The 115,343-nt window shown below is 56.1% G+C and carries 104 protein-coding genes, 6 tRNA genes and 1 other RNA gene (2 of these 111 running past the window's edge); 78 read left to right on the forward strand and 33 right to left on the reverse strand.

Annotated features, from left to right (window positions below; translation table 11 throughout):
* The 3 genes from rpmF to mutM form a co-directional block, all read left to right on the forward strand.
* Positions 1-67 carry the 3' end of a 50S ribosomal protein L32 gene (gene rpmF / locus VVR27_RS04980; RefSeq protein WP_237203960.1) on the forward strand. It extends 137 nt beyond the left edge of the window, so the window shows 67 of its 204 coding nt (coding positions 138-204); the start codon falls outside the window, past its left edge; it ends in the stop codon at positions 65-67.
* 38 nt (positions 68-105) lie between these two features.
* Complete coding sequence (gene rnc, locus VVR27_RS04985) at positions 106-765, forward strand: ribonuclease III (protein WP_368547321.1); 660 nt, start codon at positions 106-108, stop codon at positions 763-765.
* 155 nt (positions 766-920) lie between these two features.
* Entirely contained in the window at positions 921-1,907 is a 987-nt protein-coding gene (gene mutM, locus VVR27_RS04990; RefSeq protein ID WP_346873237.1) for a bifunctional DNA-formamidopyrimidine glycosylase/DNA-(apurinic or apyrimidinic site) lyase, read from the forward strand.
* Positions 1,908-1,945: 38 nt separating this feature from the next.
* Here the strand turns inward: mutM and VVR27_RS04995 are convergent, their stop codons facing one another.
* From VVR27_RS04995 to VVR27_RS05005, 3 genes are all read right to left on the reverse strand, one after another.
* Entirely contained in the window at positions 1,946-3,007 is a 1,062-nt protein-coding gene (locus VVR27_RS04995) for an NAD-dependent epimerase/dehydratase family protein (protein ID WP_368547322.1), read from the reverse strand.
* Positions 3,001-5,721 (reverse strand): alpha/beta fold hydrolase, encoded by a 2,721-nt coding sequence (locus VVR27_RS05000; RefSeq protein WP_368547323.1) that lies wholly within the window; start codon positions 5,719-5,721, stop codon positions 3,001-3,003. Before VVR27_RS05000 ends, VVR27_RS04995 begins: the two co-directional genes overlap by 7 nt.
* A 95-nt stretch (positions 5,722-5,816) precedes the next feature.
* The gene (locus VVR27_RS05005) at positions 5,817-6,848 is read right to left on the reverse strand and encodes a 3-oxoacyl-ACP synthase III (protein WP_368547324.1); all 1,032 of its coding nucleotides are present in this window, start codon (positions 6,846-6,848) and stop codon (positions 5,817-5,819) included.
* Positions 6,849-7,053: 205 nt separating this feature from the next.
* On the opposite strand from VVR27_RS05005, the gene smc reads away from it, so the two are divergent.
* Positions 7,054-10,590, forward strand: a complete 3,537-nt coding sequence (gene smc / locus VVR27_RS05010) for a chromosome segregation protein SMC (RefSeq protein ID WP_368547325.1) — start codon at positions 7,054-7,056, stop codon at positions 10,588-10,590.
* Positions 10,580-11,641 carry an alpha/beta hydrolase gene (locus VVR27_RS05015; protein ID WP_368547326.1) on the forward strand — a complete coding sequence of 354 codons (1,062 nt, stop codon included), beginning with the start codon at positions 10,580-10,582 and terminating at the stop codon, positions 11,639-11,641. Before smc ends, VVR27_RS05015 begins: the two co-directional genes overlap by 11 nt.
* 75 nt (positions 11,642-11,716) lie before the next feature.
* Here the strand turns inward: VVR27_RS05015 and VVR27_RS05020 are convergent, their stop codons facing one another.
* Positions 11,717-13,078 carry an MFS transporter gene (locus VVR27_RS05020; RefSeq protein ID WP_346873230.1) on the reverse strand — a complete coding sequence of 454 codons (1,362 nt, stop codon included), beginning with the start codon at positions 13,076-13,078 and terminating at the stop codon, positions 11,717-11,719.
* A 168-nt stretch (positions 13,079-13,246) separates the two neighbouring features.
* On the opposite strand from VVR27_RS05020, the gene ftsY reads away from it, so the two are divergent.
* The 27 genes from ftsY to VVR27_RS05155 all read left to right on the forward strand — a co-directional run bounded on the left by ftsY (position 13,247) and on the right by VVR27_RS05155 (position 38,994).
* Positions 13,247-14,344, forward strand: coding sequence for a signal recognition particle-docking protein FtsY (gene ftsY / locus VVR27_RS05025; RefSeq protein WP_346873229.1), 1,098 nt, complete (start codon positions 13,247-13,249; stop codon positions 14,342-14,344).
* A gap of 137 nt (positions 14,345-14,481) precedes the next feature.
* Positions 14,482-14,835, forward strand: a complete 354-nt coding sequence (locus VVR27_RS05030; protein ID WP_368547327.1) for a DUF4298 domain-containing protein — start codon at positions 14,482-14,484, stop codon at positions 14,833-14,835.
* Positions 14,836-14,857: 22 nt separating this feature from the next.
* Positions 14,858-16,243, forward strand: a complete 1,386-nt coding sequence (locus VVR27_RS05035) for an aldehyde dehydrogenase family protein (protein ID WP_368547328.1) — start codon at positions 14,858-14,860, stop codon at positions 16,241-16,243.
* Between the two features lie 264 nt (positions 16,244-16,507).
* The gene (locus VVR27_RS05040; RefSeq protein WP_368547329.1) at positions 16,508-17,761 is read left to right on the forward strand and encodes an ammonium transporter; all 1,254 of its coding nucleotides are present in this window, start codon (positions 16,508-16,510) and stop codon (positions 17,759-17,761) included.
* Positions 17,762-17,776: 15 nt separating this feature from the next.
* Positions 17,777-18,115 (forward strand): P-II family nitrogen regulator, encoded by a 339-nt coding sequence (locus VVR27_RS05045; protein WP_368547330.1) that lies wholly within the window; start codon positions 17,777-17,779, stop codon positions 18,113-18,115.
* 104 nt (positions 18,116-18,219) lie between these two features.
* Entirely contained in the window at positions 18,220-19,047 is an 828-nt protein-coding gene (locus tag VVR27_RS05050; RefSeq protein WP_368547331.1) for an exodeoxyribonuclease III, read from the forward strand.
* A 452-nt stretch (positions 19,048-19,499) separates the two neighbouring features.
* Entirely contained in the window at positions 19,500-21,068 is a 1,569-nt protein-coding gene (gene ffh / locus VVR27_RS05055; protein WP_368547332.1) for a signal recognition particle protein, read from the forward strand.
* A gap of 177 nt (positions 21,069-21,245) precedes the next feature.
* Entirely contained in the window at positions 21,246-21,740 is a 495-nt protein-coding gene (locus VVR27_RS05060) for an NUDIX domain-containing protein (RefSeq protein WP_368547333.1), read from the forward strand.
* A gap of 97 nt (positions 21,741-21,837) precedes the next feature.
* The gene (locus tag VVR27_RS05065) at positions 21,838-23,739 is read left to right on the forward strand and encodes a hypothetical protein (protein WP_368547334.1); all 1,902 of its coding nucleotides are present in this window, start codon (positions 21,838-21,840) and stop codon (positions 23,737-23,739) included.
* A 63-nt stretch (positions 23,740-23,802) separates the two neighbouring features.
* A complete protein-coding gene (locus VVR27_RS05070) occupies positions 23,803-25,125 on the forward strand; it encodes a sensor histidine kinase (RefSeq protein ID WP_368547335.1) in 1,323 nt (440 codons plus the stop codon).
* A gap of 7 nt (positions 25,126-25,132) precedes the next feature.
* A complete protein-coding gene (locus VVR27_RS05075; protein ID WP_368547336.1) occupies positions 25,133-25,819 on the forward strand; it encodes a response regulator in 687 nt (228 codons plus the stop codon).
* A 105-nt stretch (positions 25,820-25,924) separates the two neighbouring features.
* Positions 25,925-26,836 carry an ABC transporter ATP-binding protein gene (locus VVR27_RS05080; RefSeq protein ID WP_368547337.1) on the forward strand — a complete coding sequence of 304 codons (912 nt, stop codon included), beginning with the start codon at positions 25,925-25,927 and terminating at the stop codon, positions 26,834-26,836.
* Positions 26,833-28,011, forward strand: a complete 1,179-nt coding sequence (locus VVR27_RS05085) for an ABC transporter permease (RefSeq protein WP_368547338.1) — start codon at positions 26,833-26,835, stop codon at positions 28,009-28,011. Before VVR27_RS05080 ends, VVR27_RS05085 begins: the two co-directional genes overlap by 4 nt.
* A 221-nt stretch (positions 28,012-28,232) precedes the next feature.
* Positions 28,233-28,649 carry a 30S ribosomal protein S16 gene (gene rpsP, locus VVR27_RS05090; RefSeq protein WP_345445008.1) on the forward strand — a complete coding sequence of 139 codons (417 nt, stop codon included), beginning with the start codon at positions 28,233-28,235 and terminating at the stop codon, positions 28,647-28,649.
* A gap of 2 nt (positions 28,650-28,651) precedes the next feature.
* Positions 28,652-28,894 carry an RNA-binding protein gene (locus tag VVR27_RS05095; RefSeq protein ID WP_237204131.1) on the forward strand — a complete coding sequence of 81 codons (243 nt, stop codon included), beginning with the start codon at positions 28,652-28,654 and terminating at the stop codon, positions 28,892-28,894.
* 124 nt (positions 28,895-29,018) lie between these two features.
* Positions 29,019-29,633 (forward strand): ribosome maturation factor RimM, encoded by a 615-nt coding sequence (rimM, locus tag VVR27_RS05100; protein WP_346873216.1) that lies wholly within the window; start codon positions 29,019-29,021, stop codon positions 29,631-29,633.
* 6 nt (positions 29,634-29,639) lie between these two features.
* On the forward strand, positions 29,640-30,431 hold the full coding sequence (trmD, locus tag VVR27_RS05105; protein WP_368547339.1) for a tRNA (guanosine(37)-N1)-methyltransferase TrmD: 792 nt from the start codon (positions 29,640-29,642) through the stop codon (positions 30,429-30,431).
* Positions 30,432-30,879: 448 nt separating this feature from the next.
* Complete coding sequence (gene rplS, locus VVR27_RS05110; RefSeq protein ID WP_251378915.1) at positions 30,880-31,227, forward strand: 50S ribosomal protein L19; 348 nt, start codon at positions 30,880-30,882, stop codon at positions 31,225-31,227.
* A gap of 24 nt (positions 31,228-31,251) precedes the next feature.
* The gene (gene lepB / locus VVR27_RS05115) at positions 31,252-31,908 is read left to right on the forward strand and encodes a signal peptidase I (RefSeq protein ID WP_368547340.1); all 657 of its coding nucleotides are present in this window, start codon (positions 31,252-31,254) and stop codon (positions 31,906-31,908) included.
* Between the two features lie 63 nt (positions 31,909-31,971).
* A complete protein-coding gene (gene lepB, locus VVR27_RS05120) occupies positions 31,972-32,712 on the forward strand; it encodes a signal peptidase I (RefSeq protein ID WP_368547341.1) in 741 nt (246 codons plus the stop codon).
* A 5-nt stretch (positions 32,713-32,717) separates the two neighbouring features.
* Complete coding sequence (locus VVR27_RS05125) at positions 32,718-33,485, forward strand: ribonuclease HII (protein ID WP_368547342.1); 768 nt, start codon at positions 32,718-32,720, stop codon at positions 33,483-33,485.
* A 2-nt stretch (positions 33,486-33,487) separates the two neighbouring features.
* Entirely contained in the window at positions 33,488-33,823 is a 336-nt protein-coding gene (locus VVR27_RS05130; RefSeq protein WP_368547343.1) for a DUF2469 domain-containing protein, read from the forward strand.
* Between the two features lie 287 nt (positions 33,824-34,110).
* Complete coding sequence (locus VVR27_RS05135; RefSeq protein ID WP_346873210.1) at positions 34,111-34,512, forward strand: YraN family protein; 402 nt, start codon at positions 34,111-34,113, stop codon at positions 34,510-34,512.
* A complete protein-coding gene (locus VVR27_RS05140; RefSeq protein ID WP_368547344.1) occupies positions 34,512-36,065 on the forward strand; it encodes a YifB family Mg chelatase-like AAA ATPase in 1,554 nt (517 codons plus the stop codon). Before VVR27_RS05135 ends, VVR27_RS05140 begins: the two co-directional genes overlap by 1 nt.
* Entirely contained in the window at positions 36,062-37,330 is a 1,269-nt protein-coding gene (dprA, locus tag VVR27_RS05145) for a DNA-processing protein DprA (protein WP_368547345.1), read from the forward strand. The genes VVR27_RS05140 and dprA overlap by 4 nt, the downstream gene beginning before the upstream one ends.
* 112 nt (positions 37,331-37,442) lie before the next feature.
* Positions 37,443-38,438, forward strand: a complete 996-nt coding sequence (locus tag VVR27_RS05150; protein WP_368547346.1) for a tyrosine recombinase XerC — start codon at positions 37,443-37,445, stop codon at positions 38,436-38,438.
* A 16-nt stretch (positions 38,439-38,454) separates the two neighbouring features.
* Positions 38,455-38,994, forward strand: coding sequence for a DUF3145 family protein (locus VVR27_RS05155; RefSeq protein ID WP_368547347.1), 540 nt, complete (start codon positions 38,455-38,457; stop codon positions 38,992-38,994).
* A 79-nt stretch (positions 38,995-39,073) separates the two neighbouring features.
* On the opposite strand, the gene fabF is transcribed toward VVR27_RS05155, so the two are convergent.
* The 5 genes from fabF to aceE form a co-directional block, all read right to left on the reverse strand.
* Positions 39,074-40,339, reverse strand: coding sequence for a beta-ketoacyl-ACP synthase II (gene fabF, locus VVR27_RS05160; protein ID WP_368547348.1), 1,266 nt, complete (start codon positions 40,337-40,339; stop codon positions 39,074-39,076).
* Positions 40,340-40,444: 105 nt separating this feature from the next.
* The gene (locus tag VVR27_RS05165; RefSeq protein WP_185174557.1) at positions 40,445-40,684 is read right to left on the reverse strand and encodes an acyl carrier protein; all 240 of its coding nucleotides are present in this window, start codon (positions 40,682-40,684) and stop codon (positions 40,445-40,447) included.
* A 252-nt stretch (positions 40,685-40,936) separates the two neighbouring features.
* Complete coding sequence (locus VVR27_RS05170) at positions 40,937-41,962, reverse strand: beta-ketoacyl-ACP synthase III (RefSeq protein ID WP_368547349.1); 1,026 nt, start codon at positions 41,960-41,962, stop codon at positions 40,937-40,939.
* Positions 41,963-41,980: 18 nt separating this feature from the next.
* Positions 41,981-42,892: an ACP S-malonyltransferase gene (locus tag VVR27_RS05175; RefSeq protein ID WP_368547350.1), complete on the reverse strand. Its 912-nt coding sequence runs from the start codon at positions 42,890-42,892 to the stop codon at positions 41,981-41,983.
* A 250-nt stretch (positions 42,893-43,142) separates the two neighbouring features.
* A complete protein-coding gene (gene aceE / locus VVR27_RS05180) occupies positions 43,143-45,884 on the reverse strand; it encodes a pyruvate dehydrogenase (acetyl-transferring), homodimeric type (RefSeq protein WP_368547351.1) in 2,742 nt (913 codons plus the stop codon).
* Between the two features lie 346 nt (positions 45,885-46,230).
* On the opposite strand from aceE, the gene VVR27_RS05185 reads away from it, so the two are divergent.
* The 5 genes from VVR27_RS05185 to gndA all read left to right on the forward strand — a co-directional run bounded on the left by VVR27_RS05185 (position 46,231) and on the right by gndA (position 49,035).
* Positions 46,231-46,647, forward strand: a complete 417-nt coding sequence (locus VVR27_RS05185) for a DUF3052 domain-containing protein (protein WP_251378901.1) — start codon at positions 46,231-46,233, stop codon at positions 46,645-46,647.
* A 272-nt stretch (positions 46,648-46,919) separates the two neighbouring features.
* A tRNA-Val gene (locus VVR27_RS05190) sits at positions 46,920-46,992 on the forward strand.
* Between the two features lie 56 nt (positions 46,993-47,048).
* Positions 47,049-47,124, forward strand: a tRNA-Val gene (locus tag VVR27_RS05195).
* Positions 47,125-47,271: 147 nt separating this feature from the next.
* Positions 47,272-47,463: a hypothetical protein gene (locus VVR27_RS05200; RefSeq protein WP_368547352.1), complete on the forward strand. Its 192-nt coding sequence runs from the start codon at positions 47,272-47,274 to the stop codon at positions 47,461-47,463.
* A gap of 93 nt (positions 47,464-47,556) precedes the next feature.
* Entirely contained in the window at positions 47,557-49,035 is a 1,479-nt protein-coding gene (gene gndA / locus VVR27_RS05205; RefSeq protein ID WP_368547353.1) for an NADP-dependent phosphogluconate dehydrogenase, read from the forward strand.
* A gap of 67 nt (positions 49,036-49,102) precedes the next feature.
* On the opposite strand, the gene epsC is transcribed toward gndA, so the two are convergent.
* The 3 genes from epsC to msrA all read right to left on the reverse strand — a co-directional run bounded on the left by epsC (position 49,103) and on the right by msrA (position 51,345).
* Complete coding sequence (epsC, locus tag VVR27_RS05210; RefSeq protein WP_368547354.1) at positions 49,103-49,687, reverse strand: serine O-acetyltransferase EpsC; 585 nt, start codon at positions 49,685-49,687, stop codon at positions 49,103-49,105.
* A 131-nt stretch (positions 49,688-49,818) separates the two neighbouring features.
* The gene (gene cysK / locus VVR27_RS05215; protein ID WP_409349934.1) at positions 49,819-50,745 is read right to left on the reverse strand and encodes a cysteine synthase A; all 927 of its coding nucleotides are present in this window, start codon (positions 50,743-50,745) and stop codon (positions 49,819-49,821) included.
* Positions 50,746-50,820: 75 nt separating this feature from the next.
* On the reverse strand, positions 50,821-51,345 hold the full coding sequence (gene msrA, locus VVR27_RS05220) for a peptide-methionine (S)-S-oxide reductase MsrA (protein ID WP_368547356.1): 525 nt from the start codon (positions 51,343-51,345) through the stop codon (positions 50,821-50,823).
* Between the two features lie 105 nt (positions 51,346-51,450).
* Between msrA and VVR27_RS05225 the strand changes: the two genes are divergently transcribed.
* Positions 51,451-52,344 (forward strand): Nif3-like dinuclear metal center hexameric protein, encoded by an 894-nt coding sequence (locus VVR27_RS05225; protein ID WP_346873196.1) that lies wholly within the window; start codon positions 51,451-51,453, stop codon positions 52,342-52,344.
* Between the two features lie 34 nt (positions 52,345-52,378).
* Here VVR27_RS05225 and VVR27_RS05230 read toward each other — a convergent pair whose 3' ends face one another.
* Entirely contained in the window at positions 52,379-53,146 is a 768-nt protein-coding gene (locus VVR27_RS05230) for a YaaA family protein (RefSeq protein ID WP_368547357.1), read from the reverse strand.
* Positions 53,147-53,177: 31 nt separating this feature from the next.
* On the opposite strand from VVR27_RS05230, the gene rnpB reads away from it, so the two are divergent.
* An RNA gene (gene rnpB / locus VVR27_RS05235) (RNase P RNA component class A) lies at positions 53,178-53,532 on the forward strand.
* A gap of 49 nt (positions 53,533-53,581) precedes the next feature.
* On the opposite strand, the gene def is transcribed toward rnpB, so the two are convergent.
* From def to orn, 3 genes are all read right to left on the reverse strand, one after another.
* Positions 53,582-54,154: a peptide deformylase gene (def, locus tag VVR27_RS05240; protein ID WP_346873194.1), complete on the reverse strand. Its 573-nt coding sequence runs from the start codon at positions 54,152-54,154 to the stop codon at positions 53,582-53,584.
* An 81-nt stretch (positions 54,155-54,235) separates the two neighbouring features.
* Positions 54,236-54,308: transfer RNA gene (locus tag VVR27_RS05245), tRNA-His, on the reverse strand.
* A gap of 165 nt (positions 54,309-54,473) precedes the next feature.
* On the reverse strand, positions 54,474-55,100 hold the full coding sequence (gene orn / locus VVR27_RS05250) for an oligoribonuclease (protein WP_368547359.1): 627 nt from the start codon (positions 55,098-55,100) through the stop codon (positions 54,474-54,476).
* Between the two features lie 150 nt (positions 55,101-55,250).
* On the opposite strand from orn, the gene mptB reads away from it, so the two are divergent.
* From mptB to VVR27_RS05265, 3 genes are all read left to right on the forward strand, one after another.
* Positions 55,251-56,825 carry a polyprenol phosphomannose-dependent alpha 1,6 mannosyltransferase MptB gene (mptB, locus tag VVR27_RS05255; protein ID WP_368547361.1) on the forward strand — a complete coding sequence of 525 codons (1,575 nt, stop codon included), beginning with the start codon at positions 55,251-55,253 and terminating at the stop codon, positions 56,823-56,825.
* 77 nt (positions 56,826-56,902) lie between these two features.
* Positions 56,903-56,975, forward strand: a tRNA-Arg gene (locus tag VVR27_RS05260).
* 119 nt (positions 56,976-57,094) lie between these two features.
* Complete coding sequence (locus VVR27_RS05265; RefSeq protein ID WP_368547363.1) at positions 57,095-58,030, forward strand: serine hydrolase; 936 nt, start codon at positions 57,095-57,097, stop codon at positions 58,028-58,030.
* Positions 58,031-58,068: 38 nt separating this feature from the next.
* Here the strand turns inward: VVR27_RS05265 and VVR27_RS05270 are convergent, their stop codons facing one another.
* Complete coding sequence (locus VVR27_RS05270) at positions 58,069-58,623, reverse strand: DNA-3-methyladenine glycosylase I (protein WP_368547365.1); 555 nt, start codon at positions 58,621-58,623, stop codon at positions 58,069-58,071.
* A gap of 252 nt (positions 58,624-58,875) precedes the next feature.
* Between VVR27_RS05270 and VVR27_RS05275 the strand changes: the two genes are divergently transcribed.
* Positions 58,876-59,478, forward strand: coding sequence for a single-stranded DNA-binding protein (locus VVR27_RS05275; protein WP_368547367.1), 603 nt, complete (start codon positions 58,876-58,878; stop codon positions 59,476-59,478).
* 98 nt (positions 59,479-59,576) lie between these two features.
* Here VVR27_RS05275 and VVR27_RS05280 read toward each other — a convergent pair whose 3' ends face one another.
* The gene (locus tag VVR27_RS05280) at positions 59,577-59,969 is read right to left on the reverse strand and encodes an MmcQ/YjbR family DNA-binding protein (protein WP_368547369.1); all 393 of its coding nucleotides are present in this window, start codon (positions 59,967-59,969) and stop codon (positions 59,577-59,579) included.
* A 188-nt stretch (positions 59,970-60,157) separates the two neighbouring features.
* Between VVR27_RS05280 and ettA the strand changes: the two genes are divergently transcribed.
* Positions 60,158-61,837 carry an energy-dependent translational throttle protein EttA gene (gene ettA / locus VVR27_RS05285; protein ID WP_368547371.1) on the forward strand — a complete coding sequence of 560 codons (1,680 nt, stop codon included), beginning with the start codon at positions 60,158-60,160 and terminating at the stop codon, positions 61,835-61,837.
* Between the two features lie 73 nt (positions 61,838-61,910).
* Here ettA and VVR27_RS05290 read toward each other — a convergent pair whose 3' ends face one another.
* Complete coding sequence (locus VVR27_RS05290; protein ID WP_368547373.1) at positions 61,911-62,840, reverse strand: acyl-CoA thioesterase; 930 nt, start codon at positions 62,838-62,840, stop codon at positions 61,911-61,913.
* Positions 62,841-62,917: 77 nt separating this feature from the next.
* Between VVR27_RS05290 and VVR27_RS05295 the strand changes: the two genes are divergently transcribed.
* On the forward strand, positions 62,918-63,622 hold the full coding sequence (locus VVR27_RS05295) for a hypothetical protein (RefSeq protein WP_368547375.1): 705 nt from the start codon (positions 62,918-62,920) through the stop codon (positions 63,620-63,622).
* Positions 63,623-63,746: 124 nt separating this feature from the next.
* Positions 63,747-63,896, forward strand: coding sequence for a hypothetical protein (locus VVR27_RS05300; RefSeq protein WP_368547377.1), 150 nt, complete (start codon positions 63,747-63,749; stop codon positions 63,894-63,896).
* Positions 63,897-64,022: 126 nt separating this feature from the next.
* Here VVR27_RS05300 and VVR27_RS05305 read toward each other — a convergent pair whose 3' ends face one another.
* From VVR27_RS05305 to pepN, 3 genes are all read right to left on the reverse strand, one after another.
* A complete protein-coding gene (locus tag VVR27_RS05305; protein WP_237206514.1) occupies positions 64,023-64,526 on the reverse strand; it encodes a MepB family protein in 504 nt (167 codons plus the stop codon).
* Positions 64,527-64,556: 30 nt separating this feature from the next.
* Positions 64,557-65,009 carry a globin gene (locus VVR27_RS05310; protein WP_368547379.1) on the reverse strand — a complete coding sequence of 151 codons (453 nt, stop codon included), beginning with the start codon at positions 65,007-65,009 and terminating at the stop codon, positions 64,557-64,559.
* A gap of 81 nt (positions 65,010-65,090) precedes the next feature.
* Positions 65,091-67,628 (reverse strand): aminopeptidase N, encoded by a 2,538-nt coding sequence (gene pepN / locus VVR27_RS05315; protein ID WP_368547381.1) that lies wholly within the window; start codon positions 67,626-67,628, stop codon positions 65,091-65,093.
* Between the two features lie 210 nt (positions 67,629-67,838).
* On the opposite strand from pepN, the gene VVR27_RS05320 reads away from it, so the two are divergent.
* Positions 67,839-68,327 carry a ribose-5-phosphate isomerase gene (locus VVR27_RS05320; RefSeq protein WP_368547383.1) on the forward strand — a complete coding sequence of 163 codons (489 nt, stop codon included), beginning with the start codon at positions 67,839-67,841 and terminating at the stop codon, positions 68,325-68,327.
* 20 nt (positions 68,328-68,347) lie between these two features.
* Complete coding sequence (locus tag VVR27_RS05325) at positions 68,348-69,229, forward strand: Fpg/Nei family DNA glycosylase (RefSeq protein ID WP_368547385.1); 882 nt, start codon at positions 68,348-68,350, stop codon at positions 69,227-69,229.
* A 29-nt stretch (positions 69,230-69,258) separates the two neighbouring features.
* Here the strand turns inward: VVR27_RS05325 and VVR27_RS05330 are convergent, their stop codons facing one another.
* Together VVR27_RS05330 and VVR27_RS05335 are read right to left on the reverse strand one after the other, a co-directional pair.
* Positions 69,259-69,909 carry a hypothetical protein gene (locus VVR27_RS05330; protein ID WP_368547387.1) on the reverse strand — a complete coding sequence of 217 codons (651 nt, stop codon included), beginning with the start codon at positions 69,907-69,909 and terminating at the stop codon, positions 69,259-69,261.
* An 80-nt stretch (positions 69,910-69,989) separates the two neighbouring features.
* A complete protein-coding gene (locus tag VVR27_RS05335; protein WP_368547389.1) occupies positions 69,990-70,283 on the reverse strand; it encodes a hypothetical protein in 294 nt (97 codons plus the stop codon).
* On the opposite strand from VVR27_RS05335, the gene VVR27_RS05340 reads away from it, so the two are divergent.
* Positions 70,278-70,520, forward strand: coding sequence for a hypothetical protein (locus VVR27_RS05340; RefSeq protein WP_368547391.1), 243 nt, complete (start codon positions 70,278-70,280; stop codon positions 70,518-70,520). The genes VVR27_RS05335 and VVR27_RS05340 overlap by 6 nt on opposite strands.
* A gap of 102 nt (positions 70,521-70,622) precedes the next feature.
* Here VVR27_RS05340 and VVR27_RS05345 read toward each other — a convergent pair.
* Positions 70,623-70,696, reverse strand: a tRNA-Gly gene (locus tag VVR27_RS05345).
* Positions 70,697-70,884: 188 nt separating this feature from the next.
* On the opposite strand from VVR27_RS05345, the gene VVR27_RS05350 reads away from it, so the two are divergent.
* The 10 genes from VVR27_RS05350 (at position 70,885) to VVR27_RS05395 (ending at position 80,167) form a co-directional block, all read left to right on the forward strand.
* A tRNA-Pro gene (locus VVR27_RS05350) sits at positions 70,885-70,959 on the forward strand.
* A 119-nt stretch (positions 70,960-71,078) separates the two neighbouring features.
* The gene (gene tig, locus VVR27_RS05355; protein ID WP_368547393.1) at positions 71,079-72,386 is read left to right on the forward strand and encodes a trigger factor; all 1,308 of its coding nucleotides are present in this window, start codon (positions 71,079-71,081) and stop codon (positions 72,384-72,386) included.
* A gap of 222 nt (positions 72,387-72,608) precedes the next feature.
* Complete coding sequence (locus tag VVR27_RS05360) at positions 72,609-73,613, forward strand: siderophore ABC transporter substrate-binding protein (RefSeq protein ID WP_368547395.1); 1,005 nt, start codon at positions 72,609-72,611, stop codon at positions 73,611-73,613.
* Positions 73,614-73,690: 77 nt separating this feature from the next.
* Positions 73,691-74,680, forward strand: a complete 990-nt coding sequence (locus tag VVR27_RS05365; RefSeq protein ID WP_368547397.1) for an ABC transporter permease — start codon at positions 73,691-73,693, stop codon at positions 74,678-74,680.
* The gene (locus VVR27_RS05370) at positions 74,673-75,737 is read left to right on the forward strand and encodes an iron chelate uptake ABC transporter family permease subunit (RefSeq protein WP_368547399.1); all 1,065 of its coding nucleotides are present in this window, start codon (positions 74,673-74,675) and stop codon (positions 75,735-75,737) included. The genes VVR27_RS05365 and VVR27_RS05370 overlap by 8 nt, the downstream gene beginning before the upstream one ends.
* A complete protein-coding gene (locus VVR27_RS05375; protein WP_251378869.1) occupies positions 75,734-76,489 on the forward strand; it encodes an ABC transporter ATP-binding protein in 756 nt (251 codons plus the stop codon). Before VVR27_RS05370 ends, VVR27_RS05375 begins: the two co-directional genes overlap by 4 nt.
* 183 nt (positions 76,490-76,672) lie before the next feature.
* The gene (locus tag VVR27_RS05380; protein ID WP_272879286.1) at positions 76,673-77,296 is read left to right on the forward strand and encodes an ATP-dependent Clp protease proteolytic subunit; all 624 of its coding nucleotides are present in this window, start codon (positions 76,673-76,675) and stop codon (positions 77,294-77,296) included.
* A gap of 32 nt (positions 77,297-77,328) precedes the next feature.
* Positions 77,329-78,006 (forward strand): ATP-dependent Clp protease proteolytic subunit, encoded by a 678-nt coding sequence (locus tag VVR27_RS05385; RefSeq protein ID WP_368547401.1) that lies wholly within the window; start codon positions 77,329-77,331, stop codon positions 78,004-78,006.
* Positions 78,007-78,239: 233 nt separating this feature from the next.
* A complete protein-coding gene (clpX, locus tag VVR27_RS05390; protein ID WP_368547403.1) occupies positions 78,240-79,526 on the forward strand; it encodes an ATP-dependent Clp protease ATP-binding subunit ClpX in 1,287 nt (428 codons plus the stop codon).
* 17 nt (positions 79,527-79,543) lie between these two features.
* Positions 79,544-80,167 (forward strand): DsbA family protein, encoded by a 624-nt coding sequence (locus VVR27_RS05395; protein ID WP_368547405.1) that lies wholly within the window; start codon positions 79,544-79,546, stop codon positions 80,165-80,167.
* A 263-nt stretch (positions 80,168-80,430) separates the two neighbouring features.
* On the opposite strand, the gene VVR27_RS05400 is transcribed toward VVR27_RS05395, so the two are convergent.
* Positions 80,431-81,876 carry an LssY C-terminal domain-containing protein gene (locus tag VVR27_RS05400; RefSeq protein ID WP_368547407.1) on the reverse strand — a complete coding sequence of 482 codons (1,446 nt, stop codon included), beginning with the start codon at positions 81,874-81,876 and terminating at the stop codon, positions 80,431-80,433.
* Between the two features lie 138 nt (positions 81,877-82,014).
* The gene (gene valS / locus VVR27_RS05405) at positions 82,015-84,636 is read right to left on the reverse strand and encodes a valine--tRNA ligase (protein WP_368547409.1); all 2,622 of its coding nucleotides are present in this window, start codon (positions 84,634-84,636) and stop codon (positions 82,015-82,017) included.
* Between the two features lie 101 nt (positions 84,637-84,737).
* On the opposite strand from valS, the gene VVR27_RS05410 reads away from it, so the two are divergent.
* Together VVR27_RS05410 and VVR27_RS05415 are read left to right on the forward strand one after the other, a co-directional pair.
* Complete coding sequence (locus VVR27_RS05410; protein WP_368547411.1) at positions 84,738-85,529, forward strand: SDR family oxidoreductase; 792 nt, start codon at positions 84,738-84,740, stop codon at positions 85,527-85,529.
* 275 nt (positions 85,530-85,804) lie between these two features.
* Positions 85,805-86,551 (forward strand): sirohydrochlorin chelatase, encoded by a 747-nt coding sequence (locus VVR27_RS05415; RefSeq protein ID WP_368547413.1) that lies wholly within the window; start codon positions 85,805-85,807, stop codon positions 86,549-86,551.
* On the opposite strand, the gene pdxY is transcribed toward VVR27_RS05415, so the two are convergent.
* Positions 86,541-87,395 carry a pyridoxal kinase PdxY gene (gene pdxY / locus VVR27_RS05420; RefSeq protein WP_368547415.1) on the reverse strand — a complete coding sequence of 285 codons (855 nt, stop codon included), beginning with the start codon at positions 87,393-87,395 and terminating at the stop codon, positions 86,541-86,543. The two genes, VVR27_RS05415 and pdxY, sit on opposite strands and share 11 nt — an antisense overlap.
* Positions 87,396-87,658: 263 nt before the next feature.
* Here pdxY and VVR27_RS05425 point away from each other — a divergent pair, with 263 nt between their 5' ends.
* From VVR27_RS05425 to VVR27_RS05445, 5 genes are read left to right on the forward strand one after another with little or no spacing between them, the layout of a single operon-like run.
* The gene (locus tag VVR27_RS05425) at positions 87,659-88,459 is read left to right on the forward strand and encodes a phosphoadenylyl-sulfate reductase (RefSeq protein WP_368547417.1); all 801 of its coding nucleotides are present in this window, start codon (positions 87,659-87,661) and stop codon (positions 88,457-88,459) included.
* Positions 88,441-89,370: a sulfate adenylyltransferase subunit CysD gene (gene cysD, locus VVR27_RS05430; protein ID WP_409349930.1), complete on the forward strand. Its 930-nt coding sequence runs from the start codon at positions 88,441-88,443 to the stop codon at positions 89,368-89,370. Before VVR27_RS05425 ends, cysD begins: the two co-directional genes overlap by 19 nt.
* A gap of 1 nt (position 89,371) precedes the next feature.
* A complete protein-coding gene (locus tag VVR27_RS05435) occupies positions 89,372-90,667 on the forward strand; it encodes a sulfate adenylyltransferase subunit 1 (protein ID WP_368547421.1) in 1,296 nt (431 codons plus the stop codon).
* Positions 90,668-90,692: 25 nt separating this feature from the next.
* Positions 90,693-91,640 carry a sulfite exporter TauE/SafE family protein gene (locus tag VVR27_RS05440; RefSeq protein ID WP_368547423.1) on the forward strand — a complete coding sequence of 316 codons (948 nt, stop codon included), beginning with the start codon at positions 90,693-90,695 and terminating at the stop codon, positions 91,638-91,640.
* Between the two features lie 5 nt (positions 91,641-91,645).
* Complete coding sequence (locus VVR27_RS05445) at positions 91,646-93,379, forward strand: nitrite/sulfite reductase (protein ID WP_368547425.1); 1,734 nt, start codon at positions 91,646-91,648, stop codon at positions 93,377-93,379.
* Between the two features lie 130 nt (positions 93,380-93,509).
* Here VVR27_RS05445 and cobA read toward each other — a convergent pair whose 3' ends face one another.
* Together cobA and nirB are read right to left on the reverse strand one after the other, a co-directional pair.
* Positions 93,510-94,550 carry a uroporphyrinogen-III C-methyltransferase gene (gene cobA, locus VVR27_RS05450; protein WP_368547427.1) on the reverse strand — a complete coding sequence of 347 codons (1,041 nt, stop codon included), beginning with the start codon at positions 94,548-94,550 and terminating at the stop codon, positions 93,510-93,512.
* Positions 94,551-94,679: 129 nt separating this feature from the next.
* A complete protein-coding gene (gene nirB / locus VVR27_RS05455; protein WP_368547429.1) occupies positions 94,680-97,334 on the reverse strand; it encodes a nitrite reductase large subunit NirB in 2,655 nt (884 codons plus the stop codon).
* A 139-nt stretch (positions 97,335-97,473) separates the two neighbouring features.
* On the opposite strand from nirB, the gene nirD reads away from it, so the two are divergent.
* The gene (nirD, locus tag VVR27_RS05460; protein ID WP_368547430.1) at positions 97,474-97,812 is read left to right on the forward strand and encodes a nitrite reductase small subunit NirD; all 339 of its coding nucleotides are present in this window, start codon (positions 97,474-97,476) and stop codon (positions 97,810-97,812) included.
* Between the two features lie 133 nt (positions 97,813-97,945).
* Here the strand turns inward: nirD and VVR27_RS05465 are convergent, their stop codons facing one another.
* Positions 97,946-98,170 carry a 4-oxalocrotonate tautomerase family protein gene (locus VVR27_RS05465; protein ID WP_368547454.1) on the reverse strand — a complete coding sequence of 75 codons (225 nt, stop codon included), beginning with the start codon at positions 98,168-98,170 and terminating at the stop codon, positions 97,946-97,948.
* 29 nt (positions 98,171-98,199) lie between these two features.
* Between VVR27_RS05465 and VVR27_RS05470 the strand changes: the two genes are divergently transcribed.
* Entirely contained in the window at positions 98,200-98,652 is a 453-nt protein-coding gene (locus tag VVR27_RS05470) for a bifunctional precorrin-2 dehydrogenase/sirohydrochlorin ferrochelatase (RefSeq protein WP_368547431.1), read from the forward strand.
* Positions 98,653-98,989: 337 nt separating this feature from the next.
* Here the strand turns inward: VVR27_RS05470 and VVR27_RS05475 are convergent, their stop codons facing one another.
* Positions 98,990-99,931 (reverse strand): restriction endonuclease, encoded by a 942-nt coding sequence (locus VVR27_RS05475; protein WP_368547433.1) that lies wholly within the window; start codon positions 99,929-99,931, stop codon positions 98,990-98,992.
* Positions 99,932-100,561: 630 nt separating this feature from the next.
* On the opposite strand from VVR27_RS05475, the gene ileS reads away from it, so the two are divergent.
* The 4 genes from ileS to ndk all read left to right on the forward strand — a co-directional run bounded on the left by ileS (position 100,562) and on the right by ndk (position 106,214).
* Positions 100,562-103,852, forward strand: coding sequence for an isoleucine--tRNA ligase (gene ileS / locus VVR27_RS05480; protein WP_368547434.1), 3,291 nt, complete (start codon positions 100,562-100,564; stop codon positions 103,850-103,852).
* Positions 103,852-105,279, forward strand: a complete 1,428-nt coding sequence (locus VVR27_RS05485) for a folylpolyglutamate synthase/dihydrofolate synthase family protein (RefSeq protein ID WP_368547436.1) — start codon at positions 103,852-103,854, stop codon at positions 105,277-105,279. The genes ileS and VVR27_RS05485 overlap by 1 nt, the downstream gene beginning before the upstream one ends.
* 7 nt (positions 105,280-105,286) lie before the next feature.
* A complete protein-coding gene (locus VVR27_RS05490; protein WP_368547438.1) occupies positions 105,287-105,724 on the forward strand; it encodes a DUF4233 domain-containing protein in 438 nt (145 codons plus the stop codon).
* Between the two features lie 76 nt (positions 105,725-105,800).
* Entirely contained in the window at positions 105,801-106,214 is a 414-nt protein-coding gene (gene ndk, locus VVR27_RS05495) for a nucleoside-diphosphate kinase (RefSeq protein ID WP_368547439.1), read from the forward strand.
* A 54-nt stretch (positions 106,215-106,268) separates the two neighbouring features.
* Here the strand turns inward: ndk and VVR27_RS05500 are convergent, their stop codons facing one another.
* Complete coding sequence (locus VVR27_RS05500; protein WP_346873147.1) at positions 106,269-106,895, reverse strand: vitamin K epoxide reductase family protein; 627 nt, start codon at positions 106,893-106,895, stop codon at positions 106,269-106,271.
* A gap of 555 nt (positions 106,896-107,450) precedes the next feature.
* On the opposite strand from VVR27_RS05500, the gene VVR27_RS05505 reads away from it, so the two are divergent.
* From VVR27_RS05505 to VVR27_RS05530, 6 genes are all read left to right on the forward strand, one after another.
* On the forward strand, positions 107,451-110,528 hold the full coding sequence (locus VVR27_RS05505) for an Rne/Rng family ribonuclease (protein ID WP_368547440.1): 3,078 nt from the start codon (positions 107,451-107,453) through the stop codon (positions 110,526-110,528).
* Positions 110,529-110,930: 402 nt separating this feature from the next.
* Positions 110,931-111,242 (forward strand): 50S ribosomal protein L21, encoded by a 312-nt coding sequence (gene rplU, locus VVR27_RS05510; RefSeq protein ID WP_251378844.1) that lies wholly within the window; start codon positions 110,931-110,933, stop codon positions 111,240-111,242.
* A 57-nt stretch (positions 111,243-111,299) separates the two neighbouring features.
* Positions 111,300-111,557 (forward strand): 50S ribosomal protein L27, encoded by a 258-nt coding sequence (gene rpmA, locus VVR27_RS05515; RefSeq protein ID WP_237204060.1) that lies wholly within the window; start codon positions 111,300-111,302, stop codon positions 111,555-111,557.
* Between the two features lie 154 nt (positions 111,558-111,711).
* Positions 111,712-113,316 carry a GTPase ObgE gene (gene obgE, locus VVR27_RS05520; RefSeq protein ID WP_368547443.1) on the forward strand — a complete coding sequence of 535 codons (1,605 nt, stop codon included), beginning with the start codon at positions 111,712-111,714 and terminating at the stop codon, positions 113,314-113,316.
* 191 nt (positions 113,317-113,507) lie between these two features.
* Complete coding sequence (gene proB, locus VVR27_RS05525) at positions 113,508-114,608, forward strand: glutamate 5-kinase (RefSeq protein WP_368547456.1); 1,101 nt, start codon at positions 113,508-113,510, stop codon at positions 114,606-114,608.
* A gap of 93 nt (positions 114,609-114,701) precedes the next feature.
* Positions 114,702-115,343, forward strand: partial view of a glutamate-5-semialdehyde dehydrogenase gene (locus VVR27_RS05530; protein WP_409349935.1) — the 5' portion only. Its footprint extends 609 nt past the window's final position; 642 of the gene's 1,251 nt are visible here — the first part of the coding sequence; its start codon is at positions 114,702-114,704; its stop codon lies off the right edge, out of view.

Consider the following 115,343-nt stretch of genomic DNA (forward strand, 5'->3'; position numbering starts at 1 on the left):
GGTCACTGACTCTGCAGGCACCGAACTCTTCTACGAGTACAAGGGCCGCAAGGTAGCTGACGCGTAAGTTTAGCGCTGATGAACAACTCTCAATCACAAGAGTTTATGAAACGCCTCGGTGTCGGTCTCGACGCCGAGGCGTTTCGTCTAGCAATGACTCACCGTTCTTACTCCTTTGAGAACGGAAACGTGCCCAATAACGAGCGTCTAGAGTTTCTAGGTGACTCGGTGCTCTCACTAGCGGTCGCCTCCGAACTCTATAGAAGGTTCCCGGACCTGGCTGAAGGTGAGCTGGTGAAGCGTCACCACGTGGTGGTCTCCACCCGAACCCTCGCCGCCCTCGCTCGCACGCTGGGCCTTGGTCCCTGCATCCTTCTGGGGAAGGGCGAAACCAAGACCGGTGGTGCCGATAAAGATTCAATTCTTGCGGACACCATGGAGGCTGTCTTCGGCGCGGTTTACATGAGCTACGGCCCCGAACGCGCTCACCGGCTGGTGCTGGAGCACGTGGGGCAGCTGCTGGACGACCAGAAAACTCTGAACATTGGCCGCGACTGGAAAACTGAGATTCAAGAGTACGCCGCTGCCGCTGGCACCGGTGAACCTGTTTACCGCGTTGAGGGTACCGGCCCTGACCACGCCCGCCGCTACACTGCAACGGTACTCCTGGCAGACAGGGAATTGGGGACCGGGCAGGGGACGAGCAAAAAGGAAGCCGAGCGCCTAGCGGCTGAGGCCGCCTACTACGCTATTCACGGCAACTGATAATGGCTCCGCCCTAAAATTTCATCAAAAGAACGTGCCTGATAGGTTCGAATGTACCGCCTCGGTGGTGTATTCGGGTCTAGCAGGCACGTTCTTTCTTTGCCAGGCAGTACCTGCCGAGGCACAATAGGGGGGAACTAAAGAAGGGGAGAGGTATGCCTGAATTACCCGAAGTTGAAGTGGTGCGCCGCGGTCTTGCGGGGCATACCCTGGGTGCTGCCATAGAGCGGGTCACCGTGGTGGACGGACGTTCGGTGCGGCGTCACTTGGCCGGGCCAGTTGATTTTATCCAGCAGCTTGAAGGCGCTATTATCGCTGATATTTGCCGGCGTGGTAAGTACCTTTGGGTCTTGCTCGCCCGTGATGCTGAAGCTGCCCACGAGGGGCAGGTGGCGCCGATTGCCCTGGTCATACACCTGGGGATGAGCGGACAGGTGCTCCTTAAAGAACCTGCGATGGCTACTGAAAAACACCAGAAAATCGTGCTCAACCTGGCTGGTGCCACTGATGAAGCGGGGCAGGCCAGCGATCTCGACATGCGTTTTGTAGACCAGCGTATCTTCGGCGGAATGTTCCTCGACCCTCTGGTTGAAACAACCAATCGCGAGGGCGAGCCGGTGCCGGCGGCGTCCTCAAGTGCACTGAATCTGCCGCTGATCCCGGCGTCGGTGGCTCACATAGCCCGAGACCCGCTAGACCCTCACTTTGACCTGGCTGAGGTGCGCAGCAAAATGCTGAAAACCTCCACCGGTATTAAAAAACTTCTACTAGATCAGTCCGTTGTCTCCGGGGTAGGCAACATTTATGCAGATGAGGCGCTCTGGCGGGCCCGTCTGCACTATGCCAAACCCGCTAAAACGCTCAGCCCCGCCCAAACCCGAGAACTCATCGCCGGGGCCACTCGGGTGATGCAGGACGCCCTTGCCCAGGGCGGCACCAGCTTCGATGCTCTATACGTCAACGTCAACGGAGAGTCAGGCTACTTCGACCGATCCCTCTTTGCTTACGGGCAGGCTGGCAAGCCGTGCGCACGCTGCCTTGAAGCGGGGCGCACCAGCATCATGGTACGCGAACCCTTCGGGGGGCGGAGCTCCTACCGGTGCCCTCACTGTCAGCGTAGACCGCGCGGCGTCAAGGCATAGGAGCGTGAAGCAGGAATCCGCCAGTATCCTGGAGCGAGTTAGCGACTGAACCGGTCCCCGTAGAAGGCACCTAGCTTGGTGTAGCCCTCTTCCAAGCTCACTGCGGGCGTCCAGTCCAGCAGTTGCTGGGTGAGGCTCTGATCAAACCAGTGAGAGGTCGAGAGCTGCTCTGCCAAGAAACTCGTCATGGGCGGAATCTCATCCGTACCGCGGAGTGCCCAAATCTTTTCCAGCGCCAGCCCGAGACCCACCGCCAAGCGGGCAGGGAGTGAACGGGAGGGAGCAGGCACGCCGCAGGCGGTGCACATTCCAGCCAGAATTTCCGCTACCGTGCGTGGTTGCCCATTAGTGACTACCAGCGGGGTGCCATGAATCTGTTCAAGGCGCTGGTAACCACGCACAAAAGCGTCCGCAGCGTTATCAATGTAGAGCGTATCAATCAGGGCAGTGCCATCATTGAGCAGGGGCAGACGCCCGGCAGCGGCGCGTTCAAGGACGCGCTCAACCAGCTGGGTATCACCGGGGCCCCAGACTAAATGCGGGCGCAAGACGCCCACCCAGAAATCGGCCGAATCGTAGCTCAGCGCTAGTTGCTCAGCTGCTGCCTTAGAACGGGCGTAGTTACCCCGGGCATGCTCGGGGGATGCCGGTGAGTTACCCTCACCTTCAATGGCACTGCCGGTGTGAGCAACCGAGGGTGAGGACGTATTGAGGAACTTACGGATACCGGCTTCCCGCGCGGCGTCCAGCAGCGCACGGGTTCCTTCAATATTGACTCGCTCGTAGTCAGCCCAGTCACCGACCACCGATACCTTAGCGGCCATGTGAATGACCCCATCCACACCATCTAAGGCTTGGCTGAGCACAGCTGCGTCATTGACCGAGCCGCGTACCTGCGAAAAACGATCGGTGACTGACTCCGGCAGTACCTCAGCGATGCCAGCATCCCCTCGCTGGAAAGCTCGAACATCGTAGCCAGCTCTCAACAGAGCAAAGACGGTTTCTCTGCCCAACATGCCTGAGGCGCCAGTGAGTAATACGCGTTCACCGAGGCGGGGCGCGAAATCTGAAGGGGTAATGGGGCGCAGTGAGACTACCATGCGATAACTCCCTTGCCCACGCGAGCCTTCTTGCCAGCCAATACCTTGCGAGCCCAGGTCGCTAATACCGGGCGATCAATCTTGGAGTTATGGCGCACATCCGTGGGGTGTTCAGCAACCATCAGCACTGCTGAAATCTCAATACCGGTTTCTTGCAACACCGCCTGGCGCACCCGCTGCGTCAGTTCAACCGGTGCCCGGCCGACTCGGGTTTTCTTACCCTCAAAGCGAGGGCCAACCTCGGCAACAATCACCGGGGACGCCGCGCCGGTCTGCCCCACGGCAACGGCGGCAGCCCGACAAACACCGGGTACCAGCTCTGCTGCCTGTTCCAGAGCAACGGGGGTCAGCACTCCCTGGCTGGTGACCAGCACATGAGCTAGACGCCCTTCAACCCAGAGGCGACCAGCGGCATCAAAGTGGCCCACATCACCGGTGCGATGCCACCCGGGGGTTGAGGTAGAGACACCTTCAGTTACCCAGAGGGTGTCGTAGCGATCCTTCACGTGGGGTGCAGAGACCAGGATTTCACCTGTCACACCGGGTTCTTCTGTCACCTCCGCACTGGCAGACCCATCGGCGAGCAAAGGAGCAATCTGCACTCGCGCACCGAAGACAGGACTACCCACGCAGACACCCCCGCCAGCGCCCAGCATGCCGTCTGCGGCGTCCATTTCTGCCCGCTGAATCTTCTCAAAGGAGACATCGGTGGTCGGCAGAGCCTCGGTCATGCCATAGGGGGTGTGCAGAGCAGCTGCTGGCACAATGTCCTGCAGCTGAGCCAAGAGGGCAGAGGTAACGGGGGCGCCAGCTGAGAGCACCGTACCTATCTTGCCCAGGGCCTCCCGTTGTTGGGTGTTTAGGTCCCCGGCAGTAGCAATGACGTTCATGATGGCGGCAGGGGAGACAAAAACAGTAGTGGCGTCGATAGCTGCCGCAGCCGATGCCAGGGCTGAAGCGGTGAGAGTTTTAGGCTTGGTGACATCCATGGTGGGGGTGACGCTGGTGGCACCCAGTGCTGGCCCCAGCAGAGCAAAGGGTGCGAAGCCAGCGACTAGACCGTTGCCCGCCGCTAAATCGTAGGTGCCAGCAATGGCATCACGCATGGCAGCCAACTGGCGATGGGTGTAGACCACACCCTTAGCCGGACCAGTGGAGCCCGAGGTGTAAAGAATCGCGGCGTCCGCATCAGGTTGCGGGTAGGTGAGTTCGAAAGTAGAGGGCGTCTCAAAGTCGGCCACTGACCCCACAACTCCCAGAGCACGGGCTGCAGCCGGCTTGAGCGACGTAGCGGCGATACGAGTCCCGGGCCAACCCAGGGAACGGGCCGCAGCGAGGGCAGTGGGGATACCGATGAGCCAGGTGGGGCGGGCTCCCTTAAGTGCGCGTGTCATACCCTTGAGCCCCAGACCGGTATCAGCCACCACAATCACAGCTCCCAGCTTGAGGCAGGCGTACATGAGCGCGGTCAAATCAATACCGGGGGTCACCAGAAGATTTACTCGGTCACCGCGCTGCACGCCCAGCTTATGCAGACCTGCGGCTATTCGGGTGACCTCGGCGTCCAACTGCTGCCAGGTGAGCTGCCGGGCAACTGAAGTGCCGTCACCGGCGGCGTCCATATCTACTACAGCGAGACTAGTATCTTTTGCACGTGCTTCAACCTCGGCAATCATCGGGCGGTAACCAGTGCTTACTGGGTTCAACTGTTCACGAGCTTGCACATGAAGAGAACGTGCTGTTTGCTGGCTGATGAAGTGCTGGTCCAGCCACTTAAGAATGGGGGTAGCAATATCTTCGTCTTCTGCCACCAAGTGGCTGGCATTCTCAAAACGGTGAATATCAGCTTGAGGTAAACGGGTGGCCACATCAGCCATGTAGCGGCGCTGGAAGACCGGGTCTTTGGTACCCCAAAGCATGAGAGCAGGGACGTCCAGCCCCTTAATACCTTCAGCCACTCGCAGCATGGGTCGGTAGGAGGGCGCGGCCTCAGTAGCGGGAATATCCGCCACGAAATTGCGCACACCGCAGCGGTGCTCAGCGGTGGTGTAGGGCAGCTTATAGGTTTTCTTGACCTCTGCTGGCAGGCCGCCAGGTGCCTGGGCTAGCCCCAGCGTTACATCAATGAAGGCGGTGGAACCTCGGGTTGCCCAGGAGTGGAGGGTAGGGGAGAGAGCTGCCTGCAGAGCTACCGGGATTTTCTCGACTGAATTGTGGAAGACTGCGGTGTTGGTGAGCATGATGCCCGAAAGAATATCGCGGTGACCCAGCGCCCAGCCTAGAGAGATGAGACCGCCCCAGTCATGAGCCAAGGTAACCAGCGGTAGATCGGTAGAGTCAAGGCCCAACGCGGCGGTGAAGTCGCCCAGGTCGATAATGCGGTCAGCCAGTGAGCGTGCCAAGCCAGTGCGCTCTGAAAAGCCCATCTCTAGCTGATCGACAGCAACTACTCGCCAGGGCTGCTCGCCTTCGCTGGCAGCAGCTACTACAGACCGCCACAGGTAAGACCAGGTCGGGTTGCCGTGAACACAGAGCACGGTGCCCACTGGCTCTTTACCAGCGGATTTCAACACGGCAAGGTTATCGAGGTAGTGCCAGGTACGCACGCTACCTTCAGCCTCAACCGAAGCAGTTGAGGGAACAGCCAGCGTGTGCGACCACTCTGGGTTAACGCCGGGCCAGTCAGAGGGGTGGGGGGTTAGCGTTTCATTCATTTTCAACCTCTATAGGTAACCAGCCCCGGCTTTTCGCCAGGTGCCTTGTTCCAGGTGCCTTTCGCCATGCCGGCGTAGGCATCCTCACACAATATTTACCAGGTGATTTCCATCAGGGCGGTATTCAAACCGGACCCAACACCCAGGCAGAGAATACGGTCACCCTTGCTGTACTTGACCGAATCTTCAGCCAGCGTCATGGGAAGAGCGGCAGCAGCCACATTGCCCCATACCGGGAAGGTAAGTGGGAGGCGCTCGCGGTCCAAATCAACAGCCTCAATAATGGCATTGGTATGGGCGTTAGAGATCTGATGGGTGACGTAAGAGGTCATGTTGGACCAGTCCCAGCCGTTCTGGGAGGCCTCTTCCCAAGCCTCTGCCACCAGCGCTAAACCGTGCTTGAGCAGGCCCGCCGCATCGGTGTTCATTCCGGTATCCGCTTCGCCGCCAACACACAGATCACGGTGTTCAGTGCCAGCACGGGTCACTGACCCCACAATCTTATGGGCATTGGGGTGCTGGTCTGAGCGTCCCAGTACTGCAGCCGCAGCACCAGAACCCAGGGTCAAGGTGGCAAATTGCGCCAGCACATCATCACGGGTGGAATCGGGGCGGCTTAGCTGACGCAGGGCAGTGGCGTGCCACGGTGAAGGATCCTCCCCAGCAACAATCAGGGCGTAGTCAATGGCGCCCGCATCGATCATAGTTGATGCCACAGTCATAGCGTTCACAAAGCCCAAGCAGGCGTTGGTGATATCAAAAGTCAGAGCATGGCGGGGCAACCCCAAGCGGTCGTGAACACCCACAGCAACAGCCGGTTCAAAGTTATCGCGGGTTACCGAAGCATTAATGAGCAGACCCACCTGCTCCTTATCGATACCGGCAGCTGCGAGTGCTTGCTCACCGGCGGCCACCGCGCCGTCCTCGAAGGTCATGCCCTCGCCCCAGGAGCGCCGTTCAGTAATACCTGCCAGTCGTTCCAGCAACCCCTTAGGCATTTTGAGACGCTGATAGGTCTGAGCCAACTGCTCATCAAAGTAGGAACTATTCACCGTGTTAGGGGGTAGCACTCGCGTGATGGAAATCAGCGACGCATTGCGGTGACGGATATCTGAGTTGGCAGTCATCTACTCTTCTAGCATTTCAGGTGGGCGAAAAGGCACACCCACCACACGGGCAGGCGCTTAATCAATTTACATTTTACGCCCCAAAATTTTAATATGCTTAATTGAGCTGACGGGTGATTCTCACATCGCTGTAGGGCAAAAAGAGCTGGGGTACTGTTGATAGCGCAGAAAAATCTGCTATCTATCCCCAACCCGAAAGCTCCTGATGCACCTTAAATCTTTATCCGTGCGTGGCTTCAAATCCTTTGCTTCAGTAACGATGTTTGAGTTCGAACCTGGGCTTAATGCCATTGTTGGGCCCAATGGGTCGGGTAAGTCCAATGTGGTGGACGCCCTGGCGTGGGTGCTGGGCGCGCAGGGTGCATCTGCTCTCAGAGGTGGCTCAATGAAAGATGTCATCTTTGCCGGTGGTTCTGGGCGTACAGCCCTGGGCCGCGCGCGGGTAGAGTTGGTGATCGATAATACGGACGGCTCGCTCGCCCTGCCCTATACTGAAATTTCTCTTGCCCGCACCATGTTTTCTGCTGGTGGGTCTGACTATGAAATCAACGGCAAGCCCGCCCGCTTATCTGATGTGCAAGATTTTCTTTCGGACGCCGGTTTAGGCAGAGAGCTCCATTCACTGGTAGGCCAGGGGCAGCTCGATAAAATTTTGCACGGTTCAGCGGCTGATCGCCGTGAACTCATCGAGGAGGCTGCTGGCCTCGTAAAATACCGCAAGCGCCAGAGTAGAACCGCTACCAGGTTAGAAGCCATGAAAGGCAACCTAGACCGCCTTGAAGATGTTGCCAGTGAGCTAAGCCAGCAGCTAGAAGGACGCCGGGAGCAGGCTGAGGCTGCCCGCTCGGCATCTGCTGTGGCTGCCCGCGTCCGCTCAGCTAAAAAAGAATTGCTGGTACTTGATGCTCAGCAGCTGGAACGCAAGCGTGAGGAAGAGACTGCTGCCAGTGAACGAACTGGCGTTCTACAAAAAGAAGCTCATCTCAAACGGGAGTCGCTGACTCAACGTCTGGAAACCTTAGCTGTTCGAGAGAAAGCTAAAACCGCTGAGCGTAACAGTGTGAGGGAGCTACTAACACGTGCTGAATCGGTGCAGCATCGTGCCCAAGCGGTTGAGCTGATTGCTAGCGAACGCTTGAAAGCAGAAAAGAGTAGCTCTGCTGCCGACGACGGGGAACGGGTGGAAAAGGCTCAGGCTGCTTGGATGAGTGAAAAGCGGGAAGCTCAGCGCATTGAGCAGGCGCTCAATAATGCTCAGAAGGCGGTTGAAGTTGCTCGTGATAATGCGGAGGATGCTGAACGTACCGTCACCGAAGCTATCGAGAATCTGGAACATATTGAACGGTCACAAATTATCTACCGGGAAGAAGCTGCCCGACTCACCGGTGAATTAGCTTTAGCTCGTGCGGCGCATGACCGAGCTGAGGTGGAGTGCGCAAGCCGCCGCGGTGAGCTAGAAGATTTCACGGATAACGCGGCTGGCTCTGAGAAAGAAATAGCTGCTGCCCGGCACGCTGTTACCGAACTTAAGCAAAGGGTCGAAGCCGGCGTGAAGGCTGAAGCCTCAGCACGGACTAAAAGAGTGGGGACGGCTTTAGCTGAGCAGAACAGTCTACAGCAGTCTCATCAAGCTGAAGTAGAAGTTGAATCACTTTCAGCGAGACGCGAAGCTCTCAAAGCCGCGATGAGTTATGATTTCGCCCAGCCCGCTATGCGCGACGCAATTGCTGTTGCTAGATCAGATGGAGCAGAAGAAGTTGCCTCTCTCCTGACCGTCAAGAAAGGGTGGGAAAAGGCAGTGGGGATTGCCTTGGGGCAACTGGCCTCTGCGCTGATTGGTAAGGATGGTAAAGAACCTGAGCAGGCAGTATCTGCACTTTTCAACCCCCACCACAATGCTGAAGCAAAACTTGACGCTCAAGCTGAACTTTATGCTGAGCCGGGGGTATATCGCTTTACTGACCTGGTAGAAGCCCCTGAATCACTCCAACAGCTTTTGCTGATCTCGTTGGGCAATCTGGCTTTTTGTGATAATGATGCGCAAGCTCGCAGGCTTATAATCCGCTACCCTCAGGCAAGGCTGGTGAGCCAAGAGGCTACTGCGCGAACCTCCAGCTCAGTGTTTTACCCGGCAGATGGTGCGGGGGCAGTTGAACTGCATAGCCAGCTGGCGGCAGTCACCAAAGAACTCTGCGAGGCTCAGATTGCCTATCGAACAGCCCAGCAGTCAAGTGCTGACGCACAGAGTGCCCACTCCGAAGCTACCGCAGAAGAACAGAGCATTGCCCGCACCCTGGGTGCTGACCGAACGGCCCTTGCCAAAGCCAGCACTGAATTAGCCGCGCTCCAGGCTAGGGCTGAGACGACCGGCGCCGAAACCTCACGCTTATCCGAGAGAGCGCAGCGGGCGGTCGATCTTCTTGAGGAAACTGATACTAAACTGCAGGCTGCAATCGAAGCCCTGGATGCTTGCTTTGCCCAGAAACCGCTCGACCAGCGCGAAAAGCTCACCCGGGTTCTGATGCAGGCACGAGCAGATGCCACCGAAACGAGCCGTCGTCTGATCTTGGCTCAGTCTGAGCATGCCCACCTCGTAGAACTTCAAGAGAGTGCTGGAGCTAGAGTAGCTCAGGCGAAAACAGCCCTTGAAGCTGTTCAACGTGCCCAAGAGCACGCACAGAAAAGAGAAGAAGAAGGGCATTTAAAACGCGCGCGGGCTGTTAAAGCTCAAAAATCTGCAAAAGCACTGTTAGCGGCACTGGCCGATTCCCTTGGGGAGCTAGACCAGCAGCACGAAGCTTGCCAGCAAGCCGTGCTGCGTCTGCGCGAAGAGATAGCCGGTGTACGTCAGGAACTCGATGGCGCCCAAAAGAGCGTTGCCGCCGCCTTGACGCTAAAGGCCGAGGCGGCTGCTACTCATGCCCGTTTAGAAGCGCGATGGGAAGCCCTGGAGAGCCGCGCCTTTGATGAGCTAGGGCAGGGTCTAAAAGACGTGCTTGCTGCAGCACACCAGGGCACATCGGATGAAGCTGACTCAACTGAGGGGTCTGTCTCCCGTGAACAGCTTGAACAGGATCTGGCGACTGCTGAGAAAGAACTGAAGCGCCTGGGCGTCGTCAACCCACTGGCATTAGAAGAGTTCGAAGCGCTGAAACAGCGGCACGATTATCTGCAGGAGCAGATGAGGGATCTCAAGAACAGCAGATCAGACCTGCGCGCTGTCATGAAAGACATTTCGAAGCATATCGAGAAATCCTTTGAGCAAACTTTCACTCAGGTGCAAAAACAGTTTGAACAGATTTTTGCTGAGCTTTTCCCTGGCGGTGTGGGACAGCTGGTGTTCGCTGACCCAACCGACCCCCAGAACAGCGGGATTGATTTGCAGGTTCGCCCTGCCGGTAAAAAGGTGAGTCGCCTATCCCTGCTCTCCGGTGGTGAGCGCTCGCTGGCGTCCCTGGCTCTCTTGCTGGCAATTTTTATGACCAAGCCAGCGCCCTTCTACGTGCTAGATGAAGTTGAAGCTGCCTTAGATGACCGTAACCTGGGCCGTCTGCTGGGGGTCCTGGAGAGCCTCAGGGAAATTTCCCAGCTCATTATGGTGACACACCACCAGCGCACCATGAGTAGCGCTGATACGCTGTACGGTATTTCCATGCGAGAGGGCGTTTCTACGGTGATCTCTCAGCGTGGTGCTGATGTGACAGCTGCGGTAACAGAAGGAGCAGATAAGAATGACGGCTAAGAAAAGGTTATTCGCTGCTGGAGGCGTGCTAGCTGCCGGCCTGAGTGCCACTGGGGCGGGGCTGGCAACCTTGAGCTTCCGCTACCCGCAAACCGATAAGGAACTCCTCCTGCCCGGTTGGCTGGTAAGCCGCTACACTGGATTTTCCACGATGTCAGAGCTTGTTGATGCTCCCAGAAGCAAGCCAACTGCCCACGATATTGATGTTCCCACCCACCGGCGGATTGACATTTCCCGCATCATGATTGATGGCCCGGCGGGACCGTTACCTCTCTACATCTACCGCGCTAAGAAGCGAGTGGGTGAAGACGCAGGGCGCGGCTCCACCGCCCTGTTTTGGTTGCACGGGGGTGGGTATGCCCGTGGGAGTGCCTCGGCTGAAGTGCGCAGTATTGCTGACTTTGTGCTGACCACTGACACCGTGGTGATCGCCCCTGAATACCGCACTTCGGTGCAGGCGCCTTATCCGGCCGCCTTTGATGACTCTTACGCCGCGCTCTTGTGGACTCGCGATAACTGGCGAACGTTGGGCACTAACCCGGATCAGTTGTTGATCGGTGGCATGAGTGCTGGTGGCGGTTTGGCGATTGCGCTGGCGCTTAAGGCCCGGGATACGGGGGAGGTGCAGCTTGCTTTCCAGTTGCCGCTATACCCCATGATGAATGACCGCATGGACACACCGTCCATGATGGGCAATGAGGATTTGGTCTGGGATGAAACCAGGAACCGCCTCGCCTGGGAACTCTACCTGGGTGACCTCTTTGGAAGTAACAGGGTACCAGCCTACGCGGCACCTGCACGGGCAGAGTCCTTTGCGGGGTTGCCCCCTGCCTATACCTTTATTGGTTTGCAGGATCCCTTCCTCGACGAAACTGTGGATTATGTGGAGGCTCTTCAGGGCGCTGGGGTGCCGGTAACCTATGACCTGTATGAGGGTGGTTTCCATGGCTTTGACCATTTCACCTGGACAGCTCTGGCTAGGACGGCGCGTGCCAACTGCTTGGCTGCTTACCAGCATGCGGTTGAAACATGCTTCGCACCCCAAAAGTAAGGAAATACCGCTAAAGCTTCAACACATAGAAAAGGCCTGAGAAGAGACGGTTTGATACCCATCCTTACAGGCTGGCTATTTACCGGTGTACCCTTCTTCGGCGACATCTGCCGGGAACTTGGGTTTGAAGCCGGGCAACCACCCAAGAGAAGCTACCAACAGCAGACCTGCGCAGAGCACGAAGGCAGGGAAGAAGCCGGCGGCATCAATGATGGCACCTGCTATCAGCGGGCCGATAATGAGGCCGATATCAGAGACCATCTGATAGTAGGCAAGCGGCTGACCACCTGACCGCTTGTTTCCAATGACATCAGACAGGCAAGCCTGCAAGGACGGGCCCAGTAGCGCTGAACCAATACCTAGAAGCACAGCGGTTGCCACGAAAGCGGCAGGGTGATTAATAAAACCGAAGACTAACGTAACAGAGCCAGAGAGCAGCAAACCGGCAAAGATCATGGGGCGGCGGCCAATACGGTCACCCATCTTGCCCGAGTAAATCTGCGTCAGAGCGTTACCTGCCGCGTATGCAGCTAGGGTGAAACCAGCGAGCGTAGCGCCGCGCGCGGCAGCGTCGTAGCCGGTCTCGTTGCGGTGAAAGTCAGCGAGCACCGCTACAGCTGCCAGGGGGATGACCGAGCTCTGCAACCCGAAGACCGACCAGCCGACTGCGAAGTTGGTGAAGAGAGCGGAGCGGAAGTTGGTGAACCCCCAAGCCTCTTTAAAGGTCAGAGCTTTTTTGGGTACGGCAATACCTTGGGTGTTGAGGTTAACCTCTTGGAGTTCCTCTTTCAGCTTGGTCAGTACCACTGTGGCCGCTCCGAAGAGTAACAGAGCATAGACAAAGAAAGGCATGCGCATGCCCCAGCCTGCTGCTAGAGCGCCCAGCACCGGGCCAAGAATGTTGCCCAGCAAGAAAGAGGTGGCGTAGTAGCCCGAGACTCTACCGCGAATCGCCGGGGGAGAGTTACGCACCAGGATGCCCATAGCTGCCACCGTGAACATGACAGAGCCGATGCCACCCACCGCGCGAGAGGCAATGAGCATGGGGTAATTGACCGAGAGTCCAGCTCCCAACGACCCCAAAGCAACAATCAAGAGACCTGTGGAATAGATTTTGCGCTCGCCGAAGCGGGTGATGAGTTTACCGCTGGTAGGGGCAAAAAGGAGCCTGGTGAGGGCGAAAGCTGAGACGACGAATGTGGCTGCCATAGCGCCCACATCAAAACTGCGCGCGAAGCTGGGAAGCACCGGTGCAACCAATCCATACCCCAGGGCAATCAGAAAGGACGCTGCAATCAGCACTTTAATTTGGGTTGGCACCTTGACGGTGGGCTGGGGCCGTGGCGGCTGGTCCTTAAGGCTCTCGTTTCGCACCGACTGGGGTATGACGGGTATTGCCCCGGTATCCATTGATGGGGTGGGAATGTGTTTGCTCATAGGTGCGTGTTATCTCTATTCTGGTTCTTTACTCAGCTCTTATGTGTATTCCTTTAAGCTACCTCAGAGCCCCGTCTTTAGTGTAGAGCCGATAGCCACTACGCCCTTGAGCGGAATTCCTACAGCTACTCTTAGCCTGATACGGGAGGATATGGCAAGCTAGAAGATGTGAATGATACTTTGACTCTGATTGTGTACATACTGCTGGGTGTGCTGGTTTTAGGCGGCGTGCTCTTCGTGCTGTTGCGCGGCCCCAAGGCACCGCCCGGTGGTTACGAGACCACCCGCGATGCTGACGATGCTCCAGCGCAGGGCGAGCCGGTCACTACCATTGAAAAGCCGGCCTCAGCCCAGGGACGTTTGGTGCGGTTGCGTGCTCGCCTGTCGCGCTCTAATAACCTTCTGGGTAAGGGCCTGCTGGCTTTGTTATCCAGCGACAAGATTGACCAAGATGTCTGGGACGAGGTTGAAGAAACCCTGCTTCTGGCAGATTTAGGGTCTGGCCCCTCCCAGCGGCTTGTCGAGGCTTTGCAATCCCGCGTGCGCGTCGAGGGCACCGAAAACCCTGCAGCAGTCAAAGCTATGCTGCGAGAAGAGCTTCTAAGGATTGTTGGCGAAGAAACCGACCGCTCCCTGAACCTGGACGGTGAGGGAAACAACCCCGGCGTGGTCCTGGTGGTGGGCGTCAACGGCGTGGGTAAGACGACCACCGTCGGTAAGCTGGCACGTGTGATGGTAGCTGAAGACAAAAACCTGTTGCTGGGTGCGGCAGACACCTTCCGTGCCGCTGCCGCCGACCAGCTACAGACCTGGGGCGACCGCGTAGGGGTTGACACCGTCCGTAGCGATAAGGACGGCGCGGACCCCGCTTCCGTCGCCTTTGAAGCAGTCAAGGTGGGCAAAGAACGCGGTGTTGATACCGTCATGATTGATACCGCTGGTCGCCTGCAGAATAAGGCCGGTCTGATGGACCAGTTAGGCAAAATCAAGCGCGTGGTAGAGAAGGAAGCCCCTGTGACTGAGGTGCTGCTGGTAATTGACGCTACCACCGGACAGAACGGTATGATTCAGGCCAAGGTGTTCTCAGAGGTCGTTCAGATCACCGGTATCGTACTCACTAAGCTGGATGGCTCTGCTAAGGGCGGCATCGTCGTGGCGATCCAGGAAGAGCTAGGCGTGCCCGTCAAGCTCATTGGTTTGGGCGAAGGCCCCGATGACCTGGCGCCCTTTGAACCGGCTGCCTTTGTGGACGCCCTGCTGGACTAAAGACCCAGAATATTATCTACTGCCCCCCCCCCGCAGATAAAACTGGGAGCCGCTCATGTGAGTGGCTCCCAGTTTTTTGTGGGGTTTAGGCAGCCACTGCGGCAGACAGGGACCGCCAGCAGCATTAGAGTTGAAGAATGGATATTGAGGATACTACCGGTCAAGTAGACATCAATGATCGGCACCATCGAGTGCAGGAGATGGAGACTGCCCTAGGGGCGGCTCAAGAGCAAGCTCGTGCCCTGCAGGCGGCTCTTGCCCAAGCCCGAGCCGGTTTGGCATCCTACCATCAGCTGGAGGGCTACTACGGTAGTGAGCACTGGCATGATGATAGGGAAGCAATGGACCACGGAACCTTTGAACCGGTGGGTGCCGCCGGTGTGCTCAGTGAGGACGCCGCCTATGATGCTTTGAGTCTCTGGTACGGCTGCGCGGTCGAGATGGTAGACCTAGCTGCTCAATTGCTGAAGCCAACATCAGATCAACGGTAACTCTCAGGAAAGATCACTAACCATGACCACGAACCCTCACACCATTGAAGCGACCGTTACAGCCCTTCACCGTCATTTTGCCACCGGTGCGACCAAGCCGCGTAGCTGGCGGCGCGAGCAACTGCTTGCCTTACGCGCTCTGCTGACCGAGAATAGCGCAGAGATTCAGCAGGCACTTGCCAGAGATTTAGGTAAGTCAGCGCTCGAAGCGCACATGACCGAAATTGGTATCACGGTTTCTGCTATCGATTATGCCCTCAAAAACCTCAAGAAATGGACGGCGCCACGCCGGCTGAATGTGCCCCTGAGCTTGATGCCGGGGCGGGCATCTCTGGTTCGAGAGCCCCTGGGCACGGTGCTCATCATAGCTCCTTGGAACTACCCGGTTCAGCTGCTTTTTGCCCCGCTGATTGGTGCGCTAGCTACCGGTAACACGGTGGTCCTTAAACCCAGTGAGGTTGCTGAGGAAGTCTCTCATCTGTTGGCCCAGCTGGTGCCTCAATATCTGGATCAGCAAGCTATCGCCCTGGTGGAAGGCGGGGTCCAAGAGACCACTGAGTTGCTGGCCCAACGTTTTGACCATATTTTCTATACCGGTAACGGGCAGGTAGGGCGAATTATCGCTCGCGCCGCTGCCGAAAACCTGACTCCCATCACTTTGGAATTGGGTGGTAAGTCACCGGTGGTGGTGGATGGCACCACCGATCTGGGCGTCGCTGCGCGGCGTATCGCATGGGCAAAATTCTTGAATGCCGGGCAAACCTGTGTGGCCCCGGACTACGTTTTAGTGCTAGACGGTGTGGAGCGGCAGCTGCTCGCGGAATTGCAAACGGCTATTACTGAATTTTTCGGCACTGACCCTCAGGTTTCACCGGATTACGGGCGCATCATTAATGACCGGCACCACCGGCGCCTGATGTCTTATCTCAGCCAAGGAACCGTCGAGTACGGCGGAAGGACTGATGTTGCGGACCGCTACATCCAGCCGACCCTGCTGAGCCCTGCGTCCCTGGAAAGCCCGGTGATGACGGAGGAAATATTCGGCCCCATTCTGCCCCTGGTACCCATGAAAAGCATGGATCAGGCGCTGAACTTCATTAATGGCCGCGATAAACCGCTGGCGCTCTATGGGTTTGTTTCAGAGGAAAACCAACGGCGTCTGGTTGCTGAAACCTCGAGTGGCGGGCTAGTCTTTGGCGCCGCCCTGGTGCATCTTTCACCTCATGATTGGCCTTTTGGCGGAGTGGGAGAATCCGGTATGGGTGCTTATCACGGTCAGAAATCGGTAGAAAATTTCAGCCACGATAAGGTTGTTTTCACCAAGCACCTCTTGCCGGACACCCTGCGGGCAATCTACCCGCCCTACAGGGGCTTCAAGGAAAATATCATTAAAAAGCTGCTCGCCTAGCAAACCATTGTTAGCAGTGCTCAGATGACTGCGTAAACCCGAGACCGAAATGCTCCCGTTACTCCCAGTAACCTGGCCGTAACCCCATTTTTCATCGCTGCAACAAAACCCTGCCCGGTGTAACTCACAGGAAACTTGAACCCAACACCCGCCGAAACATTGCTCCTGTTGAATAGAACCTGTCAATACAACACTGCGGGGTAACGTCCCGCGCACAGTTTCTTTCAGAAATTGTCTCGAAACGGTTTGAAAGGGGTAAGAGGCATGGAACTCACCGCAACTGACGTGTGGACGATTGTTGCCGCAGCACTGGTTCTGTTCATGACTCCCGGTCTGGCACTGTTCTACAGCGGCATGACACGAGCTAAGTCAGCCCTCAATATGATGATGATGTCCATCATCTCAATGGGGCTGGTCAGTGTCTGCTGGGTGCTTTGGGGGTACGGTATGAGCGGCGGGGACGCCCTCATCCCCAATATTGTAGGCTCACCCTTCAGCGACTTCGGGCTATCTTCAACTCTTGCAGCCGGTGGCACCGACCTGCTAGCGGTAGCGTTTAGCTCAACCTTCGCCATCATCGCGCTGGCCATTATTTCCGGTTCTATCGCCGATCGCGCTCGTTTTGGGGCCTGGTGTATTTTTGTTCCGCTCTGGCTCACCCTGGTCTACTGCCCACTTGCTTTTATGGTCTGGGGCGGCGGTCTCTTCGGTGAAGAAGGCTGGATTGGGTCAATTTTTGGCGAAGCCATCGACTTTGCCGGTGGGCTGGTGATTCACATCAATGCAGGCGTCGCCGGGTTGATTCTCGCTTTGGTTCTGGGCGCTCGCAAGGGCTTTGGTAAAGACCCCGACCAGCGTCCCCACAACCTGCCCCTGGTCATGCTGGGCGCGGCCATCCTTTGGTTCGGCTGGTTTGGTTTCAATGTGGGTGCCGCTTCGGATGGCGCGCAGGCGGGTCTGATTTGGGTCAACACCCTCGCCGCTCCTGCAGCTGCCATGCTGGGCTGGTCCCTCCTTGAACGCATCCGAGACGGCCACGCTACCTCCCTTGGCGCTGCGTCCGGTCTAGTTTCAGGGCTGGTGGCAATCACCCCGGCCTGCGCCAACATTAACCCGGTAGGGGCTATCGCCCTGGGTGTGGTCGCCGGTGTGGCATCGGGCTGGGCTGTTGGCCTCAAATACCGCTTTGGCTACGATGACTCCCTGGACGTTGTGGGTGTTCACCTGGTGTCAGGCATCATCGGCACGCTGGCACTCGGGTTCATCGCTACCCCAGAGACCGGTACAGCCGGACTCTTCTACGGTGGCGGTCTGGGGCTGCTGATAACGCAGAGTATCGCAACTATCATCTCCGTGATTTTCTGTGCGGTTCTCACCCTACTTATCGTGCTCCCCATCCACCGTTTCATGGGCTTCCGCGTCACTGAGAAGCAGGAGGTGCAGGGCATCGACCTGGCCCAGCACGCAGAAACCGCATACGCCATGGCACCGGCATCAGGTGCCTTCGCAGAAAAGTAAGAGAGGGGCAGCAACATGAAATTGGTGACGGCACTGATTCAGCCTGAAAAGTTTGAAGACATCAAGATCGCCCTAGAAAACCTGGGCGTAGACGGCATGACGGTCTCTGAGGCCAGCGGCTACGGCAGGCAAGGCGGGCACACCGAGATCTATCGCGGTAAGGAATACAATGTCCGGCTCATTCGCAAGGTCCGTCTAGAGATTCTGGCCGATGACGCACAAGCTGACGATATTGTCGGTGTCATCATTGCCACCGCCAACACCGGATCACCCGGGGACGGCAAAGTCTGGGTAAGCCCCGTAGACGAGGTAGTGCGCGTCAGCACCGGTGAACGCGATCTGGCAGCGATTTAAGAAACACTAGTTACCCCTCGTCAGACTGCTGGGGCGCAAGGACGCCGGTGAGCTGGGAAGCAGCTCACCGGCGTCCTTGCGCCCGATTTATTAGAATGGTGAGCATGAAACTCATCTCTTGGAACGTAGACTCCCTTAACGCCGCCCTCACCAGTGAATCAGCACGCGCCCTACTCTCACGCGATGTCTTTGCCACCCTGGCTGAGCACGCACCCGATGTCCTGGCCATCCAGGAAACCAAACTCTCCGATAAAGGCCCCACCCGAAAGCACCTCGAAGCACTCGAAAGCTACTTCCCGCAGTATGAAATTGCCTGGGTTTCCTCGGTTGAACCGGCTCGCAAGGGCTACGCTGGCACCCTCTTTCTTTATAAGAAGGGCATGAACCCGGTGGTGACCTACCCCAAGATTCAGGCACCCACCACCATGGACGCTGAGGGCCGCATGATTACCCTCGAATTCGAGCACTGCTTCGTCACTCAGGTCTACACACCCAACGCCTCCGATGGACTCAAACGTCTGGGCGACCGCCAAATCTGGGATGCCCTCTATGCCACCTACCTAGCCGAGCTGGACGCTATCAAGCCCGTGCTCGCAACCGGTGACTTCAACGTAGCCCACACCGAAATCGACCTGGCAAACCCCAAGAGCAATCGCCGCTCACCCGGCTTCACCGATGAAGAGCGTCAGGGGTTCACTAACCTTCTTGCCAAGGGCTTCACCGACACCTTCCGTCACCTGCACGGGGATATCACCGGGGCCTACACCTGGTGGGCACAGCGCTCGCGCACCAGTAAAATCAATAACACCGGCTGGCGCATCGATTACTGGTTGGTTTCAGACCGTGTAGCAGATAAGGTAACCGCCTCAGAGATGATTGATTCTGGTACCCGCCAGGATCACACCCCCATTCTGCTGGAGATTGCCCTCTAGAAGAGGCCCCTGTGAGAGAAAGGGTGTAGCTCATGTCTCATGAAATGTCTTCACTCGCGGTGTACGAAGCGGTGAAGTAAGAAGACCAAGACACCACCCCTGTTGTGTTGGTGCTCTTTTTGATATTTGTGACATCAACTGTGGCTTGGTTTTTGTTAGTGCAGTTCAGCTCTAACGACGCTCTCATCTCGGCGTGGGCCCTCTAAATCAATGGTCTATAGCCCGCCTGCTGCGGCTGTCCTTCCACAGATATAGCCAGAAGGCGGCGACATGTGACGTGGTGAAGCATCGCCCACACAGTAACAAGGGACAGATATCTCGTTACAAAGCCCAGCGCTTTACCACCAGAAAATACGTTATTCTAGATAGTTGATAAACATGCTGCTACCTGACCCTCCACTTTGCAGGGAATAGGTGGCGGCGTCCCCAGCGATGAAAGTAGTTCACGGCTCGTGTTCAATTCACTCTCCGATCGTCTAACAGCCACCTTCAAGAATCTGCGCGGTAAGGGCAAACTGACCGAAGCGGATATTGACGCAACCGTACGCGAAATCCGCCGCGCCCTGCTAGACGCCGACGTCGCCGTACCCGTGGTCCGCGAATTTACCGCCCATGTTAAAGAACGTGCTCTGGGTGCTGAGGTTTCGGAGGCGCTAAACCCCGGCCAGCAAATCGTCAAGATTGTTAATGAAGAGCTCGTTGGTATTCTGGGCGGTCAGACCCGCCGCATCAACATGGCAAAAACCGGCCCCACCATCATCATGCTGGCAGGTCTGCAGGGTGCGGGTAAGACCACCCTGGCCGGTAAGCTTTCCCACTGGCTTAAGAAGCAGGGGCACACCCCTATGCTGGTGGCCTCTGACCTTCAACGTCCCAACGCTGTTACTCAGCTCAAGGTGGTTGGCGACCGTGCCGGTGTGCCCGTCTACGCACCTCACCCCGGTGTAACTTCCGAGTTTGATACCCCCACCGGTGACCCGGTTCAGGTGGCGCGCGACGGTGTGGCTGAGGCTCGTGCCAAACTGCACGACGTCGTCATCGTCGATACCGCTGGCCGCCTGGGTGTGGATGCCGAGCTCATGCAGCAGGCACGCAACATCCGCGATGCCATTAACCCCAACGAAGTGCTCTTCGTCATCGATGCGATGATCGGTCAGGACGCCGTCAACACCGCTAACGCCTTCAACGAGGGCGTAGACTTCACCGGCGTTGTGCTCTCAAAGCTGGACGGTGACGCCCGCGGTGGTGCAGCCCTGTCCGTGGCATCGGTGACCGGCAAGCCCATCATGTTTGCTTCTACCGGCGAGAACGTTACTGACTTTGAGCAGTTCCACCCGGACCGCATGGCCTCGCGCATCCTGGATATGGGCGATGTTCTCTCGCTCATTGAGCAGGCAGAGCAGACCTGGGACAAGGCCGAAGCCGATCGCATGGCCAAGAAGTTCGTCGACCAAGAGGACTTCACCTTTGAAGATTTCTTGGCTCAGATGCAGCAGATCCGCAAAATGGGCTCCATGAAGAAGATGCTGATGATGATGCCCGGTGCGGCTCAGATTCGCCAGCAGCTTGAGAACTTTGATGAGAAGGAAATCGACCGCGTTGAGGCGATTGTCCGCTCCATGACCCCTCATGAGCGTGTTGCTCCCAAGATTATTAATGGCTCCCGCCGTGCCCGTATTGCTAAGGGTTCGGGTGTCACCGTCTCAGAGGTCAATCAGCTGATGGAGCGTTTTGCTCAAGCTCAGAAGATGATGAAAAAGCTGGCATCGGGCAATATGGCTGGTATGCCCGGAGGTATGCAGATGCCCGGTATGGCTGCTGCCGGTGGCGCCGCACGTAAGAACAAGGGCAAGGCAAACAAGAACAAGAAGGGCCGCTCGGGTAACCCCGCGAAGCGCGCTCAGCAGGAGGCTGCTGCAGCTAAGCCCGCTGCTTCAGGTTCAGCTTTTGGCCAGCAAAACCAGGACTTCACGATGGATGACATGAACCTACCTAAGGGCTTCGAGAAGTTCCTCAAGTAGGCCGGTTTTAGGAAGTGCCGCTACTGACTCACTGTGAGATGAGCTAGTAGCGGCATTTGCTTTTGAGCAGGTTTAGTTCTGCTGAGAGAAAGCAGAGGCCATTTCACCTCGCACCCGGCAACCGGCAGTTGTAGATTGGTGGGAAGAAACATGTTCACCATCTTTGAGGGAGACACCGTGGCTGATTCATATTTGCCTGAAGAAGAGCTGAAAGCCTTTATCGCTTCGCTACCTACTCGCCGTCTTGCTTCGGGTGCTCTGATTCGCAACGAAGCCGGGCAGATGCTCTGCGTCAAACCCAATTACAAGGATGGCTGGACCATACCCGGCGGCACGGTTGAGGCCGGCGAAGCCCCTCAGCCTGCCTGTTTCCGTGAGGTGCTAGAAGAGGTAGGTCTCGATGTGCCTGCCGGACGTCTGCTGGTTATTTTTCACGGCCTTCAACTAGGGATTTGGGGCGACTCTACCTACTACATCTACGATGGAGGAGTCATCCCCGAGAACAGCGACATCCGTTTGCAGGAGGAAGAGCTGACGGAATACCGCTGGGTGTCACCTGAAGACCTCGATGAATACTACGGCCCCCGCCACGCGGCGCGTCTGCGCCAGGCTTGCCGGGCACTGGAAACCGGTGAAGTAGCGGAGTTCAGCTCGGCTGATTTGCCCGCCTAATCCCTCTCCGTCACGCCGTCCTCTACTGAACAGCTGTAGCACTGGTGCTGAGAACTGCGCACCGCTTGTCTATCAACGCCACCCCTAGGATTGATGTATGTCTGATTTTTCGATCGAAGATCTTGAGCCGTCCGAGCCTCAGATGCTCTGGGCCCGTGTGCAACTTGATTTCGGGCCAACGGGTATTGAGCTTGAAGATGTTGAGACCCCTGCGACACCTGATGAGGACCCGGATTCGCCGGAGGCGCGTTTGCGCCGCGAACTTGAACAGATGGTGGGGGCTATTCAGCAGGCCAGAGGAGCTACAAACAATGCTCTGGGCGAGCAGGATTTAGCTGAACTTGAGAACCTGCTCAAAGAGCCCGGGGCGCTGGAGGACATGTTTGAAAAAGTGCTTACCGAGCACCGGGAGAACGAGGGTGAGACGCCTTCAGAATCTGAAACAGCACCTGCGCAGATTCAGGACAACGAACAGCCTAACGCAACGGCCGATGACCTTGACTTTTTCGAGTTAGAGAAAGCTGAGCAGGAGGCCGAGGAACGTCAGCGTTTAGACGCTGAAATTGAGCAGCGCATTGTTGAGACCACCGCTGATGACGTCATTAACGCCCTGATGCTGGCTAGCATTGATTCCACTGAAGTGATGGTTCATGAGACTACCCAAGAAAGCGTTATCCTCTATGTACTGTGCGAGAGTGATGGTCAGAGCCTAACCACCGTGCACATGCAGGAGGATGGGTCGGTAGAACCGGGCCAGCCTTTCGATGTGTTTGTTGATGATCTGCTAGAGCAACTACCGGTGCGCGGTGCTATTTGCGCTGATCAGTTCTCCTACAGTTTCTCAGCTCCCGTCACGGCCCTGGGCGAGGAGCTTGCGCTGAGTAATGACGGAACCGTAGCGGCCCTGGTTGAGTTGCCCATGACCGAGATTCCCACCTATATAGGTCAGACGCCACTCGCTGGTCCCATTGAGGCCGCTCCGGCTGATAATGGCTGGTCCCTCATCACCGGTGACCCTGTCTCGCTGCTCAACCTTCTGAGCCTGATGCGGGTGCCATCAATCGTTGCTGAAACCTCTGAGGGGCTGGAGCATCTAGCCTTTGTTTTCCCCGGCTCATCGCAGCTTCTTGAAGAGGGTTCGGTGGGCGAATGGATGACTAAGGTGGTGGGCTCACCCGATGATTCGGACGTCGGTTCCATCCTTGAGTTCGCTTGGGGTGCCCCCAAGATTTTAACCCGTTATATCCCAAGGAATTCTGCCGTGCTGGATTACCTTTGGCTACTACCCGGTGTGCTGCCTGAGCCTCTGCACGAGATTCGCGCGGCTGAGGAAATTGATAACCTGGCCTGGCTTTACGGTCTTGATGAACAAACATCCAAGCGTTTAGCCAATTACGTGAATGACATGACCAGCGAGACCGGCCTTGAGTCCGTTATTCAGGTCCTGCAGCTACCCGAAGAACTATCTAATGTGGCGGCTTCAGAAGGCTCCATGCAGGATTATGTTGGCTACCGTGAATTCACTCCGGAAATGACGGGTATGGATTTGCTGAAGCAGACTGTCACCGCCTACCCCAATGGCAGTGGTCCGCTCAACGCGGTTGCCCGTGAGCTCATGGCCCGCCCCTGGCTGGTTGCGGCAGACGGCGCTGCAGCCCTGGGTGCAGCCGGAGCCTTTGCCCTATGGGCAGCGCGCCGTGCTGCTCGCGGAGATAACCCCAAGGCAGCGCTCATAGCGGCAGCAGCCCTGGGTGCGAGTGGGTCAGCTGAACTGGTAATGGCCAGCATCTACAGCAAGCTAAAGAACGTCAACTTTGTGCAAGACCCTGCCCCGCAGGCTCCGTCACTCATGGAGGAACTCAAAGCACAGGTCGAAGGCACAGATACAGCCAAGATATCACCGCCTGAACCCAAGGTGCTACGCAAGGCAAAACAGGTTGGCCAGCGAGTTAGCGACGCTGCCCGTCAGGGGCTCAAGAAATTCTTTGGTAAGGAGTAACCGCCTACTCTCCCCCCTAACGAGGGAGAGTAGAGCATGAGAGCTTCTGCTAGGGTGAAACCCATGACCGTCCACCCCCGCTTGAGCTTTAGAGCCTTGGACCCAGATTGGGAACGCCCCACCCCAAGCGCTCGTGAGTTGCGCTGGGATTACGCTGTCTGGTTGTTGGTGCTTGCTAGCACCCTCTTGATGGTTGCCGCCTACCACAGCACCGGTGTCTTTGGTTCTGATCCTCACGACATTCGTCATGCTTATATTGCCCACATTGGCATGACGTTACCCTTGATTTTCCGTCGACGTTTCCCTCTGACCATGCTGTTCTTGGGCACGATCATTTTTTATTTCTTGGGCTTTCTCAATAGCCTCGCAGCAGCCACCCTGGGTTACCAGATCAGCTATTTAGCGGTGGTCTACGCGGCTGTAGCCTGGGGTAAAAATCGGGCCATGGTGTGGATCCTTTATACCCTGGTCTGTCTGAGCGTGGTGGTTTGGCTGGTAAGTCTCTGGACCATCCATGGTTCGTCCTTCTCAATATTCGGGGTAGAGGACTACCAGGGCGGTCTCTTCAATGTGCCGACAGCTTCCTACATCGCTGCACTCATCTCCAACGTGATTTTCTTTGGTTTTGGGGCGATTTTGGGCAGGAGCGCCTGGATCGGTGCTTACCAGCGCTCCGTCTTAGAACAGCAACAGGCTCAGCTCCAGCGGCAGAGCGAGCAGCTTGCTGAGGACGCAGTGAATCGGGACCGCCTGCGTATTGCGCGCGAGTTGCACGATTCGGTGGGCCACCATGTCTCTGCCATGGGCATCCAGGCAGCCGCTGCACGTCGAGCCATCACCAAGAAACCAGAGTTAGCTACCCAGCCTCTTGAAAATGTCGAGAAGCTAGCCCGGTCATCGGTTGAGGAGATGAAAAGTATTATTCGGGTGCTGCGCAGCGATCCTAGCGAGCAGATTGGAGCTTCGGCTGAACCCGGTGTGAGAGACATCGTAAAGCTGGTGGATCAGCTGAGTGACAGCGGCGTTGTAGGTGAGCTTCAGGTAGATGTTCAGTCTGAGGCTAGGCTGGTGAATTTAGCTCAGGGCACTCAGCTATCCGTTTACCGCATGGTGCAAGAAGCTCTGACCAACGTACGTAAGCATTCGACAGCCCGTTCGGTGCTGGTTGTTCTACGTACTGTTGAGTCTACTGTCGGTGGTTGGGTTGAACTAGAAGTGACGGATGATGGGAGGGTTAGTACTGCCGTCTCGGGTGGGGGTTACGGCTTGCAGGGTATCCGTGAACGGGCCGAGGCGCTAGGAGGTACCGCTGATCTTGGGCCCCGCCAGGGTGTTGATGGGTGGAAGGTTCGGGTGCGATTCCCGGCAGATTTTCAGACAGGATAATAGAAACATGATTCGTGTACTTCTCGCAGATGACCAAGATTTGGTGCGTAGCGGCTTCTCCCTCATCCTTTCCATGGAAGATGATGTCGAGGTGGTGGGCGAAGCCAAAAATGGGCAAGAGGCTGTTGAGCTAGCGCAGTCTTTGCAACCGGATGTTGTACTGATGGACGTTCAGATGCCAGTTCTAGATGGCATCACTGCAACCGCCACCGTTGTGTCTGAGCACCCGGCTACCCGCGTCCTGATTCTGACGACCTTTGACCGCGAAGACTATCTTTTTGCTGCTCTGCGGGCCGGTGCCAGCGGTTTTTTGCTCAAAACAGCGGATGCCGATGAATTGGTGGACGCTGTGCGTAAGGTAGCTGGCGGCCTTGCTCTACTTTCGCCTGAAATGACCGTTCCTCTGATTAGCCGCTTTGCGCAGGGAGATACGGCTCCCACCTTAGATCAACAGGCTGGGGGAGTGCTGCCCCTGGATGACCGCGATGTTTTTGCTCTTGAGTCACTGACTCCCCGAGAGCGGGAAACCCTGCAACTATTAGCCCAGGGGTTAACCAACGCTGAGATTGCTAGCCAACTCTTTTTGGGGCCGGCAACCGTCAAAACTCATGTTTCGAATATCCTGGCGAAAACTCACAGTCGCGATCGGGTGGGCGCTGTTATTTTTGCCCACAGAGTAGGTTTAGGGCAGTAGGACTACCGTTGTTTTCATCCTTAAAGTTCCCCCTGGTGGGGGAGGTGAGCGTTCGCTATCCTTTCTAAGCTGGTCGATAAGAACACACCAGTGAAAGGGTGAGCGATGAACGCACACACAAACCGTATTGAGGTGGCTGGCCTATCCAAGGTATACGGTGAGAAACCCGCCGTATCCAACGTCAGTTTTACCGTGCAACCAGGGTCTATGACGGGCTTCCTGGGGGCCAACGGAGCCGGTAAAACCACCACCATGCGAATGATAATGGGACTTTTAGAACCAACCGCGGGTCAGGTGCTGTATAGAGGGCGTCCCATGACCGCCGAGGACCGTGCGTCCTTCGGGTACATGCCAGAAGAGCGCGGGCTATACCCCAAGCAACCTATCCTCAACCAGCTGATCTACCTGGGCCAACTGCGCGGGCTCAGCGCTGCTGAGGCACGGGATACCGCCACTGGGCATCTGACCGCTCTAGGGCTAGGTGACCGTCTCAAGGATAAGCTTGAATCCCTTTCCTTAGGTAACCAGCAACGCGTGCAGATCGTTGCGTCTTTGCTGCATAACCCCACCGCCCTAATTCTGGACGAACCTTTCTCTGGCCTGGACCCCAAGGCTGTAGACACCATGGTGTCCATGATGCATGAACTCATGCGCTCTGGCGTGCCCATCCTCTTTTCGTCCCACCAACTGGATCTTGTGGACCGGCTTTGCGACCGAATCGTCATTCTGCACGAAGGTCAGGTGAAGGCTTCAGGCTCAGCCCAGGAGCTGCGCGAAAGTGGCGCCCCCCGCTTTCGTTACGCCGCCGGGGCGGACGCCGGGTGGTTACGGGAGGTGCCGGGGGTTCGCGTCTTAGACGTGGAAGGAACCGAAGCCTTACTCGAAATCGCCCCTGCCGCTGACCTTGAGGCCGTGCGTACAACCATCCTGATTGAGGGAATGCAACGCCAGATGCACGAATTCGCCCGCGTTCTGCCCACCTTGGGCGACATCTACCGAGGAGTGACCCACCAGTGAACACCGCACACAGCACCGTAAAGAACGCCTGGCAGATTGTTGCTACCCGCGAGGTCATGACTAAGGTCAAGGATAAGTCCTTCGTTATGGGCACCGTCTTCTCGCTGGTCATCATTCTGGCGGCAATCATTGTCCCCTTCTTCTTCAACCAGGGTGGCAGCACCTATACTGTGGCAACCACCGACGACCGTTCAGTGAGCATGGTTGGCGCAGCAGCCAGCCTGCAAGCTGACATCGATGATGAAACTTCCATCGAGCATCAGAACTTCGGCAGCGAGGATGAAGCGCGGTCAGCTGTAACAGAGGGGGACGCTGACGCTTATCTGCACCCCACCGATGACAGCTGGGAACTGGTTTTTGACTCAACAGTTAATCAGGAACTAGCAACCGTGCTGACCCAAGCTGTCACCTCAACGGTCACCGCCGAAAACGCTGCAGCCCAGGGAGTTGACCTATCCGCCCTGTCTGCTGGCACGTCATTGGAAACAACCCTGTTGACGGGTGATGATAACTCTCTCATTGCTTTGTTTGTAGGTCTTGGCTTTGCCATGATTTTCTACATGACCACCATCATGTTCGGTATTGCAATTGCCAACTCAGTGGTTGAAGAAAAGCAGAACCGCATCGTGGAAATCATCGCTACCGCAATCCCGCTGAACCAGCTCTTGATCGGCAAAATCGTAGGTAACATTCTTCTAGCAATCGGTCAGATTGCAGTCTATGCGGCTGCAGCTCTCATCGCTTTGAACATCACAGGTACAGCTAATGATTTTGGCTGGATCCTTCCCTCTGCTGGTTGGTTTGTTGCTTTCTACATTGCCGGCTTCGCGGCAATCGCCACCGTCTGGGCGGCAGTTGGTGCTATGAGTGCCAGAGCAGAGGACGTTGCCAACCTTTCAAACCCCATCACCTTCATTCTGGTTGCAGCTCTGTTTGCAGGACTTTACACCGAAGGAACGGTCCTGCACATTGTTTCCTTCGTGCCGGTGGTATCTTCAATTGCTATGCCTATGCGACTTCTCACGGAGAACGTTGCGTTCTGGGAGCCCCTTGTAGCGCTCGCGCTCACCCTGCTGGCAGCCTGGCTTTTGACGAGGGTTGGTGCTCATATCTACCGCAACAACATCATGCGCGGGGGCAGCTCGGTCAGCTGGAAGCAGGCGCTCAAGCGGTAGGGGCTCGATTGCTCTCATCAATAATTGTGTAAAACACAGCCGTAATCCGTTCGTGAACCTAGCTTTAAGGCGGGGGAGCTGGCATACTTGACGGGTACTCGATTTTCCCGGCCCCTCTCATCCGGGAACAATTGTGTCCGCAGAGGAACTCTGGACGGTTCGCCCCACGAGCGCAGATAGAGCACCTCGACCATTCTTAGAAAACAGGAGAAACCACTACAGTGGCTGTTAAAATTCGTCTCAAGCGTTTCGGTAAAATTCGCGACCCCCGCTACCGTGTGGTAGTAGCTGACTCACGCACCAAGCGTGACGGTAAGGCTATCGAGGAAATCGGTCTTTACCACCCCACCGAGAACCCCTCACGTATCGAGATCAACTCAGAGCGTGCACAGTACTGGCTCTCAGTAGGCGCTCAGCCTACCGAGCAGGTTGCAGTTCTGCTGAAGCTTACCGGTGACCTGGCAGCAGCAAAGGGCGAAAAGGCAGAGAACACTGTCAAGCCCGTTGATGCCAAGCCCGAGTTTGTTGTTCCCGAAAAGGGTTCGGTTGTCCTCCCCGAGGCAATCACTCCCAAGGCTGAGGAAGCTCCCGCAGAAGAGGCTGCTGAAGAAGCAGCTTCAGAGGAAGCAGCTGAGTAATCATGATAGCTGACGCTCTCGAACATATTGTTCGGGGTATCGTCGATAACCCGGACGACGTGAAGGTACGCTCTAAGAGCGGCCGCCGCGGTGAAACACTTGAGGTTCATGTGAACCCGGAGGACCTGGGCCGAGTCATTGGCCGGTCAGGTCGCACAGCTAAGAGTGTTCGCACCGTGGTCAACGCGATCAACGACGGCGACCACGTTCGCGTGGACGTCATCGATACCGATCGACGACGCTAGACTGACTAAAAAGCCCCGTGGCACGCAAGTGCTACGGGGCTTTCTGCTCCCCGAGGTCTGCGCGCAAAGCTGCCAGTACACTAGACTGGGAATCACGTAGACATATCCATTGGAAGGATTACCTGTGCAGGTTCAGGTTGCCCGTATCGGCAAGCCCCACGGCATTCGCGGTGAAGTCACCGTTCAACTTTTCACCGACGCCCCCGAGGAACGCTTCGCACCCGGCGCGACCCTCGACATTGAAGACTTTGACGCGAACTCTCTGGTGGGCGCTATCGCCCCCGCCGGCGTCCTCACCGTTGCAGGTTCCCGCTGGAACAAGAAAATCCTGGTGGTTCGCTTCAAAGAGGTCGCTAACCGCAATGATGCTGAGACCATGCGCGACACCCGCCTTACCTTTGACTCTGCTACCGTGGGCAGCGACGATGAGGACGGCTACTACGAACACGACCTCATTGACCTGCCTGTCTACCTAGCCCAAGAAATCGGCGAAGATGGTTACCTGCCCGAGGAACCCATCGCTCACGTGGTGGGCCTGCAGACCATGCCCACCCAGGATCTGTTGATTTTAGAAAACGTGGCTGACGGTGAAGAAGTCATGATCCCCTTCGTTGAAGAACTGATCCCTGCTATCGACATCGAAGAGGGGTACGTCGTCATCAACCCTCCCGCTGGTCTGCTAGAACTCAACGGCTCAGACGACGAGGACGAAGAGGCCGACGATAGCGAGCGTGAATAGAAACCGATGCGCTACGATGTCATCACGATTTTCCCTGAGTACCTGGCTCCGCTAGAGCTTTCCCTCATGGGTAAGGCCAAAGAAACAGGCAGGGTGAACCTGAACATCACTAACCTGCGCGACTTTGCCTTTGACCGCCACAAAACCGTGGATGATACCCCTTATGGTGGGGGAGCGGGTATGGTCATGAAAGCCGAGCCGTGGGGCCTTGCCCTGGAGCAGGCACTAGAAGCTACCCCAGCTCAAAAGCAGCTACCCCTGCTGATTGTCCCGTCACCAGCTGGCCAGGTCTTTAACCAGCAGTTAGCCTACGACCTTGCCGAAGAAGAGCACATTGTCTTTGCCCCGGCCCGCTATGAGGGTATCGACGAGCGTGTACTGGACTGGTCAGAAACACGCTTCAGGGTGCTGCCGGTCTCTATCGGTGACTACGTGCTCTACGGTGGTGAAGTAGCGGTTATGGTCATGATTGAAGCCATCACCCGCCTGATTCCCGGTGCTATGGGCAACCCTGAGTCCCTGGAAGAAGAGTCTCACACCGGGGGCCTGCTAGAGTACCCGGTCTACACCAAACCAGCCGACTGGCGCGGACACCGGGTGCCCGACGTCCTACTCTCAGGTAACCACGGAGCTATTGCTCGCTGGCGCCGTGACCAACAGATTGAACGTACTTTTGACCGGCGCCCAGATATGTTCAAGGCCTACCCGCCAGAGAACTGGGATAAGAAGGACCGCAAGAAAGTTCAAGAACTCCACACCGCTAAGAAGGCGGCAGAAGCTAGCTCGTTGCACCTTTAGTTTGGGGAACTGTGGACAGCGCTCAAAGCCAGCTGGTCGGAGCTGGCGTGAATCATAGCGAGCGACCCAGCGCGAGATGTGAGAGGGTCAGCTGGCGTGAGCGCTGCCAACAGTTCCCTCACCTATCTGCTCAGTAGTCCTACACCTTTGTTCTAGTACTTTATAGAGCGCGTTTAAGCTCACACAAATAGCTGGACGTAACTACCTGCTAACCCTAGTCATCGTCAGTCAAATATGGGATAATTTTCTCTTGTGTTCACGCTGGGCACGCCCCTGCCGCAGGGGGATGAGCGACCGCTAACAGCATGAACCACCGGATACCAGCCACGGTAGACGGTGACACAGAATTCTCACGAACAGCATCAGTCTGGCGTAAGCCCTTAGACACTGCTCGTGAAGTACACCGAATATGTTTGACCTGCGGCAGAGATATTCATGGAGAATCTCAATGCAGACTCTTGACTTCATTGATAACAAGTCACTTCGCAATGACATCCCCGACTTCGGTCCCGGCGACACCCTCAACGTTCACGTGAACATTGTTGAAGGTAACCGCAGCCGTGTCCAGGTCTTCAAGGGCTTCGTTGTTGGTCGCCAGGGTGGCGGCGTTCGCGAAACTTTCACCGTCCGCAAGGTTTCCTTCGGCGTTGGTGTTGAGCGTACCTTCCCCGTTCACTCTCCCGTGATCGAGAAGATCGAACTTGTTTCACGTGGCGACGTTCGCCGTGCGAAGCTCTACTACATGCGTGATCGTCGCGGCAAGGCCGCACGTATCCGCGAGAAGCGCGAATCCTAAATCTTTTAGGTTTCACACCTTTTTATGGAAACTGGCCTGATCGCCGATTCCAGTGAGACAAGGCGTCAACCCCGTTTGCGGGGCTGGCGCCTTCTTGCTCTTGCTGCGAGCCTTGCTTTTGTTGCCCTGTTACTCATTAGAACTTTCCTTTTTGATGTGTTCTTTATTCCCTCGTCCTCGATGGAGCCCACTTTTGAGCCCGGAGACCGGATTATCGTGTCCAAGCTGGATACTGAAGTGCAGCGGGGCGATGTCGTGGTGTTTGATGGGACAGGCTCCTTTTCTCCCTATATTTCGGGTAGCCCCTGGGTCAAGGATCCGGTTAAATCTGCTGGTCAGTGGTTGGGGCTGGTAGGTAGTGACACCGTCTACATTAAGCGTGTCCTTGGTGTTGCCGGCGATACCGTGGAATGCTGTTCAGCCAGCGGAGCTCTGACCGTCAACGGGCAGCCTGTCGACGAATCTTATCTTTATCCCGGTGACGCTGCCAGTGACGTGGAGTTTTCTGTGAAGATTCCCGAGGGGCGCATGTGGGTGATGGGGGACCACCGTTCAGGATCAATGGACTCCAGGGCTTTGATGGGAGCGCCGGGTGGCGGCATGATAAAGGTTGATACCGTGATCGGTCACCCAGTCTTCGTCGCCTGGCCTGCACAGCGGTGGGGTTCCCCACCCAAATAATCCTGCGCACCGGCTCAGCGAAGTAAACTAACCGATAGAACTCCAAGAAGAAGGGTGGGCGCAATGGATAAGGCTCACAATGATAACCAGTCGTTTGAAGAGGTATCTTCAGAAGCTGACGAAAAAACAGCCGATACCCCGCGCGGTAGCAAGCAGCGCCGCGAGAACAGTGTGCTCAAAGAGTACGGTCTGATTATTCTTTATGCCTTGGTCATTGCCTACCTGCTCAAGACTTTTATCTTACGCGGATTTTACATCCCTTCATCATCGATGGAAGATACGCTTCAGATTAATGACCGTGTGTTCGTAAACGTTGCCGGTTCCCTTTTAAGCGATGCAGACCGGGGCGATGTGGTGGTCTTTAAAGACACCCAGAACTGGATGCCACCCACAACAGGTAGTAATCCGGTGCGAAATGCACTTTCTTTTGTGGGCATCATGCCAGATAGCTCATCGAATTACCTCGTGAAACGAGTTATTGGTGTGGGCGGTGACCACGTTGTAGGTCATGAAGACGGCAGCATCAGTATTAACGGAGTGACTCTCAATGAGACCTATCTTAAAGATGGTGTTAGCCCCACGGAGATTCCTTTTGACGTGATCGTCCCTCAGAACTCCTACTTTGTGATGGGCGATAATCGCAGTAACTCAGCAGATTCCCGCTACCATATCGAAACGCGCACTGAATTTATCAACGAAGCCGACGTTGAAGGTGAAGTGTTCGTAGTCGCGTGGCCGCTGCAACATTTCACGTTTACTGGCGGGGCACCGGAAGTTTTCGCTAACGTCCCTGACGGCGAGTAGCAGAAATGCCAGTAGCTGCGGCTGATCTTAGCGTTGAGGCAAAACTGTTCGAACGCGGTATGAGTCTGATTGCCGGCATGGATGAGGTCGGTCGTGGCCCTATCGCCGGGCCAGTCAGTGTGGGGGTCGCGGTAATCGATGCCGATGCTAGCCTGAGCATCGAAGGGCTGATCGATTCTAAAGCGCTTACAGAGAAAAAACGTCACGCTATGGTGCCCTTAATTGAGCAGTGGTGTTCCAGCGCGGTGGGGCATGCAAGCCCAGCTGAAATCGATGCATTGGGCATTACCGTGGCTCTGCGGTTGGCTGGTCAGCGGGCATTGGCTCAGGTAGCAGCACGCGGCTTCTACCCTGACGCCGTCCTCCTGGATGGAAAGCATGACTGGCTGACTCCGGCTCAAGCTGACCTCTTTGCAGAGTTAGAGCCTGCCGCCGCTCTCTACAGGGATTTAGCAGCTGAGGCATGGGCTGTAGCCGGAGTTCACTATGAATGCTGGAGTGGCGCCGTGCAGATGGAAATTAAGGGTGACTACCGGTGCGCTTCTATTGCCGCCGCATCGGTTGTAGCAAAGGTCGAGCGTGATGAGCTGATGAAAAAACTTGACGTCGATTACCCCTACTACGGGTGGGCTAAGAATAAGGGCTACGGATCAGCCTCCCATCGGGCAGCTCTCACCGATGAAGGTCCCAGTACCCACCACAGACTTTCCTGGGCTTTACCCGTCAGCGCTGAACAGCTCCAGAAAGCCTACCTAGCACGAGAAAGCCAATAACCGTGAGCAGCGAGAATCTAGAAAATTTCGAATCAGATGCCCAACTAGCCCTTTATGAGGAGTACAAAAATGTATCCGGGCTTTTTACTTACATCGTTGAAACCGAGCGACGTTTTTATCTGGCTAACGCGGTGCAGGTGACCCCGCACCTCAAAGAAGGCACCGTTTTCTTTGAAATTGAGATGCAGGATGTTTGGGTGTGGGATATTTTTCGGTCCTCCCGCTTTGTAAAAAATGTGCGGGTTTATTCGGTACGAGACGTTAATATCGAAGAGCGAACACCTGGCGAGGAATTTATGGTGCCACCGATGGAGGGTCTTCAGCCACCGGAAGCCTAAGTCTGACCTTTGAATGACGATACGTCCGTCTCACCCTGTGCGGGGTGGCGGATGTTTGTCTTCTGGCAGGGCGCCTGCCGTGAAGCAATCCTGGTGATAAGCGTGTAAAGAGCAGTCATGCCGGGTCCTTGTTTCACCATTCTGCCCGCAGTTAGGGCCAGCTGAGCCTGTTGTCTCTTGAAGCGGACCTTATCCTGCCTCTCCACAGCCTCACATCCTCCTGTCTTAGGTGATGGACAGCTGGCAGGGTAGTGCTCAAAGAACCGAGTCACAGAAATGAGACCGACATGAGCAGGACGCTGACAGACACTACTCCTACCCAGGTAGGGAGGTGGGGCGAGGATATCGCACTCACTATTTTGCGCTGTAATAGCTATGCGATGCTAGAACGTAACTGGCGCCCCCATACAGAACCGGGCAGCGAACCGATTCGTGGGGAAATAGACCTGGTCATGATCGACCCCGAGATGAACCTGGTATTTGTTGAGGTTAAAACCCGGTCAAGTGAGCTTTTCGGGCACCCGTTAGAAGCTATTTCAAGGGATAAGTCCCGAAAATTGAGAGCGCTGGCCTATGCCTGGTCTAGAAGTCACGATACACAGGATTACAGATCTATGCGTATTGATGCAGTATCTATTTGTGGCAAGCCCCAGCATTTCACCTTCGAACACCTGACGGGGGTGGCTTGATGGGTTTTGCTCGTACCTATTCTGTAGCGCTAGTGGGTATTACCGGTCACCTCGTAGAGGTCGAAGCTGATATCTCAGCCGCCCTTCCCGGGTTCGTTTTGTTGGGACTGCCTGACACCGCACTCAGTGAATCAAAAGATCGGGTGAGGTCGGGAGCTAAGAATACGGGATTGCCGTTGCCGCAGCGCAAGCTGACCGTCAACCTCACCCCGGCTACTCTGCCTAAGCGCGGTTCAGGTTTTGACCTTGCGATGGTGGTAGCAGCCTTGCAAGCTGAAGGTGAATTGGAGCCCTCAGGTTCTACGGTCTTCTTGGGTGAGGTGGGTCTTGATGGCAGTTTGAGAGCTATACCTGGGGTACTGCCCGCGGTGAAAGCAGCGGTGGACGCCGGTCACCACCGGGTGGTAGTTCCGGCTGATAATGCAGAAGAAGCGGCTTTGGTCATGGGGGCAGAGGTTTCTAGCTTTGGTTGTCTGGCCGAGGTATTTACGGCCTTTGGGGCTAAAGAAGCAGGTAAGCTGCGTCATCCTGCCCAGTCCCGCAGCACAGCCAACCCAAAAGACACTCCTGAACAGGCTTTGAGACCTGATATGGCTGATATAGCCGGGCAGAGCGAGGGGAGGCTAGCCCTTGAAATCGCGGCAGCTGGCGGGCACCATATCCTCTTCAATGGTCCACCGGGGTCAGGGAAAACGATGCTGGCAGAACGGTTGACCAGTATTTTGCCCCAGCTCGATGATGAGGCGGCAATGCAAGTTACCGCTCTTCATTCTCTGTGTTCCACCGGGTCGCCCCGCAAAGAGCTGATTCGCACCCCTCCCTTTGAAGCACCCCACCACACAGCAAGCTCCCCGGCTATTTTGGGCGGTGGTTCGGGGATACCTCGCCCGGGGAGCGTTTCAAAAGCCCACCGGGGGGTCTTATTTTTAGATGAAGCGCCGGAGTTTAGGCGTCAGGTTCTGGACTCGCTCCGTCAGCCTCTTGAGAGTGGGCAGGTGGTGATTGACCGGGCGGTAGCATCGGCGACTTACCCGGCACGGTTCCAGCTGGTCATGGCGTCCAACCCTTGCCCCTGCGGTATGAACGTGGGCAGGGGGCTAGACTGCACTTGCACCAGCCGCGAGCGCCGCTCATATTTTGGCAAACTCTCTGGTCCGTTGCTGGACCGTATTGACCTACAACTAACGGTGCCAAAGGTTACGGCTGCTGAGTTGGCCGGTGCCGGCTCTAACGAATCTTCTGAGTCTATACGCCAGCGAGTGACTGCCGCCCGTTTGGCGCAAGCTGAGCGACTGCGTGCCTTCGGTTTGCTGACCAATGCCGACACTAACGGCAAGATTCTGCGGGGGCCGCTCAGATTAGATGCACACCTAACGGGGGAGTTGAGTTCCGCTATTGACCGGGGCAACCTGACTGCCCGTGGCTTTGACCGGGTGTTACGTACGGCCTGGACCCTAGCAGATTTAGACGGGGCCTCTAACCCAACTAAAGACCATATTGATCTTGCTCTCTACTTTAGGGACCTTGGAAAAGAAAAGTTGGAACACCAATGACCGTATATGAAACTGAACCTCAGAAGCTGGAGCAAGAGCCCCTTGAGCGAGAACAGCTGGAGGCTGTACGCCGTGCACGCGGTGAGATCATGCGCATTGCTGATCCAGAGGATGCCTACGTTACAGCTCTTATCCAGCTCTGCGGGCCGGCTGCTACTGCGGATTACCTGACGGGCAGGCGGGAACTCACCGTCTCTGATATGAATGAGTTCTTGGAGGCTGGTAGTGACTTGCCTCAGACAGTGATGCAGGGGTTATATGATGCGGTACAACACCGGCTAGAGCGTTGGACGACGCGCCGCCAGGGAATAACAGCTGAGCAGGACGCCCGTTTTGCTGCTTCCTATTCCGCTTGGTTGTGTGTGCCTGAGGACCAGGACTGGCCCACCGCCTTGGACGACCTGGCAGAAAAGGCTCCTTACGGGCTCTGGGGCAGGGGAGACCGCCGTCTTCTCAAGGCACTGAGAGTGGACCAGGGTGTGGCTGTCGTAGGATCACGCGACCTCACCTCCTACGGCACCTCAGCTACATCTCACCTTGCCGGTGACCTAGCGACAGCCGGGAACACGATTATTTCTGGTGGTGCCTTTGGCGTTGATGCTACCGCTCACCGCACTGCTTTAGCGGTATCAACTGCACGCCTACCTACCGTGGCTTTCATGGCGTGCGGAGTTGACCGTTTCTACCCCCGGCAGAATGAGAAACTCCTTGATGAGATTCTGCAGAACGGTCTGATTTTCAGCGAGGTACCGCTGGGCCAAGCACCGACCCGCTATCGTTTCTTGCAACGTAATCGACTCATAGCAGCTATATCCTCAGCCACCGTTGTGGTCGAGGCACGCTGGCGCAGCGGGGCACTCAATACAGCTAACCATGCTCTTGAAATGGGCCGGCCCGTCTACGCCGTGCCAGGCCCCATCTTCTCACCCAGTTCGGAGGGGTGCCACCGTTTGATCAGGGACGGTCTGGCCCAGCTCCTCACCGATGCTCGGCAGATCGAAAGGGGAGAACTTCTACTGAGCGAAGAAGCAGAGGCAAGTTTATTTGGCCCAGCCAGTGCTTCTCAACAACTGACCGACTGCCTTCGCGATGTACAGCGCAGGGTGTGGGATGCCTTGCCGGTACACCGCTATGCTTCAGCTGACAAAATCAATGCTATCTGTGGTCTTCCCCTGAGAGAGCTGTTGGTCAGTTTATCTCAGCTTAAGACTCTGGAGCTTGCTGAAACTAACGGTGCTGGCTGGCGTAAAAAGGAAAAGCGCTGACCCCTCCTGCTCTTTTCTACGAGGCATGCTATGTTTTCTAGCCCAGAGTAGAATGAAAAAAGCTAGGCGCAAAAGGGCCGGGTAAACGAGAGAGCAGGGAAGGAAGTTTGGCGTGGAGAACACCTCAGCTAACAGTGCCTCCGACCTACCCACCACCCTGAAAATTGGGGCAGGAACCCTCGATACCGACCGCGAATACACCCGTGCCCTAGAAGCCTACGAACGCTACCTAACCTACGAGCTCCATCGTTCCCCCGAGACCATCAAGGCCTATCTCTCAGACTTGTCTGACTTCTTTGCCTATGCTCTGCGGCACGGAACCACTCACCTCAGTCACCTTGACCTCACCATGATGAGAGGTTGGCTAGCAACGCTCAACTCCAGACAAGCACGAGCCTCACTGGCGCGTAAGACCTCCACCCTGCGTCGTTTCTTCACCTGGGCCGAGGAAGAGGAACTGGTGCAGGGTAACCCAGCCCGCAACCTCAGCACCCCCAAGAAAGCATCAAAGCTGCCGCAGATCCTCAGCAAAGACCACCTTAAGACTCTGACAACCACCCTTGAAACAGCGCTAGCTCAAGAACCGGTTAACCCCCGACTCCTGCGTCTCAATGCCGTGGTTGAAATTCTCTATGCCACCGGCATCCGCATATCAGAGCTCACTAATCTAGACCTCACCAGCGTGGACCGCACCAACCGCACCCTGAGGGTTATCGGTAAGGGCGATAAGGAGCGCGTCGTGCCTTTTGGGCTACCAGCGCTCGCTGCTCTCAACTCATGGGTACAAAAGGGGCGGCCGCAATGGTTACCTCAAGCTCCGGCGTCACCTCAGATTGCCCTTTTCATCGGGGCCAGAGGTAAGCGAGCCAACCCACGGCAAATTCGAGAAGACCTCACCAGCTTGCTACTTACCCTAGATGACACACAGGCTACCGGTGCCCACGTCTTTAGGCATACCGCTGCAACCCACATGGTCGATGGCGGTGCAGACATCCGAGCCGTGCAAGAGCTCCTAGGGCACAGCTCTCTTGCTACCACGCAGGTTTATACGCACGTTTCGGTGGAACGTTTAGCTCAAACTTATTCACGCTCCCACCCCCGCGCTTAGGCCACGATAGAAAATCATGACAGCTCTACCCCCTCCTCTGAGTCAGCCTTCACATCAGCATCTGAAGACTGGTGGCTACCTTTTCATCCATGCTGCTCCTTCAACCATAACCCCGCACCTTCGTTGGGCCATCGAGAGCGTAGTAAAAAATGCTGTAAGCCTGAACTGGCAAGAGCAAGCGGCCCGCCCCGGTCACCAGCGAGCGGAGCTCAGCTGGTCAGGTCAGCAGGGAACCGCAGCTCAGCTCGCCTCAGCACTCAGGGTCTTCGATGGTATCTTCTTTGAGGTGACTGAACGAGCCACCTTCACCACCGATGCCGTGCGCTTCATGTACACCCCATCTTTAGGTATTTGCGCTGTAGGGACCGATGTGCTGGGTAACTTCACGGTCACCGAAGACCGAGTCAAGTACGCCTTTGAACAGGCTGAAGGAAGCTTTGAGGCACTGTATCAGGAATTCTCCCTCATGCTGGGTGAGCCCTGGGACGAGCAGCTGGAGCCGCTGCGCGCCTCTAGTTCCCAAAGTAATATCACCCACATCAACCAAAAAATGTAGGCAACTGGCATAGTATCGGGAGCAGTAAAGGGGCGGCACCACCAGGTGCCGCCCCTCAAGAATTAACTCTATCTAGACTCTAGACGCTGCGGAAGGCTGCTACAGCGTTATGCCCACCAAAACCGAAGGAGTTAGAAACAGCTGCAATGTCACCTGCGGGCAGGTCACGAGCATCAGTCACTACATCAAGGTCAATCTGAGGGTCTTTGTTCTCAAGATTAATAGTGCAAGGAGCCTTACGGTGGTGAAGTGCAAGAACAGTTAGCACTGCTTCGAGGGCGCCGGCGCCACCTAGAAGGTGACCGGTCATTGACTTTGTGGCTGATACTGCAACCGAACCGGTATGATCGCCGAAAACCTCACGCAGAGCTAGTGACTCGGGAACATCGCCCACGGGGGTAGAGGTTGCGTGCGCATTCACGTGAACGACCTGCTCAGGTGAGATTCCACCGTCTGCCAGAGCCTCTTGAAGTGCGCGGGTAGCACCCAAGGCCGAGGGATCCGGGGCTGTAATGTGGTGGGCGTCAGCAGAGACTCCGGTGCCAGCAAGCTCAGCGTAAATACGTGCGCCACGAGCTTTAGCATGTTCCTCTGATTCAAGAATCAGAGCGGCTCCACCCTCACCCATCACAAAGCCATCGCGACCGCTGTCGTAGGGCCGGGAAGCAGCAGCCGGATCGTCGTTGCGGGTAGAGAGAGCCTGCATTTTAGCGAAGGCGCCGATAGTCATGGGGTGGATAGCTGCCTCAGAGCCACCGGCGATAACAACGTCAGCCTTGCCAGAACGAATCAGCATGAGAGCTAAATCAAGGGCTTCGGTAGAAGAAGCACAAGCGGAAACCACAGTCTGAGCTGAACCGCGGGCCTTGAGGTTCATGGACACTGCAGCCGCATTAGAGTTGGGCATCAGCATGGGCACGGTCATGGGAAGCATACGGCGGGGGCCCTTTTCCCGCAAAGTATCCCAGGCGTCCAGCAGAGTCCAGACTCCACCGATACCGGTGCCAAAAGCAACGGCGGTGCGCAATGGATCGCACTCTTCAGCCTCTTCAGCGTCCTTGCCGCTAAAACCTGCATCCTCCCACGCCTCACGAGCGGCTACCAAAGCCAGCTGACCGGAGGGGTCAAGTCTCTTGCTCTCAACTTTAGATAGACGGCCAGATTCAACCGCAGCGACGGCTACCCGGCCTGCAATCGAAACGGGCAGCTCGTACTCCGTCACCCAGGGCTCATCAATGGTGGTGATACCTGAAACCCCGGCGAGGGCGTTTTCCCAGGTAGTAGGAACATCCCCGCCGATGGGGGTGGTTGCACCGAGGCCGGTGACAACGACTTTACGAGACATCTGTGCGTCCTTCGAACTAAGTCTTGAGTGAGGGAGTTAAACCGAGAGGTATATAAAAGAGGTTGGGAGCGGAGGAATCCGCACCCAACCCTGCCGAGGGCAAACTTATGCGTTTGCGATGAAGTTTACTGCGTCACCCACGGTCTTGAGGTTCTTTACCTCTTCGTCGGGAATGGTGACGCCGAACTTCTCTTCTGCATTAACAACGATGGTCATCATTGAGATGGAATCAATGTCGAGGTCTTCGGTGAAAGACTTCTCGAGCTGAACGTCCTCAACCTCAACGCCGGTTTCTTCGTTGACGATTTCTGCAAGGCCTGCGAGGATTTCGTTCTGATCTGCCATGATGGCTCCTTTGTCTAGGGTGTAGCGGCATCTGCCGCTGAAGGTAGGGTGCTCTAACCCCTCTCAAGAGGTCAAAGCGACATCTAGCAGCTACTGCTACTTTTAGTCTTCACAGTTGAGTGTAGTCTCTCCAACGGGGTTTGACCGGCTTATCAGGCCCACTATTTTTGAAATAAACCTAACATTTTTTTCAAAAAAGGTTTGGCTGAGGTGAGTGAGAGTTAGTCAGTTCCCCCTAGGGGTGGAGAGGCTTTAGGGGAGGACGACCACCTGGGCGGCAAAGACGAGACCAGCGCCGAAACCGATCTGCAGGGCAAGCTTGCCTGACAGTTCAGGGCGCTCATCAAGCAGAGCATCTACTGCCAGAGGCACGGAGGCAGCTGATGTGTTGCCTGCACACTCAATATTGCGGCCTACGAGGACGGTGTCGGGGAGTTTGAGTGTTTTGACCATCTGGTCGATGATGCGCATATTGGCCTGGTGGGGCACAAAGGCGCCGAGGTCCTCGGCGGTGATACCCGCAGCGTCTAGGGCTTGCTGTGCGACCTTAGCCATTTCCCACACTGCCCAGCGGAAAACTTTCTGACCATCCTGGCGTAGGGTGGGCCAGATTTTCTCTCCCTCTTCAACGGGATGAGCAACAAAATCACGGTTGCGAATCTCCAGTATGGAATGGCTCATGCCCACAGCTTCCCAGTTGGCGCCATCCGATCCCCACACGGTTGGCCCTATGCCGGGGGTCTCTGAGGGGCCAACTACGGCTGCACCGGCGCCATCGCCCAGGAGGAAGGAGATGGTGCGCTCGGTGTTATCAATAAAATCTGAAAGCTTTTCAACACCGATCACCAGGACGTTCTTGGCTGTGCCTGCCTTGACGAGGGCATCAGCCTGGGCCACGGCGTAGCAGAAGCCTGCGCAGGCAGCTGAAATGTCGTAAGCAGGTGCCTTGGAACCAACACCGTCGGCGACCAGCGCAGCAAGGGAAGGCGTAGCGTGCGGGTGGGTTACGGTTGCAACGATAACCGCATCCAAATCTTCACCAATGATACCTGAATTGGCGAGTGCGTCCTTGGCTGCTGCCACAGCAAGATCGGTAATGGAAAGGTTCTCTGAGGCGCGGTGGCGGGTTTTGATACCGGTGCGCTGAACGATCCATTCATCTGATGAATCGATGGGGCCAGCGATGTCATGGTTGGTGACATCAAGGTCACCGCGGGCTGATCCGTAGCCAAGAATGCGTGAGTAGCGGTTGGGTTCCGCCTGCTTGAGGGTAGGCACTTAGATGTCCTTTCAGTGTTAGGCAGAGAGCGCTGCGGTGAGCGCATCAAGGTCGTCGGGGGAGTTAATCGCTGAGGCGGGGGTGCCGCGCAGACCTCGCTTTGCCAGCCCCACCAGGGTACCGGCCGGGGCTACCTCTACGAGGTGTTCAGCACCTGCTTCTGATAGAGACGCCATGCACAGGTCCCAGCGTACAGGGCGGGTCACCTGCGCTACCAGGGAATCTAGTGCAGCGGAACCGCTGCTGACAGGGGCGCCGTTAAAATTTGAGAGAAGTGCTGAAGTGGGGTCCTTAGGCGTCAGGGTACCCGCAAAATCAGCGAGAGGCCCCTGAGCAGCTTCCATGTAAGAGGTATGGAAAGCGCCAGCTACCTTGAGCGGAATGACACGGGTTTTAGCTGGCGGGTTTTCAGCAAAGGCAGCTAAATTCTCTAGCGAACCAGCAGCAACGATCTGGCCACCACCGTTTGAGTTGGCAGCAGTCAGACCGGCAGCAGAAATGGCCTCGCGGATATCGTCCTCAACTCCGCCCAGTACGGCACTCATGCCGGTGGGTGTAGCCGCTGCAGCTTCAGCCATACCGTTTGCGCGCACGCGAATAAATTTCATGGCTTCTTCTTCGGTGAGCACCCCAGCCAAGGCAGCAGCGGTAATTTCACCTACCGAATGTCCTGCAAAAATTACGTCGCGGTCGCTGAGAAGTTTCAGTGCTAGCTTGCCCGTTACAAGACCAGCTGCAACAATCAGTGGCTGAGCGATAGCAGTGTCCTTGATGGTCTCCTCGTCAGCTTCAGTGCCATAGCGGATGAGGTCAAGGTCGGCTGCAGCTGAAAGTTTTTGCAGGTGTTCACTCACACCATCCAGCTCTAACCAGGGGGTCAGAAAACCGGGCTTTTGAGCTCCCTGACCTGGGCATACAAGGGCAATCACAGGGGTGAACCACCTTAGAAGTAGCATTGTCTTTTCAAGAAGTTTGAAAGTTTCTTGAATCTTTTTCAAATAACTATCCTACTCCTCTTTTGCCCTCCCCCTGGTAGAAGATTTGCGTTGTACAGACCACAAAGACAAAGAATCAGTCGCTTGCCCCCAAAGATTAGCGACACTGAATCTTTGGTAGATGAGAAAGGGCTGCTATTCCCTACTGGGGGAATAGCAGCCCTTGAGCTACCTAGGGGTAACCTTACGCGTCGCCACCGGCGTTACCGGAGGTACCAGCGTTGATGTTGTTCAAGTCGTACTTAGCAAAGGCCTGAGCGGGAGCATCGGCAGCAACTTCACCGCGCTTTGCCAGCATCTGCAGGGCACGGACAACGATGGATGCTGAGTCGATCTTGTAGAAGCGACGAGCACCTGCACGGGTGTCTGAGAAGCCGAAGCCGTCAGCGCCCAGGGTTGCAAATTCGTTGGGAACGAACTGGCGCACGCCGTCCATGAGGTCGGTCTGGTAGTCAGAAACTGCAACAATCGGACCGGTTGCGCCCTCGAGCTGAGCCTTTATGAAGGGCTTGCGCGGGGTAGCTGCAGGGTCTTTGAGCAGAACACGCTCTGCATCGAGACCGTCACGGCGTAGGTTGGTCCATGAGGTCACTGACCACACATCAGCAGAAACGCCCCATTCCTCAGCCAGCATCCGCTGAGCCTCCAGCGCCCAGGGAACGGCCACACCTGAAGCGAGAAGCTGGGCGCGGGGACCGTCGTTCTTGGCTTCTGAGAGGCGGTAAATGCCACCAATGACCCCGTCAACATCGAGGTTCTCGGGCTGAACAGGGTGCTGGATCGGCTCGTTGTAGACGGTGAGGTAGTACATGACGTTGTGGTCTTCATCGCCGGTGCCATACATGTGCTCGATGCCGCGCTTGACGATGTGCGCGATTTCGTAACCGTAGGCGGGGTCATAGTGAATAACCGCGGGGTTGGTGCCGGCCAGGATCGGTGAGTGACCGTCCATGTGCTGCAGACCCTCACCCGTAAGGGTGGTGCGGCCAGCGGTACCGCCGATGATGAAGCCTCGAACCAGCTGATCGGCGGCTGCCCAGAAGGAGTCACCGGTGCGCTGGAAGCCGAACATCGAGTAGAAGATGTAGACAGGAATCATGGGTTCGCCGTGGGTGTCATAAGACGAGCCAACAGCGGTCATAGCTGCGACGCCACCGGCTTCATTGATACCCACGTGAATGATCTTGCCCTCGGGTGATTCCTTGTAGGCAAGCATAAGTTCACGGTCCACAGCCAGGTAATTCTGACCGTTGGGATTGTAAATCTTAGCGGTGGGGAAGTAGGAGTCCATGCCGAAGGTGCGTGCCTCATCGGGGACGATAGGCACGATGCGGTGACCGAAGTCCTTTTCACGCATGAGGTCCTTGAGCAGGCGGACGAAGGCCATGGTGGTGGCAGCCATCTGCTTGCCGGTGCCCTTGAACGCACCCTTGTAGGCCTTCTCGGAGGGCAGGGTAATTTCGGGCTGGACGTTCTTGCGTCCGGGGATGAAGCCACCGAGCTCTGAACGGCGTTCCATCAGGTACTTGTACTCCTCTGAGTCCTTACCGGGGTGGTAGTAAGGAGGGTTATACAGGTCGTTCTCCAGCTGTTCATCAGAGATGGGGATGCGCAGATGGTCACGGAAGCGCTTGAGGTCATCCATGGACAGCTTCTTCATCTGATGGGTCGCGTTACGAGCCTCGAAGCTAGCCCCCAGACCGTATCCCTTGACGGACTGCGCCAGGATGACGGTGGGCTGACCCTTGTGATCCACTGCTGCCTTGTAGGCGGCGTAGACCTTTTGGTAGTCGTGAGCGCCACGCTTCATGGCCCAGATTTCCTCGTCGGTCATGTCGGCGACGAGTTCCTTGGTTTCGGGAGTCTGCCCGAAGAAGTGCTCGCGGATGAAGCCACCGGACTCTGCCTTGTAGGTCTGGTAGTCGCCGTCCAGGGTTTCGTTCATGATGCGGACGAGCTCACCGGAGGTGTCCTTTTCGAGCAGGGTGTCCCACTCGCGGCCCCAAAGAACCTTGATAACATTCCAGCCGGCACCGCGGAAGAAGGCTTCAAGTTCTTGAACAATTTTGCCGTTACCGCGAACGGGGCCGTCCAGACGCTGAAGGTTGCAGTTCACCACGAAGGTGAGATTGTCCAGCTTTTCGTTGGCAGCCAGCTGCAGTGCGCCGCGTGACTCGGGTTCGTCCATTTCGCCGTCGCCCAGGAATGCCCAAACGTTCTGGTCGCTGGTGTCCTTGATGCCGCGGTTGTGCAGGTACTTATTGAAAGATGCCTGGTGAATCGCGTTCAGGGGGCCAAGGCCCATAGATACGGTGGGGAACTGCCAGAAATCGGGCAGGTTACGGGGGTGGGGGTAGGAGGGCAGGTGGGTGCCTTCCTTGGTTTTCTCCTGGCGGAAACCGTCAAGCTGCTCTTCAGTGAGGCGGCCTTCGAGGAACGCGCGAGCGTAGTTACCGGGAGATGAGTGGCCCTGGAAGAAGAGCTGGTCGCCGCCACCGGGGTGGCTACGGCCGCGGAAGAAGTGGTTGTATCCTACTTCGTAGAGGGTCGCCATACCTGCGTAGGAGGAGATGTGGCCGCCCACGCTGATGGTCGCCTTCTGTGCTCGCTGAACCATAACGGCAGCGTTCCAACGCAGAATGGCGCGGTATCGGCGTTCAACCTGCTCGTCACCGGGGTATTCCGGCTCTTGGTCTACGGGGATGGTGTTAACGTAGTCAGTAGTGGTCACCATGGGGACGGTGATTGACTTCTGGCCTGCGCGCTGCATGAGCGAGCGCACGATGAACTGGGCGCGCTCGGTGCCGTGAGTCTCGACGAGTTCGTCGAAGGATTCAATCCACTCGCCGGTCTCTTCGGGGTCAATGTCGGTGAAGCTGTTTGTCAGCGCACTCAAAACGTGATCGTTCGTTTCTGAGGGTCCCACGAGCCAACCTCTCTATGTTGTAGGTATAGCGCACCATTTGGTGCTAAATGTGCGGTGCGCTGGGTGTTGGTGTCTTTAGCAACATTAGGGTCGCTCAGACAACTTATCTCCTATGGTGTCACAAAATGGCACTCTGGCGGTCTTGACGCCGGGATTATTAGGTGTGAAATAGCTGTCACTTCACCCAATTTTTCTTATCAGCGAAATTTGGTGCCTCCCTTTTGGTCGTGTTCTGTTGCTTTGAGCGGTGTTTACGTGTTCAGTGGTAGGTGAACTGACGATGCTCCACATCCGGGTGGGGCTCGGTGAGGGCAGTAGTTGCCCGCTAACTTCAAGGAGGACGTTCGTGAGCGAGACTCGTGCCGCTGACAAAGATGCGGTAGTCAAGCTTGGTTTCAAGGATGGGGATCTCATCCAGGAATTTGGGTATGACGATGATGTTGATTTTGATCTTCGAGATGATCTTGAAGATTGCATCGGCTCTGAGATTCTTGACGAGGACGACCAGGAAGTCGTAGATGGCATCCTGCTCTGGTGGCGAGAGGAAGATGGCGACCTGGTAGATGGGTTGATGGATGTTCTTTCTTCTCTCGATGAAGGCGGTGTGGTGTGGCTACTGACCCCTAAGGCCGGCCGTGATGGTTATGTTGCCCCGGGAGAAGTTCAGGAAGCGGCACCGCTGGCCGGCTTGCACGTCACCACGACTGAAGCTGCCTCTAAAGATTGGGCTGCTACCCGTCTGGTGATGAAGCAAAGTAAGTAAGATACTCCTGAACAAACCCCGCACTGCTTGTCTCTAGCGTGCGGGGTTTGATGGTCTCAGGAGAGAAACAGCAGGCAATGCTTCTAACATTCACTGAACTCAGCGTAAAGATGTTAGAAAAATTTTTTTCACTCATTTTCCCCTTGATTTCTGGGGGTAAACGGTGCTCTAGCCGATTTTTTATGGCGAGCGGTGCCTATTTCGGTTTGCGAGCGCCGAACGGTCTGTGTAAAGTATTTCTTGTTGTCGAGAGCGCAAGCATGCGACACGATGGGTCTTTAGCTCAGCTGGTAGAGCGCCACGTTTACACCGTGGATGTCATCGGTTCGATCCCGGTAGGACCCACGAACGAAACCTCGGTTTTGTCAGTTAGTTACTTGCAGTAACTAATAACTCAATAAGGGTCTTTAGCTCAGCTGGTAGAGCGCCACGTTTACACCGTGGATGTCATCGGTTCGATCCCGGTAGGACCCACCATCTAAAGCCTCGCAGTGATCTGCGAGGCTTTTTGTTTCTGCTGGTATAACAGTTCTGGCGTGCTAGTCGGTCTAGTTTTCTTGGCGCTAGACTGGGAAGGTCGCCCCGACGTCCTACCTTCTTCTGACCGCTACCGGAAAGCCACCTGTGAAACGCAACTTTAAGCCCCGCAACTTTACCGCTGTGTTCCTCTCTATTATCTGGTTCCTGGTGTCTGTTTCATTTGTTATTCAGGGCATGATGGTTCAGCTGTGGATAGGTTTTGCTGTAGTTGCTCTCATTATTGGCGGGCTGGCTGTGTGGGTTCTTTTCACTGATACATATGACCGGGAGCAGTAGAGGGTTGCCACCTGGCTCCCAGCATGTGAACGTTTTGTTTCTCTCATAGCGCGTACGCCCAAAAGTAGCGCAAATCAGCGTAACCTAAAAGGCATGACTGAAACTAATACTGAACGTAAAGCACAGATTGGTGTGACCGGCCTTGCCGTGATGGGTGCTAACCTAGCACGTAACCTGGCACGTAATGGCTACACCGTAGCTCTTCACAACCGCTCTGTTGAAAAAACTGATGCACTTTTAGCTGCACACAGCGCTGATGGCGACTTCATTCGTACCGAGACCCTGCAGGAGCTCGTAGATTCACTCGAATCACCACGCCGCATTCTGATCATGGTGAAGGCCGGCTCACCGGTTGATGCCGTGATTGAGCAGCTGGTTCCCCTGCTGGATGAGGACGATGTCATCATTGACGGCGGTAACTCACACTTCCCCGACACCATCCGGCGTGAACGAGCACTGGCTGAAAAGAACCTGCACTTCGTGGGTATTGGCGTTTCAGGCGGCGAAGAAGGTGCGCTCAATGGCCCCTCCATTATGCCTGGTGGATCAGCTAAGGCTTATGAGTCACTCGGGCCGCTCTTAGAAAAGATTTCGGCTAAGGCTCCTAACGGTGAGCCCTGCTGTGCTTGGATTTCAACCGATGGTGCCGGCCACTTTGTCAAGATGGTGCACAACGGTATCGAATACGCAGATATGCAGGTCATCGGTGAGGCTTACGACCTCTTGCGTTCAGTTGCGGGTGTTGAGCCTGCTGCTCAGGCAGAAATCTTCAAGCAGTGGAATACCACTGACCTGAACTCTTACCTCATTGAAATTACTGCTGACGTTCTGGCTCAGGTTGATGCCAAGACCGGTAAGCCCCTGGTCGATGTCATTGTTGATGAGGCTGGCCAGAAGGGTACCGGACGCTGGACGGTGCAAGCAGCTCTTGACCTTGGTGCTCCCGTATCAGGTATCGCAGAATCAGTCTTTGCCCGTGCACTGTCTTCAGGTAATCCTGAGGCACGTCTGCAGGCTCAGCAGCAGCTTCCGGAGGGGCTGATCGCTACCACCGCTGTAGCGAATGGTGATGAGGAGTTCATTGAGGACGTCCGCAAGGCCCTCTTTGCCTCAAAGCTGGTTTCTTACGCCCAGGGTATGGATATGCTGGCTAAGGCCGGCGCTGAATACCACTGGGATTTGAAGCTTGATGTGATTGCTAGCCTCTGGCGTGCCGGTTGCATCATTCGTGCTGAGCTGCTGGGCGAAATTATGGAAGCCTACAAGAGCGAGACCCCCGCTAACATGCTGCTGGCTCCCGCTTTCACCGCCCTGCTCGAGGATCTCGTGCCCTCCTGGCGTCGTGTAGTCGCTAAGGCAACTGCTGAAGGTGTGCCAGTGCCGGTTTTCTCTTCGTCCCTGTCTTACTACGACGCCCTGCGCCGTAAGCGTCTTCCCGCAGCCCTGATTCAGGGCCAGCGTGATTTCTTCGGTGCTCACACCTACGGTCGTATTGACTCAGAGGGTATGTGGCACACCGAGTGGAGCGGTGATCGCAGCGAAATTAACGCTGAAGATAGCCACACCCACTAGGAAACTTATCTCTTCTAAAGAGTAAAAATGCCCCTGAGCTGCAAGGCTCAGGGGCATTTTGTGGTTTTTAAATCCACATGGTGGGGTCAACATACTCTACAGCATCCACCAGGGGTAGTTTGGCGTCCGGGGTACGGGGCCGGGAGCGGGCTGGGATGCCCGTGATGATGGAATCCTCTGGGTGATCGTGTACTACCACTGAGTTGCCACCAATAGCTGAATCAGCACCAATCACCACCGGACCTAACACCTTAGCACCTGCACCGATAGTAACCCGATCCCCAATGGTGGGGTGACGCTTTCCCTTCTCCAAAGAACGCCCGCCCAGGGTGACACCGTGATAGAGCATCACATCATTACCCACCTCCGCGGTTTCACCGACGACCACGCCCATGCCATGGTCAATAAAGAAGCGGCGACCAATGGTAGCGCCCGGGTGGATTTCTACACCGGTCAGGAAGCGGGTGAACTGGCTGAGAGTTCGAGCTATTGACTTGGTGCGCTCTTGCTGCCAGAGCTTGTGAGTTAGACGGTGTGCCCAGATAGCGTGCAGACCGGAGTAATTAATCATAATTTCAGCTGGGCCGCGGGCAGCGGGGTCGTGGGTGCGGACCGTTTCCAAATCCTCACGCAAACGCGCCATAAAACTCATTGTTATCCTTTACCGTGCAAGCATCTCTTCACGTTGAGTATAACCCCCGGTAGGGGCAAACATATTCCTGTTTTACCCAAAAAAACGCCACCGCCGAAAATTCGGCGGTGGCGCTCAGCGGGCTTTATTGTTTAGCCGCGAATATCTTCGTACAGAAGGGTTGAGATGTAGCGCTCACCGAAATCACACACGATAGCTACAATCAGCTTGCCAGCGTTCTCGCTCTTTTTAGCTTCTTCCAGTGCGGCCCAGACGGATGCACCGGAGGAAATACCGCCCAAGATGCCTTCATGGGTGCCCAAAGCACGAGCCGTAGAGACAGCGTCCTCAATACTGACATCAGCAACAGCGTCATAAATGTCGCGGTTGAGGGTATCGGGAATAAAGTTGGCTCCCAGACCCTGAATCTTGTGGGGACCAGCTTTGCCTTCGGTCAGCAAAGGGGAGTCCTTGGGCTCTACCGCAACAATTTTGACGTTGGGGTTTTTCTCTTTCAGATACTTTCCAGCACCCGAGATGGTTCCACCGGTGCCGATACCTGCTACAAAGATGTCAATCTTACCCTCGGTTGATTCCCAGATTTCGGGGCCGGTGGTCTTGTAGTGCACGGTTGGGTTAGCTTCATTGCTGAACTGCGAGGCCAGGATGGCGTTTTCGGTGCTGGCAACGATTTCTTTTGCCTTCTCTATAGCACCACGCATACCCTCAGAACCGGGGGTCAGAATAATCTCGGCTCCGTAGGCGCGTAGCATGACGCGACGCTCGTTGCTCATGGTCTCAGGCATCGTCAGAATGACCTTGTAACCGCGAGCTGCACCCACCATAGCCAGAGCAATACCGGTGTTACCTGAGGTACCCTCTACGATGGTGCCACCGGGTTTGAGCGCGCCTGCTTCTTCAGCTGCGTTGATGATGGCAACACCAATACGGTCTTTGACGGAGTTAGCGGGGTTGTAGAACTCTAGCTTGACGGCTACGTTGCCGGGCAGATTCTCGTCCAAGCGGTTAAGACGGACGATGGGGGTACCGCCGACGACCTCAGTGACATTGTTGTACATTTTTGACACGGGTTAGCCTTTCGGGTTATTGACTAAGAAGGTTCAGTTTTATTCTACGAGAATTGGGTAGCTGGGCTAAGAAAGAAGAAACTTGGCGTAACTTTGGCGCACTTTTGAGAGTTTAGGATTGATGACAGCCATACAGTACCCCTCGTAGGGGTTGCGAGCATAGTAGTTCTGGTGGTACTCCTCTGCCTCATAGAAGGTGCCCAGGGGTTCAAGTACAGTTACTACCCGGTTATCCCATACCTGGTTGGCTCGTTCGATGGCCCTTTCAAAGATAGCTTTTTGCTCTTCATCAGTATAGTAAAGGGCCGAGCGGTACTGGCTGCCGACGTCCGCTCCCTGGCGGTCCCAGCTGGTGGGGTCATGGGAGGTGAAGAAAATATCGAGCACCGTGTCAGCATCAATGATTGAGTCGTCGAATTCGACCTTAACTATTTCTACGTGACCGGTGGTTCCGCTGCACACCTGCTGGTAGGTGGGGTTGGGGTCAGTGCCCCCGGTGTAGCCTGAGATGCTGGCAGTGACGCCCTTGATATTGCGGTATACGGCGTCGATGCACCAGAAGCAGCCGCCGCCTAAAACAAAATTCTGCATATATCTGTAACCTGCTGGGAGCCCTAAATATTCCGGCGAGTAGAACACCGTGCGAGCTGATGCGTTGAACTTCTCAGTTGGCTACACCAGTGAAAGAATAGGGGCATGACTGATAAGAAAATACCTACTCTCCATGATGTGGTGACGGCCTTTCACGAGATTTTCCCCCCGGCTTTGGCTGAAAACTGGGACGCTAGCGGTCTGGTGCTGGGCCGAAAGGACGCGCCGGTGCCCACGGTTGGCTTTGCGGTAGATGCCACGGTGAAAACCGCCGCCGAAGCAGCAGAACGCGGGGCCGGTCTGCTCATTACTCACCACCCTCTTCTGCTGCGCGGTGCTTCCTTTCTGCCTGATACCGACTACAAGGGCGAAATTACCCACACCCTAATCGAAGCGCGCTGCGGCCTGCTGGGCGCCCACACCAACGTGGACTCAGCCCCCCACGGCACCAACGAAGCGTTTATGGATATGCTCGGCATCAGCGAACGTGAGGTGCTAGCTGATGACCAGAGCGTTGAGGTTAACGGTAGTCAGGTGCAGGTAGGCATCGGCAGGGTGGGTCAGCTACCCCTGCCTATGACACTCAAAGAGCTAGCTGAAAAAATCGCGGACTTTCTCCCTGCCACCGCAGCAGGGCTACGCGTTGCCGGGCGGGCAGATACTCAAGTGCAAAAAGTGGCTTTGTGCACCGGTGCGGGGGACTCTCTTTTCAAAGAGGCACTAAAGAGCGGCGCAGATGTCTATATCACCGCTGATCTACGCCACCACCCAGCATCAGAACTCCGAGAAAACGCTTTGATAGCCGGCGGCCCGGCGCTCATCGACTGCTCACACTTCGCCAGCGAATGGTTGTGGATGGACGGCGCGGCTCAGCTACTAACCGAACGCTTGGCGGACCGTGGGTTCACCATCAGCACCTATATTTCTGATCTCAACACCGACCCCTGGGACTTCACCGTTTCAACCGGGCAGATTAGCGGTTCAGCCAGCACCCGCTAACTCCAGCTACGGACAGGACCCCAAGCCCGGCGTCCTACTCTTTCACCACCAGGGTGAGGGTGCCGGGCTTTTTATCTGTTGCGGCGCTCAGCTCCACGGTGAACTTAGGGGAGAGCCGGGGTAGTAGCTGTTCAATATTGTTGATGTTCGTAAGGCCTTCATCAATCAGGTATCTTGCCAGCAAACCCCTGTAGTGCTTAGCCATATGTGAGACCACCTTGCGGCTGCCGTCGGGCAGCATCTTCTCAACTCTTACCGCATAGGTAAGCTGAGGTTCAGGTGTCCATGCCTTAGCATAAGCGGCTGACCGGCAATCAATAACCAACTGACCGCCGAAGGCACCAGATAGAACCGACGTCAGCTCACCGGCCCAAAATTTTGCCAGATTCCCACAGCTACCTAGTTTCACTCCCATTGAGAGACGGTAAGCCGGGAGACAGTCCTTTAAGCTCACCGCACCCCAGAGCGCTGAAATCACCAGAAGCGACCGATCAGCGCTTTCTTGAGCTGCAGTACCTAAACTTGCATAATCAAGCGCTTCAAACAAAACCCCGGTGTACACCTGGGCCGCAGGTGCAGCTGGCTCAGCTAAGAGGCGAGTATTTCTTTCAACCTCAGCCACTAAGGACTTACCGACCTTGAGCTGTTCAGCGGCGCCTTCTTCTGCACTCACCTGAGCTAGCTCCTCTACCACGCGCTCGCGGGCTTCGGTGAGCTGCGGGAACGATAAATCACCCATCTCAACGGGGTTAGTACCTGTGGCGGGAGTCTTACCTTCGGAGGGCGGTAGAAGAATGAGCATAGTTTTTAGTGTAGTAAAGTTGAGGGGTAGACGGGGTGCCTGGGCAATCGCGAGACCTAAGGTTTCGAGGAAAGTCCGGGCTCCACAGCACAGGGTGGTCGATAACGTCGACTCAGGGTAACCTGCAGGCCAGTGCCACAGAAAATAGACCGCCGCATCTCTGGTGCGGTCAGGGTGAAACGGTGAGGTAAGAGCTCACCAGCGCCCCGGGCGACCGGGGTGGCTCGGTAAACCCCACTCGGAGCAAGGTCAAACAGGGCATGCTAGTAGCCAGTGCGGCGAAGTGCCCGGGTAGGCTGCTTGAACCCACGAGCAATGGTGGGTCTAGATGGATGATTGCCGCTCGGCAACGAGTACAGAACCCGGCTTATAGGGCACCCCGTCCCTACAATACTTAAGACGCCCGCTCAGTTGAGCGGGCGTCATTTTGAATTCTTAGTGACCGAAGGGGTCCGGGTCTACACCCGGCACCCAGCTGTTGCCGTCAACAGTCCACCCCTCAGCTTTCACCACTTTTTTGTACTTCTTGGTGTAGCGGGGGTTAAGGCGGTTCACATAAAGTTTTCCATCGAGGTGATCTGTTTCGTGCTGCATGACGCGGGCAAACCAGCCTGTAGCATCAAATTTCAGGGGGTTCCCATCAGCATCCTGGCCGCTCACTGTAACCCATTCAGCGCGCTTGAGCGGGAAGGAATAACCGGGGAAAGAGAGGCACCCTTCCACTTCTTCTTCGGGATCAGGCTCTGAGGTTGAGATTTTGCCCAGGGTGAGCAAAGGATTGACAACAACACCCAATGGGGGCACTCCGTCTTCGTTGTCAAACTTATAGGTAAAGAGCCGCAAACCGACTCCCACCTGGGGAGCTGCAAGGCCCACACCGTTGGAAAGCTCCTGCGTCTCATACATATCAGCAATCAGTTGCTTTAGGTCATCATCAAAGGACGTAACGGGTGCGGCCGGGCGGTGAAGCACGGGGTTACCGTGCACAACGATGGGTAGAACTGTCATATCTCAACCTTACCGTGTGGGTCTATAAGGGCACATAAAAAGAGGGCCGCTACGTTTACCGTAGCGGCCCTCTTTATTCTGGGTGATCGACGGGGGTTGAACCCGCGACCTCCTGGACCACAACCAGGCGCTCTGCCGACTGAGCTACGACCACCATGTTTACTAAAACGCTAGCTAAATTTCTTTCACTTTTGTTTTGGCAACAGGTAATAGCTTACACAGATTTTTACCAGCTGTAAAACTGAGTCTGTGATTTGCGGGGTGACCATCCTCACTTGAATTCTAGGTGAATTATCAAGGTGAGCTGCTTTCGTGCGAGCTAAACAGGGTTAACTTCTTGGCGGGTTTCACTCACCTGACGAGCTACCTGCTGGCAGGTGGCGCTATCCGGGCCAGGGGCGGGTACAAAAATGGTTCCACGGTAGTAGCGGAGCTCATCAATCGAATCACGAATATCACCTAGAGCCCGGTGATTGCCGGTCTTAGCAGGGGCGTTGTAGGTTGCCTTTTCAAACCAGCGGCGAGATAGTTCTTTAATCGTTGACACATCAATCACCCGGTAGTGCAGATAATCAATGAGCTGTGGCATATCCCGCACGAGGAAGGTCTTATCGGTACCGATAGAGTTGCCGCCCAGCACAGCCTTTCGGGGTTCTGGAACCCATTCTTTAACGTAGTCCAGGACCAGCTGCTCTGCTTCAGCCATGCTAATGCCGCCGTCCAACTCATTGATAAGACCAGACTCCGTGTGCATGTTGCGCACAAAATCATCCATCTGCTCAAGAGGGCCTGGGGCCGGTTTGATGACTACATCGACGCCTTCACCCAAAATATTGAGGTCACCATCGGTCACAAGGGCTGCCACTTCAATCAGAGCATCATTCTCTAAGGACAGACCGGTCATTTCACAGTCGACCCAAACAATTCGTTCATTACTAATAGACACACCACCAATGTACTAGCCCCAGCTGATACTTGTCTGGTCTTAGAGGTAAAAACCATAATTTATTGAGAGCGGGGGATGAGCATCGGTGCCGATGAGAGCAACGGGCGGGTAAAATCGGGGGTGTTTTAACAGCGCAACTCACGGAGAACGATGAGCCCCAGAAATGTGGAGGCAACTACCGCCAGCAAACCGGTGCACCGCTATAACAGCAAAACTGCGCACTATGTAACAGGTAGCCCCCTAAGAACGCTGATTTTCGGCACCATTGGGTCCCTGCTAGTGATGTTTGCTTCATTCGGTGTGGGATGGCTAGCAGATGCTTCCCCCTTCCGCCGGGTTGAGTGGATTATTCCGTTGCGCTACACCACTCCTGGTCTGATTACCTGTATTGCTTTATTGGTGATTGGTGCCATGATGCTCTGCCGTGAATGGTTGCGTATGGTGCAGAAGCTCATGGTCTGGGATGAACGGGCTAAGAGATGGGTTTGGGCTGCCACCATATGTTGGATCACCCCCCAACTGTTCGCCTTCCCGCTTTATAGCCGCGATGTCTTCTCCTACTTTGCTCAGGGGCGTCTGATGCAAGCCGGCCTTAATCCCTACGAATACGGGGTCTCCGCAGTCAACAATTTCTTCCAGTACGGGGCAGATCCCATGTGGGCGGAATCTGCACCACCCTATGGGCCTGTTTTCTTGTGGATTGAAAAAATAGTGGCAGGTATGGCGGGGGAGTCTGTTGATACTGCCCTCTACCTCTTTAGAGGTGTAGCAATGCTGGGCGTCATCCTGATTGCCATTTATGTGCCTAAGTTGGCTAAACTCCACGGAATCAATGGGACGCGCGCTAACTGGCTGGTGGTAGCAAACCCCCTATTTATTGCAGCGTTCATTACCTCTAGCCATAATGATGCCCTGATGACGGGCTTTATCCTCGCCGGTGTCTACCACGCAGCTTCCCGGAGGGACGCAGTGGGCGGCATTCTAGGTGCCACCCTGGTCACTCTGGCGGTAGCTGTAAAGCCCATAGCCCTGGTAGCCCTGCCCTTCATCGGGCTGTTTTGGGCTGGACGAGGGGCCAGCTGGCCCCGTCGCTTTGTCTTTTGGGCGCTGACCTTGGCAGTTTCGGTGGCCGAGCTAGCTCTCTTGGGCTGGGCTTCTGGTCTGGGCTTTGGGTGGATTTCTGCTCTTTCAACGACCGGCGGCCAATACATCTGGTACACCCTTATCGGGTTTTTGGGCCTACAGATCAACCAGATTATTGTTTCGATGACCGGGAATAATGATCTAGCCAACAGCATCAGAGATGCTTTCTTCAGCCTGGGCAAACTGATTGGTATGGGTCTTGCCGTACTCACTATGTTCATCGGGAAGGACGAGAACCTGGTGAAGCGAACCGGTCTCGCCATCGGCTTCGTGGTGCTCTTCTCACCCATGATTCAATCCTGGTATCTACTCTGGTTTATACCGCTCTTGGTGGTAGCCGGTATTAGAACAGACTGGCAGCTCGATTTCTACTTCTTAACCACACTCTTCTTTATGATTTACGCGGTCTCAGATCAGCTGGCGGTATCACCCTACCTTGAAGATTTTGATCAGAATATCGGTCGCCTAATCGCAGCGGTTATCAGCGTTGCCTACGCATCGTGGCTGGTCTTCCTAGACCCTGCTACGCGCCGAGTATTACGCCGTGCCCAGCGTTCATCGATTTATGAGGTCTCAATTTAGCCTGAGCCTCCGGGGGTGTGGAACTCTACCACTGATATGACTTTGAGGTGCACCCACGCTAGAATAAAACACGTTCAGCCTCAGTAGCTCAGTGGATAGAGCAGGAGCCTTCTAATCTCTTGGTCGGGGGTTCGACTCCCTCCTGGGGCACTTCACGTATCCCTCACCTCATCAAAGAGGTGGGGGATATTTGTTTAATCAAGTATTTATGGTGAAACTATCCTCTCATTTAGAGCATCGGATACTGCACTTGAGAATAGACTGGACCTATGCCCCAGCGAACTTTCTTCCCCTCTAGCGATGCTAATCTACACCCCACTGCGCGCTCGCGGAGAAGCACGCTCAAAGCGACTGCTGCTCTTCTAGCTTTAGGGCCTGTGCTGGTAGGTTGCGGAGGCGATGGGGACCGAAAACAAATCACAGCTTCCGGGCAGGAACACCTTAATGATCGAAAAGACGTGGATATCAATGAGGCTCTGTCCAGTCTTGAAACTGAGCATTCAGCAACGATTAGCTTGGCCGTCTACAATCATGAAGAAGATAAAACCTTCCTCCACCATGCTAATGAGTGGTCTTATGAAGCCTCAATCGTCAAAGTTCCCATAGCTCTAACTCTTCTGCGCCGTGCAGTCTTTGAACAGCGCACTCTAACGGAGGAAGAAAAAGCGCTCATCGAGGCTGCTATCAGTTTTTCAGATAACTCCTCCACCACAGAAATATTTAGACGGATTGGCACTACGGGGCCCGGCGCCGATTCAGAGGCAAGCTCTCAATCTCTTAACAAAACCTACGAATTATTGGGTGCTACGAAGACTCGTAGCGAGGGCACCTGGGGTAATAACCAGACCTGGGCAGAGGACTACGTCAAGATTATGCGGTTTATCGTTGAAGATATCCACTGGATCAGTAAGACCGATGCTGAATACCTCTTAGAAACGATGAATCCGAATGATTGGTCGCAGCTCTGGGGCGTGGGTTCTCAAAAAGACCAGACTGTTTTTGGAAAGCAAGTTCAGCAGGTCTCCGTGAAAAACGGGTGGATTCAGGACGAGGCGGGTACCTGGTACGTCAACTCTATAGGCGTGGTGCAGACAGAAGATAATACTTTCTCTATAGCCCTGCTCTCTCATGGCTTTAGTGATGTAAACATCGGCTACGAAGTTGCCAGTACAGCTGTGCAAGCCTACTTCGATCATGCTGGCTAATGGTCATTGCCCGGCTCATCCCTTCCAGCCGTATACGGCTAGGCACCTAGCTTAATGAAACCCGTTGCTTGGGCTAGAGCGCAGCACACAACCTGACCGGCACGCTGCACTCCAGCGTCCTTGAGAACGTCAGCAATCCTATCTGTCGTCACTAAAGTCTTGGGTAGCTCACTGACCGAGTCAAAGATGGCGGGTGAGTCAAAAGCCTGTTCGAATAAGTCGGGAAGATTGATGCTGTGATGAAGCAAAGCCTGTGCGTTAGCGATACAGCTCCGAATTTTAGCTTCATTCCTAATCATGGATCTATCGGAGAGCATCTGAGAAATATCGTGCTCGGTAAGAGAAGCAACAGCCTCTAGAGAAAACCCTTTGAAGTGTCTGCTGATAGCTTCTCGCTTACCTAGGACTACGCTCCACCACAGCCCATTTTGAAAGACCAAAAGGCAAAGGTGCTCAAACATAGCCTGCTGCGTGCGCGGCACGTTCTGCCATTCTTCAAGGAAATACGTTCGGCTGGGATCATCTCGTACCCAGGAAGGTTCCTTGCGCTCTATACCCGCCACAACCTCAGCTCCGATATTTTTATAGACCATGATCGCTCCTCCATAACGGTGTAGAAACAACCTAGGTGGCTCATGTGCCGCTGGTCAACGGCTGTGGACAGAACCCGACACAAACTTTGATGAGCGCGTCTCACAGTCACCACATTGTTTCAGAAGTCCCAGAAACCTCAGCTCCCCAAGTCAGTAAGTTTATCCACAGCGCCCAGGCTCCTTTCAAGACCTCTTCCTGGAGTGTCAGGCTAAAGCTACCCAACCTTTACCCCAGTAGCTCAAGGAGGAGCCATGACAGATACCGTGACAGTGAGAGGCTACATCGCCACCGCCCCCACCCAAAAATACCTACCGAAGACAAATATCCCTCTAGCTAATTTCCGATTAGCATCAACTCCATGCTGGTTTGATAATTCAACAGGGCAGTGGCGTGAATCAGATACAAACTGGTACACCGTCAATTGTTTTCGAGCATTGGCTCATAATAGTGCCCGCAGTCTTCACGTGGGTCAGCCCGTGTTGGTGACTGGACGCCTGAAAGTTAAGCAGTTTGAACGCAGTGACGGGTCGCAGGGCACCAGTATTGAAATCGATGCCTCAAGCATCGGCCATGACCTCAACTTTGGAATCGCCCGCTTTGAGCGGGTCTCAGATCGCCGCCCTGATGTTGGGGACGTCGACAAGAGCTTTGAACAGCAACTTCAGGGTGAACGTCAGCTCGCTCAAATTCCAGCACCCGCACCTCATGCAGATGCTACCTTCCCTCATCAAGAGGTCTCCCCGCAGGCTGGTGAGCCTCAGCCCAGCAACGAGAGCGCACAGCAGTCGCCTCCGAATTTCGGGCTCACCGAAGCAGAAGAAACGGATGTAGCCGCTGTTTCCGTTACCACCTAGCGTCTTTGGGTGTGTGGAGAAAAGAGCCCGAACCTTCCCTAGACGGTTTGGTGGTGCGCTCCACCGGTCGCTGAGCGCACCGCCGGGGCTCTTTATTCCTATCGCTCACGGTACTCCAGGGGGCGCTTAGCCTTGGGGAGTGAGAACACCACTCTCATGTAGGCGTCCTCAATGAGCTCTTCAATCAGCTGCTCGCTAAAGTCAGGATTATTTGGTGCATGAGCATCCACCGGCCAGATACTGACCCAGTGGCGTTTGTTCATGTGCCACCCTGGTCTGATATTGGGGTGCGCTAACTGAAGTACGTGTGATTCTTCAGGGTCACTTTTAAGGGTGACAATGGGTGCGCCCGGGCCATCGGTACACATAGCAAAAATCTTGCTGCCTACCTTGTAGACTTCGTGCTCGGGGCCAAAGGGGTACACCGTTTCGCTCTCGCGTAGCCTTTCAGCTACGCCCCGAGCTATCGCCTGAATCTGTTCGCCGTCCATAGGTGTAGCTTACTGCTCTCTTCCGCAACGTGCTTCAGCTGAAGGAAGGGTCTTGTGCCGAAAGAGACAGCGTGGATAACAAATCTAGACCCTTTTCTGCTGGCGCTAGGAGGGTTAATCTTTGACGTATATAAGAGTGGCTCTGGTGAAAACTGCGTAATTTGACCGCACACGGTAGGCTTAAACCCATGGCTGAATTTATTTACACCATGACCAAAGCCCGCAAAACTGTGGGCGATAAGGTCATTCTCAACGACGTATCAATGTCGTTCTTCCCCGGTGCAAAGATCGGTATGGTCGGCCCTAACGGCGCCGGTAAGTCCACCATCTTGAAAATTATGGCGGGAATCGACACTCCCTCCAACGGCGAAGCACGACTCTCTGACGGTTACACCGTGGGCATCCTCATGCAGGAGCCGCCGCTCAACGAAGAAAAGACCGTCCTGGGCAACGTCCAGGAAGGCGTAGGCGAAATCTACGAAAAGATCGTTCGCTACAACGAAATCTCAGAAGAGATGGCTAACCCAGACGCTGACTTCGACGCGCTCATGGAAGAAATGGGCAAACTGCAGGAAGCCATTGACGCTGCTAACGCCTGGGATATTGACTCCAAGCTCGAACAGGCAATGGACGCTCTGCGCTGCCCTCCCGGCGACTCACCCGTTACCCACCTTTCCGGTGGTGAACGTCGCCGTGTAGCTCTCTGTAAGCTGCTACTGCAGAAGCCTGACCTGCTGCTGCTCGATGAGCCTACTAACCACCTGGACGCCGAGTCTGTGCTCTGGCTAGAGCAGCACCTGAAGTCTTACGAAGGTGCAGTCATCGCGATTACTCACGACCGCTACTTCCTGGACCACGTTGCCGAGTGGATCGCTGAAATTGACCGCGGTAACCTCTACCCCTACGAAGGCAACTACTCCACCTACTTAGAGAAGAAGCGCGCTCGCCTTGCCGTTCAGGGTAAGAAGGACGCCAAACTCGCTAAGCGTCTTGAAGACGAACTTGAGTGGGTACGCTCCAACACCAAGGGCCGCCAGGCTAAGTCAAAGGCTCGTCTGGCACGCTACGAAGAAATGGCAGCTGAAGCTGAGAAGACCCGCAAGCTGGACTTCGAAGAAATTCAGATTCCGCCCGGACCTCGCCTGGGTAACGTTGTTATCGAAGCCGAAAACCTGCAGAAGGGCTTTGACGGCCGCTCCCTGATTAATGGTCTGTCTTTCTCACTGCCCCGCAACGGCATTGTAGGTGTCATTGGCCCCAACGGTGTGGGTAAATCAACCCTCTTTAAGACCATTGTTGGTCTTGAACCTCTGGACGACGGCAAGCTCAAGGTAGGCGAAACCGTCAAAATCTCTTACGTTGACCAGAACCGCGCTAACATCGACCCTGAAAAGTCGCTGTGGGAGGTCGTCTCTGAAGGTCTGGATTACATTCAGGTTGGCCAGGTTGAAATGCCTTCGCGTGCCTACGTCTCAGCCTTTGGTTTCAAGGGCCCGGACCAGCAGAAGAAGGCCGGTGTGCTCTCCGGTGGTGAGCGTAACCGCCTGAACCTTGCCCTGACACTCAAACAGGGTGGCAACCTTCTGCTCCTCGACGAACCCACCAACGACCTGGACGTCGAAACCCTGACCTCCCTGGAAAATGCGCTACTGGAATTCCCCGGCTGTGCTGTCGTGGTCTCCCACGACCGTTGGTTCCTCGACAGAGTAGCTACCCACATCCTGGCCTGGGAAGGCACCGAGAGTCAGCCCGATAACTGGTACTGGTTCGAGGGTAACTTCGAGTCCTACGAGAAGAACAAGGTAGAGCGTCTGGGCCCCGATGCCGCTAAGCCGCACCGCGTTGTTCACCGTAAGCTCACGCGCTAAATGTGACCCTAAAGTAACCCGCACCTCCATAACTCATGGAGGGGCGGGTTCTTAGTTTAAGCAGTTATACGATTTATGATGAACCATTTGATGAGCGGTATTCGGGCAGTCTCAGCATTGCCTCCTGGGCTACCGTTGCCACGTGCTTGCCTGAGGCCGTGAAGATTCTACCGATAGACAAGCCGCGGGCGTCCTGAGCACTGGGGGATTCCTGTACAAGGAGGAGCCACCGGTCGGCGCGGGCCGGGCGGTGGAACCACATGGCATGGTCCAGCGAGGCCACCTTCATACCGGGCTCTAGCCAGCTTTTACCGTGATTGCGTAGCACCGGCTCTAACTGAGTGTAGTCGGAGGCATAAGCAAGTGCTGCCTGATGAAGGGTGGGATTATCGGGCAGCGGCTCGAATGTTTTGAACCACACCATATTGGTGGGGGTGGGGGAAACAGCGGGGGAGGTGTAAAGCGGGGTGGCTATATGGCGCACATCGAAGGGGCGGGTATAGGCCACTTTTTGTGCCATCGGGAGATCAATATGGCCCAGCAAATCTGCGGCGGTAGGTAGTAATTCTGGGTCAGGCACATTCATAGGGAAATCTGAGCTGTGCTCAGGCCCTCTCGCCTCAGACTGGAAAGAGGCAATAGCCGAGAAAATGGGTGCCCCATTTTGGTAGGCCTGTACACGGCGGGTAGCGAACGAACGAGCTTCGTTGAGGCTCTCGACGCCATAAGAGAGCGGGTCATCCACATTACCGGGGCGTAAAAAGTAACCGTGCAATGAGTGAATCTGCTTCTTCTCCACCGTGTGTGCTGCGCTCACGATGGCTTGTGCCAGTACCTGACCGCCAAAGATACGAGGAGTTTCGCGGGTTAGCGTCACGGCACTAAATACCTGTTCGTGTGCACGGGCTATACCTGGAACGGGGGAGAGCATCTGCACCAGTTTCTGGGTGGGCGATAACTGATCGAGGCGGTAGGTTTCTGCACTGTTCTTTTCTTCACTCATAGAAACTACTTTCTCATATCTCGTATAGGGTTGTGTGGGTAACTTCTACGCTAGCTGACGATAAGAGAGAAATATCAATGAATGATCAAACCGCCTTGGGGCTTGAGCCCACGACTGCAGAGTCAGCCTATTTTCAGCTCCCCGATGCCAAGGCTGCCAGGGATCTAGCTACTTTTATCACGCGAGCTAAGTCGGTTGATCCGCAGGCCGCTGTGCGTTTGCAGGGCAAGGGGGGCGTCTTGGGCGTTTATGTCTGCACGTTAGCCCCAGCTGACCTTTTTGATAATGAAACACCCACGGTGCTAGGGCTTCGAGCGATCAGCTTGGGGGAAAGGTCTGACCTTGATGTCACTGCTCCGGCAGCAGCCCTCTTAGACCGGCTCGCCCGGATTGAAGAAACAGGTTTTAGACTGATGGTGCCGCCGGTGACTGCCACGGCGCCGTGGGCGGGGATAGCGCCCCCCACCGGCGGCTGGCAAAGGGCGGGCTTCTACCTATCGGACGATGCCCGGTCAGCTGCACGTGCGGGCATTGAAGCGGTTGATAAGGCTCTTCCCGAAAACCCAGGTCACGCCGTAGTCACCACGGTGAGGTCTCGTATCTGGGCGTCCTCGCTTGAAGCCCCGGATGCCAGTGTGACCCTGCCTATTGGGGTGGCCTTCGCCCTGGAAGTTCTTGGCTTTTTACCACCGCGTGCCACCGAGCCCTTGCTCGTCTTCACGAACGGTGACTGGGCACGTGTCTCGGGTAAAGCTGGTCATGTGCTGGTGCGCACCAAGTAACGTTTGACCGGGTACTTTTACTGAGCGCGGTTCTGCATAGCGTGCGCTGAACGTTCAAAGTAGTCCCACATTTCAGCGTCGTGCAGGGGCGATAGCTCCAGGGCGTTCACTGTCTCATGATGATGTGAAGATTCCCCGTGGCTTAGCCTTTGCCATCGAGGTACTAGAATTTTTGCCCTCAAAATTTGAGGGCGCTGTACCTATTTACACCAGCGGGCAGCGGGTTCGTCTGAGCTCGCCGGGCGGTTTCGTCCTCACCAAAATATTGGGCTAATTATTAACCAAAACCACTGCTTCTAAGGCGTTGAGGAGCTGGGTGAAGAACCTGCTTACAGCCGCACCACTCCTGCACAAATAGACCGCTTAAGTATTTAGTTGGTCGGGGCTCAGATGCGGAGAATTACATGGCTGACCAATAATGTAGCTGCCAGCTTTGTTCTCGATGGGCTGAGGGGTTTAAATCGACGCACCAGCTAGGATAAACCCGAAACGCCATCTTTCCCCGTTTTCCTTCACTAGCTAGAATTCCTCGTTCGGCAAGTACCTTGCGTGGAAAAGAAAAGTAACCATGCAAGTGTCCATCTGAAATGAATACCAGTAGATAATCACAAAATTCTTTAGCGGTGAAAGGGATGTTCGAGCCTGTAGCATCTTTTTGCCAGAGCGCGAGAAAGTATCCGTTTTTCTTGGGCGTTTTCCTACCCATCCGTGACTGGTAGCTGTTTTCTGATGTGCTGAAGGTAAGAGCCTCGTACTCAGAATTGTAGGGGCTTGTGGTCACCTGTTGTATTTCGTCAATTTCACCGCTTTTTATCAGCGCGTCAAGAAATTGGAAGGAGCGGATTTTTTCTCTCAAGCTTTGTACCGGAGTGGCAGAATCTGGATGGGTTTTTATTGAGCACATAGTTTTTGTCCTGCGCAGCCAGAATTTTACTTATGAGTGATTCTGCATAGCGTGCGCAGAACGTTCAAAGTAGTCCCACATCTCTGCATCGTGCAGGGGTGAGAGGTTCAGCGTGTCCATGGCGGTGCGCATGTAGCGGAGCCACGTGTCCCGCTCCTTGGGACCGATATGAAAAGGAGCGTGTCGCAGGCGCAGGCGGGGGTGCCCGCGTTCTGCCTGGTAGTCCTTAGGCCCACCCCAGTACTGTTCCAAGAACATGAAGAGACGACGTTCTGCCGGGGCTAAATCTTCTTCCGGGTACATGGCTTTGAACTCGGGGTCAGCTGCCACTTGAGAATAAAACTCGCGGCAAAGCTTCTCAAAGACAGGTCTGCCGCCTACCTGGTAGTAAAAGGTATTTTGGTTGGTTTCAGTAACAGGGTGTTGGGCGGCAGGCTGATTGTTGGTGCCCAGGCTAAGAGCGGGGTTGGGTAGGTTGTTCATAGTTCCAGTCTACCGACAGGCCAAAAACCAGGGGCAGGGCTTCAGCAACGAAACCCTGCCCCCCTTCCTCAGACACGTTGTTTAGATATCAGCTGACTGTACCTTGAGCGCTCGAGCGAGTGCGTCGCGGCACTCAGAGATTTGTCGATGCAAAGACGCCGCGTCCTCCGGTAGCTGGGCGAGATAGGCTTCAGCCCGTTCCAGGAGCTGTTGGGTATAGACCTTGGGGAAGAGCCCCGTGACAATCTGGGTTGAAACCTCATGGGAGCGCTCGCGCCACACCCCTTCAACAGCTGCAAAATACTTCTCAACGTAGTCCTCAGCTAGGTCACGTGAACCGCGGTAAAAGCCCGAGATGGCAGAGCGCTGCACAATGTTAGACAGTTCACCGGTTTCAACTACTGCCCGCCAGGTCTCAGCTTTGGCTTCGGTAGTTGGTATCGATGCCTGTGCAGCGGCGGCAGCCTGCTGGCCGTTTGATGTGTTGTCCTCGGCAAGTGCGGCATCAATATCAGTTGCAGTGCGGCGTCCTCCAGCTGCCAGTGAACCTAAGAGAACCCAGGTGAGGTCAGTATCAATCTCTAGCCCCTCAAGAGTTTTATCGCCGGTCAACAGAGCCTCAATAGCATCGAGCTGCAAATCGGTGTGGGCCAGGCGGGCAAAGCTGGTCACAAACTGGAACTGATGGTCAGAACCCGCTTCTGCCGCTTGAGCAATCTGCCACATGCGGTTAGCTGCCAGTGCGCGCGTCTTCTCTGCGTGGGAGGGCGCCAAGAAAGCCTTGAGTGCATGTTCGAGGTTGAGCAACTGCACGCGAACAGCGGTGGAGTTGGTCTCTTCAGCAATATTATTGAGCACCAGGTCAACGAACTGACGGGCAGGCATTTCTGCGTCCCGCACCGTATCCCACAGTGAGCCCCACACCACCCCACGAGCCAGCGGTGAACCAATAGCGCCAAGGTGCTGCACAGCGGTTTTTCGGGAACGATCATCTAAACGAATCTTGGCGTAGGCCAAATCCTCATCATTAACCAAAATCAAATCAGGACGCTGCAGCCCGGCTGCCTGCGCAACTTCGGTGGTCTTTCCATCAACATCCAGCTCGATGCGGTCAGTGCGTACCAGCGCATCGTTGTCAAGACGGTAGAAGCCAACCACCAGACGGTGGGGGCGGAGGGTCTCGTAGCCCTTAGCGTAGCTCTGGTGGATGACGAGCTTTTCGATGGTGCCGTCGCTGGCCTCTGCTACCTCGGTGGTCAGGGTATTAACCCCAGCCGTCTCAAGCCAGAGGGAGCTCCATGCTTGAACATCACGACCAGAGGCAGCCTCAAGTTCAACCAGAAGATCATCGAGCACAGTGTTACCCCAGCTGTGCTTCTCAAAGTAGACCTTGAGCCCAGCCATGAAGTTATCTTGACCTACCCACGCAACCAGCTGGCGCAGTACAGAGGCCCCCTTGGCGTAAGTGATTCCATCGAAGTTGACCTGGACATCCTGCAGGTCACGGATAGGGGCAACAATGGGGTGAGTGGATGAGAGCTGATCCTGGTTGTAGGCCCAGGTTTTCTCTGAGGCAGAGAAGGTGGCCCAAGCTTCAGACGCGAAACGAGTGTTCTCTGCTGCTGCCAGGGTAGACATGAACTCAGCGAAGGATTCATTGAGCCACAGGTCATTCCACCACTTCATGGTGACAAGGTCACCAAACCACATATGGGCTAGTTCATGGAGCACGGTAATGGCGCGGCGCTCCACTACTGCTTCAGTCACCTTTGAACGGAAAATGTAGTTCTCCAAGAAGGTGACAGCACCAGCGTTTTCCATGGCACCAGCGTTGAATTCAGGCACAAAGAGCTGGTCGTACTTCTCAAAGGGGTAGGGGGTAGAGAACTGATCTTCAAAGAACTCGAAGCCCTGGCGGGTGAGCTCAAAAATATCTTCGTGGTCCAGGTACTCCATGAGTGACTTGCGGGCATAGCAACCCAGCCTAATCTCGCGGCCCTCACTATTGGTCAAAGATGAGTGCACCGAATCGTAGGGCCCTGCGATGATGGCGGTGATGTAAGAGGACATGCGAGGGGTGGGTTTAAAGTTCCAGGTCTTGGTTTCCCCAGCGTCCATCACGTTCATCTCAGGCTGGTTAGATACAACTACCCAGTGGGCCGGGGCGGTGACCACAAATTCAAATTCAGCCTTAAGATCAGGCTGCTCAAAAACGGGGTACACACGGCGGGAATCAGGCACCTCAAACTGCGAGTAGAGGTAGACCTCGCCGTCCACGGGGTCAACAAAGCGGTGTAAGCCCTCACCTGTGTTGGTGTAGAGCATATCCGCTTCAATAACTAGGACGTTTTTTTCGGAGAGGTTGGGCAAACCAATACGCACGCCATCAGCTAGGTCTAACGGTAGCTGCTCGCCGTTGAGTTCGATGGTGTGCACCGCGTCCGTAATGGCGTCGATGAACGTTTCGCCCCCGGCCACGGCATCAAAATTAATCTGTGTTTTACACCCAAATACCCTTTCGCCGCGGGTGAGATCCAGCTCAATTCGGTAAGAATCGACGTGGGTGATGACCGTTGCGCGTTCTTGCGCTTCGATGCGGGTGAGGTTCATTCCTGGCATGGAAATCCTTTAGATGTGAATAGCTCAACAAAATAATGACGCTGATGAAGCAGCGCGACTACGCAGCAAATAGGCAGGTGATTTAGAATCAAGGGAGATGCCATTTGCTCTGCATTAACCATCATTTTAGGTGCTGGTCTGTGAATTACATAACTTCACGCTGGTGCAGGCAGGTCGCTTGTTAGCTAAACCATCTAAACGGAGTACACCATGCGCGTCCACATTGCAACAGACCATGCTGGTCTTGAATTGAGCCACTTCCTCATCAAGGAACTATCAGCTGCTGGCTACGACATGATTGATCACGGCCCCGAAGAATACGATGCTCTAGATGACTACCCCAGTTTCTGCATCAATGCAGCTCTGGCGGTAAGGGCAGACCGCGACGCTGGCCGGGACTCCCTAGGCATCGTACTGGGAGGCTCGGGCAACGGTGAGCAGATGGCCGCTAACAAGGTGCAGGGAATCAGGGCTGCGCTGGCATGGAACCATGACACTGCTGCACTGGCCCGTGAACATAATAATGCTCAGGTGGTTGCTGTGGGCGGCCGTCAGCACACCAAGGAAGAGGCTCTGGAGATTATCAAGACCTTCCTCACCACCGAATGGACCAACGAAGAACGTCATGCTCGTCGCATCAACCAGATGTTGGAGTTTGAGGCAACTGGCTACATTGCCGGTAAAACCATCAACCGCTAGAGCTCAAGGGGAATCCAAATATGCCTGAGGGGCACTCTATCCATCGTTTGGCCCGTCAATTCAATGATGTTTTTGCGGGGCAGAGCGTCACGGTGAGCAGCCCTCAGGGCAGGTTTACTGAGGGTGCCCAGTTACTAGATGGGCACCGTATCACACATGCCTTTGCCCACGGGAAGCACCTCTTTGTGGGCTTTGACAACGAGCTTTACCTCAACGTCCACTTGGGGATCTACGGCGCTTTTAGCTTCGGCGGCGATGAGTTCTTTACAGGGGCTTCCTCGATCGGGGCGCCACGCAAAATTGGTGAAAAAGAAATCCACCAGACCGATGAGTTTAGCGCACAACCACCTGAACCTCGCGCAACTACCCGTGCCAGGTTGGTCAGCGATCACGGGTGGGCTGATTTGGTAGGGCCAACGGTTTGCCGAACGCTCACTCATAATGAGGTACGCCAGGTACGGAGCAAACTGGGGCCTGACCCTCTTAACCAAGACGCTGACCCGCACCTCTTTTATGCTGCAGCTGCCAAAACCTCCCGCCCCATCGGCGTGGTGCTCATGGACCAGAAAGCTATTTCGGGGGTAGGCAATATCTTCAGAGCCGAGTCCCTTTATCGATGCAAGGTTGATCCTTTTAAACCGGGTAAGGAATGTTCAGCGGATGAGCTTGAGGCCCTCTGGCTTGATAACCGGCATCTTCTTGAGATTGGTGTGCGCGTGGGCAGAATCATCACCACCGAAGCGGAGGACCGCCCTGGTGTCAGTGAAGAGGCCGCCTGGCCTGAGCGCGCTAACTATGTCTACCGGCGCCAGGGTCAAGCCTGCCCCCGCTGCGGTGCGACTATTCGACGGCAAGAAGTCGCGGCCCGCAAACTCTACTGGTGCCCCGGCTGCCAGGTCTAAAGGAGCAGGTCTACAGCCAAAATGCTGGCTTATCGCCCGTTCGCATCACTGAGGTTGAAGCCGTGCGTGCCATCGTGACACTGCACACTCATCGCCCCGGTACTGGTGCAGGTCATACCCATCCAGCTCAAAGACTGCCCCTCGGGCAGAACGTTTTCAGTGTTGAACCAGGGGTGGGTAGCAGCTCGCCCCTGAGCTTGGATAGAGCGCGGGGCTTCATCCCCGGGTTTCATGGAAACACTGAGTAAGACCCAGTTCAGTGAATCATCAGTCATGCAGAAGACCCCGTAGGGTTGCATGAGGCAGGCAACCTGAGGGTCAGGTGTTTGAAAGACAAGTGCTGGCTGATCGGCTTCAGCGTAGATGTAAGCGTCCGTTAATGCAGGGTCTCCCGTGACGAGCTCGGTGGTGGCGATACTGGCAGGATCAATGGTGTAGCCATCTTGGGCAGGGGCGGTAGGGTCTGCTGTGGGTGAGGGAGTCTTAACGCTTGTCTGCTCACCGTGCTCTGCTTCGGGGGTCTCCACAACCGTAGGAGTGGGGGTAACCGTGATGTTAACGGTCTGGCTGGGAGCTGAGGTGGCTGATTCTGTTACCTCGCTCTGAGGAGCCTGAGAGCAGCCAAAAAGCAGTAGGGGAATAAGTGTTAGGAAAGGTAGACGTTGCTTCAGGTGCGACATGGGAAACCTTTGCTGGGTGGTATGCCTGATGAGCAACAGTCTATCCTCTTCCGTAACCCTGTAGAGTTCGAGGGTTACCCCTAACCCTGCTCTTGCTCACCAATAATCTTGAGGATGCTTTGGGCTGCCTTATCAGTTTCTTGTAGAAAGAGAGGATCCGTGCCAGGCATGGGGGAAATCGTTGTATCCGGATGCTGACCACCGGTAGGTATTCCAATGAGCAGGACACGCGGATCAAGCTCACCAGCAGGGTTAACCAGTAAACGTGTAGCGGGGTCGGTTTCAGGGGAGCCCGTACCAGCAAAAGCGCGCATTCTGGGTGAAAGTGAAGCGAGCAAAGGGTCATCGGTGCGCAGTGCGTTAGGCTTGTGCATCCAAGCATCAACCAGTACATCCCCACTGACTGGAATGCTATCCGTGATACTACCGTTGCCCTGACTCGCACCCCCATCGAGTTCGAGCAGCGCCATGTGCATCAGCTGAAGGCATTAGGGCTAGAGACCGGTGACATGATTGACATCATTAACGCTGCTGCCTTCTTTAACTGGGCTAACCGGCTGATGCTGTCTTTGGGTGCCGCAGAAGTACCGCGCCGTTTCCGAAACCACTAAGTGCCCCCTCAAGCGGTAGGGGCGCATCTTCGCCTACCGCTCAAGTGCCTTGTTCTAAAAGGCAAAAAGACCCGGTAAGCGTTACAGCTACCGGGTCTTATGTGGAGGGGATGACGGGAATCGAACCCGCGTAATCAGTTTGGAAGACTGAGGCTTTACCATTAAGCTACATCCCCGAATATTCAGTTGTATCCTCCAAGGACTTGTTCAAGTAAACACGCATTTGGGCTACATGTCAAATGCTGATGGTGTTGGTTTAAGGGGCGTGATTGACCGATTGGAAGACACGCTGAGAGCATAACCAAAACCTGGGTTAGGTAAAACTGCGGTGAACAGGTAAACTCATATTTGCTTCCGTGCAAAACGGGGTGTGGCGTAGCTTGGCTAGCGCGCCTGCTTTGGGAGCAGGAGATCGCAGGTTCGAATCCTGTCACCCCGACGTGAATAACGCGAGACCCGCCGGAAACGGCGGGTCTTTTGCTTTATTCCCGCAAACCAAGATATATCACCGCTCAAACCCGAGCTGTGGTCCCATCAATTATCAGGAGATCAACGGACGTGAAGACTGCCGTCGAGAAGATCAACCCGACCCTCGCAAAGATTGAGGTCGAGGTCCCCTTCGCTGAGTTCAAGCCTTACCTTGACCGCGCTTACAAGACCCTGGCAGGACAGATTAATGTTCCCGGCTTCCGTAAGGGCAAGACCCCCAAGGCTCTCATCGAGCAGCGTGCAGGCTTCGATTTCATCGTTGAAAACGCACTGAACGAGGCGCTGAACAGCTACTACTCACAGGCTCTAGCCGAGAACGAACTGACCCCCTTGGCTCAGCCTGAGCTGGATATCATTTCCAAGCCTGAAGAGGATGCTCGCGAAGCTGACCTCAAGCTAGCCATCGAGGTCGCCGTTCGCCCCGAAATTGAGCTCCCCTCCTATGAAGGTATCAAGGTTGAGGTTGCAAACGTAGAGGTCTCAGAGGACGACGAAAAGCAGGCACTGGATGCCCTGCGCGGTCGCTTCGGCACCCTCAAGACCGTTGAGCGCCCCGCCGCTAACGATGACTTCCTGACCATCAACATCGCTGCTGAAATTGACGGTGAAGAGGTTGACGCTGCCAACGACCTGTCCTACCAGGTTGGCTCAGGCACCATGCTAGATGGCTTGGATGAAGCTGTTCTGGGTCTCTCCGCTGACGAAGACGCTACTTTCACCACCAAGCTGGCCGGCGGCGAGCACGCCGGGGAGGAAGCAACCGTCAAGGTTAAGGTCTCCGCTGTTAAGGAACGTGAACTGCCCAAGGCAGACGACGACTTCGCTCAGTTGGCATCAGAGTTTGACACTATTGATGAGCTGAAGGCTGACTTGGCTAAGCAGGCCGCAGAGTCAAAGGTTGCTGAGCAGGGCTCAGAGGCTCGCGACAAGGTTCTGGAAGCTCTGGTTGAGCTTGTCGAGATTCCCGTGCCTGAGAAGGTTATTGATGAGCAGGTGGAGCAGCACTTCAGCGCTCCCGGTTCAGAGGACGACCACGACAGCGAAGAGCACCGCGCTGAGGTTCGCGAAAATACCATTACGGCTTTCAAGAACGAAATCATCCTTGATGCTATTGCTGAGAAGGAAGATGTATCCGCTGAGCAGTCAGAACTCATTGACTACATCATCACCATGTCACAGCAGTATGGCATGGACCCCAACCAGTTCGCTCAGATGCTGGATGGTTCCGGCCAGTCCGGCATGATTGTCGGCGAGGTTCGCCGTTCAAAGGCTCTGGCTGCAGTTCTCGCCAAGGCTGAGGTTAAGGACGCCGACGGCAAGGCTGTTGACCTGACCTCATTCCTGGGTCAGAACGAAGAGGCTGCTTCCGCTGAGTAGTCCCGCCTAGCGCTTCAAGCTAACAAAAAAACGCCCCCACCGCTACATCGGGTGGGGGCGTTTTTTCATCAAACCGGCGCGATAATTGATTAGGTTACAAAATTATGACGTAAAGGGGATTTTGTGTTTGAAATAGGTATACCTTACTTGTAGGGTAAGGTAGGACTTACTTCGATGATGGGGTGGGCCTGGTCCTGATAAAAACACCACAAGGAAACCTACGTGAAGCAGAACTCTTTCTCTCTCATTGCAGTCACCACAGTGCTAGCCCTGGCGCTGGCTGGCTGCGGCGCTAATACAGCCTCTTCTGAATCATCGGCTGATACTTCTGCAAGTTCTTCAGCTCAAACCGCTCAGGAGGTCACCATTAATGATAATTACGGTGAGGTGACTGTGTCTCAGCCCGTGCAAAAAGTGGCTTCCACTGACAACAGGACGTTCGAAGTGCTTGATGCCTGGGGTGTTGACCTTGTAGCTGCTCCGGTTCCCCTTATTCCTTCAACGGTTGAAAACTATAAAAACGACCCAGATATTACCGATATCGGAACTCATCGCGAGCCCAATCTTGAATTGCTGGCTGCTGAAGAGCCGGATCTCATTATCAACGGTCAGCGTTTTACCGACCACTACGAAGACATCAAAACTCTCAACCCCCAGGCGGCTATTATTGAGCTAGAGCCCCGAGAGGGTGAGCCATTAGATGCTGAACTTAAGCGTCAGGTCACTACTCTGGGTGAAGTTTTTGGCAAGCAGGCTGAAGCTGAGCAGCTGGTTGCTGATTTTGATGCTGCACTCAAGCGCGCTAAGGATGCTTACGACGGCGAATCAACGGTCATGGCAGTTAATGTTTCCGGTGGAGAAATCGGTTTCATCGCCCCCAGTAAGGGCCGCACCTACGGCCCAATTTTTGACCTCCTTGACCTCAAGCCAGCTCTTGAAGTAACTGATTCCAGTGATAACCACCAGGGTGATGACATCTCTGTTGAAGCAATCGCTGAGGCCAACCCGGACTGGCTCTTCGTGCTGGACCGCGACGCCGGGGTGAGCAGCACCGAAAGTGCAGAACCTGCAACCGATGTGATTGCCGCGAATGCTGCACTTGCTAATGTGACAGCGGTGAGCAAGGGCAATGTGCAGTACGCTCCTCAGGACACCTACACCAACGAATCAATCATCACTTACACCGAGATTCTCAACGATATTGCAGATAAGTTTGAAGCGGCTTAGTAGGCAGTTTCAGCCCTAGACCCATGAAAAAAGGAGTCACCCCCATCGAGCGTGCGGGGTGACTCCTTGAGGCATTTATGACGACGACGATAACTAGTAACCGAACTAAAAGCACCCGAGCGCCACTTTTTGATACTAAATTGCTGATTGGCCTACTGGTCGTTCTTGCTCTGCTCGCGGTCTCATTGCTAACGGGGGAGTATGACATTTTTGGCAAGTCTGATGGATCCCAGATGTTTGCCAATACCCGTATACCGCGCACGATTGCGCTGGTACTGGCAGGGGCAGCTATGGCTATGAGCGGGCTGGTCATGCAGATGCTCACTCAAAATAAATTTGTGGAGCCAACTACCACGGGCACCACTGAATGGGCAGGGCTGGGGCTACTTTTTATGCTCTTTTTCTTCCCGGCGTCCACGGTGTTACAGCAGATGATGGCTGCGGTTTTCTTTGCCTTTATCGGTTCTATGGTCTTCTTCCTCTTTCTACGCAGGGTTTCGCTACGTTCTTCTCTCATCGTGCCGATCGTGGGAATAATGCTGGGTGCGGTGGTCAGCTCGGTCTCAACCTTCTTTGCCTTGCAGACCAACCTTTTGCAGAACCTGGGTGTCTGGTTCGCCGGCAGCTTCACCTCGGTAATCCGCGGTCAGTACGAGGTCTTGTGGATAGTCCTTGCCGTGGTAGCGGTTATCTTTTTGTATGCGGACCGGCTGACGGCTGCCGGCCTAGGGGAAGAATTCGCCACCAACGTTGGGCTCAACTACGCCCGCATCATGCTAATTGGTACCGTACTCATTGCGGTAGCCACCGGAGTGGTGACAGTTGTTGTTGGTTCTCTGCCTTTCCTTGGGCTAATCGTGCCCAACATGGTCAGCATCTTTCGTGGAGATGACCTTCGCTCAAACCTCCGCTGGGTGGCACTGACCGGCGTTGGTGTGGTTACTGTCTGTGATCTCGTTGGCCGTCTTATCATCGCCCCCTTCGAGATACCTGTCTCTGTCATCTTGGGCATTGTTGGTGCTCTGGTCTTTATCTTCCTAATTATGAGGGGGCGCCGACGTGTATAAGAAACCTGCCACGCGCCGCTTGCTAGCCGTCCGATCTTTATCAGCGCCCAAGTCTTACCGCAGTGCTGGCGCCTTTAAAACCCTCGGTGCAGCTCGCCGCTATTGGATTATTCTGGCCGTACTCGGGGTCATTGCTGTAATAGCTGCCTTTGGTTTACTCGCCTATAAAAACCCGTTTGAAACGGGGAGCCAGAAATGGTGGTTAATTGCCGAACGCCGCGGCAACGCACTCATTGCCATGGGAATAGCAGCCGTCTGCCAGGCAGTAGCAACCATTGCCTTTCAGACGGTGACCAACAACCGCATCATCACTCCAGGCATCCTGGGCTTCCAGGCTCTTTACACTGCTATTCACACAGCTACCGTCTATTTTGCAGGGGTTACAGGGCTGGTTGCTGCTCGGACGCTGGATACCTTCATCTTCCAAATCATCATGATGGTAGCCCTCAGCCTGTTGATCTACTCCTGGTTGCTGACCGGTAAACACGCCAATATGCACGTCATGCTTCTGGTAGGAGTTGTTATTGGGGGCGGGCTTGGCTCGGTATCAACCTTCATGCAGCGAATGCTGACCCCCAGCGAATTCGATGTGCTCACTGCCCGCCTCTTTGCTTCGGTCAATAACGCTGAACCCGAGTATTACCCCATCGCTGTTCCACTGGTGTTGGTCAGCGTCCTGATTCTCTGGGCAAAATCCCGCACCCTCAATGCCCTCAGTTTAGGTGCCCCTGCGGCAACCAATCTTGGGATTTCCTATCGCCGCCAAGCAATTGTGGTTCTTGTCCTGGTCTCTGTGCTCATGGCAGTTTCTACAGCCCTCGTAGGCCCCCTTACATTCCTGGGTTTCCTGGTGGCTACGATGACCTACCAGGCAGCAGACACCTTTGATCACCGTTATCTTTTCCCCATGTCTGTCCTGCTTGCCTTCGCCACCCTGGCAGCTGCTTACTTCATCATGAACCACATCTTCTCAGCTCAGGGTGTTGTAGGTATCATCATCGAACTGGTCGGCGGTATTGCCTTCCTCATCATTATCCTCAGAAAGGGCAAACTGTGATCACCCTCGAGCAGGTCGCCAAATCCTACTCATCAGAAACCAGTATCGGGCCCGTTGATCTCAGCATCCCAGCCGGGGGCATCACCGCCCTGGTGGGCCCCAACGGCGCGGGCAAATCCACCCTTCTTACCATGATGGGCCGCCTCCTCGATATTGAAACCGGCACCATCACCGTCGGCTCTTTTGACATTGCCTCCACTAAATCAAAAGACCTAGCTAAGGTTCTCTCCATCCTGCGGCAGGAAAATCATTACGTCACCAAACTCACCGTGCGTCAGCTCGTAGGGTTTGGCCGCTTCCCCTACAGCAAAGGGCGCCTGACCCGGCAGGATGAAGAAATCATCTCGCGCTACATCGACTTCCTGAACCTCACTCAACTAGAGCACCGTTACCTGGAAGAGCTCTCCGGAGGTCAGCGTCAACGTGCCTACGTAGCCATGGTGCTCTGCCAGGAAACAGAATACGTGCTGCTGGATGAACCGCTCAATAACCTCGATATCTCGCACTCGGTGCAAATGATGAAGCACTTGCAGGCAGCTGCCCGAGAATTTGGCAGAACCATTATCGTGGTGCTTCACGATATTAACTTTGCCGCCCGCTACGCCGACCACATCTGCGCCATTAAGGACGGCAAACTAGCTGCTTTTGGCACGGTCGGAGAAATCATGCAACCGGAGTTACTGACCGAAATCTTCAACACGGAAATCGAGGTTCTCCAGGGTCCTAGCGGCCCCATCGCCTGCTACCACTAGAGGGGATGCAGGGTGTCGCTGGGTATGTTTGTTCGCCTAGAGCGGTCACAAAAGGTGCCGCTACATGCCATCAGCGAACTGAGGCCCTTTTACCCCTCGAGGCGGCGTTTTTAGCGATAACCTGAATGTCAAGAAAATCTTTGGTGCCCACCCGGCACCTGACCCGATTGAGGAGCTGACTGTATGTCATTCAACCTTCCCGCAGCGACGCAGGCACCGGTGATGGAAACACCCATGGGCGGCCAGGACGATTACGTCTACAACCGTTTGCTCAAGGAACGTATTATCTGGCTAGGATCAGAGGTGCGTGACGATAATGCCAACCGCATCTGTTCACAGCTTCTCTTGCTTTCGGCAGAAGATCCAGAAGCTGATATCTACCTTTACATCAACTCACCCGGTGGTTCAGTCACCGCTGGCATGGCTATCTACGACACCATGCAGCTGATTCCCAATGATGTGGTCACCGTTGTCACTGGTATGGCTGCTTCCATGGGCCAGTTCCTGCTGACCGCAGGAGCTCCCGGTAAGCGCTACTCAACCCCCAACGCCCGCATTCTCATGCACCAGCCCTCCGGCGGCATTGGTGGTACAGCATCTGATATCCGTACTCAGGCCCAGCTCATTCTTGACATGAAGAAGCGCCTTTCACAGATTACTGCTGAGCGCACCGGTCAGAGTCTAGAGACCATCCTGCGCGATAATGACCGCGACAACTGGTTCACCGCTGAAGAGGGCCTGGAATACGGCTTCTTCGACAAGATTCTTGACCGCATCGGCCCCGCCACCAGCGCCACCGATCAGTAACCGGCAACTTTAGTTTTTTCAGGAGAACACCAATGATTCACCTTCCCTCATCTACCGCGCCTGCCGGTATGCCCACCGACCGATACGTGTTGCCTAACTTTGAAGAGCGCACCCCCTACGGCTACAAGCGCCAGGATCCCTACGCAAAGCTGTTTGAGGACCGCATTATCTTCTTGGGTGTACAGGTGGATGACGCGTCAGCTGACGATATTATGGCCCAGCTGCTGGTTCTGGAGTCACAGGACCCTGACCGCGACATTACCCTTTATATCAACTCACCCGGTGGTTCCTTCACCGCGATGACCGCTATTTACGACACCATGCAGTACATCCGCCCTGAAATCCAGACCGTTTGCCTGGGTCAGGCCGCTTCTGCCGCGTCAGTTCTGCTGGCTGCGGGTACCCCTGGCAAGCGTCTGGCACTTCCCAACGCTCGCGTGCTCATTCACCAGCCTGCTCTTTCAGGTCAGCAGGGTGGCCAGGCGTCTGACATTGAAATTCACGCTAATGAAGTGATGCGCATGCGTGAGTGGACTTCAGAAACTCTTGCACTGCACTCCAACAAGACCTTTGAAGAGGTCGACAAAATTATTGAGCGCGACCATATCCTCACGGCTTCAGCGGCTAAGGAGTTTGGCATTGTTGACCAGGTGCTCGAATCCCGCAAAGCAGTAAAGCCCACGTTCAACACCGCTAAGAAGCACGACTAAGAACTCATAGCTTCTCAGTGGCCAGGACGCCGCCTACCGCACCCACCAACATTGGTCGGGTAACCGGTAGGCGGCACCCTTTTTAGGGCAAGTACAAAACCTATGGGGTGGGGTTACGAGGTCATTCACTTATCTTCATCTAAACGTAATATTGCAACGGTGTCAGCAGTCTTGGGTCTATCCACATTAAGGGGTAGATTAAGAGTGATGTACACGAGGAAAGGCGGAGTTCGATGGCGCGTCTCGGCGACAGTGCGACACTTCCTAAATGCTCATTTTGCGGTAAGAACCAGCGACAGGTGCGAAAGCTCATCGCTGGCCCGAATATCTACATCTGCGATGAGTGCATTGAACTGTGCAACGAAATCCTCGAAGAAGAGTTGGCCGAGGTCAAAGACCTAGGCACCACGGTAGAGTTGCCAACACCTCGCGAAATTTTTGACCACTTACAGGAATATGTTATTGGGCAAGAGGCTGCGAAGAGGGCTCTATCTGTAGCTGTTTACAACCACTACAAGCGAATCCGCGCCCAGAGTGCCCCTGCCTTTGATGCGCAAGAAATCCTTGCCACTGAAGGTGAAGATGTTGAAATCGCTAAGTCTAATATTCTCTTAGTTGGACCTACTGGCTCAGGGAAGACCTACCTGGCTCAGACCCTGGCTAAAAAACTTGACGTTCCTTTCGCTGTTGCTGATGCGACCTCGTTAACGGAGGCGGGCTATGTAGGTGAGGATGTCGAGAACATTCTGCTTAAACTTATTCAGGCTGCTGACGGTGATATTGAGAAAGCGCAGCGCGGCATTATCTACATCGATGAGATTGATAAAATCTCGCGTAAGGCAGATAATCCCTCTATCACTCGTGACGTTTCAGGTGAGGGCGTACAGCAGGCGCTGCTGAAAATTCTTGAAGGCACCGAGGCTTCTGTTCCGCCCCAGGGTGGCCGTAAGCACCCACAGCAAGAGCTCCTGCGCATTAATACTTCAAACATTCTCTTTATCGTGGCTGGCGCTTTTGCCGGTATCGAAGAGATAGTAGGCGGACGCGTCGGCCGTAAGGGGATTGGCTTTGGAGCTTCCATCGAACAAGCCTCCAAGGATTCAGACATCCTCACTAAGCTGATGCCCGAGGATCTCCTTAAGTTTGGGCTAATCCCAGAATTCATTGGCCGCCTCCCGGTACTTGCCACCCTAGGCAAACTGACTGAAGAAGACCTGGTGGCCATTCTGACTCAACCCAAGAACGCACTGGCCAAGCAGTACAGGCGCATGTTTGCCCTCGATGACGTTGAGCTGATTTTTGAGGACGCCGCCATTGAGGCTATCGCTCGTCAGGCAACTGCAAGGGATACTGGCGCTCGCGGACTGCGTTCCATTATGGAGAACCTCTTGCAGCCGGTCATGTTTGATATTCCCAGCCGTCAGGATGTCACCGCTGTCATCATTGATGAAGCGGTGGTGCTGGGGGAGAAGGACCCCATTCTGGTGGTCGAAAAAGATGTTGAGAAAAAATCTGCCTAAGCATGAAAGAAGAAATTATGGCTCAGAATACTGTTGATTTTTGGTTTGATCCCACCTGCCCCTGGTGCTGGATGACCAGCCGCTGGATTAAGGATGTGGAGAAGCTCCGTGATATTTCGGTGACGTGGCACCCCTTCTCACTCGCTGTTCTTAATGAGGGCAGAGATCTTGACCCCGGCTACCGCAAGCACGTTGATAACACTTGGGGCCCAGCACGTGTATCAACCGCCGTGGCGGAGCGGTACGGCCAAGAAAAGTTGGACGAACTATACACTGCACTGGGCGAGCAAATTCATCACCAGAAGAACGAGGAAGGCACCTACTTTGATAAGGCTATTGACGCTGCTTTAGCAGCTGTCGGTCTTCCAGCAGAGCTAAGCCAGGTTGCCTTCACCGAAGAATACGACGAGCAGATGCGCGCCTCAACACGTCAGGGGCTGGATGCTGCCGGTGGCGACGATATCGGCGTCCCCTTGATGAGCATCAATGGGGTAACTTTCTTTGGACCTGTCATGAGCCCGGCGCCTACGGGTGAAGAAGCTGGCAAAGTTTTTGATGCAGCTGTCACTCTGGCTGGGTACCCCGGTTTCTACGAAATAAAGCGCCCTCGAAACGTTGGCCCCATTTTTAACCAGAAGTAGAAGTTTCTGTGGCTGTTTCGCATGATTCAAACAGCATGACGCAAGCTCAAGCGCCAGATCAGCTGATGGGTGCTGCCCTCACTCTCTACGGGCTAACCGTCTGCACCCAACCTTGAAGAACTCGCAGGAGCTCTGGGCAGCCACCGGCTCAGGGCTTCCTGCGTATATATCACCAATCTCGATACAGTTGACCGTGAAATACTTGAGCAGCTAGTTATTCAGGCATGGACAGCTGATATTGCGGGTTACTCCGCATCAGGCTGCTAGCTACTGCTGTTGCCTTTCTGCTGGCGTCGGCCACGCCGGGTTTCAGTGGCGTTGTGCGTGTAGTTGACCGCTCCGTCGTCGGTGAACTCAATGAGCGCAAAGACATGGACCGCCATCAGAACGTAGACGGCGTAGAGCGTACTGACAGAAGCCTGGCCGGTGAAAACGGTAATGGCATTTATGACGAAAGAAACGCTCAGCAAGGCTAAGAGAACCTTGCGGGCACGACGCCGCCCCCGAATCACAGCGGCTGAGAGAATTACCTGAACCAGTGCGAGGGTCACCAGCGCACCAATGAGAGTGATACCGGCATATTGGTCGGTGAAATCAGCGAGGGCAACATCTCTGTCGCCCAGTAGGTTAAGGGACGACGCAGTGTAATCAGGCAGGTGCAGCAGACCCAAGCCCAGCTGAATCAGCGCTAAGACGCCCACACAAGCCGCAGCGGCCCAGACACTGAGCGGTGCTTGCTCCGCGAGTTGCCAGGGTGTGCGGTGGTAAGAGTAGCGGGACTCTTCGTGGTGATCGTGAATTTCCATAGCCTCTTCAACAACATCGTGCACATCTAGAATGGGCAAGTGACCATCGGTGATGATGTTATCTCCGCCGCCGTTGCGTGAGTGGTAACCAGTCGAGAAATCCTTGATGATATCAAGCGTGGTGCTTGAGGGATGGCAATAACGCACTGTATCGACCACATAGTCGCGTTCTTTATCGGTATCAGCATCAATCTTGTGAGTAATTTGGAAAGTGAAGAGGGAGAGACCGACGGACCGGTCGTAGGTAGCGGCAGCTAGCCAGTCAACCTCAGCACCACCGGGCAACTTCCAATCTGCCGGAGTCTTCCAGAACCTAATGTGATGGCGTTTGCTGGGAGAGCCGTCAACTTCTTGCTGGTAGGCGAAATCCTCTTTGCGGTTGAAGAGGAAAAGTGGTGAAACCGGTGCCGTAGGGTAGGGGAGGCGGCGGATGGTTCTGATAATGATTCGCCAGGAAGAAGCCAAGGTAACCGGTTCCGCTTTGTGCCAGCCGGCATTTTTCATGGCACGGTGAATATCCACTGACTCCCCCTGAAAAGCCAGATTGACGGGGTCCCCCAAGAGACCGTCGTTAGTGCGGGTGCGGCCAATAAAGTAACTGGGCACATAAAGGGTGGTGAGGATTCTGTGCAGCCGTGGCAACGTCATGTAAGCGGCGATACCCCAGAAAACAAGAGCCAGGAGGATTCCCCACCAGCTGTGTTGCACCGCGTCCACCAGGGCCACGATGACGAGCCATGCAGAGGCAAGCCCAGCGAAGATAAAGAAGAAATGATCCAGCCAGCTTCCATCAACCCGGCGATCTGCCTGTGTGAAGGGGTGCAGAAGATTGCTGGGATTGCTGTCATTCCCACCACGGTAGACGGGGTAGCCAGAATCGAAGGGACGCCGAGTGGTGGGCACGCTAGTCCTTAACGGTTGAGCTTGATAGTTAGGGTGTACCCATTCTACCGGGGCAGAAGATGGGAGTACTCCTATAAAAGGCGCCCCGGTTACCTTCGTGAGGTAACCGGGACGCTTAGAGTGGGGGTTGAGTTGCGCCTACTCGGCGTCTTCTACCAGAACAACGTCAGAGACAGTCAGCTCGCCGTTACCCTCCACTAGGGTGATGGCGCGGGCATTGCCGGCAGCCTTGAGGTCGTTCAAACCTGCGGTCAGTCGGGTAACGTCAGCGGCAGAAGCGGTGATGACAGCGCTCTCAACCTCGGTGCGCTGTTTGACCTGGGCCTCGCTCTTTGCCTTGCGCAGCCCGCTTAGGGCGGTTGCAACGGTGGGAAGCACCTCGGCATCAGCATCTGCTACCAGTGCTGCATAGCCTTCGGTGGTGGGCCAGGGTGCACGGTGCACGGAGTCAGCACGCCACCAGCTCCAAATCTCGTCGGTGACGAAGGGCAGGAAGGGAGCGAAGAGACGCAGCATAGCATCGAGGGTCGTTGCAAGAGCCGCCAAAACTGAGGTCTGCTGGTCTTCACCCACGTTGCCGTAAGCGCGATCCTTAATAAGTTCTACGAAGTCATCGGTAAAGTGCCAGAAGAAGGTCTCTGAGATTTGCAGAGCACGGGCGTACTCGTAGTTCTCAAAGGCTTCGGTGGCGCTCTCAACTAGGGTGTTGAGGCGTGCCAGCAGAGATAGGTCCAGCTCGTTGATGACCGTGGTGGACTGCTCGGGGCTGGTCAGCACTGAATCAGCGGTAGCACCCAGACCCAGAACAAACTTGGAAGCGTTAAGCAGCTTGATCGCCAGGCGGCGGCCAATCTTCATCTGCGCTTCGTCATAGGCGGTATCGGCGCCCAGCTTTGCGGAAGCTGCCCAGTAGCGCACCGCGTCCGAACCGTACTTTTCGAGGACGTCGTTGGGGACCACCACGTTGCCCTTAGACTTTGACATCTTCTTGCGGTCCGGGTCCAGGATCCACCCCGACAGGGCGGTGTTGGTCCAGGGAACGGTGTTCTCCAAGGAGTTGGAGCGAACCACGGTCGAGAAGAGCCAGGTGCGGATGATGTCGTGACCCTGAGGACGCAGGTCCATGGGGAAGGTGACTTCATGCAGCTTCTCGTTCACGGCCCAGCCAGTAGCAATCTGAGGGGTCAGGGAGGAGGTTGCCCAGGTGTCCAGGACGTCGGGGTCAGCAATGAAGCCTCCGGGCACACCACGCTGATCCTCGGTGAAACCGGGGGCAACCTGAGAAGCCGGGTCAACTGGGAGCATGTCCTCGGTGGGCAGGATGGGAGCGTCGTAGTTGGGCTCGCCCTCAGCATCCAGTGCGTACCAGATGGGGAAGGGCACCCCGAAGAAGCGCTGACGGGAAATGAGCCAGTCCCCGTTCAGACCCTCAACCCAGTTCTCGTAGCGGGAGCGCATGAAGGCAGGGTGCCAGGTCATTTCGCGTCCGCGCTCTACCAGAGCATCGCGGCGCTCGGCATCACGGCCACCGTTGCGGATGTACCACTGACGGGAGGCCACGATTTCGAGGGGCTTATCACCTTTTTCGTAGAACTTGACCGGGTGGGTGATGGGCTTGGGATCGCCGTCCATTTCACCGGCTTCGACCAACATCTCAACAACGGTCTTCTGAGCGGTGAAGACGGTAGCGCCAGCCATACGCCCGTAGCGCTCGCGTCCCTCTGGGCTGGTGATCCACTCCGGAGTCTCGGATGAGAAGCGGCCGTCGCGGCCAATCAGGGCGCGGGTGTCCAATTGCAGTTCGCGCCACCAGGTGACGTCGGTGGTATCGCCGAAGGTACAAATCATGGCGATACCGGCACCCTTGTCAGGCTGGGCTAGGGGGTGTGCCTTGATTTCGACCTCAACACCGAAGAGGGGAGAGGTGACCTTGGTGCCGAAGAGAGGCTTGTAGCGTTCGTCATCGGGGTGGGCGACCAGGGCAACGCAGGAGGGTAGTAGCTCGGGGCGAGTGGTCTCAATCCAGACCTTCTCGCCGTTCTCGCGGTGGAAGGAGATGCGGTGGTAGGCACCGGGGCGTTCTTTATCTTCTAGCTCTGCCTGAGCAACCGCGGTGCGGAAGGTGACATCCCACATGGTGGGGGCTTCTGCCATGTAGGCATCGCCGCTCGCTAGGTCGTTGAGAAAGGCCAGCTGAGAGACCTTGCGGGAGTGTGCATCGATGGTGCGGTAGGTGTGCGACCAATCAACGGACAGACCCAGGGTGGTGAAGAGTTCTTCGAAGACCTTTTCGTCTTCAACCGCTAGAATTTCACAGAGTTCGATGAAGTTCTGGCGGGAGATGCGGGGCCAGTCGCGCTGGTTCTTGGCGGGCTTTTCGGGCGCTGTGAAATCGGGGTCATAAGGGATCGCGGGGTCGCAGAGTACGCCGTAGTAGTTCTGAACGCGGCGTTCGGTCGGCAGACCGTTATCGTCCCAACCCAGGGGGTAAAAGACGTTCTTGCCCTTCATGCGCTGGTAGCGGGCTATCACATCGGTCTGGGTGTAGGAGAACATGTGACCAACGTGCAGTGAGCCGGACGCCGTGGGCGGCGGGGTGTCAATCGAGTAGACCTGATCGCGGGTGGTGTTCTCGTCAAACGCGTAGGTGTTGTGCTCAGCCCAGTTCTGAGTGAACTTTGCTTCAAGGCCTTCGAGGCCGGGCTTAGCGGGGACATTGATTTCTGCGGGCGTGTCTGTGCCCTGGTTGATTTCAGCCATGCTGTCCATTCTCTCATGTCTGGCTCCAGCATGCACCCGGGCAGAGGGCTTCTGTGAGCAGTAGGATAGAGCTCAGAGATTACCTACCGTGAGGAGTTCATATGACCCTGCCTGCTAACCCTTTTGCCCCCGATGCTCATACCGGTAAGGTTGCTGTGGTGACCGGTGCCTCTTCTGGAATCGGTCGTGCCACCGCAGAGCTGATGACTGCTACCGGCTGGACGGTTTATGCTGTAGCCCGCCGCGCTGATCGCCTCGAGGAGCTGGCCTCACGCACTTCGGTGCATCCGATCGTCCTCGATATTACAGACGCGGACGCGGTCACGGCCCGCTCCCAGGAGATTCTGGGCGAGACCGGGGGCCGTCTCGATGCTCTCGTTAATATCTCTGGCGGTGCTATTGGGGCTGACTCTGTGGCGAATGCCAACCCTGCTGGCTGGTCGGCCATGTTCGAGCTTAACGTGATTGGCACCCTCAATATGGTCAAGGCTTTTTTGCCCGCCCTGCGCGAGAATGGCCAGGGCACCGTGCTCAACCTGACCTCAACCGCGGCTGAAGCCGGCTACGAAGGGGGAGCGGGCTACAACGCGGCCAAGTTTGGTGAGCGGGCCCTGACCGAAACCCTGCGCCTGGAAGAAGCTGAACATAACGTGCGTGTAATTGAGGTACGCCCCGGCATGGTGCACACCGAAGAGTTCTCGCGTAACCGCCTGGGATCCGAAGATGCCGCAGCTAAGGTCTACGTTGGCGTGGAGAAGCCCCTGCTGGCTGAGGATGTCGCCCAGACTGTCACCTTCGCCGTGAACGTTCCCCACCATATCAACCTGGACCACATCACCATGCGGCCGGTGGCCCAGGCGGCTCAGTACAAAGTGATTCGCCGGGCAGAATAAATCTGCCAGAAGCGTTAAGTGCGAGTGGGGGCTGCCGTATGAGGCGGATTAGTCGGATGTCTTGAAAACAGTTCTATCGAGGGTAGGGTAAAAACCCAGGAGCTAGGGTTTAGATATCCAGGCTCGCACCGTGGAGCAAGTGATGGAAGGGTTAGAGACGGTCATCTTCGCTCCCGTTGTGGAGAATTAATCACGATATATGACGGGTGGGGGTGTATCTCTCCTGCTGTTGATTGTCCTGTACAGTGGGTGGGGTCAGCCCCACCCACTGTGCTGTGTCAATAGAAGACTGGAGCCTCATGATTCACCTGGTCGCCGCCTCCCACGGAACCGATAACCCCCAGGGTCGTCAAGCCGTCAATCTCATCCGTGAGCAGCTCACTGCCCTGGTCGAGGCTCAGGCTCCGGGAACCTACACTGTGCACGAAGCCTATGTTGATGTGCAAGAACCCTCCCTGCCGCAGGTATTGCAGGGGTTACCGTCCGGGGCGACCGCCGTCCTTGTGCCCCTGCTACTCTCACCGGGCTACCACACCGAACACGATATGAGGCAGGCAGCTGCCGGCGCCAGCCACTTGACTACCGCAATTGCACGCGCCCTGGGCCCCTCAGCAGCCCTTGCCAAACTGCAGCGTCAGCGGCTAGAAGAAGCGGGCTGGGACGGCTACGACGATATCGCCATGGCGGCAGCCGGTTCCTCCCGGGCAGACGGCCGTGAAGCCGTGCTCTACCAAGCAGAAGTATTCAGCACCCTGCTCAGCCGGCGGGTGCCCTACGGCTTTGTCGCCGATATCGAACCCACTATCGAACAGGCGTGGGAGAGTAACCAGGCCGAATACATCTCAACCTACCTGCTGGCCCGCGGCTACTTCCACAACAAACTCACCAAGGCTTATCAGCGCACAGAAAAGGCGGTCGTCGCCGAGCCGCTCGTGTTACCCGGTGAGGCCGCCTCTGCTGCGGTGATCGCTTCGGTTGCCCTGGAGCGGTCTAACGAAGCCCTAGCTGCTCTTAGCGCTTAACCGCTACCGCCTCAAAGGTCTCAGCAGGTTCAACGTAGGCCTGCTGGGACTCAATCAGCTGCAGTTCACGCTGGCCCGAGGCTAGGGTGTTTTTCAGCAATTCGTAGACGCTGGCGGTGGTGAGTTCCAGTGCTTCCTTCAGGCTCTTGCCCGCTGCGAAGTGAGAGGCAAAGAGGGCCTGGGTAACATCTCCCGAGCCGTTAGCCTTCATGGGCAAGCGGGGAGTGGTGACTAGCCAGGCCTCATCGCCTGAAACGGCCAGCATCTGAATGGAGTCGTCGGGGGTTTCGGGGGTGTTAACGCTGGTGACCAGCACTGTCTGGGGGCCAACCTTCTGGACTGCGGCCACAGACTCAAGGACCTCATCTAGGGTCTTAGGGTCGGTGCCGGCTACAAAGCCCAGCTCAAACTGATTGGGGGTGATGATGTCGGCGTGCTGGATTACGCGGTCACGGATGAGCTCCTGCACCTCGGTGGAAACGAAGCAGCCGCTGGTTGCGTTGCCCAGCACCGGGTCGCAGGAGTAGAGGACGTTAGGGTTGGCTGCGCGGGCCTGAGCAACGGCATCGAGAATGGCATCGCCGATGGATGAGCCACCCTGGTAGCCAGAAATCACCAGGGCGGTGTCGGCTAGGCCGCCCCGCTCTTCGATGCCGGTGACAATCTCACGGACGTCGTCACCCGAAATCAGCGGGCCTCGCCAAGCACCGTAGCCGGTGTGATTTGAGAACAAGACGGTATTGACGGGCATGACCTCGTGGCCAAGGCGCTGGAGCGGGAAGACTGCGGCTGAATTACCTACGTGGCCGTAGGCAACAGCGGACTGAATAGACAAAATACGCATAAACACCATTGTGGCACGCCCCGGGTCTATCTGCGGTACACCCGTTTCATGAGATGACAGATAAGTCTGCCGTCAGTGGCGCACAGTAGTTGGCTCTCAGGTTCTGACGCAAACTTTAGAGCGTAAAAATTACCCCCTGTGAAGACCTGTGACGTAAAAATGTCGCCCCGTGACTTAGCCCCCGAAATAAATCGACCACCCCGCCCCCATAAGCCTAGACTTTCAAACAATTCGACCTTAAGAACTGTTATGAAAGGAACACTATGGAACCCTCATCCGTGAGCTTTAAAAACTTTGGTCTTGGTTCACCGGCCACACCGCTGGAAAATCCGGCGATCAGCCCAGAAGGAACGGCCGAGCCCGCCCAGCTCTCAAACGCAGAGAAAGAGGCCAACCGGGAACTCGTGGATCGCTATGCGGATGCCCTCTACGATGCGAGCGCCGAAGAAATCCTGACCTGGGCCCACGAACACGTGGCGGGCAAGCTGGTGGTAACCCTCTCCATGGAAAACACGGTGCTGGCTGAACTAGCCAGCCGTTACCTCCCTGACTCAGACTTTCTTTTCCTCGATACCGGGTATCACTTTCCCGAGACCCTGGACGTAGCTCAGCAGGTAGAGCAACGCTACCCCCAAAACCTGGTCAGGGCTAAGCCCCTGCTCACCGTCGGCCAGCAGGATGCACGCTACGGTATCAACCTCTATAATGCCGACCCCGCCGCCTGCTGCCGCATGCGTAAGGTGGAGCCCCTAGCCGTGTCCATGGCCCCCTACACCGGCTGGATCACCGGCCTACGCCGGGCAGATTCACCGCTTCGCGCCACCACCCCGGCCCTGGACATTGACCCCAACGGCAGACTGAAAATTTCGCCCCTGGTCACCTGGAGCCTGGAAGACACCGACCAGTACATCGAAGACAAGAACCTCATCGTTCACCCACTGACCAAGGCAGGCTACCCCTCCATCGGCTGTGCCCCCTGCACCGCCAAGGTAGAAGCTGGCCAAGACCCCCGCAGCGGACGCTGGGCAGGGTTCACCAAGACAGAATGCGGACTACACACATGAGCACCACAACAGCAGGAACCCTTTCACCTCACCTCAAAGACCTAGAAAACGAGTCAATCCACATCCTGCGCGAAGTAGCCGGGCAATTCGATAAGGTCGCCCTGCTCTTCTCTGGCGGCAAAGACTCCGTAGTTGTCTACGAACTAGCCCGCCGCGCCTTCGCACCTGCACCCGTGCCCTTTGAACTACTCCACGTGGATACCGGCCACAACTTCCCTGAAGTCATCGACTTCCGCGACCGCCTGGTGGAGCGCACCGGCGCCCGCCTGCGCGTTGCCAAGGTCCAGGACTGGATTGACCGGGGGGAACTTCAGGAGCGACCCGACGGCACCCGTAACCCCCTGCAAACCGTGCCCCTGGTTGAAACCATCGAGGAGCAAGCTTATGACGCGGTTCTTGGTGGCGCTCGCCGCGATGAGGAACGAGCCCGCGCTAAAGAGCGAATCTTCTCGGTGCGCGATGCCTTCGGCGGCTGGGACCCCCGCCGCCAACGCCCCGAGCTGTGGAACCTCTACAACGGCGGGCACCTGCCCGGCGAGAACATCCGTGTATTCCCCATCTCCAACTGGACCGAAGCCGATATCTGGGAATACATCGGTGCCCGCGCTATCGAGCTTCCCCCTATCTACTTCTCCCACGAGCGCGAAGTTTTCAACCGTGATGGCATGTGGCTGACCGCGGGGGAGTGGGGTGGGCCCAGCAAGGGCGAACCCATTGGAACTCGCCGGGTACGCTACCGCACCGTCGGTGATATGAGCTGCACCGGTGCGGTCCTGTCTGAAGCCAGCACGGTACAGGACATCATCACCGAAATCTCTACCTCAACTCTGACCGAACGCGGCGAAACCCGCGCGGACGACCGCCTCAGCGAATCAGCCATGGAAGACCGCAAAAAGGAAGGTTACTTCTAAAATGACTCTGCTCACCCACCCCACCGACAGCGAGGCGGCACCCGGGGCACCGGCGTCCGCCCAGCTCGCAACTCGTCAGACCCTGCGCCTGTGCACCGCCGGTAGTGTCGACGACGGCAAATCAACCTTCGTGGGCCGCCTACTGCACGACACCAAGAGTGTGCTGGCCGATCAGCTCTCAGCAGTCGAGCGCACCAGCCGTGAGCGCGGCCACGATGGCCTTGACCTATCACTACTGGTTGATGGTCTGCGCGCCGAGCGTGAGCAGGGCATCACTATTGACGTGGCCTACCGCTATTTCTCAACCGCCGAGCGCACCTTCATTCTGGCTGATACTCCAGGCCATGTGCAGTACACCCGCAATACCGTTACGGGTGTTTCAACCTCCCAGGTCGTAGTGTTGCTCGTCGATGCCCGCCACGGCGTGGTGACCCAGACCCGCCGCCACCTGACGGTCGCAGCCCTGCTGGGCGTGCGCCAAGTAGTTCTGGCGGTCAACAAGATTGACCTGGTGGATTACTCCCAGGGCACCTTTGAGCAGATTCGCGAGGAATTTACGGCTCTAGCGCAGGAGAAGGGGGTTGCCGAGGTCACCGTCATCCCCATTAGCGCGCTGAAGGGGGATAACGTGGTGGAACCATCCACCAATACCCCCTGGTACACCGGCCCCACCGTGCTTGGTTACCTAGAAACCGTGGAGGTCACCGACGCTACGTCTGAGCTGGGTCTGCGCCTGCCCATTCAGTACGTCATCCGCCCCCAGGGCACTGACTACCGGGGCTACGCTGGCCGTATTGCCGCCGGGCACCTGGCCGTGGGGGATACCGTGCACCTGGGGCAGGGGCGCACCAGCACCGTTACCCATATCGACACCGCAGACGGTGAAGCCGCTACTGCCACCACCGGAGATTCCATCGTGGTGCGCCTGGAAGACGATATTGACCTATCCCGCGGCGACCTCATCGCAGGAGCCGACCGCCCCGAGGGCAACCGAGAGCTCACCGCCACCCTGGTAGGACTGGCCGACACCCCGCTACGCCCCGGCGCCAAGGTAAAACTCCGCTACGGCACCTCCCTGGTGCGCGCTCGATTGACCTCCATTGAATCCCTACTCGATATCGACACCAACCATGAACACCCGGGTGAAGCGATCGAACTGAATGACATTGCCACCGTCACCCTGCAACTGGCAGAGGACCTACCCACCGAACCCTACAGCGGGCGTGGCCTGGTAGGCTCCCTTTTGCTCATCAATCAGGCAGACGGCACCACCCTCGCCGCAGGGCTCGTCCGCTAGAGCCCCTCACAGAACAAATACCACCATGAACAAACTACTTCTCATCGCCCTAGGCGGTCTGCTTGCCCAACTGGTCGACGGCAGCCTCGGCATGGGGTTCGGTGCCACCTCAACCACCTTGCTCCTTGCCCTTGCCGCGATGAACCCGGCCAGCGCGTCCGCAGTTGTTCATGTGGCAGAACTCGGCACCACCCTCGCATCGGGTGTAAGTCACTGGCGGTTCAATAACATCGACTGGAAGGTTGTACTTCGCCTGGGCCTGCCCGGGGCGGTAGGCGCCTTTGTCGGAGCCACCCTGCTCTCCACCCTCTCCCTAGCCGCCGCCAAGCCGGTCATGGCAACTATTCTGACTCTCATCGGCATCAACCTGGTCCTCCGCTTTTCAACCGGACGGCGCACCGCCCGGGGCACCGGCGCCCCCGCCACCCCCCGAACCCTCAGCATCCTAGGGCTCTTCGGAGGGTTTGTGGACGCCGCCGGTGGCGGCGGCTGGGGACCGGTCACCAGCTCCACCCTGATGAGCATCGGCAAAACAGAACCCCGCCGAATAGTGGGTACCGTTAATACGGCTGAATTCCTGGTCACCCTAGCAGCTAGCCTAGGCTTTGTCCTGGGCATGTGGCAGGAACTGACCGAACACCTCCTGCCCGTCCTCGCTCTGCTAGCCGGTGGCGTCCTCGCTGCCCCGTTTGCTGCCTGGCTGGTCACCCGCATCAACCCCACCGCACTCGGGGGCTTTGTGGGCACCTGCCTCGTCGTAACCCACCTGCCCTACCTCATCGGCCTTGTCCCGGCTCTGGCGCCCTATAGCCTGCCACTGATTCTGGCAACTGCCCTAACCGGGCTGGTCCTCAGCATCCGCGGGGTACTACGAAGCCGCCAGCTGACGCCGCGCCGACCCACCGGCTATCAGGAAACCGTTCCTCCCTCAATTCACACTCTTGCTACCAGCACCACACGCACGAAAGACTAGAACCCATGGCAAAAACCCTCACCGCCCGTCCTGATCAGGCCGCAGCCCCGGCTCGTCGCAAACCCGTCTCTAAGAAGCCCAACGGTCAGTGGAAAATTGACGGCACGACCCCGCTCAATGCCAATGAAGAATTCAAGCTGGCCGACGACGGCTTGCACGTGCGCGAGCGTATCATCGATACCTACTCCAAAGATGGCTTCGATGCCATCGACTCAGATGATCTACACGGGCGCTTCCGCTGGTGGGGACTCTACACCCAGCGTAAGCAGGGGATTGACGGCGGACGCACCGCCACGCTGAGCCCAGAAGAGCTTGAAGATAAGTACTTCATGCTGCGCGTGCGAATCGACTCGGGTCAGCTCACCACCGAGCAGACCCGCGTGATCGGGGAAATCTCCCGAGATTTCGCCCGTGATACCGCCGATGTGACCGACCGCCAAAACGTGCAGCTGCACTGGGTGCAGGTAGAAGATGTGCCCGAAATCTGGCGCCGCCTGGCTGAGGTGAATCTTGATACCACCGAGGCCTGCGGTGACGTTAGCCGCGTCATTCTGGGCTCGCCCTTAGCCGGTATCGCGGCTGACGAACTGATTGACCCTACCCCGGTCATCCATGACATCAAAGAAAAGTACATCGGCGACCCTGCCTTCTCGAACCTGCCGCGCAAGTTCAAAACCTGCTTCACCGGCCACCCCAGCCAGGACGTCGTTCACGAAATCAACGATATTGCTTTCGTAGGTGTGACCCACCCCGACCTGGGTGTCGGTTATGACCTGTGGGTGGGTGGGGGCCTATCCACTAACCCCAAGCTGGCCGAACGCCTCGGTGTCTTCGTCACCCAGGACCAGGCTGTTGAGGTCTGGAAGGGCGTCATCTCCATCTTCCGCGACTACGGCTACCGCCGCCTGCGCAATAAGGCCCGCCTGAAGTTCCTACTCGCCGACTGGGGCGTTGAAAAGTTCCGCCAGGTACTAGAAGAAGAGTACCTGGGTTACGCTCTGCCCGACGGCCCCGCCCCCAAGACCCCCACCGTGACCGGTGATCATGTTGGCGTGCACGCTCAGAAGGACGGCAAGTTCTACATCGGTCTGACCCCCACCGTGGGGCGCATTAGCGGCAGCCAGCTCATTGACCTGGCCCACCTGGTGGAAAAGTACGGCTCCACCCGCCTGAGCACCACCCCCTATCAGAAGCTGGTCGTGCTCGACATCGAAAAAGATGATGTTGAGCCCTTCATCGCCGAAGCTGAGAAACTGGGTTTTTACGCGCGTCCGTCCGTCTTCCGCCGCTCAACCATCGCCTGCACCGGTATCGAATACTGCAAGCTGGCGATTGTGGCAACAAAGTCCACCGCAGCGCGGGTGATTGATAACCTCGAAGAGCGCCTAGCCGATGTTGCTGACCAGCTCCCGGAGCGCCTGACCCTGCACATCAACGGCTGCCCCAACTCTTGCGCGCGTATTCAGACCGCAGATATTGGGCTCAAAGGCCAGATAATTACTACCGAGGACGGACGCCAAGTACCCGGCTTCCAGGTCCACCTCGGTGGGGGGCTGGCCGACTACCAGAATGATGCAGCCGGCACCCTTGGGCGTACTGTACGCGGGCTTAAAGTTGAAGCTGACCTGCTTGAAGACTACCTTGAGCGCCTGATTCGCGCCTACCTGGCTGAACGCGCGGACGCGTCCCTAAGCTTTGCCCGCTGGGCAATGGAGGCGGACGAGCAACAGCTAGTCTAGGGCTAGTCTTTCGACGCGTCCGCCGGTTTTCTCACTCCTTAGAAGTAGAAAACCGGCGGACGCGTCGAAATTTAGGTGACTCTCTGCGAGCCCTATCGACCCGCACCAGAGAGAGCCAATACCTGTAACCCTAGTGGGTCTCGAAGGCCCGAGCCATCACCTCATCGCGGCGGGGCCCGGCAACCGCGCACACCTCACCCAGGGTAATCACGGCAGGTGGCTTCACATCGGCCAGGGTTTCAAGACAGTCATCCAGGGTTGCGTATATCTCGCGCTGCTGGGGGCGGAAACCGTCCTGCACAGCAATCATGGGTAAGGATGCCGGCACCCCGCGCTCGCGCAAACCGGCAACGGTGTGGGGTAGGGACTTCACGCCCATGAGCAAGGAGACTGTGCCGCCGTCCTTGAGCAGGCCTGCTAATTGGTCCAGCTCTGAGCCGCTCAGGGGGGCATGGCCAGACACCACCGTGAACATGTGGGAGACACCGCGTAAGGTGATGGGAACTCCGGCAAGGGCGGGGAGGGCAATCGACGACGTAACTCCTGAATACACCGTTACCGGTATACCAGCCTGCTCACAGACATACAGTTCTTCAGCACCCCTGCCAAAGACGTAGGGGTCACCCCCCTTGAGGCGGGCTACGGTGCGCCCGGCTTGGGCATACTCGACCATGAGCTGGTCAATGTCGCGTTGGGGTACCCGGTGCTTGCCGGGAGTCTTTCCCACATCGATAATTTCCGCTTTGGGTGCCCAACGGGGCAGATCCTGGTGTGGGGCCAGGTGGTCAAGGAGGACGACGTCCGCCCGGCTGAGGGCCTCAAGGGCATGGCGGGTCATGAGCCCGGGATCACCTGGTCCTGCTCCTATGAGGTAGACTCTGCCGACTTGCTGGGGCGCAGGTTCGCTATCCACAAGAAGTACTGCGTGCAGGCCCCTGCTGTTCCGCGCGGTTTTCACCGCCTGACGCCAGCTAGCAATCTCATTGGGCTGCTCGGCACAGATGACGACCACAGAGGGGGAAATACCTTCTATAGCAGAGGCAAGTAAGTCAGGGGAGTAGACACTCGTTACTTGAGCAGCGGCCTGATACTTAGGCGCAACCTGGCGCACCCGCTCTGAAGCTCCGCAGAGCAGCACAGCGGCACTGGCTACATCAAGATCAGCGAACACTCTTCTTCCTCTCGCTAGAAAACTCGCTACCCTTCATCCTCACACGGGGTAGGCGACTTCACCCACTTGCATGACCTCGCATGAACCGGCCTGTAACCGCCGTGTCACACGAGGTCACACGGGTACTATCTAGCCTGCATGCACCGGCAGTCTAGCTCCGGCAATCAGAACCTTCTCACCGGCGTCCTCACCCTCAAGATCGCCATCAGCCGCAGCTATTTCTGCCTCGGTTGCCGGGCGAATCTGATTGCGTTCCAGCACATACATGCGGTCACCTGCCGAATTGGCTTCCGGTTCATTGACAAAAGCCCTAAAACGGCGCAAACGCTTCTCATCACGCAAAGTCGCGGCCCACTCGTCCTCATAGTGGTCAATGTGGTACTGCATGTCGGCATCCAGCTGCTCACAGAGGCCCAGCTTGTCGTCGATAATTACCTCGCGCAGGTGACCGATGGCATCCCCGAACTTCTCGTCTAGGTCCTCAGCCCAACGGGCAGTGCGCTGCAGCTTATCAGCGGTGCGGATGTAATACATCAGGTAACGGTCAATGTAGGTGTAAGCAGTCTCTTGATCCAGGTCCTTAGCGAAGAGACGGCCGTGCGCGGGAGTCGCACCACCGTTACCTGCGAAGTAGAGGTTCCAGCCATTAGCGGTGGCAATTACCCCAACGTCCTTGCCCTGAGCCTCAGCACATTCACGGTTACAACCCGAAACACCCATCTTGAACTTGTGGGGTGAACGCAGACCCTTATAGCGGTTCTCGGTATCGATAGCCATCTGCACCGAATCCAGCATGCCAAAGCGGCACCAGGCGCTACCGATACAGCTCTTGACGTTACGCAGTGATTTACCGTAGGCCTGGCCAGACTCAAACCCGGCCTCCACCAAACGCTTCCAAATCTCGGGGAGCTGTTCCAAGCGTGCACCGTACATACCGATACGCTGGGCACCATTAATCTTGGTGTAGAGACCAAAGTCGCCGGCAACCTCAGCGATAACCGCCAGCTTCTGCGGGGTGATTTCACCCCCCGGGATGCGGGGGATCACACCGTAGGTGCCATCCTTCTGCATGTTAGCCAGGTTTCGGTCGTTGGTGTCCTGCAGAGTGCCACGGCCGCCGTCCAGAGCGTAGCTCTTGCGGGTGGACGCCAGGATGGAGGCAACCGTCGGCTTACAGATTGCGCAGCCCTCTTCGCCCTTGCCAAAGCGCTCCAGCACGGTATAGAAGTCATCCAATTCAGCCACAGCATGGACTGCCTGGAAGAGTTCAGCACGTGAAAACTCGAAATGATCACAGAGGGCATTAGAAACGTCCAGCCCCATCTTGGCCATGGTCTGATTCAAGGTCTTCTGAATCATGGGGACACAGTTACCGCACTGGGTGCCAGCAGTGGTGCTTTTCTTGATGGAGTTCACATCCTGGTCGCCGTTTGCTACAGCTGCACGAATAGAACCAAAGCTAACGTTATTGCAGGAACACAGGATAGCGTCATCAGGCAACTCGGTATCAGGAACCCCGTCCCCACCGGAAGCTGAGAGATAGGCATTAGGCTCAGCTGGCAACTCACGACCCAGCAGAGGCTTCAAAGAATCGTAGGGGTCAGTATCGCCCACAAAGACGCCACCCAGCAGGGTCTTAGCATCCGAGGTAGTGACAATCTTCTGGTACATCCCGCGCGCGGGATCGGCATACACAATCTCAAGGCAACCCGGAGTAGTGCCACGTCGGTCGCCGAAACCAGCCACAGAAAGACCGGAGAACTTCAGCTTGGTCGCAATATCAAAGTCGGTTAGAGACTCATCGCCCCCGGTCAGGTTAGTTGCCACTGCCTCAGCCATCTGGTTAGCCGGTGCCACCAGACCCCAGGTGCGGCCCAGAATGCAGGCGACCTCGCCGATAGCCCAGATGGTGGGGTCCTCCGACTGACAGTTGGGGGTAACCAGTACGCCACCGCGCTCGCCGACCTTGAGCCCGGCATCCCTAGCAAGTTGGTCATTAGGGCGGATCCCTGCTGCCATCATGACGATGTCAGCGGGCAGGTTGTGAATAGCTGCTTCATCGCCCATGCCATCTGCAACTGATACAGAAACAACCTCTCCGTTAGCGTCACGGTTGATAGATGAAATAAAGGCACCGGTTTCAATCTCAATCCCAGCTTCGCGGATTGCGGCATTGACGGCGAAGCCGCCGCCCTGATCAACCTCGATGGAAAGGAGCCAGGGAGCTACGTCCAAAATGGTTGGCTCGCCGCCCAGGTGCTTGAGACCCTCAGCTGCTTCAAGGCCCAACAGACCGCCGCCAACCACGATAGCTTTGGGGGTCCGTCCCAGTTTTTCACTGAGTCGCTCCATTTCGCTGACGACGTTTTTCACACCGTCAATGGTGCGAAAAACATGCGCTGATTCGGAGCCAGGGATGGGGATTTTGATGGCTGAGGAGCCGGTAGCTAGGACTAGCTCATCGTAAGAGTAGGACCGGCCATCGGTTGCGCGGACGCTGCGGTTCTTGCGATCAATGGCGGTGGCGCTCACGCCGTTGACCAGGGTGACGTGAGGGCTGGTCCATAGATTTGAATCGCCCAGGGTGAGATCGCGGTGTGGGTCAATGAAAATCTGTTCGAGGGCTACACGGTCGTAGGGGAGGTATGGCTCATCATTCAGCACGGTAAGGTGGGAGACGCCGGAGTCCTTCTCAATGAAGGCCTTGGCGAACCTCCAGGCGGCGGGCCCACCTCCAATTACGACGATATTGCGGGCGTACTTTTGGTTCTGTGTATCAACCATGTGGCTACCTTTACGAATTGCTATCTGCGAGTAAGAGGGGATGCCGCAGATATTTGCTTATCAAATGCTAATATAACATTATTCCCACTCAATAAGTCTCAATCACACATAAAACAACAATTGTTAGTTTGGAGGAAAGATGTCAGCTAATCAGTGGATCGAAGTATGTTTATTTGATGACCTTGAGGTCAACTGGGGTGAAGCTGCTCTGATTGATGGTCACCAGTACGCGATTTTCCGCACGCACGATGACCAGGTTTTCGCTGTTGATCACCAGGACCCCAGGTCTGGCTCGCTGGTTATTGCCCGCGGAATTACAGGGGAAAAGGCAGGGGAGCGCACCGTCACTTCACCTCTCTACAAAGAGGTCTACAGCCTGGAAACCGGGGAGTGTGTTAGCGGGGCTGACTTTAGCTTGCCCGTTTACCCCGTCAAGGTTGAGGATGGAAAAGTTTACCTATCAACTATCCGTAAATAAAAGGCCTGCTGGATCAACTTTAATCCATAATAAATAATCGCCCCGACTGTAAAACGGGGCGATTATCTGTGAAAGAAAACTTAAGTTAACTTTGACCTTTACGTAATAGTCATTTAATACATAAGTGCAGTTTTTAGCGCTTGCGGTCACGCTCGGCGAGGCTAGCACCTGCCGCACCCCAATTTTCGCGGGGCACCTCATCCAGTATGATCCAGACTGAGCTTTCCTGGACGCCCAGCACTCGGGCTGTGGTTTTGGTGAGCTCTGCAATGAGTTCGGCTTTCTTTTCATCGTTCTGAACCGATGCGTAGCTGACCCTAAGCAAGGGCATGGTGTGCTCCCTTTCGTAGACTGATATAGACCTATTGTTTCATTGGAAGGCTTCCCATGCTACCTTTTGCTCTGCATTGTGAAAATCGCCCGGTGCTGGTGGTGGGAGGTGGGCAGGTTGCTACCAGAAGGTGCCGGGTGCTGGTGGAGGCCGGGGCGCTGGTGACTGTAGTGGCCCCAGAGCTTTCACACGGCCTCCTTGAGCTGGCTCAAGCAGGGAAGCTCACCTGGGTGCATAGAGGTTTTTCTACAGAAGATGTGGACGCGGCCTGGCTCGTTTTTGCGTTGACGGATAGTGCTACTGTGCAGGCTGAAGTGGCGGAGGTGTGCGAGGCAAAGAAAACCTGGTGTTCCGTAGGCGGGCAGCCGGCTCTCAGCTCGTTCTGGTCAATGGCTCATACGGAACACGAGGGCGTGACCGTGGCGGTCTCTGCGGGCGGGCGGCCCCGCCTGGCTAAGCGTCTGAAGGAAAAGGCATCTGAGTGGGTGCGGGGTGAACTGGGTAGCTAGTCAACATCAACTCACTATGGTTGAGGAGAAAATATTATGAGGCGTGACCCTATTCCCCAGGTGAGGTTCTTCTTGAAGATTTAGGCTTGACCGTAACCGAGTTTGCAAGGGTCTCGAAGTTTATCGCGGTGGTAAGCCCGGCATAAGCGGAGCGTCTTGAAGCTGCCGGACTACGCACTGCCTGTACTTGGCATCCCCTCCAAACTGCTCATAAGTTGTGGTCAGCCCGTCAAGCTGTCCTCTCTGGAGTCAAGGTTTTGGTCGTCCACTAGGTATGGCACTTAAATCGGAGGAGGAAACGCCTGCTGGGTGTCACGGTAAAAACAGCCCTGAGGCTTTAGGGTTCTATATCGTCAAAAAAATCTTCATCGAGTTCAAAGACCTCGTAGATCTGCTTAATTTGAACCCCAACCCGGTACTTAATCATCAGGCTCGCGAGCTTAGCCCCATCAATTAGCGCGATGCTGTGGGAGGGGGAAGCTGCCGTATCTTTGGCTGACTGAGTGAAAGAGCTGGTGGTGATGAAGACGCCGGAGGAAACGCCTTTGATAGCGAGCGCACCGATAAACTCGCGGATAGTAGCGCTCCCGACACTTGCTGTCTCTGCGTAGCGCTTAGCCTGAACATAGATTTTTTCAAGGCCTAGGGCGTCCTGGTCGATAACGCCATCAACGCCGCCGTCACCGGTACCGCCAATTTGTCTACCACGTTGTTCTGCCCCACCGTAGCCCATGGCAAGAAGCAGTTTAATGACTGCTTTTTCGAAAAAGGTTGGGTCTGAAGCTCTCAGTCGAGAAAGCAGCTCACCTTTTGTGGCCTCGACCAACACACTGATACTGTTTTCGATGCTCTCTATGGGCGTCTGATCACCATGAGATGATAGGGGCTGCTGTGGAGTGTCGGTTATGTTCTTGTTGGATTTTTGCTGCCAATATCTTTTAAAAATTTTGTTGGCATCGGAATACGTTAGGTCTGTGGTTCGGTTTGCTGCGAGCCAGATCTTACCTTCGTCGGTAATTTGGTAGATGCCTTTGGATAACCTGATAATCCAGCTGGATTTAACCAGGTGAGATAAAGTCCAACCAAGACGGTGAGCTATGACGGTTTGACCTGAAGAAATAGTAGCATCCAGCACCTCTTGTGAAAATGGGCTAGCGTTTATAACGAATTGGAAAATTTCCTGACGAGCTTTGGGTTCATTATTTTCCAGCGCCTCCAGTACAGGGCGAACGAAGAAAGGCCAGGGTGGAACAACAGTAAGTTCAGTGATTTCGGGCATGTAACCCATCATACTGTTTTCACAGTAGGCGAGTGGGGTTTCTGAAACATTCTAAGCTCACCCTAAAAATTGTAATTTGAGCCCACTCCGTCACACTCTTCGCTTGCAAAAGACCCCTATATAGGGGTACATAACGCTGACTTACACAATATCTTGTCTCACACCGGTGTAACTTACCCTCACTGCTCGCTGACGCCCGGAGCCTTGACCAAAGACCGTTAGACACTAGCGCTCAACCGTCATAAACTAGGAACAGTTGCAAAGACCCGGCTATCACCGGCGAGCAATCTGGAAGAACAGGTTATACCTGCATACCCCCGTATTCGTTGCGACGAGGGGAGTGCGCGGAATAGATGTAACCCCAGTAGAACCAGACGGGTAGGCCCGAAATAGCTGTCATGAAGCGACTGATAACCGTTTCGGTACTGCGCCGGTCACCACCCTAGGGTGATGACCGGCGCAGCCCTACACCTGCTGGCTTCTGCGCTGGTGGTGAGGGCGTATCGAAACGGTTACTTCAGTAAGCAAGGTGGTACCGCGCCACACAACCCACTGCCTCGGCAGTAAAGGTTGATGCAGCGTCCTTGCACCCGAGAAGATTTGTTAATCATCCAACGAACAGGGCGCACCATGACTAACCAGCCTGTCTACCCCAAGGCAAGTGCCACCAACGCTTTCGGCGTTGCTTCTTCACCCAACTTCCCGCACCTCGAAGAAGCTGTGCTGGACTACTGGAAGAAGGACGGCACCTTTCAAGCCTCCATTGACAACCGCAACGCCGGTGAGAACGGTGCCAACGAATTCGTTTTCAACGACGGCCCTCCCTTCGCTAATGGCCTGCCCCACTACGGTCACCTGCTCACCGGCTACGTCAAAGACCTGGTCGCCCGTTACCAGACCCAGCGCGGACATAAGGTAGAGCGCCGCTTCGGATGGGATACCCACGGCCTGCCCGCTGAGCTAGAAGCCATGAAGCAGCTGGGCATGACTGATAAGCAGCAAATCATCGAGATGGGCATCGACAATTTCAACGCCGCTGCCCGCGAATCCGTGCTCAAGTACACCAAGGAATGGGAAGAGTACGTTACCCGCCAGGCTCGCTGGGTAGACTTCGAGAACGACTACAAGACTCTGAACGTAGAGTACATGGAGTCGGTTATCTGGGCCTTCAAGCAGCTGCACGATAAGGGTCTAACCTATGAGGGTTTCCGCGTGCTGCCTTACTGCTGGAAAGACGAAACTCCGCTTTCAAACCACGAGCTGCGCATGGACGATGATGTTTATAAGGACCGTCAGGACCCCTCCGTCACCGTAGCCTTTACCATCACCGCTGATGATTCTTTGGCACAGCACAAGGACATCGCAGCCCAGCTGGTCGGTGCTGAAGCGCTCGCCTGGACCACCACTCCCTGGACTCTGCCCACCAATGAGGCTCTGGCTGTCGGCCCCGATGTTGAGTACTCCCTGGTAGCGGCCGCCGGTGATTTTGCTGGCCGAAAGTTCCTGATTGCCACCGACCTTCTGGGCTCCTACGCCAAGGACTTGGGCTTCGAAAGCGCTGAAGAAGCAGCCGATGCTGTTACCGCCACCTTTACTGGCTCCCAGCTGGAGGGCGTCCGCTATGCCCCCCTGTGGGACTACATCACTGACGCTGAGAAGTTTGGCACCGGTTCAGCCTGGCAGATTGTGGTCGCTGACTATGTCACCACCACCGACGGTACCGGTCTCGTCCACCAGGCACCTGCCTACGGTGAAGATGACCAGAAGGTCTGCGAAGGCTATGACATTCCCGTCATTCTTTCTATCGACGAGGGTGCTAAGTTCCTGGACTACTTCGCCGATGATTCCCTGGCTGAGGGCGCACCTCTGCGTGACATCGCCGGTGTGCAGATTTTCGACGCTAACCGAACCATCATCAAGGCCCTCCAGGCAGACGGCACCTTGATCCGTGAAAAGTCCTACGTGCACAGCTACCCCCACTGCTGGCGCTGCCGCACCCCGCTGGTCTATCGCGCTATCACCTCCTGGTACGTGCGCGTCACCGACTTCAAGGGCCGCATGAGCGAGCTCAACGAAGACATTAACTGGATCCCTGAGAACGTGAAGCACGGCCAGTTCGGTAAGTGGGTAGATAACGCCCGCGACTGGTCAATCTCTCGCAACCGCTTCTGGGGCTCACCTATCCCCGTCTGGGTTTCAGATGACCCCAACTACCCCCGTACCGACGTCTACGGCTCCCTGGCCGAGCTAGAAGCTGACTTCGGCCGCCTGCCCCTGAACAAGGACGGCGAGGTGGACCTGCACCGCCCCTACATCGACGAGCTGACCCGCCCCAACCCGTCCGACCCCACCGGCAAATCAACCATGCGCCGCGTTGAGGACGTCCTGGATGTCTGGTTTGACTCAGGTTCCATGCCCTTTGCTCAGTTCCACTACCCCTTTGAAAACAAAGAATGGTTCGAGGCGCACTACCCGGCGGATTTCATCGTGGAGTACATCGGCCAGACCCGCGGCTGGTTCTACACCATGCACATCCTGGCCACCGCCCTCTTTGACCGCACCGCCTTTGAAAACGTGATTGCCCACGGCATCGTGCTGGGCTCGGACGGACAGAAAATGTCCAAGTCCCTGCGCAACTACCCAGATGTGTCCGAGGTGCTAGATCGCGATGGTTCAGATGCCATGCGCTGGTTCCTCATGTCCTCACCTATCCTGCGCGGTGGTAACCTGATTGTCACCGAACAGGGTATCCGTGAGGGCGTCCGCCAGGTCATGCTACCCCTGTGGAACGTCTACCACTTCTTTGCCCTCTACACCAACGCTGCTCACGGCGGATCCGGCTACGAGGCACAGCTTGTTTCTGATGCTGAGCACGTGATGGACCGCTTTATTCTGGGCAAGACCCGCCAGCTGGTTGCAGATATCACCGAGGCCATGGACGCCTACGACGTCTCAGCTGCCTGCGACCTGCTCCGTCAGTACACCGATGCGCTAACCAACTGGTACGTGCGCCGCTCCCGCGAGCGCTTCTTCGATGAAGACACCGCGGCTTTTGACGTGCTGTACACCGCTCTTGAAACCTTCGTGCGTCTGGCTGCACCCCTGTTGCCCCTAACTGCTGAGGAAATCTACCGCGGTCTAACCGGTGAGCGTTCGGTGCACCTGACTGACCTGCCCAGCGTTGATGACTTCAAGGATGAATCAGAGCTCATTGCCCTGATGGAGACTACTCGCGGTGTGGCCTCCGCCGGCTCAGCGCTGCGTAAGGCTAACAAGCTGCGCGTGCGTCAGCCCCTAGCCTCCCTGACCGTTGCTGCTGCAGGCGGCAAGGAGCTGGCTGGAACTTTCGAGAGCATCATCGCAGACGAACTGAACATCAAGGCTGTTGAACTGCTAGACGCCGCTGAGGTCAGCCCCGCTGACTTCGGCATCTCCCAGCAGCTCAAGGTCAACGCTCGTGCAGCTGGCCCGCGCCTGGGCAAGCAGGTTCAGGTCGCCATCAAGGCCTCCAAGAACGGGGACTGGCAGGTTCTGGAGGACGGCACCGTAGTAGTTGGTGCCGACAAGATGGCACTGGAACCTGGCGAATACGAGCTCGAGACTGTCGTCGCTGAGACCGAAGAATCAGCAGACCGTGCTGTTTCCGTTCTACCCGGTGGTGGCTTCCTGGTGCTGAACACCGCTCTAACCAATGAGCTGATTGCTGAGGGCACCGCTCGCGATGCTATCCGCGCTATCCAGCAGGAACGTAAGGACAGCGGGCTGAACGTCTCAGACCGTATCGATCTGACCCTTGCCGCTCCGGCAGAGACTCTGGCAGCCGTTAAGGCTCATGAGGCTTTGGTGACCGGTGAAACGCTGGCACGGAGCGTGACCTACACCGAAGCAGACCAACTGACCATCACCGTAAAGAAGGCCTAATGCCCAACGGCAACTTAGATTTTGATGCTGTGCTTGGCCAAACCCCCGCCGAGGCTCTCCCTTACCAGACGGACGCCCTCGGTGTGGCAAGGGTCTACGCAGATCTGCTGGCCCGCGCACCCGAAAACAAGATGGCACCCCGCTTAGATGCCATGCGCCGTGCCGTTGAAATCCTGGGTTCACCTGAAAAGGCAGCCCCGGTTATTCATATCACCGGCACCAACGGAAAAACCTCCACCGCTCGTATGATCGAGCGCCTGCTCATGGCGCACGACATCCGCACCGGCCGGTACACCAGCCCTCACCTCTCCAAGGTCACCGAACGCATCAGCATCAACGGTGAACCGGTTGCTGATACCACCTTTGTTCGGGTTTGGGACGAAATCGCCCCCTACCTGACCATCGTGGACACTGAACTAGAGGCAGATGGGCAGCCCCGCATCACCTACTTCGAAGCTGTAACCATCCTGGCTTTCGCTATCTTCGCTGATGAGCCGGTAGACGTCATCGTCCTAGAGGTCGGTATCGGCGGCAGCTGGGACGCCACCAACGTCGCCGATGCCACCGTCTCGGTCATCACCCCCATCGGGCTGGATCACACCGATATGCTGGGGGAGACCCTGGCAGAAATTGCCGGGGAAAAGTCTGGCATTATTAAGCCCGGTAGCTTCTTGGTCTCCGCAGTTCAGGAGCCAGAAGCCGCCCAAGTTCTGCTCGAAGCAGCCCGAGCCAACAACGCTGACTACCGCTTCGAAGGCGTAGAATTCGGCACCGTCGAACGCACCGCCGGCGTTGGTGGGCAGCTGCTGACTATCCAGGGCTTAGCACAGCGCTATGAAAGCGTCGCTTTACCCCTCTTCGGAGAACACCAGGGGCAGAACGCCGCTGTTGCGCTCGCTGCCGTAGAAGCTTTTTTGGGAGGCGGTGAGAAGGAACTTTCAGAAGATTTGGTCAAGCAGGCCTTCGGAAGTGTCACCTCACCGGGGCGTCTTGAAGTAGTTGCCACTGAACCGGTTGTGGTGGTGGACGCCGCTCATAACCCGCACGGGGTGCGAGCCAGCGCCGCTGCCTTCAAGGAATCCTTTGCCCTCGAAGAGCTGCACCTGGTGGTCGGCATTCTGGGTGAAAAGGACGCCGCCGAAATCTTTAGCGTCCTGCGCCAGGACTATATTGATACCACCGAATACAGGGTCAAACTGCACCTCACTGCCTCGGATTCACCGCGGGCCATTGCACCGGCAACCCTGCAGGGGCTGGCACTTGATGCAGGCTTTGACGAAGATGACCTTGAGACTTACGAGAACATTCCCGACGCTGTTTCTGCCGCTCTAACGGCCGCGGCGGACGTCCCCAACCTCAATTCAGCAGTGCTCATCACCGGCTCCATCACGGTCGTCGGCGAAGCCCGCACCCTGCTGGGGCTCTAGGAGAACCATGGCTAAAATGACGCGATCCCAGCGCGAATGGCGCCCCGGGCAAAAGAAACCGGCACGCTCCATCAGGGTCATGTTCACCTCCATGGTGCTCTCCCTTGAAGCCCTGGTAGCTTTCTTCGCTACTCTTGCTATCTTCGGGCACAACTTCAACGAACCTACCAGCACCAGAATCTTGATTTGGGTGCTGGGGCTCTTGCTCGTAGTAGCCTTTATCGTCACCCCTGCCTTCTTGAAGAAGAGTAGGGGCTACACATTTGGCTACGTGCTTCAGGTGTTGCTGCTCCTGGTGGGTTTCGCCCTGCCCTCCATGTTCTTCGTCGGTGCAGCCTTCGCAATCGCCTACTGGTTCGCGGTAACCCGCGGGGCCCGCCTGGACGCCGAAAACGCCGTACGTGCCAAAGAGCAAGCCGAGTGGGACAAGGCTAATCCCCTCTAAGAAAGCAATGCTTCTCACGAGGCAAACCGCCCGGTAAAGTGAGGTAAGACAACCAAACCTTAGAACGGGGACATTAATGACCGAACGCACCCTCATCCTTGTGAAGCCCGATGCGGTGGAGCGCAACCTAACCGGCGCCATCCTGGCTCGCTTTGAAACCAAGGGGTACAAGCTCTCAGCCCTTTCCTTCGTGGAGCCCTCCCGTGAAACCCTGGCAGCTCACTATGCTGAACACGAGGGTAAGGCCTTCTACGAGCCGTTGCTTGAATTTATGTCCTCCGGTCCTATCGTAGCCGCGGTCTTCGAAGGCGAGCGCGTCATCGAGGGTGCCCGCACTATCATGGGCCCCTCAGACCCCACCGTGGCTCCGGCAGGCACCATTCGCGGTGACTTCGGCCGTGACTGGGGCGAGAAGGTGCAGAAGAACCTGGTGCACGGTTCTGACTCAGTTGAATCAGCAGAGCGCGAGATTGCTATCTGGTTCGCCTAAAATCAGACATAAAAATGGGGCCCTCACCGATCGGTGAGGGCCCCCTTTTTCTTCTTAGAACATGTTGACGATGACGTCGAAGAATCGAATGACAATGATGCCATAGATCAGGATGTAGAGCAGAACGATGGTGAACCAAGACCAGTTGGGGGCAGCTTCGCGCACTGACTGGGGAAGGTTGAAGACACCGGCGCTGATATTGCGGGCGGTTACCTTCACGAAGATGGGAATCTGCATCATCCAGACAATCATGCAGAAAAGGCAAAGAGCATTGATTTGGAAGGTCGTTTGGTACCAGAGCCAGAATACAAAGGCTAGGGCGAGGCCATGGCCAATGTTCATGGCAATCCAGTACCATCGGCTAAAGCGGGCGCCGGAAATCAGTGCCGTGGCGATAGTCATGGTGATGGCGTAGCCGGCAATACCGATGAAGGGATTAGGGAAGCCAAAGAGCTCCGCTTGCTCGGTGCGCATGACGGTGCCGCAGTTGAGCAGGGCGTTGACATCGCAAATGGACTTATGGCCGGCGTCCATAAAAATTTGCAGACGCTCATAGACCAGCATGGAGGCTGCGCCGAAGGCAATAATCCCGCTGATCAGTGTAAACCAGCCCAGCCTTCGGTCAGCTGCAGGGTTGGTGTAGCCTGTCTCGAGTGTTGCATTAGCCTCTAGTGAAGACACAAAAAGTCCTTAGGATTGCGAAAATGTTTGTACCCCATAGTACGGGCAAGCAGCTGGCGAGGGGCCCTGCTGCGCCAAAAATTGTGTTTTCTTCACCAAGTTCACAGAATCAGGCAGGTGCGCTCCCTTGGCATTAGGTCAGAGAACTTTCATGCTGAAATAGTTTCTTTGCGTGCGCCCTGATGAGGGTGCTGGTGTGAAAAGGCCCTTGCTGTGAGAGAATGGTAAGCGGTAGCTATCCGCCCGCACGCGGAAGGGCTGCCCAGCGTATTCCCCGAACGATTTCATGTACCGCCACAGAGACCTGTGGCGAAGATGGATTCCCGCACAAGACTGGCACGCGACGTGTTGGCTCGGGAGAGATGCGCTGGCCCGGTATTTTCGGTAGGGAGCAGAAGCCTACACCCCTATTGAATACTCGCACAGAAGCTCGAGAACACCGGGTAGCAAGGTTTTCGGTGAACCTCCTGCACTGTTAGGGGGGATTACCGACGAGAAGAACCAGCCCGCGGTGCGGCTAGCGGCACACCGAATTTAAAGGAGAAACTGCAGCACATGACGAGAGAAAATAAAGAGGGTGCTTTGACCCCTGAAAACGACCATAACCAGCCCGCACAGGCTGCTCAGCCACACGAGGCTCAGCAGGACCAAACTCAGTCAGAGACCGAAGTAGCTGGTAGCCAGGCGGATGAGAAGAACACCGAAGAGGCTTTAGCTGAGGAGGGCTCACTTGAGGCCACCACCGGGGAGACCGCAGCTGAGAAGAGCCAGCGTGAGCTACTTGAAGAAGAACTCGCTCAGCTGACCAAAGCTGCGAGCACCTCGTCCCTACTTTTTCATGCTCCTGACATTGATGAGATTCTTGAAAAGGCGCGTGCTGAGCGTGAAGCTCGCCGCGCAGCAGAAGAAGCTGCACGACGTGAGCGCCGTCTGGCGGATCTTGACCCCGAAATCACCTCCCACCGCCGCCGCCGTCGCCGCCGCGGCGATGCTGACCTAGAGTTTGAGGGAGGCACTGAAGATGACCCTGAAGATACCGTCGTTAAGGTGCGCGCCCCACGCCTGTCTGATTCTCACAGCTCTAACCGCGTGACTGGCGTGCGCGGCTCAACCCGCTTGGAGGCCAAGCGCCTGCGCCGCCGCGAAACCCGCGCTACCGGCCGCCGCCGCCAGGTCATTACCGAAGCAGAGTTTTTGGCGCGCCGTGAATCCGTTGACCGCCAGATGCTGGTGCGCCAAAAGGATGACCGCATCCAGATTGGTGTGCTTGAAGACGGTGTTCTGGCTGAGCACTTTGTTTCTAAGACTCAGCAAGATTCGCTCATTGGTAACGTTTACCTGGGTAAGGTTCAGAACGTTCTGCCCTCCATGGAGGCTGCCTTTATTGATATTGGCCGTGGCCGCAATGCTGTGCTCTACGCGGGTGAGGTTAATTGGGATGCCACCGGCCTGGACGGTGCACCCCGCAAGATTGAAAATGCACTGAAGGCCGGAGATTCTGTGCTGGTTCAGGTCACTAAAGACCCCATCGGACATAAGGGTGCCAGACTGACCAGCCAGGTCTCCCTGCCTGGGCGCTACCTGGTGTACGTACCCGGTGGTTCCATGACCGGTATCTCCCGCAAGCTGCCCGATGTGGAGCGTACCCGTCTCAAGCGCATCCTGAAGGACCGCCTACCCGAGGACGCAGGCGTTATCGTACGCACTGCAGCCGAAGGCGCCAGCGAAGAAGAGCTGACCAACGATATCAACCGACTGCGTGTTCAGTGGGATGAAATCAAGGAAAAGAGCGAGAGCCGTAAGGTTCTTGCCCCCGAGATGCTCTACCAGGAACCCGACCTGACCATCAAAACCGTGCGCGATGTCTTCAACGAAGACTTCACCTCCATGGTCGTTCAGGGGCAGGATGCCTGGGACTCAATTGAAGCTTACGTTACCTACGTGGCTCCTGACTTGGTAGATCGACTCAAGCAGTGGGAGGAGGACGATGACCTCTTTGAGCACTACCGCATTGAAGAGCAGCTGCAAAAGGCCCTGGACCGCAAGGTTTACCTGCCTTCGGGTGGCTCACTGGTCATTGACCGTACCGAAGCGATGACTGTAGTGGACGTCAACACCGGCAAGTTCACCGGTAGCGGCGGCAACCTTGAAGAAACTGTCACCAAGAACAACCTAGAAGCTGCTGAAGAAATCGTGCGCCAGCTGCGCCTGCGCGATATCGGTGGCATCATCGTGGTTGACTTCATTGACATGGTCTTGGAATCAAACCGCGAACTGGTTTTGCGTCGCCTCGTTGAATGCCTGGGCCGTGACCGTACTAAGCACCAGGTTGCTGAAGTGACCTCTTTGGGTCTGGTTCAGATGACCCGTAAGCGCATGGGTACCGGTCTGCTTGAGGTCTTCTCTGAACCCTGTGAGCATTGTGCTGGCCGAGGTCTTTTGGTACAGGATCAGCCTCTTGAGGGCCGTACCGGTGGTGCCTCTGACTTCATCCACCGTGCTGACCGCGATGATCGTAAGCGTTACCGTCACCAGAAAGCTGTTGCTCACCATGATTTGGTCCATGAGGTTGAGGGTGATGATGACCCCAAGAGCGAAGCCCGCCGGGCGGCTCTTGCTAATATCGTTGCTGCCACCCAGCACAGCGAAGAGGGCGATGACGCCGAGTCCCGCTCAGCCCGCAAGCGTAAGCGCCGCAAGCGCAACCGCCGCGCTGACTCAAATCAGGTTGAGGCTCAGAACAGTGAGCAGACCCTCAGCATCGGTGATGAGGGCATTGAACTACCTGTTGCCGACCGCGATGATTCCGCCGAAGGAACTTCGGGGGAGCAGGGAGCCTTCACCCTCGAATCTCTAGCTGCCGTCTTTGAACAGGGCGACGATGAAGAGACCGCCCGTGAGTCACGCGGTAATCGCCGGGGCGATGGTCAGCGCGGTGCTAAGAAGCCGCGCCGTGAGCGCACCCGCAACCGCGCTGACATTTCTGCGGATGATTTTGGTGCTAACTCAGATGCGTCAGTAGATGTTGACCCTGAAGCTGACTCACGTTTCACCCAGAACTCCAACCGTCTGGAAGCAATCCGTGCCGGCGAAGCTCGTGCGCGCGCTTCGCAGAAAGCTGGGCGTGAGTACGACCGCGGTGATGATGAGAACGGCGAGCAGCAAGATTCCCGCGGTGGCCGCGAGGATCATTCTTACCGCAATGATCGCTCTGCCCGTGCGGATCGCAATGAGCGTTCTTCCGGTTCTCGCGGTGAGCGTCGCCCCCGCCGTGCGTCCTCCGGGTCAGGCCTTAAGTACGTGGCACCAGTTGAAATGGAAACTAGCCCTGCTCTCACCGGTGTAGCGACCCCGGGCAAGAAGGCTGAGGCTCCTGCAGCTGCTGAAACTCCGGCAGCCCGGGAACAGGCTCCCGCTGTTACCAGTGCTCCTAAGAAGCGCCGTTCACGCCGAGCGGTGAGCTCGGGTGCCGGTTCTACTGAGGTGCGCACTGAAGAAGTAGCTGCGGCAACAGGTAGCTCGGTGACCGCTTCGGCGACTGACGTTGCTCAAAAAGCAGCGACCACCGAGGACGCACCGGTCATGTTGGGTGTGGGCGTGTCGGCGGCTGATATCAAGCGCGATGGCAAATAAGCCCTCTTCGATAGGCTAAAGCTTTTGGGCGGCACTCCGGTGAAAACCGGGGTGCCGCCCTCTAGTATGTGCCCAACAGGTGGGGAGGGTATGAGCGATAACACGCCGCTTGACCGGGAATTAACTAAGCTCTTTGCTTGCCCCCAGAGCTAAGAACCCCGTACAGTAGATGGTCGGTGCTGTTTTCACAAGCAAACGTTAGCGTGAGAACAGTGGAATATTTTGAAAAAGGTATTCAGCCGCGACGTAAAAATAGGTTCGCCTCAAAAACTTATTCGGCAAACGATGGGGGACCATTCCCGCGTTAAGTCGCCGGGTCAGAAACACGCCCACCTTCGGGTAGAGCCCGGCACCTGTTTTTACACACTGTTAAAAAAGACGTCAAGAGAAGTGAGTTCCCAAGTGGCATACGCAATTGTTCGCGCTGGCGGCCGCCAGGAAAAGGTCTCCGTCGGAGATCTCGTTACCCTTGACCGCGTCGCTGGTGAGGCAGGAAGCACTATTCAGCTTCCCGTTCTCATGCTGGTAGACGGGGACAAGGTCACCGTAGATGCAAAGACCCTGGCTTCGGCCAAGGTTACCGCTGAAAAGATCGAGGACCTCCGTGGCCCCAAGATCGTTATTCAGAAGTACAAGAACAAGACCGGTTACAAGAAGCGTCAGGGCTTCCGTGCCGAACTTACCACCGTCAAGATCACTGCGATCAACGCGTAAGTTCCCGTAGACTAGTTCTAAATCACAACCGATTTCTTCTACATAAGGTAGGCATCAATGGCACATAAGAAGGGCGCAAGCTCCACCCGCAACGGCCGTGACTCAAACCCCCAGTACCTCGGTGTTAAGCGCTACGGCGGTCAGACCGTCAACGCAGGCGAAATCCTCGTCCGCCAGCGTGGCACCCACTTCCACCCCGGCAACAACGTAGGTCGCGGTGGGGATGACACCCTGTTCGCTCTTGCAGCAGGTCAGGTCGAATTTGGTACCCGTAAGGGCCGCAAGGTTGTTAACATCCTTGCAGCAGCTGAGTAAGTTTTTATAAACTCACGCATTTGAGAGGGCACCCGCGTTTAGGCGCGGGTGCCCTCCCTTTTATTCCCCGCTCGGTCAGGCATCACAGATATGTAGTGAGTGTCTGCCTGTAGAATGGGGAATCAGATCTTATTTATTTCTCTAAGGAGCTTTTGTGGCTGATTTTGTTGACCGGGTTGTGCTTCATGTGACCGGTGGGCACGGTGGGCACGGCTGTGTGTCGGTTCGCCGTGAAAAGTTCAAACCCCTAGGTGGTCCCAATGGGGGCAACGGCGGTAAGGGTGGCGACGTCATCTTGCGCGTAGACGGGCAGACCACCACCCTGTTGGAATACCATCACAGCCCTCACCAGCACGCCACTAATGGCGATGTTGGCCGCGGCGATATGTCTCACGGCTTCAATGCCCCCGATCTTATTCTGCCGGTGCCGCAGGGCACCGTTGTGAAGGATAAGCAGGGCAACGTCCTTGCTGACCTGGTGCGTATTGGTGATGAATACGTAGCTGCTGAGGGCGGTATCGGCGGTAAGGGCAACGCTGCCCTGACATCCACCAAACGCAAGGCTCCCGGCTTCGCTCTGCTAGGCATTCCCGGCGATGAAAACGAGGTTGTGCTTGAGCTCAAGTCCATCGCGGACGTCGCGCTGGTGGGGTACCCTTCCGCCGGTAAGTCCTCGCTGATTGCGGCTATTTCAGCAGCTCGACCCAAGATCGCTGACTACCCCTTCACCACCCTCATCCCTAACCTGGGTGTTATTCAGGCAGGCGATACCCGCTACACCGTGGCCGATGTCCCCGGTTTGATTGAGGGTGCATCTGAGGGTAAGGGTCTGGGCCATCGCTTCTTGCGCCATGTGGAGCGCTCTAGCGCCCTGGTGCACGTCATTGACTGCGCCACCCTTGAACCCAACCGCGACCCCATCTCTGATTTTGATGTGATTCGCGGTGAGCTAGAGAACTACGAGGTAGACCCCACCGCCGGTGTCACCGTGCCCCTTAACGAGCGTCCGCAGCTAATCGTGCTGAACAAAATTGACGTTCCCGAGGCACGCGAATTGGCGGAATTCGTCAAGCCCATGTTTGAAGAACGCGGCTTCAGGGTCTTTGAAGTATCAACGGCTTCCCATGAGGGCCTCAGGCAGCTGACCTTTGCTATGGCGCAGATTGTTGAAGAGGACCGCAAGGCCCAGCGCAAGGCACGCAAGAACACTGTTGTTGCTGAGGACACTGTGGTGGTTAAGCCCAAGGGCTTCCGTTCGAAGAAGAAGCAGGAATTCATCATCCGCAAGGAAGAGCGTAATCTTGAGCCGCTCTTCCGCGTTATTGGTGAAAAGCCCGAACGCTGGATCAAGCAGACTGACTTCAACAACGATGAAGCGGTGGGCTACCTGGCTGACCGCCTTAACCGCCTGGGCGTGGAAGACCAGCTCTTCAAGGCTGGCGCTATCGCCGGCGACGCCGTCGTCATCGGCGAAGAGACTGACGCTGTGGTCTTCGACTGGGAACCCACCATGGTGGGTGGTGCCGAGTTGCTCTCAAGCCCCCGCGGTACCGATGTGCGCCTGGAAGAGCTGATTCGCCCCACCCGTGCTCAGCGTAAGGCGGAGTTCCACGAGCGTATGGACGCTAAGGCTGAAGCTCGCGCCGAGCTTGAAGCTGAGCGCGTTGCCGGTATCTGGACCGAATCAGTGGAAGAGATGAAAGCTAGCCGTCAGCCCAAAGCTAAGGCAGAAAAGAAAGCTGAAACCGAGACAGAGTAAAATCTAGCCCGAGATTTGAGCGTCTCATTGCCGCCTATCGGTTGATACCGGTAGGCGGCAATGTTGTATATTCGAAGGGTTGTAGCGGAAGAGCACAGGAAGAGAAAACAGTGGATATTAAGACCGCTTTCCAGGCCAGCGCTGAAGGGCGGGGCAAGCACCGCCGTAGCCCCATTCTTGAGCGTGCTGATATGCCCAAGGCCCGGCGTATCGTAGTTAAGGTGGGCTCTTCCTCTCTGACCTCCATAGAGAATTCACTCGATGAACTAGCAATTGCCATAATTTCTGATGTGCTGGCCAAGAAGAAGCGCGAGCACCCCAGTATTGAGCTGGTTTTTGTATCCTCTGGCGCCATTGCTGCCGGCCTGGCGCCGCTGGGTCTTTCCCGGCGTCCCAAGGATCTAGCAACGCAGCAGGCTGCTGCCTCGGTGGGGCAATCCCTCTTGATGAGTCGCTATACCGATATATTCAGCAGGTACGGGGTGACGGTATCCCAGGTACTGCTCACCGCTGAAGATTTGATGGCCCGCGACCGCTACCAGAACGCCCACCGACAGCTAGAGCGCCTTCTCGATTTGGGCGTGATGCCGATTATCAACGAAAACGATGCGGTAGCAACCCGTGAAATTCGCTTTGGTGATAACGATAGAATTGCTGCCCTGGTCGCCCACACGGTCAAAGCAGATGCGCTGGTGCTACTTTCAGATGTGGACGCTCTCTACACCCGCCACCCCAACGACGGAGGAGAGCGGGTCAGCTCAGTACGAGGGGAAGAGGATTTAGCCGGTATGGCTATTGGCTCGGTGGGTAGTGCCGGGGTTGGCTCAGGCGGTATGGTCACCAAGGTGAAAGCTGCCCAGGTGGCAGCGTCCTCGGGCATCCCGGCGCTGGTAACCAGCGCACCGAATGCTCGGGCCGCTTTTGCTGGTGAGGACGTGGGAACCTGGTTTTATTCGACCGGCGACCGTTCAACGGTTCAGAGTCTCTGGCTACAGCACCTGGCGGATATTGAAGGGACCATCGCGGTGGACGCCGGAGCGGCAGCTGCCCTGCGCCGTCGCCGCTCCCTGCTAGCAGCGGGTGTTACCGGTGTTGAGGGCAACTTCGAGGGCGGTGGTGCTATCGCGATTACCGATGAACAGGGCACTGTTATTGCCCATGCGCTCAGCTCTTATAGTGCGGGGGAGACCGCCCAAATGATTGGCCGCCACAGCACCCAAATTCAATTAGCTATGGGGGAGACCTATGACGGTACTGTGGCTCACGCCGACAACATTGTGGTGTTGCCTTAACCAGCTGCTGGGTGCTGCAGGTAACATGGTGTGAAACAGTCCCCAGGAAAGAAGGTTAGCGTGGCAGAACAACTTGAGGTCAACGAAAAAACCATGCAGAGCGTGGTGCATATGGCAGAGGACGCCCGCGTGGCTTCTTTGAGGTTAGCCCGTGCAGATAGCAATTGGAAGAACCGAGCCCTTGAGGCCGTGGCCGCCTCGCTGGAGAAGCACGCAGTAATTATTACCGAGCAGAATGCTCTGGATCTTGAACGCGAGCATGAGGCGGGCATGAGCCCTGCCATGTTGGACCGCCTGGCTTTGAACGCGCACCGGGTGGGCGAGCTTGCCGGTGCTCTGCGTGCCCTGATTGGTCTGCCTGACCCGGTGGGTGAAGTGATGCGTGGCTCCACCTTGCCCAACGGTTTACGCATGCAACAGGTGCGAGTACCTTTAGGCGTCATCGGAGCTATTTATGAGGCGCGCCCCAATGTCACCGTCGATATTGCTGGGCTTGCTATTAAATCCGGGAACGCTGTGCTGTTGCGCGGTGGCAGCGCCGCTGAGAAAACCAACCAGGTCATTGTCCGCATTATTCGTGATGCTCTCTACGCCACCGGTCTGCCCATTGACTCCGTGCAGTCGGTCGATGAATTTGGGCGGGAAGGCGCCAACGCTCTCATGCTTGCTGCCGGTAAGATTGACGTTCTCATTCCCCGAGGGGGCCGCGGTCTGATTCAGTCAGTGGTGCAAAAC

The sequence above is a fragment of the Rothia sp. LK2492 genome, from assembly GCF_040946345.1.
GTDB classification, from domain to species: Bacteria; Actinomycetota; Actinomycetes; order Actinomycetales; family Micrococcaceae; genus Rothia; species Rothia endophytica.

Excerpts from the sequence above, each read along its gene's own strand:
- VVR27_RS05135 (WP_346873210.1), top strand. The coding sequence starts at position 34,111 with ATGAGCAGGACGCTGACAGACACTACTCCTACCCAGGTAGGGAGGTGG.
- valS (WP_368547409.1), bottom strand. The coding sequence starts at position 84,636 with ATGGCTGAAATCAACCAGGGCACAGACACGCCCGCAGAAATCAATGTC.
- VVR27_RS05065 (WP_368547334.1), top strand. The coding sequence starts at position 21,838 with ATGTCTGATTTTTCGATCGAAGATCTTGAGCCGTCCGAGCCTCAGATG.
- cysD (WP_409349930.1), top strand. The coding sequence starts at position 88,441 with ATGCGGACTACACACATGAGCACCACAACAGCAGGAACCCTTTCACCT.
- VVR27_RS05225 (WP_346873196.1), top strand. The coding sequence starts at position 51,451 with ATGACTGATAAGAAAATACCTACTCTCCATGATGTGGTGACGGCCTTT.
- VVR27_RS05155 (WP_368547347.1), top strand. The coding sequence starts at position 38,455 with ATGACAGCTCTACCCCCTCCTCTGAGTCAGCCTTCACATCAGCATCTG.
- VVR27_RS05385 (WP_368547401.1), top strand. The coding sequence starts at position 77,329 with ATGATTCACCTTCCCTCATCTACCGCGCCTGCCGGTATGCCCACCGAC.
- VVR27_RS05050 (WP_368547331.1), top strand. The coding sequence starts at position 18,220 with ATGAAACTCATCTCTTGGAACGTAGACTCCCTTAACGCCGCCCTCACC.
- gndA (WP_368547353.1), top strand. The coding sequence starts at position 47,557 with ATGACTGAAACTAATACTGAACGTAAAGCACAGATTGGTGTGACCGGC.
- rplS (WP_251378915.1), top strand. The coding sequence starts at position 30,880 with ATGCAGACTCTTGACTTCATTGATAACAAGTCACTTCGCAATGACATC.
- def (WP_346873194.1), bottom strand. The coding sequence starts at position 54,154 with ATGACAGTTCTACCCATCGTTGTGCACGGTAACCCCGTGCTTCACCGC.
- VVR27_RS05490 (WP_368547438.1), top strand. The coding sequence starts at position 105,287 with ATGGCTAAAATGACGCGATCCCAGCGCGAATGGCGCCCCGGGCAAAAG.
- VVR27_RS05040 (WP_368547329.1), top strand. The coding sequence starts at position 16,508 with ATGGAACTCACCGCAACTGACGTGTGGACGATTGTTGCCGCAGCACTG.
- fabF (WP_368547348.1), bottom strand. The coding sequence starts at position 40,339 with ATGTCTCGTAAAGTCGTTGTCACCGGCCTCGGTGCAACCACCCCCATC.
- ndk (WP_368547439.1), top strand. The coding sequence starts at position 105,801 with ATGACCGAACGCACCCTCATCCTTGTGAAGCCCGATGCGGTGGAGCGC.
- VVR27_RS05365 (WP_368547397.1), top strand. The coding sequence starts at position 73,691 with ATGACGACGACGATAACTAGTAACCGAACTAAAAGCACCCGAGCGCCA.
- VVR27_RS05470 (WP_368547431.1), top strand. The coding sequence starts at position 98,200 with ATGCTACCTTTTGCTCTGCATTGTGAAAATCGCCCGGTGCTGGTGGTG.
- VVR27_RS05295 (WP_368547375.1), top strand. The coding sequence starts at position 62,918 with ATGAATGATCAAACCGCCTTGGGGCTTGAGCCCACGACTGCAGAGTCA.
- VVR27_RS05035 (WP_368547328.1), top strand. The coding sequence starts at position 14,858 with ATGACCACGAACCCTCACACCATTGAAGCGACCGTTACAGCCCTTCAC.
- VVR27_RS05325 (WP_368547385.1), top strand. The coding sequence starts at position 68,348 with ATGCCTGAGGGGCACTCTATCCATCGTTTGGCCCGTCAATTCAATGAT.
- pdxY (WP_368547415.1), bottom strand. The coding sequence starts at position 87,395 with ATGCGTATTTTGTCTATTCAGTCCGCTGTTGCCTACGGCCACGTAGGT.
- VVR27_RS05335 (WP_368547389.1), bottom strand. The coding sequence starts at position 70,283 with ATGCACAAGCCTAACGCACTGCGCACCGATGACCCTTTGCTCGCTTCA.
- VVR27_RS05485 (WP_368547436.1), top strand. The coding sequence starts at position 103,852 with ATGCCCAACGGCAACTTAGATTTTGATGCTGTGCTTGGCCAAACCCCC.
- VVR27_RS05425 (WP_368547417.1), top strand. The coding sequence starts at position 87,659 with ATGGAACCCTCATCCGTGAGCTTTAAAAACTTTGGTCTTGGTTCACCG.
- VVR27_RS05140 (WP_368547344.1), top strand. The coding sequence starts at position 34,512 with ATGGGTTTTGCTCGTACCTATTCTGTAGCGCTAGTGGGTATTACCGGT.
- VVR27_RS05505 (WP_368547440.1), top strand. The coding sequence starts at position 107,451 with ATGACGAGAGAAAATAAAGAGGGTGCTTTGACCCCTGAAAACGACCAT.
- VVR27_RS05445 (WP_368547425.1), top strand. The coding sequence starts at position 91,646 with ATGGCAAAAACCCTCACCGCCCGTCCTGATCAGGCCGCAGCCCCGGCT.
- ettA (WP_368547371.1), top strand. The coding sequence starts at position 60,158 with ATGGCTGAATTTATTTACACCATGACCAAAGCCCGCAAAACTGTGGGC.
- msrA (WP_368547356.1), bottom strand. The coding sequence starts at position 51,345 with ATGCAGAATTTTGTTTTAGGCGGCGGCTGCTTCTGGTGCATCGACGCC.
- VVR27_RS05045 (WP_368547330.1), top strand. The coding sequence starts at position 17,777 with ATGAAATTGGTGACGGCACTGATTCAGCCTGAAAAGTTTGAAGACATC.
- lepB (WP_368547340.1), top strand. The coding sequence starts at position 31,252 with ATGGAAACTGGCCTGATCGCCGATTCCAGTGAGACAAGGCGTCAACCC.
- VVR27_RS05265 (WP_368547363.1), top strand. The coding sequence starts at position 57,095 with ATGCCCCAGCGAACTTTCTTCCCCTCTAGCGATGCTAATCTACACCCC.
- VVR27_RS05230 (WP_368547357.1), bottom strand. The coding sequence starts at position 53,146 with ATGCTCATTCTTCTACCGCCCTCCGAAGGTAAGACTCCCGCCACAGGT.
- proB (WP_368547456.1), top strand. The coding sequence starts at position 113,508 with ATGCCCAAGGCCCGGCGTATCGTAGTTAAGGTGGGCTCTTCCTCTCTG.
- VVR27_RS05000 (WP_368547323.1), bottom strand. The coding sequence starts at position 5,721 with ATGAATGAAACGCTAACCCCCCACCCCTCTGACTGGCCCGGCGTTAAC.
- trmD (WP_368547339.1), top strand. The coding sequence starts at position 29,640 with ATGCGCTACGATGTCATCACGATTTTCCCTGAGTACCTGGCTCCGCTA.
- VVR27_RS05015 (WP_368547326.1), top strand. The coding sequence starts at position 10,580 with ATGACGGCTAAGAAAAGGTTATTCGCTGCTGGAGGCGTGCTAGCTGCC.
- VVR27_RS05275 (WP_368547367.1), top strand. The coding sequence starts at position 58,876 with ATGACAGATACCGTGACAGTGAGAGGCTACATCGCCACCGCCCCCACC.
- clpX (WP_368547403.1), top strand. The coding sequence starts at position 78,240 with ATGGCGCGTCTCGGCGACAGTGCGACACTTCCTAAATGCTCATTTTGC.
- VVR27_RS05165 (WP_185174557.1), bottom strand. The coding sequence starts at position 40,684 with ATGGCAGATCAGAACGAAATCCTCGCAGGCCTTGCAGAAATCGTCAAC.
- VVR27_RS05095 (WP_237204131.1), top strand. The coding sequence starts at position 28,652 with ATGATAGCTGACGCTCTCGAACATATTGTTCGGGGTATCGTCGATAAC.
- VVR27_RS05005 (WP_368547324.1), bottom strand. The coding sequence starts at position 6,848 with ATGACTGCCAACTCAGATATCCGTCACCGCAATGCGTCGCTGATTTCC.
- VVR27_RS05410 (WP_368547411.1), top strand. The coding sequence starts at position 84,738 with ATGACCCTGCCTGCTAACCCTTTTGCCCCCGATGCTCATACCGGTAAG.
- VVR27_RS05440 (WP_368547423.1), top strand. The coding sequence starts at position 90,693 with ATGAACAAACTACTTCTCATCGCCCTAGGCGGTCTGCTTGCCCAACTG.
- VVR27_RS05320 (WP_368547383.1), top strand. The coding sequence starts at position 67,839 with ATGCGCGTCCACATTGCAACAGACCATGCTGGTCTTGAATTGAGCCAC.
- VVR27_RS05125 (WP_368547342.1), top strand. The coding sequence starts at position 32,718 with ATGCCAGTAGCTGCGGCTGATCTTAGCGTTGAGGCAAAACTGTTCGAA.
- VVR27_RS05075 (WP_368547336.1), top strand. The coding sequence starts at position 25,133 with ATGATTCGTGTACTTCTCGCAGATGACCAAGATTTGGTGCGTAGCGGC.
- lepB (WP_368547341.1), top strand. The coding sequence starts at position 31,972 with ATGGATAAGGCTCACAATGATAACCAGTCGTTTGAAGAGGTATCTTCA.
- VVR27_RS05030 (WP_368547327.1), top strand. The coding sequence starts at position 14,482 with ATGGATATTGAGGATACTACCGGTCAAGTAGACATCAATGATCGGCAC.
- VVR27_RS04995 (WP_368547322.1), bottom strand. The coding sequence starts at position 3,007 with ATGGTAGTCTCACTGCGCCCCATTACCCCTTCAGATTTCGCGCCCCGC.
- ileS (WP_368547434.1), top strand. The coding sequence starts at position 100,562 with ATGACTAACCAGCCTGTCTACCCCAAGGCAAGTGCCACCAACGCTTTC.
- VVR27_RS05080 (WP_368547337.1), top strand. The coding sequence starts at position 25,925 with ATGAACGCACACACAAACCGTATTGAGGTGGCTGGCCTATCCAAGGTA.
- cysK (WP_409349934.1), bottom strand. The coding sequence starts at position 50,745 with ATGTACAACAATGTCACTGAGGTCGTCGGCGGTACCCCCATCGTCCGT.
- mutM (WP_346873237.1), top strand. The coding sequence starts at position 921 with ATGCCTGAATTACCCGAAGTTGAAGTGGTGCGCCGCGGTCTTGCGGGG.
- VVR27_RS05290 (WP_368547373.1), bottom strand. The coding sequence starts at position 62,840 with ATGAGTGAAGAAAAGAACAGTGCAGAAACCTACCGCCTCGATCAGTTA.
- VVR27_RS05070 (WP_368547335.1), top strand. The coding sequence starts at position 23,803 with ATGACCGTCCACCCCCGCTTGAGCTTTAGAGCCTTGGACCCAGATTGG.
- VVR27_RS05380 (WP_272879286.1), top strand. The coding sequence starts at position 76,673 with ATGTCATTCAACCTTCCCGCAGCGACGCAGGCACCGGTGATGGAAACA.
- pepN (WP_368547381.1), bottom strand. The coding sequence starts at position 67,628 with ATGCCAGGAATGAACCTCACCCGCATCGAAGCGCAAGAACGCGCAACG.
- VVR27_RS05475 (WP_368547433.1), bottom strand. The coding sequence starts at position 99,931 with ATGCCCGAAATCACTGAACTTACTGTTGTTCCACCCTGGCCTTTCTTC.
- mptB (WP_368547361.1), top strand. The coding sequence starts at position 55,251 with ATGAGCCCCAGAAATGTGGAGGCAACTACCGCCAGCAAACCGGTGCAC.
- VVR27_RS05280 (WP_368547369.1), bottom strand. The coding sequence starts at position 59,969 with ATGGACGGCGAACAGATTCAGGCGATAGCTCGGGGCGTAGCTGAAAGG.
- dprA (WP_368547345.1), top strand. The coding sequence starts at position 36,062 with ATGACCGTATATGAAACTGAACCTCAGAAGCTGGAGCAAGAGCCCCTT.
- nirD (WP_368547430.1), top strand. The coding sequence starts at position 97,474 with ATGTCAGCTAATCAGTGGATCGAAGTATGTTTATTTGATGACCTTGAG.
- VVR27_RS05020 (WP_346873230.1), bottom strand. The coding sequence starts at position 13,078 with ATGAGCAAACACATTCCCACCCCATCAATGGATACCGGGGCAATACCC.
- smc (WP_368547325.1), top strand. The coding sequence starts at position 7,054 with ATGCACCTTAAATCTTTATCCGTGCGTGGCTTCAAATCCTTTGCTTCA.
- epsC (WP_368547354.1), bottom strand. The coding sequence starts at position 49,687 with ATGAGTTTTATGGCGCGTTTGCGTGAGGATTTGGAAACGGTCCGCACC.
- VVR27_RS05395 (WP_368547405.1), top strand. The coding sequence starts at position 79,544 with ATGGCTCAGAATACTGTTGATTTTTGGTTTGATCCCACCTGCCCCTGG.
- VVR27_RS05310 (WP_368547379.1), bottom strand. The coding sequence starts at position 65,009 with ATGAACAACCTACCCAACCCCGCTCTTAGCCTGGGCACCAACAATCAG.
- rpmA (WP_237204060.1), top strand. The coding sequence starts at position 111,300 with ATGGCACATAAGAAGGGCGCAAGCTCCACCCGCAACGGCCGTGACTCA.
- nirB (WP_368547429.1), bottom strand. The coding sequence starts at position 97,334 with ATGGTTGATACACAGAACCAAAAGTACGCCCGCAATATCGTCGTAATT.
- rnc (WP_368547321.1), top strand. The coding sequence starts at position 106 with ATGAAACGCCTCGGTGTCGGTCTCGACGCCGAGGCGTTTCGTCTAGCA.
- VVR27_RS05330 (WP_368547387.1), bottom strand. The coding sequence starts at position 69,909 with ATGTCGCACCTGAAGCAACGTCTACCTTTCCTAACACTTATTCCCCTA.
- VVR27_RS05305 (WP_237206514.1), bottom strand. The coding sequence starts at position 64,526 with ATGTGCTCAATAAAAACCCATCCAGATTCTGCCACTCCGGTACAAAGC.
- VVR27_RS05435 (WP_368547421.1), top strand. The coding sequence starts at position 89,372 with ATGACTCTGCTCACCCACCCCACCGACAGCGAGGCGGCACCCGGGGCA.
- VVR27_RS05270 (WP_368547365.1), bottom strand. The coding sequence starts at position 58,623 with ATGGTCTATAAAAATATCGGAGCTGAGGTTGTGGCGGGTATAGAGCGC.